The sequence below is a fragment of the Pseudomonas sp. VD-NE ins genome, assembly GCF_031882575.1.
Lineage (GTDB): Bacteria > Pseudomonadota > Gammaproteobacteria > Pseudomonadales > Pseudomonadaceae > Aquipseudomonas > Aquipseudomonas fluorescens_BZ.
Genome location: NZ_CP134772.1, coordinates 3,068,369 through 3,183,711 on the forward strand (window position 1 = coordinate 3,068,369; position 115,343 = coordinate 3,183,711).

Here is a 115,343-nt window from a genome sequence, read left to right on the forward strand (position 1 = left end):
TACCGACATGGCCATGCCGCACATGAGCGGCGCGCAACTGGCCCATGCCGTGCGCGTGCTCAAACCGGATCTGCCGATCATCCTGGCCACCGGCTACGCCGAACGTCTGGAAGGTTTTGCCGCGCAACTGCCACGGTTGCCCAAGCCGTTCACGCAGATGAATCTGGTGGCAATCATTGCTCAATCGATGAAATGAGGCGCCGGTCAATCCGGCTGAACTTGCGCGCCAACGGGGACTTCTAAACGTTTTCCCCACCCCGGAGCGTGCATCTTTTGTCTCGCATACTGACTGAGCCCACCGCTGAAGAAACCCTGACCGAACATGACGCGAAAATGTTCGGCTCACCCAAGGAACGGCTGGATTTCTATCGCCGGGAGATCCAGTACGAAACCAGCATTCTTGCCAACCGCACCGATGCCTACCTGGCGGCGCAGTCGTTTCTGGTAATTGCCTTTGCCTCCTGCATGGCCAACCTCAATCCGGAGTGGGGCAAGTTGTTCACGCTGGTGGTGCCGCCGTTTCTCGCCTTGCTCGGACTGCTCAGCTCGCTGAATGCCTGGCCGGGGATTCGTGCGGCGTACGACATTATCGATCACTGGCATTTCAAGCAGAGCCACTTGCTGCACAGTGAGCCGCTGATGGGCCTGGCGTATGACGAATCGCCGCTGTTCAGCGAAATGGAGTCGAGCCACAAGGGGTATCGCAAGTCGCTGCTGTTTTCGGTGCGTACGCCGTGGATTTTTGCGACGTTCTGGGTGTTGCTGGGGAGTTATGCGGTGTTTATTCAGGTGACCAATCCGGGGGGGTGACTGGTCTTCACAAAAGCCCGGCTTATATCGCCGGGCTTTCTCATTTTGGCTGGATTTTGTGGTGCACTTTAGATCGATCCCCCTCACCCCAGCCCTCTCCCCCAAGGGGGCGAGGGGGAAGGGAGCAGATCTTCGTTGTGGTCAACATCTGCGTTCAACTGGGTATCTCAGTGTCGTGGTCAAAATCCGCGTGCAACCCGGTATCTCAAGTCGGCGTACCTCAACCATTCACCGCGGTCGGTTCCTTCTCCCTCTGGGAGAGGGCTAGGGTGAGGGGCTGTCAGGGTTCATATCGCAGAGAGCCGATATTTGCACTGCTCAAAATCCGCTTGCAACCCGGTATTTCAGGTCGGCGTACCTCGACCATTCACCTCGGTCAGTTCCCTCTACCTCTGGGAGAGGGCTAGGGTGAGGGGCTGTTCTGGCTCACTCCACGGTCTCAAGCTCTCGACGCAACGCCACCGAGTTCTGCGAGGACATCGGGATCGGCGGGAAGTCTTCGTTCAAGACGCACAAATGGTCGATCGCATCTTCAAACATCGAATCGGCTTTCTTGCGCAGCGCGCGGTAGCGCTCAAACTGTTCAATGTCCAGATCAGCCACATCGAGCAGCGCATTGGCCGCGCGGTTGAGGGTGTGGGCGTTATCGAACAATTGACGATTGCGTTCCAGAGCCAGTGCTCTGCAAGCCTTGATTTGCGCAGGAGTCGAGCATTCTTTCATGACCGTAACCTTATTCTTCAAGGATTCCTTTTCACAGGCTTAACGCCGCAGGGGAACCGAACCTGCCGGGCCCTGCCGGATACATCTGGCGGGGGGTTATGCTTGTGACTGCCAGCGATTACCCCGCGATCCATTTTTTTACAGAAAGAAGTTCGATCGATTGCCTGATAGAAACCGCTACCAATAATCAGATTTTTTGTTTCTTGTGCTGCTCATAGCGAGCGAGGATCGGTTGCGTACTGATCCCGTGAAGCAAAATGCTCAGCGCCACCACCGACAAGGTCAGGTCGGTGCACACGCTGGCCACCGTGTCGGTCAGCCCATGATTCAAGGCATAAAACAGATAGAACAGGCTACCAATCCCGCGAATGCCGAACCAACCGATCAACAGCCGTTGCCGGCCTTCCAGTAATTCGCCCCACGGCATCAGCGCGACGCAGACCGGGCGGATCAAGCAGAACAGCACGCCGCCGACCAGCAACGCCCGCCAGTCCCAGTGCGCCACCAGCACGACGCCAAGCAGGGTCACCAGAAACACTTCCATGGCGCGTTCGACCAGACTGCCGAACGACAGCATGTCGCCCATCATGATCCCGGCGGCAACCTGGCTGCTTTCCAGCCTTTCGGTGTCGCCATGCACCGCGTGCTGCGGTTCGACGTTCTGATGGCCGACCACCGGTTGCACCAGATGCTCGGCGGGCGGCTGGCCGGCGCCGGTGGATTTCACTTCGACCTGACGCAGGCCCAACCCGGCGGCGAACACCGAGAGAAAGCCATAGCCGCCAATCGCCTCGGCGACGACGTAGGCCAGGGCGATCAGCGACAACGCCAGGTAATCATTGGGGCTGAGCGTGCTGTCGTCATTGTGGATGCGCAGCGACAAAGTCACGCGGCCAATGCCGCGGCCCATCCAGTAACCGGTGAGCAGACCTGCGGGCACCGCCCACAATAAACTGCGCAAGACCCAGCCCTGCCACTCGGCGGCAGATCCGTCACCGTGGATCAACAACAAACCGAGAATCACAAAAGGAAACGCCACCCCGTCATTGAGCCCGGCCTCACCCGACAGGCCGAAACGCACGCTGTCGACATCCCGGGCATCGTTGACCTGCACCAGCGCCGCCAGCACCGGGTCGGTCGGTGCCAGAATCGCGCCGATCAACAACGACGGCCCCCACGGCAAGCGCAACGCAAAGTGCAGCAGCAGACAAACCCCGGCAATGGTCAGCACCATCACTGGCCCGGCGAGGCCAAAGGCGATTCGCCAACGTTTGTCGCGCAGGGGCAAACGCAATTTCAAACCGCAGACGAACAGGGAAAACAGCACCGCGACTTCTGTCAGGTGCTCCATCCACAATGAGGCGTTTTCCAACGACAGCTTCAGCAGATCGAGGCCGCTGGGGCCGATACCAATCCCCAGCAGCAGACAAACGGCCGACGTCGTCACCGGCATCCAGCGCAGATACGACGACGTCAGTGCCAGGGTCAACAGCACGGCGCCGAGCACCGCCACCCACACGACAAAACTCATGATGTGCCGCCTTCAGTGATTAATGACGGCCGCCTGCAGAGACCCTTTCGCTTCTGACTCCGCCCCTGTAGGAGCTGCCGCAGGCTGCGATCCTTTGACCTTGTTTTTAACATCGAAATCAAAAGATCGCAGCCTGCGGCAGCTCCTACAGTGCGTTTACTCACAGCATCGGTTTACCGCCGGTCACGCCATAGCGCTGGCCGGTGATGTAACTGGCTTCGTCCGAGGCGAGCAGCACGTAGATCGGCGCCACTTCAACCGGTTGGCCGGGGCGGCCGAGCGGGGTGTTGCCACCGAAGTTCTGCACTTCTTCATCGGGCATGGTCGAGACAATCAGCGGCGTCCAGATCGGCCCCGGTGCCACGCAATTCACGCGGATTTCCTTGGGACCGAGCATTTGCGCCAGGCCGCCGGTGAAGTTGGCAATCGCGCCTTTGGTGGTGGCGTAGGCGAGCAGGGTGGGTTTGGGCATGTCCGAATTGACCGAACTGGTGTTGATGATCGATGCCCCGGCACCCATGTGTTTGATCGCGGCCTGACACAGCCGGAAGATTGCGGTGATGTTGACGTCGAAGGTCATCACCCATTCGTCGTCGGGAATTTCTTCGAAAGTTTCGTGGGTCATCTGGAATGCTGCGTTGTTGACCAGCACATCGATGCGGCCAAAGCGCTCGACGGTCTTGTCGACCAAGGCCTGGCAATGGGCCTTTTGCGCGATATCGCCCGGCAGCAGCAGGCACTGACGCCCGGCCTGCTCGACCCAGCGTGCGGTTTCCTCGGCGTCTTCATGTTCATTCAAGTAGGCGACGGCAACATCGGCGCCTTCACGGGCAAAGGCAATCGCCACGGCGCGGCCAATGCCGCTGTCGGCGCCGGTGATCAGGGCAATCTTGCCGGCCAGTCGCCCGGAACCGACATAGCTTTGCTCGCCGCAATCAGGATACGGTTCCATTTTGCGTTGCGAACCGGGAACGGCTTGGGCTTGTGCGGGGAAAGGTGGTTTTGGATAGTCGGTCATCGCGGGTCTCCGAGGTCTCATGGCTGGTATGGGTGGTTGACCCGGGGTGTTTGCCGTGAGTTCGATCGGATTTATGCCGGTCTTCAGACTCGATACAGAACCTGTGGGAGCTGGCTTGCCAGCGATAGCAATGTATCAGTCGACACTAATGTTGAATGTCAGACCGCTATCGCTGGCAAGCCAGCTCCCACAGGGTTTGATAGTGGTTTCAGGTGTTGCGTTGTGTCAGCGCGCGCTCCATGCGGGCAATCCCTTCTTCCAGCAGCGATCGCGGACAGCCGAAGTTCAAGCGCACGAATTGCTGGTTTTGATCGCCGAAGTCCAGACCGGCGCTCAGCCCCACTTTGCCCTGCTCAAGGAAGAACTGCTGCGGATCGTCCAGATCCAGCGCCGAGCAATCCAGCCACGCCAGATAAGTGCCCTGCGGCACATTGATGCTCACGCCCGGCAAGCGGCTACGCACCGCTTCAACCAGCCAGTCGCGGTTGGCTTGCAGGTAGGTTTTCAACTCGGCCAGCCATGGCCCACCTTCGCTATAGGCCACGCGAGTGGCTTCCATGCCCAGCGGGTTGACGCTGTCGACCATGCCGCAACGGGCGTGGTTGACGCGTTCGCGCAGGGCGGCGTTCTGGATGATCATGAACGAGGTCTTCAGGCCGGCGATGTTGTAGGCCTTGCTCGCCGACATCAGGGTGATGGTGCGCTCAGCGATCTCAGGGCTCAACGAGGCGGTCGGAATGTGCACGCGACCGTCGAAGCACAGCTCGGCGTGGATTTCGTCGGAGATGATCCAGGCATCCTGCGCCGCACAAATGTCGGCCACGGCTTGCAGCTCTTCACGGCCGAAGACCTTGCCGATCGGGTTGTGCGGGTTGCTCAGCAGCAGCGCGCCGCCACCGTTCAGCGATTCACGCAGCACGTCGAGCGGCGTCAAGTAAGTACCGTCAGCCTGCGCGACAAACTCCAGCTCAACCTTGTTCAAACCCCAGTGGCCCGGCGCGTGGCGCAGCGGCGGGTAATTCGGCACTTGCACCACGACGTTCTGCTGCGGCTGTACCAGTGCTTTCAAAGCCATGTTGAAGCCTGACTCGACGCCCGGCAGAAAGATCAGCTCCTGCGGTTTGACCTTCCAGGAAAACTTGTTCCAGAGGTCGGCGACGATGGCGTCACGCAAGTTGTCCTGCGCCACGCTGTAGCCCACCAGCGGATGCAGCAAGCGTTGTTGCAGCGCCGCGATCACCACTGGCGGCGCGGCGAAATCCATATCAGCGACCCACATCGGCAACACGTCGGCCGAATAGCGGCTCCACTTGGTGCTGCCGGTGTTGTGGCGGTCGAATACCTGATCAAAATCGAAAGTCATGCGCGGTCTCGTGAAGGCGGGGTTGGTCCTGGTCGCATGATAAACCCATGTCCCTTTGGAAACACACTCAAACCCTGTGGGAGCTGGCTTGCCAGCGATAGCGGTGGGTCAGTCACCACCATTGTTGGAGGTGCCGACGTCATCGCTGGCAAGCCAGCTCCCACAGTGTTTACGGTTGTTAGTGGGAGTGCCGACAAACGGCCGACGGTCGGTTTTCACACAGATCGTGTGGTCATTGTCTACAGTGAAAAGGTCGGCAGGTGTTTGCCGCAACCGTGATTGTCCAGATAAAACCCGGCACCAGTACCGGGTTCCACCTGATCAGGAGTGCACGATGGATCTCAGCCGTCGTCAGTTCTTCAAGGTCGCCGGTATCGGCCTTGCAGGCTCTAGCCTGGGCGCGTTGGGCATGGCCCCGACGCTGGCCTTCGCCGAGCAGGTGCGCCACTTCAAGCTTGCCCACACCCATGAAACCCGCAACACCTGCCCGTATTGCTCGGTCGGTTGCGGTTTGATCATGTACAGCCAGGGCGATGGAGCGAAGAACGTAGCGCAGAGCATCATTCACATTGAGGGCGACGCCGACCACCCGGTCAACCGCGGCACCCTCTGCCCGAAAGGCGCAGGACTGCTCGACTTCATTCACAGCCCCGGCCGTTTGCTCTACCCGCAAACCCGCAAGCCGGGCAGCAGTGAATGGACGCGGATCAGTTGGGACGAAGCGCTCGACCGCATCGCCGATCTGATGAAAACCGACCGCGACGCCAACTTCATCGAGAAAAATGCCAACGGGCAAACGGTGAATCGCTGGCTGAGCACCGGGTTCCTCGCCGCGTCGGCAGCGTCCAACGAAGCCGGTTACATCACCCAGAAGGTGATTCGCAGTCTCGGCATGCTGGGGTTCGATAACCAGGCGCGTGTCTGACACGGCCCGACGGTGGCAAGTCTTGCCCCGACGTACGGCCGTGGAGCCATGACCAATACCTGGACTGATATCGCCAACGCGAATCTGATCCTGGTGATGGGTGGCAATGCAGCAGAAGCGCATCCGTGCGGCTTCAAATGGGTGACCGAGGCCAAGGCGCATAACGCTGCGCGGCTGATCGTGGTTGATCCGCGTTTTACCCGGACCGCTTCGGTGGCCGACTACTACGCGCCGATCCGCACCGGCACCGACATCGCCTTCATGGGCGGCTTGATCAATTACCTGCTGACCGAGGACAAGATTCAGCACGAATACGTGCGCAACTACACCGACGTGTCGTTCATCGTCAAAGCAGGCTACGGCTTCGAAGACGGCATCTTCAGCGGCTACGACGTCGCCAAACGCAGCTACACCGACAAGTCCGGCTGGGGTTACGAACTGGGCGAGGACGGTTTCGTCAGAGTCGACCCGACCCTGCAGGATCCGCGCTGTGTCTATCAATTGATGAAGCAGCATTACAGCCGCTACAACATCGACCTCGCCAGCCAGATCTGCGGCATGCCGGTCGATGCCATGCAGAAAATCTGGGAAGAGATCGCCACCTGCTCGATCCCGGGCAAGACCATGACGATTCTCTACGCCCTCGGCTGGACCCAGCACTCGATCGGCGCGCAGATCATTCGCAGCGCGGCGATGGTGCAACTGTTGCTGGGCAACGTCGGCATGCCCGGTGGCGGGGTCAACGCCTTGCGCGGTCACTCGAACATTCAGGGCCTGACCGACCTAGGCTTGCTCTCCAATGCGCTGCCGGGCTACCTGACGCTGGGCAGCGACAGCGAGCAGGACTACGGTCAGTTCATCCACAAACGCACGCAGGTACCGCTGCGTCCGGGGCAACTGTCGTATTGGCAGAACTACAGCAAATTCCACGTCAGCCTGATGAAGTCGTGGTACGGCGCCAACGCCACCGTCGAGAACAATTGGTGCTACGACCATTTGCCGAAACTCGACATCCCCAACTACGACGTGCTGAAGATGTTCGACCTGATGAGTCAGGGCAAGGTCAACGGTTACTTCTGCCAGGGCTTCAACCCGATCGCTGCACTACCGGACAAGAACCGCGTGATGGGTGCACTGGCCAAGCTGAAGTGGCTGGTAGTGATGGACCCGCTGGCCACCGAAACCTCGGAGTTCTGGCAAAACGTCGGCCCGTACAACGACGTGAAAAGCGCTGAGATCCAGACCGAAGTCATTCGCCTGCCGACCACTTGTTTTGCCGAAGAGGACGGCTCACTGGTCAACAGCAGCCGCTGGCTGCAATGGCACTGGAAAGGCGCCGACGGCCCGGGCGAAGCGCAGACCGACATCCGCATCATGAGCGAATTGTTCCTGCGCCTGCGCAAGCGCTATCAGGCCGAGGGTGGCAAATTCCCCGATCCGCTGCTGAAACTGACGTGGCCGTACAAGATCCCCGACGAGCCTTCGCCGGAAGAACTGGCCAAGGAAATCAACGGCAGCGCCGTGGCCGATTTCACCGATGCCACCGGCGTCGCGGTCAAGGCTGGCTCGCAACTGGCCGGGTTTGGCTTGCTCAAGGATGACGGTAGCACCGCATCAGGCTGCTGGATCTTCGCCGGCAGCTGGACCGAGGCCGGTAACCAGATGGCCCGGCGCGACAACGCCGATCCGTTCGGCATGCACCAGCATTTGGGCTGGGCGTGGGCCTGGCCGGCCAACCGGCGGATTCTCTACAACCGTGCTTCGGCGGACGTCGCCGGCAAACCGTGGGACCCGAAAAAACGCCTGGTGTGGTGGAACGGCAAGGCCTGGGGCGGCACCGATGTGCCGGACTACAAGGCCGACGTGCCGCCAGAGGCGGGGATGAACCCGTTCATCATGAACCCCGAAGGCGTAGCGCGGTTCTTCGCCGTCGACAAGATGAACGAGGGGCCATTCCCCGAGCACTACGAGCCGTTTGAAACACCGATCGGCATCAATCCGCTGCACCCGCAAAACAAAAAAGCCACCAGCAACCCGGCGGCGCGGATCTTCGATTCGGTCTGGGAGACCCTCGGCGAGGCCAAGGACTTCCCGTACGCCGGCACCAGTTACCGGTTGACCGAGCATTTCCACTTCTGGAGCAAGCACTGCAAGTTGAACGCAATTGCCCAGCCCGAGCAGTTCGTGGAAATCGGCGAAGTGCTGGCGAAAGAGAAGGGCATCGCTGCCGGTGATCGCGTGCGCGTCAGTTGCAAACGCGGCTTTATCGAAGCGGTGGCGGTGGTGACAAAAAGGATCCGGCCGCTGCAGGTCAACGGCCAGGTCGTGCATCAGATCGGCATCCCGCTGCACTGGGGTTTCACCGGCCTGACGCGCCACGGTTACCTGACCAACACCCTGGTGCCGTTCCTCGGCGATGGCAATACACAGACCCCGGAATCCAAGTCATTCCTGGTCAACGTGGAGAAACTGTAAATGGCCAGCCAAGACATCATTGCCCGCTCGGCCACCACCACGGTGCCGCCATCGGTGAGGAATCAGGAAGCGGTGGCGAAGCTGATCGACACCACCAAATGCATCGGCTGCAAGGCCTGCCAGGTCGCCTGCTCGGAATGGAACGAGCTGCGCGACGAGGTCGGCCACAACCACGGCACCTACGACAACCCGCAAGACCTGAGCGCCGAAACCTGGACGTTGATGCGCTTCACCGAGCATGAAACCGACGCCGGCAACCTCGAGTGGCTGATCCGCAAGGACGGTTGCATGCACTGCGCCGAACCGGGTTGTCTGGCGGCGTGCCCGAGTCCCGGCGCAATCATCAAACACGCCAACGGCATCGTCGATTTCGATCAGGATCACTGCATCGGTTGCGGCTATTGCATCACCGGTTGCCCGTTCAATATTCCGCGTATCTCGCAGAAGGATCACAAGGCTTACAAGTGCACCTTGTGCTCGGATCGCGTGGCAGTAGGGCTGGAACCAGCCTGCGTGAAGACCTGCCCGACCGGCGCGATCGTTTTCGGCACCAAGGAAGACATGAAGGAACACGCCGCCGAACGCATCGTCGACTTGAAAAGCCGTGGCTTTGAAAACGCCGGTCTGTATGACCCGGCCGGTGTTGGCGGCACGCATGTGATGTACGTGTTGCACCACGCCGATACGCCGACCATTTACGCCAACCTGCCGCAGGATCCGGCGATCAGTCCGTTGGTGGGCCTGTGGAAAGGCATCAGCAAACCTCTGGGCCTGCTGGCCATGGGCGCGGCGGTGCTGGCCGGGTTCTTCCATTACGTGCGCATCGGCCCGAACCGGGTTGAAGAGGACGAACACCCAACGCCACCCGACACCTCGGTGCACGTCGTCGACCCGGCAGTGCACACCTTCGATCCACGCGGGGAGGACCGGCCATGAGCAACAAGACGATCCTGCGTTACACCGCCAACCAGCGCACCAATCACTGGCTGGTGGCGATCCTGTTTTTCATGGCTGGGCTGTCCGGGCTGGCGTTGTTTCATCCGTCACTTTTCTGGCTGAGCAACCTGTTCGGTGGCGGGCCGTGGACGCGGATTCTGCATCCGTTCATGGGCATCGCCATGTTTGTCTTGTTCCTCGGCCTGGTGTTGCGTTTCTGGCGCGCGAACTTCTTTATCGACAACGACTGGAAGTGGATGCGCCGCATCGATCGGGTGCTGGTCAACGACGAAGAAAGCGTACCGCCAGTGGGCAAATACAACGCCGGGCAAAAGCTGCTGTTCTGGACTTTACTGCTGTGCATGCTCGGTTTGCTGTTCACCGGGCTGGTGATCTGGCGCGCGTATTTCAGTGCGTATTTCGGCATCACCGTGATCCGTTGGGCGATGTTGTTGCATGCGCTGGCCGGGTTTGTGCTGGTGCTGAGCATCATCATTCACATCTACGCCGGGCTGTGGATCAAGGGTTCGGTGGACGCGATGCTGCATGGCTGGGTCAGCCGCGCCTGGGCGAGAAAACACCATGAACTGTGGTATCGCGACATCACCCGCGATGAACGCCAACCGGACGTGCCGGAAAGACCGATCACCAAAAAGGGCTGACCTTTGCCAACCATTCTGGAACCTGGGGAAATTGAAGCGGCGGCCAGTTCGCCGCCGTTTCTACATCTGCCGCCTTCGAATCTGTTTGCGCTGCGGGCTGATCGACTGGAGAAACTGGCCGAGGGGCATGCACTGGCTGACTATCTGCGACTGATTGCCGGGCTGTGTCGGGTGCAGCAGCAGGTGTTTGACGATCCGCCGCTGACGGCACCGTTTGATCAGCAAAGGATTGAAGCCTGTCAGCAGCATGGTTTGCCGCCGTTTGCGGCCGACACGTTGGTGCGTGAGGAGGGCTGGCAGGCTTATCTCGACGCTTTGCTGCAGCGTTACGAACCCGCTGAACAACCAGCCGTTATTGAAGCGGTGACGACGTTACGGGTCGCCAGTACCGGACAGTTACGTTCGTGGGCCGTGGCGTTGGTCAGTGGCCAATACTCAATGGTGCCGGCGCAGTTGGTGCCGTTTCTTGGCGCGGCGCTGCAAGTGGCGTGGAGTCACTGGCTACTCAGCGCACCGAATCTGCAACTCAAACCCGGTGACAGCCTCAGCCAATGCCCGGCCTGTGGTTCACCGGCCATGGCCGGGGTGATCCGCCATCGCGGCAAGCACAACGGTTTGCGTTATCTGGTGTGTTCGCTGTGTGCCTGCGAATGGCATGTTGTGCGGGTCAAGTGCGTGTACTGCGAGTCGAGCAAGGGCCTCGATTACCTGAGCCTTGAGGACGATCGGCATGCCGCGAATCAGGCGCCGTTAAGGGCGGAAGTCTGTCCGGGCTGTAACAGTTATCTGAAACTGGTGTATCTGGAAAACGATGCCGATGCTGAGGCGTTGTCGGCTGATTTGAGCAGTCTGCTTCTGGACATGCGACTGGCGCAGGACGGTTATCAGCGCTTGGCGCCTAATCTGTTATTGGCCCCGGGAGACGAATGACAGCAGGGTCTACACTCTGGCCGAACGATCTGTTTCCAGGAGTGGCTGATGTCCCTGCGGTTACCTTCCATTGATGGTGTGTTGCGTCACCCGGCCTGCGTGCCTTTGCTCGAGCGTCACGGGCGTGATTCGTTGCTGGCGGGTTTGCGTCAGTTGCTTGATGAGTTGCGCCCCAACGTGTTGAACGGGCAATTATCTGCCGTCGAAATCAGCCCTGAGGTGTTGGCGGGACGCGTCGGTGAACGTCTGGCCCAGCAACAGCGCAGTAACGTACGACGGGTATTCAACCTCACCGGCACGGTGCTGCACACCAACCTCGGTCGCGCCTTGTTACCGGACGAAGCCATCGAAGCGGTGCACATGGCCGCGCGTTATCCGCTCAATCTGGAATTCGATCTGGCCAGCGGCAAACGCGGCGATCGCGATGACCTGATCGAAGGCCTGATCCGCGAACTGACCGGTGCCGAAGCCGTCACCGTGGTCAACAACAATGCCGCTGCCGTACTGCTGACGCTCAACAGCCTGGGCGCGCGCAAGGAAGGCATCATTTCCCGTGGCGAGCTGATCGAAATCGGCGGCGCCTTCCGCATCCCCGACATCATGGCCCGCGCCGGTGTGCGCCTGCACGAAGTCGGCACGACCAATCGCACCCATGCCCGCGACTATGAGGCAGCGATCAGCCCGCGCAGCGGTTTGATCATGCGCGTGCATGCGAGCAACTACAGCATCGAAGGATTTACCGCGCGGGTGCCGACGGCGGAATTGGCCGAGTTGGCCCATCGGCATGGTTTGCCGTTGCTGGAGGATCTGGGCAGCGGCAGTCTGCTCGACCTGACTCGTTGGGGTTTGCCGGCAGAGCCGACGGTGCGTCAGGCGCTGCTGGAGGGTGCGGATATCGTTACGTTCAGCGGCGATAAATTGCTCGGCGGTCCGCAGGCCGGGTTGATCGTCGGGCGTAAAGAGCTGATCGCGAAGATCAAGAAGAACCCGCTGAAGCGCGCGTTGCGGGTGGACAAGTTGACCTTGGCGGCGCTGGAGGCGGTGCTGGGTTTGTATCGCGATCCGGATCGTCTCGCTGAACGTTTGCCGAGTCTGCGTCTGTTGACTCGCCCGCAGGCTGACATCTATGGCCAGGCTTTGCGCTTGCAGCCGTTGATGGCTGACTTGTTAGGTGAGAGCTGGCAGGTCAGTGCAGTTGAGGCCTTGGGCATGATCGGCAGCGGCAGCCAACCGGTCGCGCGTTTGCCAAGTGCGGCGCTGTGTTTTCGCCCGCAGGTTTCAAAGCGTTTGCGCGGGCGTTACCTGTTGAATCTGGAAGCGGCGTTGCGCGCGTTGCCGATCCCGGTGCTCGGGCGTATCGACGACGATGCGCTGTGGCTCGATTTGCGTCAGCTCGACGATGAGCCGGCGTGGCTCGGGCAATTGCCGCACCTGCAGGTCGACCCGTGATCGTCGGCACGGCAGGGCACATCGACCACGGCAAGACGTCGCTGCTGCAAGCCCTGACCGGACAAACCGGCGACCGCCGCCCGCAGGAACGCGAGCGCGGGATGACTATCGACCTTGGCTATCTGTATGCCGAACTGAAGCCGGGCGCGGGGCTGACCGGGTTTATCGACGTCCCCGGCCACGAGAAATTCACCCATAACATGCTGGCCGGTGCGCAAGGCATCGATCTGGTGTTGCTGGTGGTCGCCGCCGATGACGGCGTGATGCCGCAAACCCGCGAGCATCTGGCGATTGTCGAATTGCTCGGCATTCCGCGCGCCCTGGTCGCGATCAGCAAATGCGATCGCGCCGAGGCGGGCAGGGTGGAAGAAGTGCAACGCCAAGTGCTGGATCTGCTCGCCCCGGGGCCGTTTGCCGAGGCGCCGGTTTTTACGGTGTCGAGTGTGAGCGGAAAGGGGGTTGATGAATTGCGTGCGGCGCTGATGCAGGTGCAAAACGAGGTGCAGGCGCGCAGTTTTGAGGGCGGTTTTCGTTTGGCGATTGATCGGGCGTTCAGCGTCGCAGGTGCGGGGATTGTGGTCACGGGCACAGCGTTGTCGGGGACGGTTGCGGTTGGCGACAAACTGGTTATGGCGCCTTCCGGGAAAGCGGTTCGAGTGCGCGGCCTGCATGCGCAGAATCAACCCGCCGAACACGCTGTCGCCGGCCAGCGAGTGGCATTGAACCTGACGGGTGAACGCCTCGAACTGGCGCAGATCCATCGCGGCCAGTGGCTGCTCAGCGAATGGCTGCACGCGCCGACGCAACGGGTCGACATCGACTTTCAACTGCTGCCCGGCGAACGCACTTTCGAACACTTTCATCCGGTGCACGTGCACCTCGGCACGCAGGATGTCATCGCCCGCGTCGCCTTGCTCGAAGGTCCGCGCTTGAGTCCCGGCGAGCGGATGTTCGCGCAACTGCTGATCAACGCGCCGGTGCACGCGGTGAAGGGTGATCGACTGATCTTGCGCGACCAAAGTGCGCAACGCACCCTCGGTGGCGGTCAGGTGCTCGATCCGTTCGCCCCGGCGCGACAACGCCGCAGCCCCGAACGTCTGGAGCAACTGCGCGTCCTGATCTCTGGCGACGAACTCGAACACATCTTGCCCGTGCTGCTCAACTACAGCGCCGGCGGCCTCGATCCGCAGCGGCTGGAACGTCAGTTCAATCGCCCGCGCGCGACCTGGGCGTTAGCGGAAAACGTGCGCCTGATCGACACCCGCCAAGGCCCGGTGCTGTTCAATGTGCAGCGCTGGTCACAACTGAAATTCACCCTGCTGGAACAACTCGCGCAGTTCCATGAACTGGAACCCGACCAGATGGGCCCGGATCGCGATCGCTTGCGGCGCTTCAGTGGTCTGGCGCTGGAGCGTTCGACGTTTGTCAGTTTGCTGGATGAATTGCTCGCGGCCGGCTCGATCCAGGCAAGTGGGCCATGGCTGCATTTACCGGATCATCAGGTGCGCCTGAATGCCGAGGACGAAAGCCTTTGGCTGCGATTACAGCCGTTGTTCGAACAGGCCGGTTTCGACCCGCCGTGGGTCCGTGACGTGGCCAAAGTGTTGGGGCAGGACGATGCAGTTGTGCGCCTGCTGCTGCGCAAACTCGCCCGTCTGGGCTTGATGCATCAAGTGGTGCGCGACCTGTTCCTGAGTGACGCGCAACTGCGCCGAATGGCCGATGTACTGCTCAAACTGGCCAAGGAAAATCCGCAGATCCAGGTGACAACCTTCCGCGATGCGCTAGGCTTGGGACGCAAACGCTGTATTCAGTACCTCGAATATTTCGACCGCGTCGGCCTGACCCGACGCCTCGGCGAATCCCGCCAGATCCGCCCCGACAACGCGCTGGCCCACGCCGATGCGCAATGAGTTCAAGGAAGGCAATCGCGCCCGGTGGCGCGGCCGGGCTTCAAACCCGGTTGGGGACGGCATCCGTTCCCGGGCAGGTTCGACTCCGGCTGCCTTCCGCCAGTTTTTCCTCCGGATCTCCCCCGATCCAGTGTGGGAGCGAGCTTGCTCGCGAAAGCGGTGTACCAGTTGATCGTTCCCACGTTCTGCGTGGGAATGCAGCCCGGGACGCTCCGCGTCCCTTCCAAAGCCGAACGCGGAGCGTCCGTTGAGGCATTCTTTTGCGGCGCGTGGGAACGATCATCGAGGCCCGCTACTGCGGCAATTCCAGATTATCCATCACCCGATTCACCGCCAGCTCCCCAAGCATGATCAGTTGCGCGATACCCAACAACGTCCTGCGCTGCGACGCCGGTATCAGATGGGCAAAGTCATGGGCGATGGTTCTGGCCGAGGCAAGTGTTTCGCTGGCATCCGCCAGCAGCTCCTCGTTTTTGAAGTCGGCGGTCACGGCGTACATCCGGCGGGTTTTACGGGGCGGCGGGGTGGAGCCGGGTGGACAGAGATAGTGGTCGAGCGCGCGGTTGATCGTTCCCACGCTCCGCGTGGGAATGCAGCCCGGGACGCTCTGCGTCCAATCCAGAGCCGAACGCGGAGCGTCCGTTGAGGCATTCCCACGCAGAGCGTGGGAACGATCATCGAAGGCCGCTACTGCGGCAACTCCAGATTATCCATCACCCGATTCACCGCCAGTTCGCCGAGCATGATCAGTTGCGCAATTCCCAACAGCGTCCGTCGCTGCGACGCGGGTACGAGATGGGCGAAATCATGGGCGATGGTTCTGGCTGAGGCGAGTGTTTCGCTGGCATCGGCCAGCAGTTCTTCGTTTTTGAAGTCTGCGGTCACGGCGTACATTCGGCGGGTTTTGCGGGGCGATGTGGTCGAGCCGGGCGGGCAGAGGTAGTGATCAAGCGCGCGTTCGGCGGCGTCGTTGAGCTTTTTTGAATCGAGGGATTCGTAGGGCGAGGCTAGATCGATTTCGGGCGGGTTGGGTGTTGGTTTGATCATTGTAAAGCTCCTTGATTGCTGGAGCCGCCACATTTCGCTGCGAAACGAAGAGAGGTGGCAGCTGTACGCAGGTTCGCAGACCGGGAATCAAGGCACCCGGCATACCCGAAGGTATCCCGCGCACAGCCGCCATGAAGCGCCATTGCCATTAATCTTGATGGCAATGGAGTGGAGCGCTGTGCGCCTTGATTGAACCGGGCTGCGAAACCCGATCGCTGATTCGTCAGCGACCGCACCACAATAGAACCCGACCCCAAGGCGCACAAGCCGGCGGATTCTGGCGTAGCTGTAGGCAACGGCGCAAGAATTTGTAGCCTTGAAGGCGTGTCTGGAGGTGTCTTTTAAACACCGGAGTTTAAAAGGCAAAAGATTGGGCGACTGGCTGGGTGCAAGCGTGGTTTGTCCCTGTTACCCCCAGGGTTTGTGACCGACGCAGTAACCTGTGGGAGCGAGCATGCTCGCGAAGGCGCTTTGTCAGGCGAAATCAATGTAACTGACCTATTGCATTCGCGAGCAAGCTCGCTCCCACAGTTGAATGATTGCGGGCGGGTTGATCGTGGTGCGTCAGAAACCCAACGGGTACTGGATCACCACGTAAATCCGGTCAATGTCATCACCGGCCTGCGCCTCATTGGCGCGGTGCGATACATGCGAGACCTGCACCGACAAATCCTTCGCCGCGCCCGATTGCACGACGTACTTCAAATCGATATCGCGCTCCCAGTGCTTGCCGCCGTCGCCTTGCTGCGGCTGGTAACTGCCGCTGTCAGGATCGAACGGGTTGTACGCGCCGCCCTCGGGCGCATGGGTGCCATCGATGTGGCTGCCGGCGACGTAGCGGGTCATGAAAGTCAGGCCGGGGATGCCGAGGGCACCTAGGTCGAGGTCGTAGCGCGCTTGCCAGGAGCGCTCGTTGGCGCCGTTGAAATCGGCGTATTTGATCGAGTTGGCAAGGTAAATCGAGTCGCCGCCGACGAAATCGAACGGTGTGTCGCCATTGATCTTTTGCCAGCCGAGCATCACCGCGTGCGGGCCAAAGGTGTATTTGCCGGACAGGCTGAACGCGGTGTTGTCGATGGCGCCGGCCAGCGCCCGGCCGGTGTCGCGGGTGTGGTAGAGGTTGGCGTCGAGCAGCACGCCGGACTGTTTGAAGTGCAGGTTGCCGTAGTACTGGTGCCAGGTGTCGCTCAGGTCCGAGGCATACAACGCGCCGCCCACTGGGCTGTCGGTGAACAGATCGGCACCGACGAAACTGATCCCGCCGGCCTCGGTATTGGCGCCGTAGCCGTAGAAATCGCCTTTGCCCGATGAGCTGTCCTGATTCTTGAACGCGGTGAAATGCCCGGCCACCAGATTGACGTGGTCGAACTCGGCGCTGTTAAGCAGAAAACCGGTGGCGTACTCCGGTTGCAAGCGTTTGTCGGAGGTGTCGAACACCGGCGTTTCCACGGTCATTTCACCGAAGGCGAGGGTGGTGCGCGAGGCTTTCAGCTTGAGTGCGCCGCCAGCGCTGGAGTAATCGTTTTCGCTGCGGCCATCGCTGTCGACTGGCAGCAGACCGGTGCCGGAATGGCCCTTGCCGCCGTCGAGTTTCAGACCGGCGAAGGCGTGGGCATCAATGCCGAAACCGACTGTGCCGGCGGTGAAACCGGATGAGAAAGTGCCGATAAAGCCTTGTGCCCATTCCTGTTTGTAGTTTTTGCCGGACGGTGAGGGCGAGCGGTAATCGTTGCTCAGGTAAAAGTTGCGGCTGAGCACTTCGCTTTTGGCATCGTCGAAGAAACCGCTGGCGTGGGCGGTGGTGGTCAGACCGCAGAGCAGCGCGAGCAGGGTGAGGCGCGAGGGGACGCAGTCGATCATGGTCAGTGGCCAGCGGCAATTGAGGTGGCCTGGATGATCGCGGGAATGCAGTGCAGGGTGATTGAGCGGATGTGCTGAATTGCTGTGGCTGGCAGGTCAAGAGGTTGTGATAGTGCTGACGCCATCGCTGGCAAGCCAGCTCCCACAGGGATACGGGGGGGCTCAAGATTAATGGCTACACAATCCCTTGTAGGAGTGAGTCTGCTCGCGATAGCGGTGTATCAGTCAAATTTATCGAGCCTGACACACAGCTATCGCGAGCAGGCTCACTCCTACAGGGTTTTGGGTTGAATGAGGGTTTTGTGGCGGGAGCAAAAACCTGTGGGAGCTGGCTTGCCAGCGATGGCGGTGTGTCAGGCAACATTTCTGCTAGCTGACACAGCACATTTCCACAGGTTTGATCGCGTTACGACAATGGCGGTGTGCGCGGCGGGATCTGCCGTTTGCTGCCGGTCGATTCAAACGCAGCGGCGAAACGCAGCAGGTTCGAGTCGTCGTAGGCGCGGCCAGCGAAGGTCAGGCCGACCGGCATGCCGATGTCGGCCATCACGCCCATCGGCACGGTGACGGTTGGCACGCCGAGGTGGCGGATCGCAAGGTTGCCGTTCGCCACCCAGATGCCGTTGCTCCAGGCTATGTCGGCCGACTCCGGATTGACGTCCGCATCCGCCGGGCCAACATCGGCGACGGTCGGGAACAGCACGGCGTCGAGGCCCAGCTTGTCCATCCAGTCCTCAAGATCGATACGCCGAGTCTGCTCCAGACCACGCAAGCCATCGGGCACGGTGCTGATTTCATTCCACGGCGTGATGCCGCGTTCGGCCATGCGCACGTATTCATCCATGCCCGCGACCAGATCGCCCTCACGGTTAGGCAGCGTGCCCGGTTCGTGCGGGAAGATTTTCGCGCCGTCGACGTCGACCAGACGATTGAGTTTCGGGTCGCCGTTGGCTTGCAGGAAGTCATCGAACGCCCATGCAGTCAGGTCCCACAGCTCATGGTGAAGGAACTCTTTCGAGACCAGACCACGGGTGAACACAGTCGGCGCGCCGGGACGATCGCCCTCGCAGTTGGAGACCAGCGGGAAATCGGTTTCGACGACTTCGGCACCGGCGGCTTCGAGGGCCTGACGCGCCTGCTTCCACAGGTCGATCACGGAGGCGCGGGTGTTGATGCGCTGGCCGGTCGGGCCACCGATGCCCGGTGCTTCGCTGGTGCCGGCTTCAGGGTCGGCATTGATGAACATGCGCGGCACGGCGAAACGCTTGCCGGCCAGCGCTTTGGCGTCGACGGCCAGATCGGCGTAGGCGGCGGGGCGCACTTCGTTGACGCGAGGAATCGGCACCCACGGTTGCAGGCGCCAGAGGTCGCCACGGGTGTCCGGGTCTTCGGCCACCACAATGTCGAGGACTTCGAGCAGGTCAGCCATGGTCCGTGCGTAAGGCACGACGACGTCCATGGTCGGCGTCAACGGCCAGTTGCCGCGCACCGAGATCACCCCGCGCGACGGCGTGTAGGCGCACAAACCATTGTTGGACGCCGGGCCACGTCCGCTCGACCAGGTTTCTTCCGCCAGACCGAACGCGGCGAAACTCGCGGCAGTGGCGGTGCCGGCACCGTTCGAGGAGCCGGAGGCAAACGGCGCAGTGAGGTAATCAGCGTTGTAAGGGCTTTCGGCGCGACCGTAGACGCCGCGCTGCATGCCGCCATTGGCCATCGGCGGCATGTTGGTCTTGCCCAGGCAGATCGCCCCGGCGGCGCGCAGACGTTCGATGGTGAAGGCGTCGCGATAAGCCACCAGATCGGCGAAGGCCGGGCTACCGGACGCGGCGGTCAGGCCTTTGACCAGATAGCTGTCCTTGGCGGTATAAGGAATGCCGTCGAGCGGGCCGAGGGTTTCGCCTTTGGCACGGCGGGCATCGGACGCCCGTGCCTCGTTCAACGCTTCAGGGTTGCGCACGACTACGGCATTCAGCGCAGTCGCGGTGTCGGCGCCGTCGTAGGCATCGATACGCGCCAGATAGGCCTGCACCAGCTCGACCGAGGTGGTCTCGCCTGATTCAAGGGCGGCACGCAGTTGGGCAATGGAAACTTCGGTGACTTCGATCATGCGCTCACCGCCGTTTGCGATGGGGCAAGGTTTTTCCTGGAATGGGTGTTCATATCGGTTCTCGTTGCACGGCTTTACGCGACAAGGTTAAGACTGGCGCCTATTTAACACCAAGCGGCGTGCGGAGTAATCGGCGGGAATGATCTCCCACCGATTTTCCCTTTCAGGCTTACACCATTCCCTGTGGGAGCTGGCTTGCCAGCGATGGGGCCAGCCCATTCGATAATGATGTGTCTGAACTATCGCCATCGCTGGCAAGCCAGCTCCCACAGGGATTTTATGGTGTTCACAGACGGCAGGTATGACCGCAGCCGATCACAGCACCCCATACTCCCGCGCCGTCCGATCCACCGCAATCCGCGTCTTGTCGAGCAACTCGTCCAGCTCCGTGCGCGTGGCCACCAGCGCCGGGGCCATGATCATCCGCCCCAGTGTTGACCGAATGATCAGCCCTTCCTCAAAGCCAATCGTGCGGCAACGCCATGCGATATCGTTTTCATTGGCAAAGCGCTTGCGGCTGGCCTTGTCCTCAGCAAACTGCAACGCCGCCACCAGGCCAACGCCCTGAATCTCCCCCACCAACGGGTGATTGCCAAACACTTCGCGCAGGCAGTTTTGCAGATATGGGCCGGTGTCGGTTTTCACCTGAGTCACCACGCCTTCATCGCGCAAGGCCTTGAGGTTGGCAATCGCCACGGCAGCCGCCACCGGGTGCCCGGAATAGGTCAGGCCGTGGGCAAACACGCCGCCTTTCTCGACCAATGCTTCAGCCATGCGCCGTGACAGAATCAAACCGCCCATAGGGATATAACCTGAGGTCAGGCCCTTGGCGATCGACAGCGTGTCGGGTTCAAAACCGAATGCCTGATGGGCGAACCATTCACCGGTGCGGCCGAAACCGCCAATCACTTCGTCCGCACACAGCAGCACGTCATATTTGCGGCAGATGCGCTGGATTTCCGGCCAATAAGTCGCCGGCGGAATGATCATCCCTCCCGCACCCTGAAAAGGTTCGGCGACGAACGCAGCGACCTTGTCGGCGCCCAGTTCGAGAATCTTGTCTTCCAGTTGTCGCGCCGCGCGCAAGCCGAATTCTTCCGGGCTGAGGTTGCCTTCGTGGGCGAACCAGTACGGCTCATCGATGTGCGCGACATCCGGGATGGTACCGCCCATCTCGTGCATGAATTTCATACCGCCCAGCGCCGTCGCGGCCAGGGTCGAGCCGTGGTAGCCGTTCCAGCGGCCGATCATGATTTTCTTCTCGGGTTTGCCCATCACCTGCCAGAACTTGCGCACGGTGCGGATCAGCACTTCGTTGGCTTCGGAGCCGGAGTTGGTGTAGATCGCGTGGCTGTAGTGCTTGGGCAACAGGCTGAAGAGCAGTTCGGACAGCTCGATCACCGCCGGGTGAGTGGTGTGGAAGAACATGTTGTAGTAGGGCAGTTGTTCCAGCTGCGCGGTCGCGGCGGCGGCCAGATCCTTGCGCCCGTAACCGAGATTGGTGCACCACAGGCCGGACATGCCGTCCAGATAACGCTTGCCGTCGTTGTCCCACAATGCCAGACGATCGCCGCTGACCATCACTCGCGGGCCTTCCTCGTTGAGGGCCTTCTGATCAACGAACGCGTGGATGTGGTGAGCGGCGTCAGAGGCTTGGTAATCGCGGGTACTGCGGGTCGAATCGAATTCGGCGGACATGGCGGATCTCCAGAGCAAAGGGCAAGTGGGTGCGTTCGTCGCAGCGCTGCACGGATAAAGTTTTGTCATCTAAAAATATTTTTGTAAAGAAAATATTTGTCGATGAAAAAAGATATCCGTAGGCTGAGGGCCATTGGCAAGGATCATCAGAGGCAACATGAGCGGACTCAGAGAGCGGCAAAAGGAACAGCGCCGGCAGGTGATTGCCGAGGCGGCGCTCGAGTTGTTCAAGCGCAACGGCTTTGCGGCCACCACGCTGGACCAGATCGCCGTGCAGGCGGGGGTTTCGGCGCCGACGGTGGTCAACTATTTCGGCGGCAAGCAGGAGATTTTGCTGGCCTTGCTCAAGCAACCCGATGAGCAAGCCATGCGCGAGGCGCGGGCGAATCTGGACGATGACAGCGATCCGCTGGAGGCGTTGTGCGAGTTCGAAGGGCTGATGACCGATTACCAGCTACAGGCGATGCCGGCTTCGCTGTGGCGGGAACTGGCGCCGTTTCTGCTGACCGGCGAACTGGCCGAAGCGATGAGCCCGTGGAATGCCGCCGTGATCGGAGAGACGAAAGCGCTGCTTTTGCATTTCCAGCAAGCGGGAAAAGTGCGCGAATCGATCGATCTCGACGTGGTGGCGACGCTGTTCAACCAGTACGCGAACATGGCGTTCATTCGATTGGCGACCCAGGAAATCCCTGATCGAGCCGCGCACGCCTTGCACATGCGCGGGGTTTTGAACCTGTTGTGCCACGGCATGCTGGAGCGCTAAGGCTAAAAGACGATGTGCCGGAAGTGGACTAGGCTCACAGCGGTTCAACGCTGGCCCAATCCAGGAGCGCCGACATGGAAGACAAACCGCTGATCACGTTTCAGAGTTCCAGAGCACTGCTGGACGTGCTCATTCGAGCGGGCCTGATCACCGTTCTGGTGCTGTTCTGCTACGACATTTTTCATCCGTTTCTCAATGTCATGCTCTGGGCGCTGATCCTGGCCGTCACGTTGTATCCGCTGAATCAGCTGCTGGGCGCGAAACTCGGTCATCGCTATGGCTGGGCGGCAATCATTCTGGTGTTGCTGGGTCTGGTGATTCTGATGTTGCCGTTAAGCCTGCTGGGCGCGTCGATCGCCGAGTCGATCAAGGGCAGCATGCACACGTTCGAAGCCGGCCAGTTCGAGATACCGCCGCCACCGGCCAGTGTCGAAGGCTGGCCGTTGATTGGCGCGCCGCTTTACGGCATCTGGATGCACGCTTCGCAGGACCTGAGCTGGGTGTTTCAGGAACTGGCGCCACATCTCAAGGACTGGAGCAAAGTGGTGTTGCATCAAGCCGCCGGTGTCGGGGCGGGCATCGTGGTGTTTGTGATTGCGTTGATCGTCGCCGGGTTGATCATGCACCACGGCGAGCGCGGCCACCGCACAGCGGTGGCTGTCACCACACGCATTTCCGGGCCGGTGCGCGGCCCGCAGATTGCCGAACTGTGCACGGCAACCATCCGCGCCGTGGCGCAGGGTGTGGTCGGCATCGCCTTTATTCAGATGCTGCTGGTCGGCGTGGCACTGGTGGTCATGGGTGTGCCGGCGGCCGGTGTTCTCGCCTTGATGGTGTTGCTGCTGGGCATCACCCAATTGCCGGTGCTGCTGATCTCGCTGCCCATCGTGATTTATGTCTTCGCCGTGGACGGGGTCAGCGCCGGCACGATTATCTTTGCGGTGTGGATGGCGATTGCCGGGCTTGCTGACAACGTGCTCAAACCGATGTTGCTGGGTCGCGGCGTCGCGGTGCCGATGCCGGTGGTGCTGATTGGCGCACTGGGCGGCATGGTCACCAGCGGCATTATTGGTTTGTTCACCGGGCCGGTGATTCTGGCGGTTGGCTACGAATTGTTCATCGGTTGGGTGTATCAACCGGCCGATGTCACCGAGCTTCTGGAGAGCCAGCGCAAAGAACATCTGCCGTGACACTCATCCCTCTCGCTGACGCATTGGCGTACCCCCACACTGAGGTCTAGGCTGGTCAGTCAGTTGCCCTTCGGGCGCAACGCCCACCCAGGGACAGGAGCGGAACCGATGAAAGCCCCAGCCAGTATTGTCTGCCTGATGTTCACACTGGTTCTCGCGCCGGGAGCCCACGCCGAAGACCCGCCCGTAACGCCCGCTGCCGAAGCGACGGACGATACGCCGTTGATCAACCCGCAAGTGGTCGACAAGCTCATCGACATGGGCAACTACCTGCGCAGCCTGCCGAAATTCCAGGTCGATGCCCAAGTCTCGCGGGACACGGTTCTGGAGTCTGGGCAGAAGATCAAGACCGAGTCCGCCAACACCCTGAAAGTGGTCGGCCACGATCGTTTGTATGCGAAAAGCGAAGGCGACGTGCGCACCCGCGAGTTCTTCTACAACGGCAAGAAACTCACCCAGTATTCGCCTTATCTGAAGTACTACACCACCGTCGATGCCCCGGCCACCGTGGCGGAAACCCTGCACAAGGTCGAGAACTTCTACGGGGTGCAGGTGCCGATGGAGGATCTGTTTCTGTTCGGCAGTGATCAGGCGCAGATCGATGCCTTGAAAGCCGCGCTGTACGTGGGCCCATCGGTCATCAAGGGCCAGCTCTGCGACCATTTGGCGTTTCGCCAGGAAGGTATCGACTGGCAATTGTGGCTGACCCGCTCCGACAAACCCTTGCCGTGCAAACTGGTGATTACCACCACCGACGAGAAGAGCTTTCCCGAGTACAGCGCGGTGTATCAATGGAACCTCAAGCCGACCATCCCGGACACGCAGTTCACCTTCAAACCGGGCAAAGGCGATGTGGCGATTGCGTTTAAAAAAGCCAGCGATCAGGGAGGGCAGTGACATGAACAAGTCGATGACGTGGAGTCTGTTGTTGTCGCTGGCCACCGCAACATTGTTGACCGCCGGTTATGTCGCCGAAGCCGATGCCCGGGGGCAACGCGCTCAGGGACATGCCCGCGCCAACGTCAACCGCGCGCCGGCGCCGAATGCGCAACGGGCGCAGCGGATCAACGCACCGCAGCGCACCAACAATGTCAGCGCCGGTAATCGGGTCAATTCGGGCAATCGGGTCAATGCCGGCAACAACGTCGGCAACCGCACGAACGTCAACAACGGTAACCGAAACGTCAACATCGACAACAGTCGCGATGTCGATATTGATGTCGACGGGCATGGCCGTTATGGCTACGACGATCACTACCATCCGGTGGCGGCCGCAGTGGCGGTAACGGCAACCGTCGCGGCCACTGCGGCGGTGGTAGGGGCAATCTTTACCCCGGCGCAAATGCCCAGCAGTTGTGTGCAGGTGATTCAGTACAACGTCGCCTACATGCAGTGCGGCTCGACCTGGTACCAGCCGCAGTATCAGGGCAGTGATGTGACGTATGTGGTGGTCAATGCGCCTTGATCAGGCTTTCGGCACCCACGCTTGCATCTGCGCGAGCATGCCACGGCCGCCGCGTCGTAACCCGGTGGCGAGGGTCAGCCACGACAGCTCAGTAACGATGACCTGTGCGGCCGGCACCAGCCGCACTTCACCCGCGGTGCCTCCGGCCGGGCCACCGTCGGGCATGAAAATCGTCAGCCAGTCATCCACGCTTTCGACGATCAGACACAGGCGAAAGCCTTCGCCCTCGGCAATTATTCCGACCTTGGAACCGTCCTCGTTTTCCAGCCCGGCAAACCGCGCGGTGGTGTCTTTGAACAACTGGTAACCGGGCAGGTTGCTGAGCAGCTTGTTTTCCGTGGCCTCCAGCGCCCGCGCCGCCGCAGACGTGCGTGCCAGCAGCCCGGCGAGAAAACACAGCACGATCAGACCCAGCAACGTCGCCAGACTCACCAGCGTCACACCCGCCACGTCATAGCCCTTGAACATCGGCAACAACTTTTCGACCGGCCCGCGCAGCAGGTGGATGGCTTTTTCGATCAGCACGACGATCAACACCAACGGCAGAATGAACAGCAGCCCGCCGATCACGGTGGTCTTGATGAACTTGAACATGACGGCTCCTTGAATGACGTGCGATCCGATTCAAGGCTAGCTGATCTCTGTCCACCTGCCGGAAGGCTTCAGCGCCGCCAACTGCCCAAAGGTAATTCGACCTCGCGCTCGGCAGCAGCCAGGGCTTTCTCCAGCCCGGACTTGTCCAGCGGAGCGCAATAGGCCGGTTTTGCCCGCTCGAATCGCCAGCTCTCATCGAGGCCTCCGGCGTCGACTGCATCGAAGCCGAGGTCGTCCAGCAAACCCACGACCAATGCCTTGGCGTCAGCGTCATCTGCGGCGACGGGCAGGGCGCGCCGCTCGCTGGAGCCGTGCGGGCAGGCATCGGTGAGCAAGTCTGCGGCGAGGATGGCATTGAACACCTTGACCACGGTGGCGCCCTGCAGATGCTCGGCGAGCAAACGGCTGGTGGTGGTCTGGAAGGTATCGAGTGCGGCGATGTGGCCGTCGCGATCGGGGTAATAGTTGTTGGCGTCGAGCACGGTTTTGCTTTCGAACCAGGTTGGCGGCAGGCTCGGGATGTGTTCGTAGGGGATGGCCAGCAACACCACGTCGGCAAACTGTGTGGCCTGTTCGGCCGTGCCGATCTGGCAGCCGGTGATGCCGGCGAGCACGCTGCTCATGGTCTTCGGGCCGCGTGAGTTACTGAGCATCACCTCGTGCCCGGCGGCGAGGGCGATTTGCGCGACGGCGCGCCCAATGAAGCCGGCTCCAACGATTCCAATGCGCATGGTGTGTTCCTCTGTCAGGTGGGGAGCCACTATGATGATTCCTGACCAAGTGCAGATAAATTGCACTCTGTTACTTACTTTCGCTAACAGGAGTTTCGAATGGATCGGCTGACCAGCATGGCGGCGTTCGTGATGGCGGCCGAAGCGGGCTCGTATGCCAGCGCCGCGCAACGCCTCGAAATGTCGGCGCAAATGGTCGCCAAGCACGTTGCCGCCCTCGAACAGCGGCTGGGTGCGCGGTTGCTCAATCGCACCACGCGCCGGCAGAGCCTGACCGAGCTGGGCCAGGCCTACTACGAGCGCTGCAAGCACATCGTCTCTGAGGCGGAGGCCGCCGATTCGCTGGCGCAAGTCATGAACGACACACCGCGCGGCAAGCTCAGGGTCAGCGCGCCGGTGAGCTTTGGCTCTTACAGTCTGATGCCGTTCGTGACTGCGTTCTTGCGCGAATTCCCTGAGGTGGAAATCGACTTGCACTTGACCGACCGCGCCGTGGATCTGGTGGAGGAGGGGTTTGAGGTGGCTTTCCGGATCGGCCCGTTGGCCACGGCCAGCCTCACCGCGAGGCCATTGGCCGCGTATCGCTTGATTGTCTGCGCGGCGCCACGCTATCTGGCAGAACACGGCACGCCGCAAGTGCCCGCTGATCTGCAACAGCATGAGTGCCTGGGCTATGCCTACTGGTCACGGCCTGCCGATCACGAGTGGTCGTTTTTCAACGGTGCGCAGGTCGAGCGCGTGCCGGTGAGCAGTCGCTTGCACGTCAACGAGAGCAAGGCGTTGTTAACAGCGGCGGTGGATGGTTTCGGGATTGTGCTGGGGCCTGCCGACTTTCTTGAACCGGCATTGCGCAGAGGCGAGTTGGTGAGGTTGTTGGAGGGGTTTGAGGCGCCGAGCAGAGCGATGCATCTGCTGTACACGGCGCATCGGCAGAAGACTGCGAAAGTGCGCCAGTTCATCGATGCCGCAGTCAGCCGATTTGGCTGACCGGGCGATTTGGATGAGTGAAAAAAGCGACTCAGTTAATTCGCGGATGCTGCTGCACAAGTTCCTTGCGCTTGGCTTCCAGCGCGGCGATTTCGGCGTCGATGTCTTCGATTTTCTGCTCGATGTTGTCGTGGTGTTCTTGCAGCAGTTCCTTGGCCTCTTCAAGATCAGAAGCGGCAGGCGCGGCGCCACGCAACGGCTTGTTGGCGGTTTCCTTCATGGTCACACCGGTGGCCAGACCGACCACGGCGATGACCATCAGGTAATACGCCGGCATGTACAGATCGTTGGTGCTCTCGACCAGCCAGGCGACCACGGTCGGGGTCAGGCCGGCAATCAATACCGAGACGTTGAACGCAGCGGCCAGCGCACTGTAGCGAATGTGCGTGGGGAACATCGCCGGCAGGGTGGAGGCCATGACGCCGATAAAGAAGTTCAGCAACACGGCCAGCATCAGCAGGCCGGCGAAGATCAGCCCGATCTTGCCGCTGTTGATCAGCATGAAGGCCGGGATCGCCAGAATGAACAAACCGATGCTGCCGACGACGATAAAAGGCTTGCGGCCAATCTTGTCGCTGATGAAACCGATTGCCGGCTGCACGAACAACATGCCGACCATGATCGCGATGATGATCAGCACGCCACGGTTTTCGCTGTAATGCAGGTTGTGCGACAGGTAGCTCGGCATGTAGGTGAGCAGCATGTAGTAGGTGACGTTGGTCACCGCCACCACGCCGATGCAGGTCATCAGGCTGCGCCAGTGTTTGGTCGCGACCTCTTTGAACGAGACTTTCGGGCCGCCGGCGAGGCCTTCGCGATCGCCTTGCTCAAGTTTTTCGACGTGCTGCTGGAACGCCGGGGTTTCTTCCAGGGCGTGACGCAAGTAAAGGCCGATCATGCCCAGCGGCAACGCGAGGAAGAACGGCAGACGCCAGCCCCATTCCTCGAACTTCGCCTCGCCCAGCGTGGTGGAAATCAACACCACCACACCGGCACCGAGGACGAAACCGGCAATCGAGCCGAAATCCAGCCAGCTGCCGAGGAACCCGCGCTTGCGATCCGGTGCATATTCGGCGACGAAGATCGAGGCGCCGGTGTATTCACCGCCTACCGAGAAGCCTTGGGCCATTTTCGCCAGCAGCAGCAGGATCGGCGCCCAGATGCCGATCGAGGCATAGGACGGAATCAAGCCGATGGCAAAGGTGCTGAGCGACATGATCACGATGGTCGCGGCGAGGACTTTCTGTCGTCCGTACTTGTCGCCCAATGCGCCGAAGAACAAGCCGCCCAGCGGCCGGATCAGGAAGGGCACCGAGAACGTCGCCAGCGCGGCGATCATCTGTGTGCCGGGGTCGGCGCCGGGGAAGAACACTTTGCCGAGCACATAGGCGACGAAGCCGTAGACACCAAAGTCGAACCATTCCATGGCATTGCCCAGCGCGGCGGCGGTGATCGCCTTGCGCATCTTGGCGTCGTCGACAATGGTGATGTCTTTCAGGCCGATCGGCTTGACGGTTTTCTTGCGTGATTTCATCCGGGTCTTCTCTTTGCTGATCCATCGTGCCGCGTAGATGCCATCTATTTGATGGCGCGTACTCTTTGGCTCAGATACATGAGGACACGAAATAATTCACTGCTCGCTGCTTTTTTTCCTGGCGCACCGGTGTAGGAGCTGCCGAACGCTGCGATTGATCGTTCCCACGCTCTGCGTGGGAATGCAGCCGGGGACGCTCCGCGTCCCAAGATCAAAAGATCGCAGCCTTCGGCAGCTCCTACAGGGATATGTGTTTACCGGCGGATGGCTGTATACGATTGCCGCAGGTCGCTGGCCCAGCCATCCAGCACGACCTTGACGTCATCGGCAGTCAGCACCTGTTTGTCGTTCTCCAGCGGCACCCCGGTGCCTTTGCGCACCACTTCGGCAATCACTTCGCCGGTCGAACCGTCCTCGAACGACACTTCGGTGGCGACTTCACTGTCCTGATCACGAATGCCGGTCGCCGTACTGATACCGGCCGCGACGAGGGTGACCGGCAGCCACTCATAAAAGCGCAAACCCTGAGTGCTGGTCGCCACTTGCGTGATAGCGGGGCGCACCACCAAGGTGTTCGGCCCCGGTTGGTTGACCAGATGCATTACCTTGGCCAACTCCAGCCGCAGCGCTGCGTCGTAGTAGTCAGTGACCCCGGACAGCGTGCTCAGCGGAATCCGCGGCGTCGGCTCGGTACTTGGGTAGAACTGACTCGGCGCCAGATAAACCTGCGTGTATCGACCCCGGGCGAGCGCCGGGTTGACCCACGCCAGAACAGGCTGGCCGGACGGCGACTGGTGTTCGGCCAACACGCTGTAGTCATGCAAAAAACCGCTGTGCTCGACTTTTTTACTGGTGCAGGCCGACAGGCTCAGGGTGGCGGCGAGGGCCAGCAACAGCGAACGCGTGCAGGCCATCAACGGGTTTCCTTGTGAGGTTGCGTAGTGATGCTGTCCGAGCATTCGATGTGCAACTGGCCGTGGCTCATGATCCATTGAATGAGGTCGGCGGCGGCAATGCTGTGGACGTACTCCACCCAGTGCGCATTGGTCGGGCTGAATTGCTCGAAGTAGCGCCGCAGGACGATCCGGCTCTGATCGCTGGACACGCTCAGGCACGACTCCTGAAACACAATCGGCGTATCAGGGCCGAGCGCGGCGGTGCGCTGGCTGAGGATCAAGGGACGGTTGCTGTTGTGCCCCTCGGCGCATTGGTTGTCGTTCAATAGCTTCATGCGAACCCCCTGGATTGGAATGGCCGCAGAATGCCCGCGCGGTTTTGCCAGAGAATGTCCGCTTGATGTCTGGCGCGTAGAAATGTTGCTCGATTGAAATAAATGACCCGGGCGGCGAAATGGCTTTAGATTGGCGTTTTTTCGCCGCATGGATCTGTAACTGTGAGCAGACTGCTGTTCGTCGACGACGACGTGGAAATCCTCGCGCTGCTGAAGAAGTTCTTCGTGCAGCACGCCTATGAAGTCGACGTGGCGTCCCACGGCGAAGCCATGTGGGCGGCAATCGCGCAGAACCGTCCGGACACGATCATTCTTGATCTGATGATGCCCGGCGAAAGCGGCCTGAGCCTGTGCCAGAAGGTGCGCGCGCAGCTGGGCATTCCGATCATCATGCTCACGGCCATGGCGGAGTTGAGTGATCGCATCGTCGGGCTGGAACTGGGTGCGGACGACTACCTGACCAAGCCGTTCGCCCCGCAGGAACTGCTTGCTCGCGTACGTGCCTTGCAGCGTCGCGCCGCTGAACAGCGCAGCCCGGTCGAGCCTTCGCGCCCGGTGATAGCGTTCGCCGGTTGGCATCTGGACATCACCTGTCGCGAATTGCGCTCGCCGGAAAACGTGATGATTCCGCTGTCCGGCGGCGAGTTCGATTTACTCGTGGTGTTCCTCGATCATCCGCAGCGCATTCTTACCCGCGAACAGTTGATCGACTTGACCCACGGCCATGGCCATGACGCCTTCGACCGCAGCATCGATGTGCAAGTCAGCCGCCTGCGGCGCAAGATCGAACCCGACAGCAAGCGTCCGGACCTGATTCGTACGGTGCGCAACGGCGGTTATCTGTTCACCGCCAAGGTCAGCCGCACGTGATCCGCCGTTTGTTGCGCGGCGACACCCTGAGCCGGCGCATTGCCCTGACCATCATTGCCGCGATGGTCGCTTCGCTGGCGTTGAATGCGCTGTTCGTGCAAGTTGCCGGGATCTGGGCACGGCCGCCGATTGAACGCACCGGCCTGCTCGAGCAGATTGCCGCGACCTCGCGAGTGATCGAAGCCGCCCCGGCCAACTTGCGCCCGCAACTGGCCGCAGCGGCGAGCAGCGCCATGCTGCAAGTGTCGTGGAAAGCACAGCGCGCCGACTTCGATCTGCCCAATGACGGCCTTCGCCTGCCAGCGAGCCGGGTGCCGGTGCTGCAGCAACTGCTGGGCAACGATCGAAAAATCGAGGTGTTCAGCCCGGGCGACTGGCCGAAAGGCAGTCCCCAGGCGCATTACGCCGCCGTCGTGCAATTGGTCGATGGCAGCTGGTTATCATTTATCCCGCCGGAGCGCAGCTGGGGCCTGGAATTTGGCGTGCGTATCGCGATCGTCATCGCCTTGGGACTGATCGCTACATTGCTCGTCGCCTGGGTCGCCACCCGGCAACTGGCCAACCCCTTGCAGCGCTTCGCCCGCGCCGCCAGACGATTCGGCACCGATCTACGCGCACCGCCGATCAAGCTCGAAGGCCCCGACGAAATCCGCCAGGCGATCATCGCCTTCAACACCATGCAGGCGCAGATCCAGCACTTCATCGCCGAGCGTACGCACATGCTCGCGTCGATCTCCCACGATTTACGTGCGCCGCTGACACGCATGCGCTTGCGCAGTGAGTTCATGGAAGACCTCGATCATCAGGGCAAACTGATTCGCGACGTTGAAGAGATGCAGTCGATGATCAACGCCGCGCTGGCGTTCTTCCGCGAAGACACGCACCGCGAGCAGACCACCGCGTTCGATCTGTCGGAACTGTTGCAGACCATCGTTGACGATTACCGTGATCAACACCTGCACGTCGACTTCGAAGGCCCGGCGCACCTGGTGTACGAAGGTCGACCACTGGGGATCAAACGGGTGATCGTCAATTTGCTGGAGAATGCGCTGAAGTATGCGCAGTGTCCGGGCATTGCGTTGCGGCGTGACGAGTATTCGATCTACATCGAAGTCAGCGACGAAGGCCCCGGTATTCCCGAGTCGGCGTTGGAGCAGGTGTTCGATCCGTTCTTTCGCCTGGAGGCTTCGCGCAATCGTGATACCGGCGGTGTGGGACTCGGGCTTTCGGCGGCGCGGGCGATTGTGCGCGAGCAGGGCGGCGAGTTGACGCTGAGCAACCGCCACGATGGAGGGTTGTTGGCGCGCGTCGAACTGCCACTCTAAGGCGGACAGCTTGTACGCATTTCTCTGAAACACTTTGAAACATTCGGGCGACGTGGGCGGTCAACAGCTCACATCCCGCATAAGAAGTGTCCATGAAAACCCCGCTTCCTTCCGCCCGACTTGAACCGCTGTCGCAACTGCGCAATCTGAAAATGGCCCGATCCGCGCACGCCTATGTGCGCGGCAGCACTGTGCAGTTTTACGAATGGCTGCACAGCCAGCCGGGACGCAGCCTGCCCAAAGGCCCGGCGGTGTGGATCTGCGGCGATTGCCATGCCGGCAATCTGGGCCCGACTGGCGACCTCAAAGGGCAGATCGATATTCATATCCGTGACCTTGACCAGACCGTGATCGGCAACCCGGCGCATGATCTGGTGCGCCTGGCGCTGTCACTCGCAACGGCAGCGCGCGGCTCAGACCTGCCGGGCGTCGCGACCGCACGCATGCTGGAAGAAATGATGCGCGGCTACGAGCAAGCCTTTGTCGGTGATCTTGATGAAGATCCGCCGCGGCCGGCGCAAGTCAAAGCCGGCATGCGCAGTGCCGTGCAGCGCACCTGGAAGCATTTGGCCGAAGAGCGGATCGAGAACACCAAGCCAACCATTCCGTTGGGCAAACAGTTCTGGACGCTTTCACGCGATGAACGCGCGGCGCTGAAAGCTCTCTGCGCCACCCCCGAAATCCATACGCTGGTGACGTCCTTGAAGGGCCGCTCCAAGGATGATCGGGTGAAAATGCTCGACTCGGCGTATTGGGTAAAGGGCTGCAGCTCATTGGGGTTGAAGCGTTATGCGGTGCTGCTGGGCGTGGGCAAAGGCGATGACGAAGAATATTGCCTGCTCGATATCAAGGAAGCTGTCGGTGCCGCCGCGCCTCGCGCCGCCCGAGCGTCGATGCCCCGCGACAATGGCAAGCGCGTGGTCGAAGGCGCGCGGTTTCTTTCACCCGGGTTGGGCAATCGGATGCTGGCGACACGCATGCTCGACCATGGTTTTTTCGTCCGTGAACTGTTGCCGCAGGACATGAAGCTGGAACTGGATCAGTTGAGTCAGCGCGATGCGATGCTCGCGGCCGGCTATCTGGCGCGGGTTGTCGGCGTGGCGCATGCCCGGCAAATGGACCTGGCCACCCGGTCCGAGTGGATGGCGGATTTGCAAACCTGCCGCTCGAAACGTCTGGATGCGCCATCGTGGCTGTGGACCAGTGTCGTGCAATTGGTTGGCAATCATGAAAAAGGCTATCTGGAACATTGCCGACGCTATGCGCTGCAGCATTGATCCACGGCGCGAATTATTGGGCCAGCCCGGCGAGTGCAATGCCCAACGGCTGCGCCGCTCCCGTTGCAGCGGCTTTCATTTCACTGCGGTAGCCGTGGGGGCTGATGCCCAAATGCTTCTGGAAGGCCCGGCGCATACGCTCCTCACGGCCAAAACCGGCTGTTTCGGCGATGCGCTTGATCGGCTCTCGGGTAGTCTTGAGTAATCGAGTCGCCGTCTCCAGACGCAGGTTCTCCACCGCTTGCGCCGGGGTTTCTCCGGTGGCAGCGACATAGGCGCGGGCAAAATGCCGCGGGCTCATGCCGAATTGTTCGGCCAGCCGCTCGACGCGCAAGTCTCCGTTCAGGTTCGCCGCAATCCAGGCGTGCAGCCGCGCCAGACGCGCGTCCGGGTCGGTGCGCAGGGCCTTGGATTGAGCATTGAGCGAGGCACTGAGCTGCGGCTGTTCGGCATCACGCCACATAAATACCGTGAAGTACCGCGCCAGGGCCAGCGCCGCGTGGGCACCGAGGTCTTGTTCAACCAGACCAAGGGCCAGATCGATACCGGCGGTGGCGCCGCCGCAGGTCCAGAGGTTGCCATCGTGCAGATACAGCGCATCGGTCTGGCAGCGTACCGCCGGGTAGCGCGCCTGCAGTTGCGCTGCAAATTTCCAGTGCGTCACCACTTCGCGGCCATCGAGCAGGCCCGCTGCGGCCAAAGCAAACGAACCCGTACCGATCGAGCACAGCCGACGGATGTCAACCGAGCGGCGGCGTAGCCAAGCGCACGCGGCTTCGTCAGCTTCAAGCGCAGCCATGCCCGGCCCGCCGGCGACGATCAGCGTGTCGATCACCGGGGCCATGGCATCGATCTGTTCCAGCGAACAGGTGGTCACGCTGATGCCGGAAATGGACATCACCTGACCGCCACGCGGCGATGCCACCAACAAGCGGTACGGCGGACTTGCGCTGTAGGGCGCAGCCAGCACGCGCGGTATGGCCGCAAACACCTCAAGCGGGCCGGCCGCATTGAGCAACAGCAAGTCATCGAACGCCAACACCACGACGGTGCGCACAGGCAGCGGCGCGGCGTCCGTCATGGCAGCAAAGGAGGGGTGTTTGGCATGGAGCGACACGGCGGGCCTCGACATACTGAAATCAACGCACAAATGAGCGCACGACAATGCCGGTAAAACTTCCAGCTGCCAAGCGTCTGCTGGCACACCCTCTAAAAGCGCTGCTGTGCGGCGTTGCGTTGCTGCTCAGCCAGCCGCTGTCGGCCACTGCCGAACCGTTGAAACTCGGCGATCAAAGCGGTTTGACCCAGGCATTGCTGCATGCCGCCGGTGAAGATCAACACCTTGCCTATGCGCTGGTGCAAGAAATGCTCGCGCATCAAGCTCATCGTTATGTGCCGATCGAATCCTCGGTCATCGCCTCGCAACAGCATCTGGCCGACCTGTTTGCCAGCGAACGTCTGATTCCGCGACCACTGCAGGTCGGGCAGATCTTCGACGATCGCTTCAACCCTTTACTGCCAAGCCATCCATAACCCTTCAGTTCACCTTGCCGCGTTGCTCGCGGCGGGGGCTCACTCGCCCGGAGAAAAGCCATGCCCAACCTTGAAACCACCACACTCAAGCGCCGCAAAACCGGCCTGATCGCTGTCGATCATGCCCGCAGTGCTGGCGGCTACACGCTGTTCGCGCCACAAACGGCGGATGGCAATGTGTTCCTCATCGACCTTGATGGCGAGGTCGTTCATCGCTGGAAACTGCCTCAGCGCCCCGGCCGCGACGCCGTGATCCTGCGCAACGGCAACCTCGGCTACAACGGCAACCATCCGGATTCACCTGACCTGTTTCCGGGCTGGTCGGTGTGGCATGGCGGCGCATTCAGCGAAGTCACGCCGCAAGGCGAAGTGGTCTGGGAACACACCGATCTGCTTCACCACCACGACGCGCAATGGCTGGACAACGGTAATCTGCTTTACACCACCGCCGAGCCGTTGAGTGCCGATTTGGCCCGGCGTGTGGTCGGTGGCATTCCCGGCAGCGAGGCGCCGGGCGGGGTGATTTATGCCGACGTGGTCAAGGAGGTCGATCGTCAGGGCAACGTGGTGTGGGAATGGCGCAGTTGGGAACATCTGCGACCTGAAGACTATCCGCTGCACAAATGCTTTGAACGCCACCACTGGCCAATGACCAACGCGGTCACGCCGGGTCGCGACGGTAAAGTGATCCTCAGCATGCGCAGTGTTTCTTCGGTGATTGCCGTGCAGCGCGGCAGTGGTGAAGTGTTGTGGCGATTGGGCCACGATCTGGTCGCGCAACAGCATTGCCCGAGTGAACTGGAAAACGGCAACGTGCTGGTGTTCGACAACGGCATCTTCCGCCCGCACGTGAGCATGCCGCACTCGCGCATTCTCGAAATCAACCCGTCGACACAACGCATCGAATGGCAATACGCCGACACCCCGGGGTATGCGTTTTTCACCCCGTTCATGGGCGGCGCGCAGCGTTTGCACAACGGCAATACACTGATCACCGAGGCCAACTTCGGCCGGTTGTTTGAGGTTACTCCAACTGGCGAAGTGGTCTGGGAGTACGTCAATCCGCACTTCGCCACGTACCCCGATGCGGCCTCGCGACGATATTTGCCGGGGGAAAACAACGCGATATTCCGTGCTCACCGTTATCAGCGCGCAGACCTGCCATGGCTGCGTGACTGAGGACCCTGGCTTGCTGTCGTGAAATTTATTCTGTAGATTTTCATGAAATTATAAAAAGATAATTTCATGAGGTCGCGAATGTTTCAGCAATCCAGCCAGCACGTCGACAGCTATTACGCCCACAGTTGCGCCGATATTCTGCGTGATCGGCCGGCGCTGGAAGGTGAACATGACACCGACGTGGTGATCATCGGCGCCGGTTTCAGTGGTCTGCACACGGCGTTGCGTCTGGCCTTGGCGGGCAAACGCGTGATCATGCTGGAGGCCAGTCGTGTGGCGTGGGCGGCCTCCGGGCGTAATGGCGGGCAGGCGATTCTCGGCTGGTCGTGCGATATGCCGCCGCTGGAAGCTGCGCTCGGTCAGGAGCGGGCGAAACGCTTGTGGGACGGCATGCGTTGGGCGGCTGGGGAATTACGCGAGTTGCCTGGGCGGCATGGTTTCGATTGCGACTATCGGCCCGGGCATTTGTGGACCTCGGTGATGCCGCGCCGGGTCAGTCTGCTCAGCGAATGGCAGCATGAGGCCAGCCACAAGTGGGGCCACGATGTGTTGCAGTTCATTCCTCGTGAACAACTGCCGGAATGGGTAGCCACCGATCGCTATCAGGCCGGGCTTTACGACCCTGAGGGCGCGCACCTCAATCCTCTGAAACTGGCCTTGGGCCTGGCGGCCGCCATCGAGCAAGCCGGCGGGCGTATTCATGAACAAAGCAAGGCGCTGAGTTATCAGGAGCAGGGCGGTGGTTTCCGGGTCAACACCGAGCACGGTTCGGTGCGCGCCGATGTGCTGGTGCTGGCGTGCAACGCTTATCTCGATGAACTCGACCCGCAACTGTCCAGCTGCATTCTGCCGGTGGGCACTTACCAGGTCGCCACCGCACCACTGACGCCTGAGCAGGCCAGCGCACTGTTGCCACGCAATGTCTGCGTGACCGACAACCAATTCGTCCTCGATTATTTCCGGCGGACGCCGGACAACCGTTTGTTGTTCGGTGGCGGCTGCACCTATCTGGGCGGTATGCCCAAGGACATTGCGGCAGCGACGCGGCCGTTTCTTGAGCGGGTATTCCCGCAGCTCAAGGGCGTCGGTATCGAGTTTGCTTGGGGCGGGCACATCGACCTGACGATCAAGCGCACGCCGGACGTTGGCGGCGAGGGCAACCGTTATTGGCTGCAAGGCTACTCGGGCCACGGCGTTCTGCCGACATTGGCCGCCGCGCGCGCGGTGTCCGATGCGATTCTTGGCGACGCGGATGAACTGGCGCTGTATCAGGGCTTGAGCAATGGCCGTTTCCCCGGCGGCAAACATTTCGCGGCGCCGCTGGAAGCCATCGGCAAGGCCTGGTATCGACTGCGCGACAGCATTTGATGAGACTTTTTTCGGAATCGCGACCATGAACAAGCAAGAAGAAATCGCCGCGCTGGCGATCCTCATCCACGACCTGCGCAAGCACAAGAAATGGACCCTCAAGGAACTGGCCGACAAGATCGGTCGCTCGGTGGGCTTCCTGTCGCAGGTCGAGCGCGGCTTGTCGCGGCCCACCGTGGCGGACCTGACCGCAATCAGCGAAACCTTCGGCGTGCCGACCACCTATTTCTACAGCCTGCCCAAGCCTAAAGAGCTGCCGTGGGTGACGCGCCCGGACGAGCGCCGCACGCTGTATTACGCCAATGGCATCACCGACATTCTGGTGTCGCCGCAGATCCGCGCCTCGTTCTCGATGCTCGAAAGTCATCTCGAAGCCGGTGCCAGCAGCGGCGACCGCCATCTGACCGACAGCTCGGAGCAGGGCGGTTACGTTCTCGAAGGCGAATTGACGCTGTGGTTGGGCGACGACGAAGAACCGACCACGTTGAAGGCCGGCGACAGCTTCCAATTCGACAGTCATACCCGCTGCCGCTACGGCAACCTCACCGAGCAGCTGACTCGCGTGCTCTGGGTCTACACCTGATCACAACAAAGGATGAACACGATGGACGCTGTCTGCGCTGACCTGCTCGCCGAAGTGCGTGCCTTTCGCCAACGCTACCCCGAGGTGCGTTATGTCGACCTGATTTCCCTGGACATTCCGGGGCACTTTTACGGCAAACGCTATCCGGTCGACATGCTCGAAAAAGTCGCCGCCGGCAGCGTCCTGAAACTACCGCAGAACTGCGTATTGCTGGGCGTGCAGGGTGGTTTGTTTCCGATCGGCGATTACTGCTTCAACGATGGCGACCCGGACGCCGTGCGCCGCCTCGTGCCGGGCACACTGAAGCCGGTGACGTGGGAAGCGCAGCCGCTGGGGCAGATGCTGATCACGTCGGACGGCACAGAGAAACCCATCGAATTCGAACCCCGTGAAGTCCTCGCGCAAGTGCTCAAGCGCCTGGCGCGCAAAGGCATTCACCCGGTGGTGGCGTTCGAGCTGGAGTTCTATCTGTTCGACAAAAAGCTGCGCGATGGCTTGCCGCAATTCCCCCGCGACGACCTGACTGACGACGCCGATGATCAACCGAACCTGCACATCGAGCGTCTCTCACGCTTCGCTCCGGTGCTGGATGAAATGGTCGAAGCGACGCGGGCGCAGGGCATCGACGCCACCGTGATCACCGCTGAACTCGGCCCCGGCCAGTTTGAAATCAACTTCGGCCATCTCGACGACGGCTTGCGTGCGGCGGATTGGGCCGCGTTGTTCTGCCGCAGCACGCGCGGCGTTGCGCTTAAACACGGCTACCGCGCCAGCTTCATGGCCAAGCCGTACTTGCAGCATCCGGGCAGTGGCATGCATGTGCATGTCAGCCTCTACGATTCGGCGGGCAATAATCTGCTGGCCGCGAATCAGCAACAGGCGTTGCGCCACGCGGTCGCCGGTTGCCTGGAATTGTTACCGCACAGCATGCCGATCTTCGCGCCGAACCAAAACTCGATGCGCCGCTTGGGCGGTACGGTGAACACCGCGACCAAAGCCAGTTGGGGCTTTGAGGATCGTGATGCGTGCCTGCGGATTCCCGAATCCGACGTGAAGAACCTGCGGGTTGAATATCGCTTGGCGGGCGCGGATGCCAATCCGTATCTGGTGCTGGCGGCGATTCTGGTGGGGCTTGAACACGGGCTGGAGTCGGGCAAAGAACCCATTGCGCCGCTGAATGAAGATCGCAGCAGCGGGATTGATTTCCCCAAGGAGATGTTCGAGGCCGTGCGCGCGATGCAGCATCAGCCGCAATTGCGTGAAGGGTTGGGCGCTGAGTTTGTCGATGTGTATTGCGAGAATAAACGCCAGGATCATTTGGCATTCATGCAGGAGATTGGGGCGCGGGAGTATCGTTGGTATTTGTGACCCGGTGCTTGTCCAGAGCGCGCCTTAAATGGCCGCTTTTGAGCGCATTGCACGTCTGCTGGCGTGGAAATCGAAGGTCACTCAATGATGCGTGATCGAAAACCGGGCGTATCTCCACAGTCGTTGCGCAGAGACGCAAGGAAAGTGATGTCGAGTAACAAATCGGCCCATTGAAAGGAATCACGTATGACCACCCCATCACCTGCTCACACCCTGAGTGCATTGCCCGATCTTGATTACTACCACAGCAGATCGGTGCTGCTGCCTGTTGAAATAACCACTCTTGATGCCTGGAACTTCATGCGGGCCAAGCCGGGACTGGTCATGCGACTGGCGTTTCGAACGAGGGATGCGATTTCCTCGTTATTCGGCGTGAAGCGCATCGGCGGTTTCTCTGGCGCCCGTCGAGAGGCAATACAGGCTGGCGAAAAGCTGGATTTTTTTCTGGTGGAGCATAGTGCCCCCGACCTGCTCGTTCTGAGCGTAAGAGACCGACATCTGGATGTCATGATTTGCCTTTCGATAACAGATCATGTGTTCACAATCACATCGTCTGTCGTAACGCATAACGTCTTTGGGCGCCTCTACATGTTGCCGGTGGGCCTGGTCCATAAGTTACTGGTCAATAGGGACCTCGAGCGTCTGAAACGCGAGACAGGCGCCGCCGAAACGTGATTGTCGACGCCAGCGTCGAGAAGGGCCGCTATCGACCAGTCTCCACCTAGCGATTGCAGCTTTTCTAGCTACGCTTGCCAGCAAGAGATTGGTGCAAGCACGCCGACTCCTTAATTGTCTGGCAAGGGAGCCAACAACCATGGATAGCACTCACGGCGTTTACCCATCAGCGACCGTTCTGGTAGTCGACGATACCCCCGATAACCTGATGCTGATCGCCGAGTTGCTCAAGGACAAATATCGGGTCAAAGCCGCCAACAGCGGCGAAAAAGCCCTGCGCCTTCTACAGGCCGACCCGCTTCCCGACCTGATTCTGCTGGACATCATGATGCCGGGCCTGTCCGGTTATGAGGTTGCCGAGCAGCTCAAGCTTGACGCTCGCATTCGCCATATTCCGATCATTTTCCTGACCTCGATGACCGCTTCGGAGGACGAGATTCGCGGCTTGAGCCTGGGCGCTGCGGATTACATCACCAAACCGATCATCCCGCCGGTGCTCATGGCCAGGGTCGAGACTCAGATCAAGCTCAAGGCCGTTGCCGATTTCCTGCGCAATCAGAACGATTTTCTGGAGCAGGAAGTGCAACGCCGTACTCGCGAGGTCATCGCCATCCAGGATGTCACGATCCACGCCATGGCTTCGCTGGCCGAAACCCGTGACAACGAAACCGGCAACCACATTCGTCGCACCCAGCACTACATCAAGCGCCTGGCTGAACTGTTGCGCAATCACCCGCGCTTCCGGGACTTCCTCGACGAGGACACCATCAAGCTGCTCTTCAAATCGGCGCCGCTGCACGATATCGGCAAGATTGGCATTCCTGATTGCATCCTGCTCAAACCGGGACGACTCACCCCCGAAGAGTTCGAGATCATGAAGACCCACACCACATTGGGCCGCGACGCCATCCAGCACGCCGAGGATCAGTTGGGAATAAACGTCGACTTCCTTCATCTGGCCAAAGAAATTGCCTACGGCCATCAAGAAAAATGGGATGGCAGTGGCTATCCGCAAGGCGTGGCCACCGATGACATCCCGATCAGCGCCCGATTGATGGCCGTGGCGGATGTCTACGATGCCCTGATCAGTCGCCGCGTGTATAAGCCCGGCATGCCCCACGAACAGGCGGTGAAGATCATCCGCGAAGGCCGCGGCTCGCATTTTGATCCGGATATTTGTGACGCGTTTCTGGCCAATGCCGAGCAGTTCCGCGAAATTGCCGAACGATTCGCCGACAGCGACCAGGACATGGCCAGGCAGTTAGCCCTGCTTGAGCAGATTGCCGACCGTCCCTGAGTCCCGCGCATCAGTTAGCACATCCAGTTGAAAGAGGCCGTTTATGAACAGACTGTTCGAGATGCTCGAGCGCCTGTCCTTGCGCAGTAAATTGATCATCGGCTTCGCTGCGCTGCTGATATTGATCCTGATATTGGGCGTGCAAAGCCTGCGCACCCAGTATTCGCTCAAAAATGAAATGCAGCAGTTGTACCAACAGGATCTGGTGGGTATCCAGCATGTGCAGGAAGTCCGGGTGCAGTTGCCGCATCTGTTGCTCGCCATGCAACGTGCAATCGCAACCAACAACGCGGACATCCGTATCAGCGCCAGAGCCCAGATGGATGTCGCCCAGGCGCGACTCCATGAAGCGCTGGAGCAGGTACGTCCAACACTGCGCCGACAGAGCAGCATCAGCAGCCTGCTGGAATTCGAGGTGTTATTACAGCGTCTGCAGAAAAATGGTGATGAGGCACTGGAACTGGCCGGCAAGGGTTCCCTGGGGCAGGCCTTGATGTTGCTCAACAGTAAGGATTTTCTTGCGCTGGAGCAGGGCGGCGACGGGCTGCTTACGCAGATCGAGAAAAACAAGGAAACCGACATCCACGATACAGCGAAGAACCTGGCTGAGTACGCAGAGCGTAGTACTACGATCACGTACATCTTGCTGCTGGGCGGTTCGACGCTGGCTTTGCTGTTGACCTGGCTGGTCAGTTATTCCATTCGCGTGCCGTTGAATCGCGTACGCGTGGCCGTGGATGAATTGGCGTCGGGCAAGCTGGACGGCCAGATCCCGCACACCGACCTGCGCAATGAAACCGGTGATCTGGCGCGCGCCATTGCCACGCTGCAGGTGGAGGCTTGTCAACTTGAACGCCAGCGTTGGGTGAAAGCTCACGCCTCGCTCCTGCAAGTCGATCTGCAACAGGCCGAGACGCCGCAACAATTGGCCCAGGCTTTTTTCAGCCGCATCGCGCCCCGTTTGGGCATGTGCCAGGGGGCGCTTTACGTGCTCTATGAAGGCGCATCACGCCTGAGACTGGTCGGCGGTTATGCGGTGGACAGTGAGCACCCGTTGCCCGCCGAGCTTGAACTCGGTGAGGGATTGCTTGGCCAGTGCGCACTGGATCGCCAGCCCCGTCAGCTTGAGGATCTGCCCGAATCGTTCTGGCATGTGCGCGCGCAGTTGGGCGCAGCTGCCGCCAGCCACCTGATGGTGCAGCCGGTGCTGCGTGGCGAGCGCCTGCTCGGGGTTGTGGAAATGGCAGGCTTTCGCTCGCTGGAGGAGAACGAGGTGTTGCTCTTGCAAGAAGTCCTGCCCAGGCTGGCCGGTGCGATGGCCATTATGGAACGCAGCGAGGCAGCCCAGGCGCTGCTGCAGGAAACTCGACGCCAGGCTGACGAAATGGGCGCGCAAACCTTGCAACTGGAACACCAGGCCAGAGAGCTTGAGGCCCAGCAGGCCGCACTGCGGGCCACCGAGGCCTGGTATCGCGGCATCATCGAGGCAGCACCGGACGGCATGCTGGTGCTGGGGGCCGACGGCCGCATCCTGATGACCAACCCGCAAATGGACACCTTGTTTGGCTACGCCCCCGGCGAGCTGATTGGCGCCAGCATCGAACGTCTGGTACCGCAGGCTGCCCGCGAGCGCCATGTCAGGTTACGCGACGGCTTCATTGCCAGCGGCGGGACCCGGCAGATGGGCGGCGATCTTGACGATCTGAGCGGGGTACGCAAAGACGGCAGTCTGTTCTCCGTGGAAATCGGCCTTTCTCATCTACCGCGTCTGGAGGGACGTGGTGTCTGCGTGTGTGCCTCGGTGCGCGACGTGAGTGAACGCCGCGCGATGGAAGCCCGGCTGCGAACCGCCAGCGATCGTCTGAACCTGGCACAGGAGGCCGGTGACATCGGGTTGTTCGACGTCGATCTGGTCAGCGGCACAAATTATTGGACGCCTCAGCTAGAAACCCTGTTCGGACTTGAGCCTGGCGGATTCGGTGGCACGTTGGCGCACTGGAAGGCGCTGATGCACCCCGAAGATGTGGCACGGGTCAGCAGCGCGTTCGAAAGCGCCATCCAGAGTGGCAATGACCGCGTCGAGTTCGACTTCCGGATCGTCCGCAAAAACGATGGAAGGGTGCGCACGCTGCGGTCGCTGAACCGCTTCTCGCGCACGCCTGACGGTAAGCCATTGCGCGCAACCGGCATCAACATCGACGTCACCGCTCTGGCAGAGGCAAGGGCTGCAGCCGAAGAGGCCACGCAGGCCAAGAGCGAGTTCCTCGCTAACATGAGCCATGAAATCCGTACGCCGATGAACGCCATCATCGGTATGAGCCACTTGGCACTGCGTACTGAACTGGACAAACGCCAGCGCAACTACATTGAAAAGGTCCACCGCTCGGCGGAGAACCTGCTGGGGATCATCAACGACATCCTCGACTTCTCCAAGATCGAGGCCGGCCGGATGAACCTCGAACAGGTGCCGTTCCGCCTCGAAGACGTACTCGACAGCTTCGCTGCCATGATTGGCCTGAAGACCGAGGACAAGGGCCTCGAGTTGTTGTTCCAGATCCCCCCCGACTTGCCCACGGCACTGCTGGGCGATCCCTTGCGGCTGGGGCAGGTGCTGATCAACCTCGGCAACAACGCGGCCAAGTTCACCGAGCACGGCGAGATCGTGGTCGGTCTGGAACAAGTGGAGGCGCACACGGACAGCGTGGAGCTGCATTTCTGGGTGCGCGACACGGGCATCGGCATGACCGTTGAGCAGTGTTCACGCCTGTTTCAGTCGTTCAGTCAGGCGGACACTTCGATCACCCGCAAATATGGCGGCACCGGTTTGGGATTATCTATTTCCAAGAAACTGGTGGAGCTGATGGCCGGCCGAATCTGGGTCGAGAGCGAGCCGGGAGTCGGCTCCACGTTCCACTTCCAGGTACAACTCGGCGTACAGCAAAATGTTCTGCCGCGTCGCATGTTCAAGGCTGGCGAGCTGTTGGGCATGCGCGTGCTTGTCGTGGATGACAACACCAGTGCCCGTGAAATTCTCTCGGGCATGGCTCGCAGCTTTGGCCTGGAAGTGGATGTCGCGCAGAGCGGTAGTCTGGCGCTGCGCATGTTGGCCGACGCCGAGCACAAGGTCTTGCCTTACGATCTGGTCTTGATGGACTGGCGGATGCCTGGCATGGATGGCATGGAAACCGTGAGCAGAATGCATTCCGCCAGTCTGCTGCGCACGCCATCGGTCATCATGGTGACGGCATTTGGCCGCGAAGAAGCCCGCGAAGAAGCCGAACGCCAGGGCATCCAGCTGCCGGTGGTACTGACCAAACCCGTCACGCCGTCCTCTTTGCTCGAAGCCATCGGTGTCGTGCTGGGCAGAGACACGCACAGCGATACTCGGGCTGGCGAACGCTCCCAACACAATGCCACTACCGTAGCCAGTCTCAATGGCGCGCGGCTGCTTCTGGTCGAAGATAACGAGCTGAATCAGGAGCTGGCCAGCGAACTGCTGGGGAGCGTCGGAATAGGCTTGCGACTCGCCACGAACGGTCAAGAGGCTTTGGATATCCTCGGCGAGGATGGCGACTTCGATGGCGTGCTGATGGATTGCCAGATGCCGGTGATGGATGGCTACACGGCCACCCGGCACATTCGCCAGCAACCGCGCTTCAGCACTCTTCCGGTGATCGCCATGACCGCCAACGCCATGGACGGTGACCGCGAACGTGCGCTCGAATGCGGCATGAACGACCATATTTCCAAGCCACTGAATGTCGAAACGATGTTCGCGACAATGGCAAAGTGGATCAAACCAAGAGCCGCTCAAACTCCGCTGAACACAGGTTTTGCCGATGCCTTGCCAGATCGTTTTGAGGGCATTGACTGCGCTGCGGGTCTGGCCACCTGCATGGGGCGACGGGATCTCTACTTACGTCTGCTCTGCAAGTTTCGCGATACTCAGGCAAACTTTGCCGAGCAATTCCAGGCCGCACGAATCGATCCGGATCCTGCTGCCGCCGGGCGGCTGGCGCACAGTTTGCGCGGTACCGCCGGCAACCTCGGCGCCAAGGCCGTGGCGCAGGCTTGCGCTTTGTTGGAACAGGCCTGCCAGAACGGCGAGCCGGCGACGGTAGTGCAGGCGCTAGCGACGCAGGTCGAGCAGTGCTTGCGCCCGACCCTGGCGTCTCTGGCCGACCTTAAGGCGGACACAACGGCCTCCACGGATGATGAGCTGCTGGACGAATCGGCAATCAGCGAGCAGATGAACAGGCTTATTGTTCTTTTGGACGAAGGTGATACGGCGGCTTTGGACGTGCTGGCGGCACTGCGCAACAGGCCACTCGATCGAGCGTTGGCAGACCGTCTGACACTCGTCGCGGCGCAGGTGGAACTGTTCGACTTTGACCGCGCCTTGCAGCTTGTGAAAGGCTGCGATGGGCAGTAGACCGCTATTCGCGAACGTCTAATGCCGGCCAGAAGCGGAAATAGCCCAAAGGAAGCCTTCGGACCGAAAAAAGACCTTGTCTTAAAAAACCGATAGGCTCATGTACTTCTTATCAGTAAAAATCCAGGCGAAAGGACATGGCACTTTCTAAAGGCGATCTCATAAAACTAATCAGCGCTGATCAAGCAAAAGTAGTTTTAACTGATTGGATTAGCTCTCGGGAGGCGGCACCGGGAGATATTGCTTTGGTGGAAGAAGTCTGTATCGCAGAGGATGGGCAGATCGTTCGCCTTCTGTGCGAGGACCGTCCTGGTTTTCTAGAGTGGCGAACGTGCTTTTATGAGGCCGGATTGGCCTATGAACTCATTCAGGGCCCCGCTGACGTCGCCAATTGAATCTTTGCGTCAGACAATTATAGCCCCCCCACCAAGAACTGCTTATGGTCGATGGACACTCGTCACGAACGACTGCTTTCGTCCAGAAGCAGGCCCTCACCTTGAAACGAGTAGAAGCAAGAAGATTCGGAGTAGGAAAATGCAATGTACCTGCAACGCTAAGGGCGAACTTGTAGAGATTGGTCAGAGGTACACGGCGTTTGTCGCAGGAATGCGCTGCCTTGCAACGGCGGACTGGGTCAAACTATTGCAATGCCCCGGGTGTGGGCAGCTTTGGCGAACCGATGAGTGGGATAAATATCAACCGCTGTACGCGCGCAAACTGGACTCGCCCGAGGGCTGGGAATCAGCTGAAATGGAATCCTTGATAAAGCTGCGCATGGTCGAGAATCATGGCGGCCTGGATACTTCTGCTTGTCTGGCGAAGGACTGCGAGCAACGTGTACTCAAGGGAAGAGCCTATTGCGTTGACCATTTCTATGAAACCGGAGCGAGAGGTTGAACCGTTGAAACTGGTCAGAAGAGCGGGATTAAAGGATAGATCACTTTTTTCTGAATGTGGTCTGTCCCTGAAATCTCCGCCAGCCACTCAACCCTTCAACGACATCGGTTTTTCCCCACCCGGAGGCAAGCCAAACAGCCTCCGCACCCCATTGAGAAACGCCCCATAAGGTCGTCCCAGCATCAGCATCATCACCGCTGCACCCAGCGTGCCGCGCACCAGACCTTCTCCCGATGCACCACTGAAGGCAATGATCGCCGCATAGATCGGCACCTGAAAGCTGACCAGGGCGATGCTGTCCCAGAGCAACCTTGATACCCGACCCTGACCGGCGCGCGTCATCAGCCAATCGCGCCAGAGACCGTAAGGTCGCGCGACTGGAATCATCAGCGCCGCGCCCAGCAGGCGCGCGTGCAGAACCTGGTCCCAGGTCATGCCGGCAATGAAGCGTTCATTGATGATGCCGGTGGTGGTGAAAAACAGGATCAGCGCCGTGGTGTCTGCGATAAATGCAGTCCGACGCGTTGGCTGTTGCAGGCGTTGCGGCACATTATTTCTCCTGACAGTTATAGGCCAGTGCTTCATCGTGCTGTGACAGCCACAGCACCGCGAGGTGCAGAGATTCGCCACAGTTTCGCCGCCTGAAAATAATCTGAACCGCTGTCGGACCTGCTCGCCTAATGATTAGCTTGTGGTCAATCGCACAGGCGCTGTGTCAATCACGGCACACTCCGAGAGGTGGTCAACGTGGCTAAAGACGAAAAGAAAAGCAAAGACAAAGGTGACGCTTCGAAAGCCAGCAAGGATCTGAAAGACAAAAAGTCATCACCTGAGAAGAAATCAGCGGCAGCTTCGGCGCTTTCAAAGTCCTCCGACAAGGACAAGAAAGACAAGAAGAAAGATGCCGAGCCCAAGAAGTCTGCCAAGAAAGCCGACAGCAAGCCTGAGAAGGCCAAGGATACGAAGAAGGCTGACAAGCCGGCTAAAAAGAAAAAGTGATCGTGAAGACAATAAAAAACCCGGCATTCAAACCGGGTTTTTTATTGCCTGCTATTTGGAGATCAGAGCGCCGCTTTGACCTGCAAACCAAACACCAGCGCATTGTCGATGTCCTGCCCGGAAAACGCCCCCGGCTCGATGATGTACTGCACATTCGGGCGCAACGTCAGCCACGGCGTGGCCTGATAACCGTAGCCGAGTTCGATCAATTGCTCGGCGCTGTCCAGGTTCGGGAACGCCGTGCCGTTGTTCAATGCGGCGTCCTGCAGCACGTCACGGCTGCGCGGGTTCGGCACGGCGCGGCCATAACCCAATGCAACTGTGTCACGCGGACGACCTTCGAACGGTTTGTACAAAACCACGCCGGTGCCGTACCACTTGCTGAACGGTGACGCCGCTTCGCTGGCCGCCGAGTACTGACCGAACGCGTGCAAGCTGCGGCCTTCGGACGTCGACGAGTTCCAGACGGCCTGATCGATCAGCAGGTAATGACCGCCGCGACCGGACACTTCTTTGTCGCTGCCGATGCGTTTTACATCAGAGCTGTCGTAGTAGTAGCCGAGCTTGTATTCGCCGGGCAGGGTGCCCGCGTGTTTGTACACCAACTCGATGGGTACCACGGTGCCGGTGGTGTGTTTAGGGTCAAGGTGCCAGGCACGGCTGGAGTTGCCGTTGCTTTCCGGGTCGATGTTGAACGCGGCCACGCGCAGTTGCCACGAGGACGACAGGTCGTATTTCACCCGCACGCCGAGGCGCGCATTAGGGTAGTTGGTCCAGCCGCTGCCGCCGGACATGTTCAGCGGATGGCCGCAGAAACCGGCGTTCATGAAGTTGCACAGAATGCCGCTGTCGAGGCCGCCGAGGTCATTACCCATGGCCATGTAACCGAGTTTCACATTGAGCGCCGGAGTAAACAGGCTGCGCTCGTAACTCAGTTCGGTCAGGCGCGTGTACAGGCCACCGTAGTTTTCCTGGATCGGCAGACGGTTGCCGACAAGGTCTTCCGAGGCGCTGTTGCCGCGGCGGTCGTTGATGGTCAACTGGACTTTGCCGGCATTGTCGACGCCGTACAGTTTGCTCAGGTCGAACTGCACGCCGAGCTTGATGTTCTGCGAGTAACGCGCCGAGCGATGCAGGCCACCGTCGGCGTTGTATGCCATTTCACCGCTGTAGTCGCCGGTGAATTTGATGCCTTGTTCATCCATTTGGTGACGCAAGCCACCCCAGTCACCGGTAAGGGTGCTGCGGGTCAACAGATCGGAATCGTTGTCGGCCAGCGCGGGGAGGGTGGTGGTGCATGCGATGCCCAGCAACAGGCCTTTGAACAGGTCGGAACGGGAAAAACCAACAGCCGATAGCATGTAAATCTTCCTGCAGAAAACTTGAGCAATAGGGGGAAAGCAGCGCGGCACCCGAAGGTGCCGCGCTCGAAGCAAGCGTCCGCGTTTAACGTGGACGCCGTGGTTTACGGCAGGGCGTAAGCCATCACGTAGTCGCCACGATCGGTCGACTGACGCGCGCCACCGGCGGTGATGACGATGTATTGCTTGCCGGTTTTCGGCGAAACATAGGTCATCGGGCCGCCCTGGCTGCCGACTGGCAGGCGTGCTTTCCAGACTTCTTCACCGTTGCCGCTGTTGAACGCGCGCAGGTAGAAGTCCTGAGTGCCGGCGATGAAGATCAAACCACCTTGGGTCGACAGGGTGCCGCCGAGGGTTGGCAGACCGATCTTGATCGGCAGGTGCATGCGGATGCCCAGCGGACCGGTGTCTTCAACGGTGCCGACCGGAACCTGCCAAGCGATTTTCTGGGTCTTCATGTCGATCGCGGTCAGCGTGCCGAACGGTGGTGCCTGGCAAGGAATGCCGGCTACCGACAGGAAGCGGTTTTTGTTCACCGCGTAAGGCGTGCCTTTCAGCGGTACGGCGCCCATACCCGTGTTCAGCGCTTCGCCACCGCCAGCGGCCTGGCCTTTGTTTTGCGACGGAATCATCTGAATCCACAGACCCAGACGCATGTCGTTGACGAAGATAAAGCCGTGCACCGGGTCAGTGGAAATGCTGCCCCAGTTCATGCCGCCCAGCGAACCCGGGAAGCTCAGCGATTTGTCCATGCCCGGCGCGGTGTACAGGCCGTCGTAGCGCATGCCTTTGAAGTCGATGCGGCAGAGCAACTGATCGTACGGAGTGGCGCCCCACATGTCCGATTCGGTCAGGTGCTGAGCACCGATTTCTGGCATGCCCACCGATTTCGGCTGGGTAGGGGAGTACGGTTCGTTCGGGATGTTCGCCGCTTTGACCGGGACCTCTTTAACGTCGGTCAGCGGTTTGCCGGTGGCGCGGTCGAGCACGTAGATCTGCCCGGCCTTGGTGCCGATGACCAGCGCCGGAATGCTTTTGCCGTCCTTGGTGAAGTCGATCAGGCTCGGCTGCATCGGCAGGTCGAAGTCCCAGAGATCGTTGTGCACGGTCTGGAATACCCAACGCTCGTCACCGCTGGTGGCATCCAGCGCGAGAATCGAAGCACCGTAGGTGTGATCGAGTTTGCTGCGCTCGACACCATAGATGTCGGTCGACGAACTGCCCATCGGCAGGAACACGGTGTTGGTCGCCGGGTCATAGGACATCGGCGCCCAACTGTTCGGCGTGCTGCGCACATAAGTGCTGCCGTCGGCCGGTGCGTTTTTATCCTGCGGGTTGCCCGGGTCGAAGGCCCAACGCATGGCGCCGGTGATCACGTCGAAACCACGGATTACGCCACCGGGCATATCGGTTTGCACGTTGTCAGCTACGCGACCGCCAACCACGACGGTGGTGCCGGCCATCAACGGAGCGGAGGACAGCTGATAGTAGCTGTCTGGGACATTACCCAAACCAGCCTTCAGATCAACCTGGCCGTTGTTGCCGAAACCCTGGCAGAACTCGCCGGTGTCCGCATCGACTGCGATCAGACGGGCATCAATGGTGTTGGTCAGCAGACGACGCTGGCAGTTGGCGGCCGGAGCAGGCTTGGCTTCGATGATTTTCGAATTGGCCGGCTGAGCGATAGCGGCGGTGGCGTCGAAATAAGCCATGCCACGGCAACGCTGCCAGACTTTCGACTGGGCGTTGATCGCGTTCTTCCACAGCTCTTTACCGGTGTCGGCATCGAGGGCGATCAGGTTGTTGTGCGGGGTGCAGATGAACACCTTGTTGCCAACCTGCAGCGGGGTCAGCTGGTCTTCAGCACCGTTGCCATCGCTCTCGGCGATGTCACCGGTGTGGTAGGTCCACGCCACTTTCAGCTTGTCGACGTTGTTGCGGTTGATCTGGTCCAGCGCAGCGAAACGGCTGCCACCTTCGGTATTACCGTAGTGGGCCCAGTCCTTTTGCGCTTTGTCCGGCTCGACCGGGGTCAGGCCCGGGCCGGTGCCGGTTGCGGCAACGGTCGGGTGAGCAACGAACATGTTGCCAGCCGCCACAACCACGCCGACCGCCAGCACCGCAGCCACGGCGTAAGCGCCGCGACCCGCAACACTGCCGTTGGCACGCTTGAGCAGCGGATAGACCAGCGCCACGACCAGACCGATCACGCTGAACATGAACAGACGCGAGAACACCGGCCAGAACACCAGCCCGGCATCGCTCACCGCCCAGATCGCGGTGCCCACCAGGAACGCGGCGAACAGCCACGCACCGGCCAGCTTGAAGCGCGCGATCAGCAGACCGGAAACGGCCATGACCAAGCCACCCACCAGGAAGTACCACGAGCCTCCCAGGCTGACCAACTTCACGCCGCCCGCAGCCAGCGCCAAGCCGAGAAGGGCGATGACGACGCCCAGCCCGACCAGAATGAATTTTGATATGCCCGAGAGGCGTTGACTCTGCTTCACGTTGAGTGTCCCGTTGAAATGAGGCGCGCATTATATAATTAGGTAACTATCTAGTTAAATCACTAATTCAGTAATAAAGCGTTGTTGGTTCTTTGATAACGCGCCTGAGCCGGAACTGGCGCGTTCAGCGGGTTTGGCAACGCTTTTGAGTGACTGCAAAAGACGCTGTTTTGCCAGGGATAATGGGGGTTATGACAGCTCCGCCATCATCTGCACTCCGCCAGCCATCAATGCTCAGTCGACCCACACAACCGCAAAACGCGCATCAGCTGCCGCCAAACCAGTTGTAACCCTGGTCTTCCCAGTAACCCCCAGGGTAGGTATTAGTGACGAAAATCGATTGAATGTGTTTGGGGTTCTTGTAGCCAAGCTTGGTCGGCATGCGCAGCTTCATTGGAAAGCCATATTCACGCGGCAGGACGGCCCCGTCGTAGGTCAGCGTCAGCAGGGTTTGCGCATGCAGGGCCGTGGGCATGTCGATACTGGTGTAGTAATCGTCCGCACATTTGAACCCGACGTACCTGGCATCAGTGTCGGCACCGATGCGCGAGAGGAATTCACTGAAGCGCACACCGCCCCAGCGCCCGATGGCGCTCCAGCCTTCGACGCAAATGTGTCGGGTGATCTGATCGGTCTGGGCCATGGCACGCAATTGCTCAAGCGTCCAGCTGTGCTTGTCGGCGACCAGGCCGGAAACCTCCAGGCGGTAGCTGCCTGCATCGACGACCGGTGCTTCGTCAATGCCGTAAAAGGCATTGAAGGGAAACGGTCGCGTAATCATCGACTCCGGGTAGGTAGGGGCCATGGCGTTGGGATTGAACAGCCAGCCCTGAACCCTGTCATTGAAGCGCGACATCGACGACAGGGCCGTTTCAACGTCGTCGTTATCGGAAATGTTGCACCCCGACAGCATGGCCACGCCGCCAAGGGTCAAACCGCGCAGCAGGAAGGCGCGTCGTGAGCGATCTTCGACCTTGAGCGAGATGATTGCTCGAGCCTCCTGCAAAATGGCCGCCTTATCCAGCTCCGGTCCTGGCTCGCGCTTGTTCATACGTGTTCCTTATGGCCGGCGATCATGGCCAATAACGTCTTGGGGACCAGGGCGACCATAACCAGATGCACGGCGATGAAAGCCACCAACAAGGACATCGCAATGAAGTGCACATGCCGCGCGCTGTCGTAACCGCCCATCAGCTCGCGTAGAAGCGGAAACTGCACTGACTTCCACAGGACCAACCCGGACATCACCAGAACGACAATGTCGAGCATCACGAACAGATACGCCACACGCTGCACGTGGTTGTAATGGCCGATATCGTCATGCCCCAGCCGCCCATGCAGTGCAGACCACAGATCGTGAAAAAAGCCTCGGGGGGATACAGGAAAGAATCGTCGTGATAACCGGCCGCCAAAAACATTGAACAGCAGGTAGAAAAGGCCGACGAAGACCAGCATCCACATTGCTGCGAAATGCCATTGCAATGCCCCTCCGAGCCAGCCTCCCAAAGTGATCGAGTTGGGGAATTCGAAACCATAGAGGGGAGAGGCGTTGTATATACGCCAACCGCTCGTGACCATGACCAGTACTGCCAGGGCGTTCAGCCAGTGGGCCAGTCTCAACCAGACAGGATGGCTGTTGCGTGGCTCCGGCTTGGCGGCACTGAGTGTTTCAGGTGCAGATTGCATTGGAGAAAGCTCCCCATCTGAATAACGTCATGACCTACTGTCGAGTGTAGACGCTAACCCAGGCTCGAATGTCTGCCATCAATAAGGGCAGAGGGTCATTAATCTCGTGGTAACGGTCACCCGCCAGCTAGGCTTGTTACCTTGAGAGGGCGATGAGGGCAGGGTGATGTCAGCTATGAAAACAGCGCTTGTTTTGGCCGGCGGTGGCAGCCTGGGGGCGGTTCAGGTCGGGATGTTACAGGCCCTGGTGGAGGCTGACGTTGTCTTTGACCTGGTGATTGGAGCCTCGGTCGGCGCCATCAACGGTGCCTACTTTGCAGCCAGGCCGAATGCCAAAGGCGTAAGCGAACTCGCGGACTTCTGGCGCAGCCTGCGCAAGTCGGACGTATTTCCGTTCTCGGCGCTCGACACCTTCAGGGGCATTCTGAATCGTCGCGGTCACCTGCTGAGTGCGTCAGCACTGCATCGTTTGGTGAGTCGCTCACTGCCGGTCAAATTGATCGAAGACACCGAGTTACCCCTTTATATTGTCACCACCAATTTGCTCAGCGGTGCTGAAGAGCTTTTGTCCCGTGGCAACGCTGAACAAGCCTTGCTCGCCAGCGCGGCAATTCCTCTCGTGTTTCCCTGTGTGCGAGTGGGCGAAAAGTTTCTGGTCGACGGCGGGGTAGCCAGCAACACACCGATTGCCAGTGCCGTGACATTGGGAGCAACGCGGGTCGTGGTTTTGCCCACCGGGTTCGGTTGCGCCTGCCCGTGCCCGCCCAGTGGCCTGGTTGCGTTAGCCTTGCATACGCTTAACCTGATGAGCATGCGTCAACTGGTGCGTGACATCGAGTTGTACCGTGCGCGTTCAGCCATCCATGTCGTACCGCCGTTGTGCCCGCTGGACGCTTCAGTCTTCGATTTCAACCAGACAGATCAACTGCTGCAACGTGCTTATCGATCAACCCGTACCTGGATCGAAGAGGGTGGCTTGATCCGCGACGGGATACCCGACGCATTGCTGGCGCATACCCATCAGTTGGCTGACGAGTGATTTCAACAGGTAGTCTGACAGCCGCGAAGCCTCACGACTCATACGGGCGTGAGTGAGCGAAAAACCAGCGCGCGATACCCGTCGCCGCGCGAGGCCAGCGTCAATTCGGGGTTCATTCGCTGGTTCCAGCAGCCTGGCGACGGAAGAACAACGTCACCTGGCCAACCTCTACGCCGAACTTGGACATGCTGGTGCGGTTGATCAACGTGTCCTCATCCATCAGGTACATCCAGTCGTCCATGCTCATTTCGTAGGTCGAGTCATCGACCGGCAGGTTCAGGCGATAACGCCAGTGCAACGTGTTGCCCGCGACCTGGCCTTCGGCGACACCCACTACGTCGGCCGCGCGACCGCTCCAGCGCCCCTGGCCTTCGGGCGTGAGCGTCCAGACGCGACGTTGGCGCGTGCCGTCGCTGTACAGGAAGCGCTCGTCGAGAATCAGGTTGTTGCCCTCACGCCGGCTGACGATGTTGACCTCGAAACGTTTGGCCACTTCACCGCTGCGCTTCTGAAACATCCCCCAGGCTTTGACGGGCTGGCTGAAAAAGCGCTGCAGGTCTAAAGCCGGTTGTTGATCGGCATAACGGGCGACATCCACGCTGCCGCAGCTTGCGACGCTGAGTACCAGTGCCAGTGACAGCAGAAATCGGATCATTGCCTTGCTCCCTGGTTGCAGGTTTTATTGAAGATAGGCTGAAAAAAAATCACCTGACAATGAATCGGCAATCTTTCTGACGGTTCACGACTCCTGCACCTCAAGCGTTCTGTTCAAGCCTGCGCACATCACCCAACGAATCACGCTGCATCGATTGCAGGTTTTTCTCGATGGTTTCGCACAGCGCTTCCATCTGGATCTGATGTTCGCTGTGGCGAAACGGGCTTTGCAAATCAGTGCCGATGCGCTCGATGGCCAGCAACATGAAGCCGACCACGGTCGACGCCAGCGGCGTAAACCAGCCCAAGGACTCGACCAGTCCGACCGGCACGATCAGGCAGAACAGCGAAATAAACAGCCGCGGAAAGTACACATAAGGGTAGGGCAACGGTGTATTGGCGATCCGCTCCATGCCGCCCTGGCTGTTGGACAAATCCACCAGGGTTGATTCCAGCCGCGCCAGGCGAATGCTGTCGAGACGTCCGGCCTTGTATTCCCTTGCGAGCAAGGTCGCGGAACCGGTGAGAATATCGTTGGCAAAGTTATTGGTGGTGCCACTGCGCGCGAACTCATCAGCTGGAATAAATGCCCGGACTTCCTCAGGACAAGGCTGGCCTTGCAGATGCGCCGCGAGGCAGTTCACATAGGCCACATGCCGGCGCAACAAGGTCGACTTGACCGGATTCACCTCGCTGCCGGGATCATCCAGCAGCGTCAGCACCTGCCGGGCGAAGCTGCGCGAGTTGTTGATCATCGAACCCCACAACGTCCGTGCTTCCCACCAGCGGTTGTAAGCACTGCTGTTGCGGAAACTGATCAGCACGATCAATGCCGAACCTAATAACGTCAGAGGCATCAATGGCAGATTCAGCTTGGCGTTGAGGAACAGCATGAAGTCCACCGTGACAGCTATGTCCCAGAGCAGCAGCCAGAACAACGCCCAGCCAACATAGCCCAGGGTCTTGATGATCAGGCGGTATTTTTTGACGATGGCAGCTTTCAAACGGAAACCTCGTGGCGAGCGGGAAGCATTGATGCCTTAGCTCGGACGCTGTTTTCGGGGTAAAGGTTCGGTGCTTGATCTCAGGTGATCAGCAGTGTCGTCATTTGATCGTAACAACGACCTTGCCCTTGGCGCGTCCCTGCTCGACATAATTCAGCGCCTCTGCCGTTGATTCAAAAGGGAACGTTCGATCAATCACCGGTTTGATGATGCCGACCTCAACCAGTGCGCTGATCTGTTGCAGTTGGGCGCCGTTGGCGCGCATGAACACGAACGTGTACCTGACGTCTTGCTTGCGTGCCTTACGCCGAATGCCGAGGCTCAATAGGCGCATGACCTGCTGCAATGGCCAGGACAACCCTTGCTCCTGCGCAAACTGCACAGTGGGCGGCCCAGAGATGGAAATCAGCTGGCCACCGGGCTTGAGCACCTTGAGTGAATTCCTCAGGACATCGGCGCCGAGGCTGTTCAACACCACGTCGTAGCCGTGCAAGACATTCTCAAAGTGCTGCTTTTTATAATCGATGACCACGTCAGCCCCCAGCGTCTTGACCCATGCGACATTCGCGGTGCTGGTGGTTGTGGCGACAAAGGCACCGAGGTGCTTGGCAAGTTGAATGGCAACGGTACCGACGCCGCCGGAGCCAGCGTGAATCAGCACCTTCTGCCCCTTTTGCAGGCAGGCGGTGTCGACCAGCACTTGCCAGGCAGTCAGTGCCACCAAGGGCAGGGACGCGGCTTGCGCCATGCTGGTATTGGCCGGTTTCAGGGCGATCGCGTTCTCGTTCACGGCAATCCTTTCGGCGAACGTGCCGATCCGTGCTTCCGGCGCGCGAGCGTACACCTCGTCACCCGCTTTGAAGCGTGTCACTTGCGCGCCAACCGTCACCACGACACCCGCCAGGTCGTTGCCCAGAATCAGCGGCAACGCGTAGGGCAGGATCAGCTTGAATTCGCCTGTGCTGATCTTCGAGTCCAGCACGTTGACGCTGCTGGCATGGACCTCGATCAGGACGTCGTGGTCCCCCACTTCAGGCGCTGGCGCTTCGCCGAGGCGTCCGGGGTGCTCGCCGTAGCGATCAATCAGAAAGGCTTTCATCGAGGTGCGGCTCTTGTCGGTTGTAGGGAGGGTAGCCGGTGCGTGGTCAGGCATCGAGGAACGCCTGCGCCTTGGCCACAAAATCATCGTGGTGCTGGAAAATCCCGCCGTGACCGGCATCTTGATAAATCACCAGCTCTGCGTTGGGGATACGCTTGGCCAGTTCAAACGAATTGACGCTCGGCACCATGATGTCGGTGTCGCCGTTGACGACCAGCGTCGGTGCCCGCAAGCGCCCGATGTCTTGCGGCGGCTGTTTGCCCCACGCGGTGATCGCTTTCAACTGGCGCAGGAAAGCACGGGGCGTCGGGCCTTGGTCGCGATTGTTCTTGCGGGTTTGCAGACGCTGCAAATACTGCGAGGCAGATCGACGGCCATTGGCTGTCGAGGTGAAGAACAGGTAGAACTTCGGATCGCGCAGGGTCAGCAGGCCTTTGAGGATCAATGGCCACGACACCGGGCCCACCTTGTCGATACCGCTGCCGCCGGCCGGCCCGGTGCCGGTCAGAATCAACCGCCGCACCCGTTCAGGCGCCTTCAGAGCGATGTCCTGAGCGACGAAACCGCCGAGGGAGAAGCCGAGCACATCAACGGTTTCCAGCCCCAGCGCGCGGATCAACCGGATGGCATCGTCAGCCATCTCGCCGACGGTCAGTGGCGCGGTTCCACCCGAACCGCCGATGCCGCGATAGTCGGTGGTGATGACGCGTCGGGTTTGCGCCAGGCCATCGATGATCGCCGGATCGAAGTTGTCGAGCACCGCGCCCCAGTGGTTGAACAGTACGAGGGGCACGCCGGTAGTGGGGCCGATATCGCGGTAGGCGAATCGAATACCGTTGGCCGTGATCGATTGGTTCGCCGCGTTGATGAATGACGTTGGCGAACCCGAAGGGGAATTTGTCTGCGTTGGATTCATTGTTACTCCGGACAGCGGGCCGGATTCGGTGCAGTGACTTGCGCCCGCATCGAATCCGCCGCAAATGTTCACTACCTGAAGATCATTCTGGAGTCTGGTAACGCTGAGCAACCGCGGATTGACGGATTTGCCCGATCAGGCCCAGACGTGCGCCCTGCAGGACATCCCAGCGCTCTGCTTCGTGCAGCGGCGGAATGGTCACAGGTTCGCGACGATCGAAGCCGACGAGAGCGGCATCCACCAGATCGCCCACTTCCATGATTTCGCTCAGGGTGTTGATGTCGACGCCGGAGCGATCCCAGATTTCCGTGCGCGTGGCGGCCGGCAGCACGGCCTGCACGTAGACGCCCTGAGGCGACAGTTCCAGGCTCAAACCTTGGGACAGGAACAGCACAAAGGCCTTGGTCGCACCGTAGACCGTCATGCCGAATTCCGGCGCGAGACCCACCACCGAACCGATGTTGATGATCGCACCGTCACCGGCCTTGGCCAGGCGTGGAGCAATGGCGCTGGCGAGCCGCACCAGCGCCGTGGTGTTGAGGGCGACCAGTTGCGCCACTTTGTCGGTGCTTTGCTCGACGAAATGGCCGGACAGTGCGGCGCCGGCGTTATTGACGAGGATGCCGATGCGGGCGTCGTCGCGCAGGCGGCTTTCGACGGTGGTCAGATCGCTGGATTGAGTCAGGTCCGCCGGGATCACATCGACGGCGACGTCATGTTCGCTGCGCAAGCGCGCGGCCAGTGCGTCCAGGCGCGCCTGATCGCGGGCGACCAATACCAGATCGTGGCCGCGTTGCGCAAAGCGTTCGGCGTAGACGGCGCCAATGCCGGTGGAGGCGCCAGTGATCAGAACAGTAGGGCGAGTGCTCATGGGGTATCTCTCTTTGAGGATGTGAGAAACAGAACGCGCTCAGCTTGCGCTGACGCTCGATTCAGCCAATGTCGGGTAATCGATGTAGCCTGCCGCGCCGCCGCCATAGAGGGTGGCGGTATTGAACGCCGACAGCGACGCGCCACGTTTCAGGCGCTCCACCAGATCCGGGTTGCCAATGAACGGGCGACCGAAGGCGATCAGGTCGGCCTGGTCTTCAGCGAGCTTCGAAGTCGCCAGATCGAGGTCATAGCCGTTGTTGGCGATGTAAGTGTTTTTGAAGCGTTGGCGCAGCGCGGCGAAATCGAAGGGCGCCACGTCACGCGGGCCGCCGGTCGCGCCTTCGACCACGTGCAGGTAAACCACGCCGAGGGCGTCGAGTTGTTCGACGAGGTAATCGAATTGCGCCTGCGGATCGCTGCTGGATACGCCATTGGCCGGCGACACGGGTGACAGGCGCACGCCGGTGCGCTCTGCACCAATTTTATTGATCACAGCCACCGCCACTTCGAGCAACAGACGCGCACGATTTTCAATCGAGCCGCCGTAAGCATCGGTGCGCAGATTGGCGTTGTCCTTGAGGAATTGATCGAGCAGGTAGCCGTTGGCACCGTGAATTTCCACGCCATCGAAGCCAGCGGCGATCGCGTTGGCCGCCGCCTGACGGAAATCGTTGACGATGCCTGGCAGTTCGCTGATGTCCAGTGCGCGCGGCTCGGAGACATCTTCGAAGCGGTTGTTGACGAACACTTTGGTGGCGGCGCGCAGCGCAGAAGGGGCGACAGGGGCGGCGCCGTGTTCTTGCAGGTCGACGTGCGAGACGCGGCCGACATGCCAGAGTTGCAGGAAGATTTTTCCGCCTTGGCATGCACCGCGTCGGTCACGGCGCGCCAGCCGTCGATTTGTGCCGGCGTGTAGATCCCCGGGGTGTCCTGATAACCCTGGCCCTGTCGGGAGATCTGCGTGGCTTCGCTGATCAGCAAACCGGCGCTGGCACGTTGGCTGTAATAGGTTGCGGCGAATTCGCCGGGAACGAAACCTTGGCCGGCGCGATTGCGTGTCAGCGGCGCGAGAACGACGCGGTTCGACAGCGTGAGATTGCCCAGTGTGTAAGGGGAGAACAGGGTTTGCTCGGTCATCTGATGTTTCTTCCGTGCCCGTTGATGAAGATCGATGGTGCGAGCAATTAGGATGATGATCGAAATCTAAACTGTCAATGGTTTTGATTATGGCCAACATCTATGTATCATCGGACGCAGGATTTTCGCGGAAACACGAGGTATTGCACGTGAGAGTGACCAAGGCCCAGGCGCAGGCCAATCGAGAACACATCGTTGAAACTGCCTCAGAACTGTTTCGTGAGCGCGGCTTTGACGGCGTCGGCGTGGCGGACCTCATGGCGGCCGCCGGTTTTACCCATGGCGGTTTCTACAAACACTTCGGGTCGAAAGCCGACCTGATGGCCGAAGCCTCGGCGTGCAGTCTGGCCAAATCGCTGACAGCCGCCCAAGCGCTGGATGTTCCGGGCTTCATCAACGTCTATGTGAACAGAGAACATCGCGACGGACGTGGCGACGGTTGCACCATGGCCGCGTTGGGCGGCGACGCGGCGCGCCAGTCAGATGAGGTGAAAGCAACGTTTGCCGAGGGCATTGAGCAGACCCTGCAAACCCTGGGCGAGAAGTACCCGACAGGGCCGGAGGCCGAGGCGGGTGAGGGGCGCAAGAAGATGATTGATCTGCTGTCGCGGGCCGTCGGCGCGATTATCCTGTCGCGTGCCTGCCCGGATGATTCCGCGCTGGCAGACGAAATCCTTGAAGTGTGCCGCGCGGAAATGCTCGCTTCGTTGCCGTCCGATAACGACGACGCAGAGTAAAGCGCGGCTCATTCCGCGAGCGCTTTGGCCCTGGCAATGGAAAACGCTTGCGGCAGGCGGGCGCCATTCTTCGCCGCAAGAATCTCGGCCATCACGCTAACGGCGATTTCCGCAGGCGTCTTGCTGCCGATGTACAGGCCGATCGGTCCGTGCAGGCGCGCAAGCGACGCCTCGGTTTCACCAAAATGCTCGATCAGGCGTTCGCGGCGCAGTTGGCTGTTGCGCCGCGAGCCGATGGCGCCGATATAGAACGCCGGGCCGTGGAGCGCTTCGAGCAAGGCCAGATCGTCGAGTTTGGGGTCATGACTCAAGGCGACGATGCAGGTGCGCAGATCGACCGCGAAGTCGCGCACCACGTCATCCGGCATGCCGACGATGCGCTCCACGCCATCGACCGCCCAGGTTTCGATGTACTCGGGACGCGGATCGCACACCGCCACCTTGAAACCGTTGAACAACGCCATGGTCGCCAGATACTCGGCCAGCGCGCCGGCACCGATCATCAGCATCCGATAGCCCGGTCCCAAGGTGTTGAGCATCTGCGCGCCATCGAAGCTGAATTGTTCCGGCGTTGCGGTAGATTCAAATGTGACCTGACCGGACTCCAGCGTCAGGCGACGGCGAACCAGTTGCCCGGCGTCCAGTTGCGTCAGCAGCTCATCAAGTGACTGCCACGCCGGGTTGAACTCAAGGATCAGTTCCAGCGTGCCACCGCACGGCAAGCCGAAGCGATGCGCTTCATCGGCACTGACGCCATAGCGCATCACTTGCGGTGCGCTGTCGCTAAAAACACTGCCGCCATGGGCCGTGGTGTAGCGATGGATCAGATCGTCCTCGATGCAGCCGCCGGACACGCTGCCCACCACGCGACCGTCGTCACGCAAAGCCATCATAGAACCGGTCGGCCGCGGTGAAGAACCCCAAGTGCGCGCCACCGTGGCGAGCAATACACGCTCGCCAGCGGCAAGCCAGTCCCGCGCCGTGCGCAGGACCAGCAAGTCGATGCTTTCCATCAGTGTCTCCTCTTAGCGCATCTGCAGAATGATCGGGCTGCTGCTGGCCGGATCGGTGTGTTCACGCAGTTTGCCTACCGTCTGCGCATCAACCGCTGTGCTCTGATTGCCCCAGGTGCTGCGCATGAACGTCAGCACTTCGGCTATCTGCTGATCCGACAGCTGTTCACGGAAGGCCGGCATGCGATAGGCATCCGGCACGCCAGCCGCGACGACACGCTGCGAGCCATTGAGGGTGATGTTGATCGCCGAGGCGCTTTCCTTGGCCAGTGCCGAGGTGGCGCCGGCCAGCGGCGGCATCCATTCAGGTTGCCCCTTGCCGTCGAGGCCGTGGCACGAAGCACAGCGCGTCACGTAGGTATGCGCACCGGGCGAGTCCAGTCGTTGTGCTGCCGAAACCGCTTGATACTGCCACGGCGCGCCGTCCCGTTCGCGATCCCCGGGAAGCGATTTCAGGTAGTGGGCAATCGCGGTCAGATCGTCATCGCTCATGAACTGCGTGGAGTTGTTGAACGCTTCGGTCATCGAGCCGTAGACCACCGCGTGTTGGTTGCGCCCGGTCTTGAGGAACTGCACGATCTCTTGCTCGCTCCAGCGGCCCAGTCCGGTGTTGTGATCATCGCGCAGGCTCGGTGCATACCAGCCATCGAGCAACGCACCAGCGAGGTACGGTTTACCGGTCTCATCCAGTGCCTTCTCGTTGAACGCCAGGCCGCGCGGCGTGTGGCAACTGCCGCAATGCCCGGCGCCCTGGACGAGGTAAGCGCCACGGTTCCACTGTTGATCCTGCGACGGTTTGGCCGCATACGGTTCGGCATCGACAAATACACCGTTCCACAGCGCAATCGGCCAGCGCAGGTTCAGCGGAAACGGAATCGAACCGGGTATGTTCGCCTGTTTCACCGGCGCCACGCCTTTCATGAAGAACGCATACAGCGCTCGTACATCATCGTCACTCAGCTTGGCGTAGGACGGGTAGGGCATCGCCGGGTACAAACGGCGACTGTCGGGGGCCACGCCGTGCCGCACCGCCCGGTCGAAATCCGCCAGGCTGTAGTGGCCGATGCCGGTGTCCGTGTCCGGAGTGATATTGGTCGCGTGGATCGCGCCCAGTGGCGTGGCCATTTCCAGGCCGCCGGCGAATGGCGCGCCACCCGGCACGCTGTGACAGGCTACGCAATCGCTGAGCCGGGCGACGTACTCGCCACGTGCGACCAGTGCCGGGTCGATGTCGGCCACGGCGATCTGATGGGTTTCAAGGCGCGAGACAGGCTCACGGGTGACATACCAGGCCAGCAGGCCTGCCGCGACCAGGCACGGCACTGCCAGCCAGCCAGCGGTTCTTGCGAATCGGCTGTTATTCATGGACGCTCCGGCGCTGATCAAGTGAAGGTGTGTCGGCTCATGGGCAGGCTGCGCACCCGCTGACCGGTTAGCCTTGCCACCGCGTTAGCGACGGCGGGCGCGACCGCTGGCAACGGCGGTTCACCGATGCCGCCCATTTTTTCTCCGCTCTCGACCACCCGCACATGGACCCGGGCCATCCGCGCAGGCGGCAGGATCGGATACAAGTCGTAATTGCGCGCCCGAGGCTTGCCATCCACCCACACGGCTTCTTCCACCAGGGTTTGCGACAGCCCCAACGCCACGGCGCCATTGACCTGCGCCTCGACAATTGCCGGGTTGACGATGCTGCCCGGATCAATCGCCTGCCAGATGTCGTGCACCTTGACCTGGCCGTTCTCGATGGACACCTCGGCGATCACCGCTGTCTCCGTACCGAACGGCGAAGCCATGGCCACGCCGCGCGCACGTTTGCTGCCATCCTCGGCGGTAAACGGCCCGCGCTTCCAGCCGCCCGACAGTTCACCCACCGCTTGCAGCAGGGTGGTCAGGCGTTTGTTGTCACGCAGCAAATGCAGACGCAGGTCGAACGGGTCCTTACCGCCCTTGTCGGCGAGTTCATCAAGGAACGATTCATAGAAGAAGTCGTTGAGCGAATTGCCCACCGAACGCCAGTAACCGAGCATCGCCGGGCCTTTGACGTAGATCTGCGCGATGCGTTTGTTGGGGATTGCGTAGGACTTGCCCGACAAGCCTTCAAGCGCCGTCGGGTCGAGTTTTTCTCCTTGTTTGCCGGCGAGGGCTTCGGTCGGGCCCTCGGTGGCACTGATCGCTTCGATTGCCAGTGGCCAGCCGTCGCTGTCCAGCGCGGCACGGAAGTTCACCGCAGCAACGGGACGGAGGACGTCACGCAGAAACTCTTCCTCGCGACTCCAGATCAGTTTGACCGGTCGGCCAACTGCCTTGGACAGCGCAATCGCCTGAGGGTAGGGACTGGCCGAATCGTAGAGGAAATGCCGGCCAAAGAACCCGCCCAGCAGCGGCGAATGCAAGGTGATGCGCGAAATATCGAGGCCCGTGCGTTTGGCGATGTCGGCGCGGAACATGTCCGGTGCCTGATTCGGCAACCAGACTTCCAGCGAACCGTCCGGGTTGAATCGGGCCAGAGCTGACGGCGGCTCCAACTGTCCGTGGTTCAGGTATTGGTTGTGGTAGGTGGCGTCGATCCGGGTCTTGGTTTCCTTGAGAATCGCCGCCACGTCGCCTTCGTTTTCATCATCTTTGGCCGGGCCTTTATCTTCAGCGAGGCGCTTGAACCAGGCATCGCTGGAAAAGTCAGCGGGCATCGGCCGCACTTTGCTCTCGGCTGTTGGCTCTTGCCAGTCGACCTGGATCGCCTCGACGGCACGTTTGGCGTGCCACCAGCGCTCGGCAACCACCGCCACGGCACCCGGCAGACGGTGCACGGAATGCACGCCTTTCATCGCTTTGACTTGCTCTTCGTTGCGCAGGTTGCCCACGGTCATGCCCAGGCGCGGGGCATGTTGCACGGCAGCATGGAGCATGTTGTCGACCTTGAGATCGATGCTGTACAGCGCCTTGCCCGTGGATTTGTCGTAGGCATCGAGGCGCTTCACCGGTTTGCCGATCCAGCGGAACTGGCTCGGATCACGCAGCTTCACAGAGGCCGGATCAGGAACCGGCAGATCCATCGCGCGTTCGGCCAGTTCACCGTAGGCCAACGAGCGGCCCGACTTGGCATGCACGACTTTGCCCGGCTCGGTCGTCAATTCACTCACCGGCACGCCAAGTTGCTGCGCACCCGCCTGCAACAACATGGCGCGGGCGAGGGCGCCGAGGCGGCGCATCACCGGGTAGCTCATGCGCACCGACATACTGCCGCCGGTGATGCGCATGCCGTTTTCCAACACCACATAGGCCTCGCCGGGCGGTGCGGCTTCGACCAGAAAGGTCGACGGGTCGGCATCCAGCTCTTCACCGACGATTTGCGCCATCGCGGTGAACGTGCCTTGCCCGCCTTCCATGAACGGGCAGAGCAGACGCACGCGGTTGTCCGGACGGATCTCGAGAAACGCCGGCACCTGCGTGCCGCGCTCGGCCGTCGCTGCCGCAACGGCAGCTTGCACGCGTGTCGCACCGAGCGGCAGGCCGAAGCCGAGGACCAGTGCGCCGACGGCGGTGCCGGTGAGAAAACGTCGGCGCGATACATTGATCGGCTCGTGCAGATCCAGCACCGAGGCTTGCTGTGAAGGGTCGATTCGAACGTTCATCACGCGTCTCCCTTGCCGGCCAGCTCATGCACGGCGGCATGAATGGCGTTGTAGGTCCCGCAGCGGCAAAGATTGACCATCGCCGCCTCGATCTGCGCATCACTTGGCTTGGGGTTCTGCTTGAGCAACGCGGTGGCGGCCATCACCTGCCCGGACTGGCAATAGCCGCACTGGGCGACCTGCAGATCGACCCAGGTCGCGACCACCCGTTTGCCCACGTCATCGCTTTCGATGGCTTCAATCGTGGTGACCTCGCGGCCGACCACACCGGCCACCGGCGTGACGCACGAACGCACGACGTTTCCATCCACCAGCACCGAGCAGGCGCCGCATTGCGCCAGTCCGCAGCCGTACTTGGTCCCGGTCATGCCCAGATCATCGCGGATCACCCACAGCAAGGGCGTATCGGCGTCGGCATCGACCTGATAGGTCTTCTGGTTGATTCGTAGTTCCATGATTCACCCGCTGATCATCGGTTGACGTGCATTGTTATGAGCGGTGACACGCGGCGAGGCGCAGCACCGTTTTTCGTTCAATTCGCGACTGTGCCCAGCGCTTCTGCCTCGAATGGCTGTCCGCGCAGGAGGGCGATGTCTCGACTCGGCGCTGTGCCGAACAGCCGGCCATATTCGCGGCTGAACTGCGAAGGGCTTTCATAGCCGACCGCAAACGCCGCCCGCGATACGTCGAGGCGTTCTACCAACATCAACCGCCGCGCTTCGTTGAGCCGCAGCCATTTCTGGTACTGCAGCGGACTCATGCCGGTGAGCTGACGGAAATGATGGTGAAAGGTCGGCGCACTCATCTGCACCCGCGCGGCCAGGTCGTCGATGCGCAGGGCATCGGTGTAGTTGACCTTGAGCCAGTCAATTGCCTTGGCAATGCGATAACCCTGACCATCGACGGCCGTGATCTGCCGCAGCCGTGCGCCTTGGTCGGTGTGCAGCAGCCGATAGTGGATTTCGCGCAGAATCAGCGGCGCCAGCACCGGAATCGCCTCGGGCTCATCGAGCAACGCCAGCAGGCGATCAAGTGCGCCCTCCAGCGCGGACGACAGGCTGCCAATCGCGGCGCCCGTGCCCGTTGATGGCTGGCGCTTGGCCGGCAAGCCGCTCTTGGTGATGACCTCGGCGAGCATGCTGACATCCAGCTTCAGCACGAGGCCGATACAGGGCTGCTCTGGACTGGCAAGCATCACTTCGGAGTTGGCGGGCAGATCCAGCGACGTGACCAGAAACCGTGAAGGGTCATAGCTGTAGCCTTCACCACCGACCCACAGACGTTTTTCACCGCGACCGACGAGAATCAGGCTGGGTTCGATCATGCACACGGCGGGGGGCGCCGGTTGGTCGCGACGAAACAGCGACAGTCCGGGTATGGCCGTGGCGAAGTCACCCGGCGCGCTCACGCGCGGGTCAATGTTCAACGCCAACGGTGACTCAAGGCGAAGGGGGGTATCGATCATGTCGGGTCACTCCTGTTGACTGAACTCTAATGCGCGCGCGAGACGTTTCCTATCCATCACCCTGCATCGCCAGAGGATCAGGCAAGCATTCAAGAGGAATGCACTAGGGAAGGGCCGGATTGACCGGGAGAATGTGTCTATCTGTTACAGGGGCAGTGCCCGGATGGGCTTCAAACTGCTTGCCCCTGCGCATCACATCCACAGGTTGTTCGCACCACAGGTAGTTCCCATGACGTTTCCTTCTACAGATCCTTCCAAAAGAACAGGCGGCTGGAGCGCTGTGCTGGCCATGTCGCTGGCCGCATTCGCTTTGGTCGCTTCAGAGTTCATGCCGGTCAGCCTGCTGACGCCGATTGCAGCCGACCTGCACATCACCGAAGGTCAGGCCGGGCAGGGTATTTCCGTGTCCGGTGCCTTTGCACTGATCACCAGCCTGCTGATTGCCTCGGTCGCTGCTCGCGTCGAGCGCAAGAAATTGCTGCTGGGCCTGACCTTGCTGATGATCGTCTCCGGAACGGTCGTCGCGGTCGCGCCGGGTTACCCGTCATTCATGTTCGGACGTGCGTTGATCGGGATCGCGATTGGTGGTTTCTGGTCACTGTCGGCGGCGACTGCAATGCGTCTGGTGAAGCCTGAACAGGTGTCGCGAGCGCTGGCCATCGTCAATGGCGGTAACGCTCTCGCCACGGTTATCGCCGCTCCGGCGGGGAGTTTTCTGGGCTCGCTGATCGGCTGGCGCGGCGCGTTCTTTTGCGTGGTTCCGGTCGCGGTGCTTGCCGCCGTCTGGCTGCTGATCAGCCTCCCATCCTTCAAGGCTGAGCGCCAGGCCGGTAGCGGCAACGTTCTGCGCCTGATGAAGCAGCCGCCGGTAGCCTTGGGCATGGTCGCCGTCAGCGTTTTTTTTATGGGCCAGTTCATGCTGTTCACCTATCTGCGGCCCTTCCTTGAAGGCGTGACGGGCGTCAGTGTCTCAACGTTGTCCTTGATGCTGCTGGGGTTGGGACTGGCCGGTTTTATCGGCACTTTTTTGATCGAACGGTTCATGGGCCGCGGCCTCTACCGCACGTTGACCGTCATCCCGCTGATCATGGCGGCCATCGCGCTGGCGTTGGTCAGCTTCGGCAAATCACCGGTGCTCACCGCCATGTTGCTCGGACTCTGGGGACTGGTTGCCACCGCCGCGCCGGTCGGCTGGTGGACATGGCTGGCGCAAACGCTTCCGGATGATGCGGAGGCCGGAGGCGGCTTGCTCGTGGCGATTGTCCAACTGGCAATCGCGGGAGGCGCAATCATTGGTGGTCTGGCGTTTGATCTGAGTGGTTACAAAGCTACATTCGAACTTAGCGCCGCTGTATTGGTTGTCGCGTCAGTACTGGCCTGGTTGGCGGGGCGCAATGCAACGGAGGTTCATCTTGTCGAACCGGCGGCTCATTCGGACGCTGTTTCCGGCGAAGCTGAGTCCCGATTTGTCTGATCAAGCAGGAAGCTGCTCAGTGCGCCAATGACGGTTGCGTCGCGACTGAGACAGTGAAGACCACGACAAACAGCACGACGATTCCCCAGAACATCACCATGACTGTCAGCATGACGACCCTAAGGCCTTGATAAAGCCTGCGCAGCCAATGGCCTTCGGGTTTTGCTTCAGAGCGGGTTCTGAGTACGCCTTTCAAATAAAAGCCGAGGAGCGCCAACAGCGCGCCATTGATCGCCAGCGCAGGCAGGCCGGCCAGGGGGAAAATGCTTTCCCACCGATAGAAAGAAGACCGACTCAGGAAGACCACATAACAAGTCAGGCTGCCGTAGGGCACTGCTCTCCACCATTTGCCGGCCAGCGCGCCGACCATCAGGCACATGATCACCATGAACGGGCTGAGCAGAATATGGAGCATCCACTCCAGTACGTTGGGCAGGTAGTCCGGGGAATGGATGCTGCGCCAGAGGTGTTCCAACATTGATCGGGGTCCTTCCTTCTAGGGAGTCAGTGCTGCTGCGGTGCTTCCTTGCTGCAGCACGGTATCGGCGTGTTTTCGGGTTACATAAGGGTGTTATGTGAATTGGGTAAGAACCGACGTTCGCGAAGGACCGGTTCCGCCCCGTAACCACCGTTTACACAGTTCGATCGCTAGAGTTCCAGCCAGTCAGAATGAAGCTGCGGAAATCGCTCTTGCAGCCACTCGATAAAAGCTTGAACCTGGGGCGCCAGATGAGTCCGGCTCGGGTATAGCAACGACACCGGGCGAGGGGCTGGCCGATAAGGCTTTAGAATTTCCACTAAACCGCGACTTTCCAAATGCTTGGCCACGGCGATCCCGGGTGCCTGAATTATTCCGAAGCCCGACACGCCACACTGAACGTACGCATTCGACTCGGTGACGGTGATGCCGGCGTCAGGCACAAAGGATCGATCCTGACCTTTCACCGAAAAATGCCAGGGCAATGTCCTGTTGCTCTGACCGGACAAGAAGTTGACGCCTCGATGGGAGGCCAGATCGTCGAGTGTCTTGGGTTCGCCATGCTCGTTCAAATACCCGGGCGCGGCACACGTCACCATCGTCGCCATCGCGATAGGGCGAGCGATCAAGCTCGAATCCGGTAGATCGCCGATGCGCAATGCACAGTCGACGCCTTCGCCAATCAAGTCGACAGCCCGATCAGTCACGCCCAGAACCATGTTGATACTGGGGTAGGAGACGGTGAATTCTTTAAGGCTATTGATGAATTTCATCTGCGCGAAGGCGCTTGGGATATCGACGCGCAGCCGGCCTGTGAGCGTTGCTCCTGATCGATCGAACATTGAGGTCGCAGCAGAAATACCCGCCAGAATTTCCTGTACCCGTTCATAGAATCTCTCGCCCTCGGCGGTGAGTGCGACCTTTCTCGTGGTGCGCTGGAACAAGCGCACGCCCAGTGACGTTTCCAGCTCCTGGATATACCGAGTGACCTGCGGTCGCCCGATGTCCAGCGATTCGGCAGCTTTGGTAAAGCTGCCAAGTTCGGCAAGCCTGGCGAACAGTCGCATCGATTGAAGCAATTCCATGACGCTTTCCTATGAACCCGGACATCAACGGTTGAACATGATTGTTATCCAAGAATAGAACAATCATGTCTTTTTCCACGCATTTATTGCGCACCTTCAACAGCGAAAAATGCACCCAAGGCGGAACCGGCTCTGGTTCGAGGCCATTGATGTGTATTTGGAGATTGGCAATGAAAGCTTGGTTATTGAACGATTTCGGACTCGACAACCTGCAATTGGGAGAGGTTGCGACCCCGCAACCCAAGGCTGGCGAGTTACTGGTGAAGGTCGGCGCTGTCTCGCTCAACTTTCGCGACAAGGCTATCGTCGACGGCATTTATGAACCGCACAGGGTGCCCAAACCGCTGATTCCGGTAAGCGATGCAGCCGGCACGGTGGTCGCCATTGGTGCCGACGTCACGCGCTTTAAAGTCGGTGATCGCGTCAACTCCCACCTTTATTCACGCTGGCTGGATGGCGAGCCAGGGCCGAACGAACCCGATTACTGCTTCGGTTCGCCATTGCCCGGCGGTCTGGCCGAATACATGATCATCCATGAAGACAGCGCCGTCGGTGCTCCCGACAACATGAGCGACGAGGAGGCGGCAACACTGCCTATTGCTGCGCTCACAGCCTGGTATTCGCTGGTGGACTTTGGACAGATCAAGGCAGGACAGACCGTATTGGTTCAAGGTACTGGAGGGGTATCGATATTTGCCGTGCAGATTGCTACTGCACTTGGCGCGAAGGTCATCGCAACGTCGAGCAGCGACCAGAATCTGCAAACTGTGAAGGGGCTGGGAGCTGTGGCGGGCATCAACTACAGAGCGACGCCGAATTGGGCGGACGAAGTGCTGAAGCTGACCGAAGGCAAGGGCGTGGATCTGCTACTCGATGTGGCCGGTGGCAGCGGCATCAATCAATCGGTCGCAGCAACCAAGGCATCGGGGCGTATTGCGCAGATCGGCTTTCTGACAGGACAAACCGTTGAACTCAATCTGATGCCACTTATTTTCCGCCAGACGACCATTCGCGGAATCGCCGTGGCGCCGCGTTCATCATTTGACCGGATGAATACTTTCCTCAACGAGCACGAAATCCGTCCCGTGATCGATCAGGTATATCAGTTCGAAAAAGCACGAGAAGCTTACGAACATCTCGCGAGGGGAGCGTTTGGGAAGGTTGTTATCAAAGTCGCTTAATAACGTTAAGGCGCCAATTCTGGCGCCTTTTTTCTCGCTCATCGCAGCAGATTCTGATGTCAACGCATAAGCAAGGGCTGGCGGACGACCCAAGTCATCAAGGCGCTACATGAGTTTGAAAAATCTTGCTGATCACAGTCCACTTGCCATCAACTTTCAGCAGATGAAAAAAGTCGGTGAAAGATATGCCTGACATGTCGTTGGCGTCGATGCGAGCGCTCGCCGCCGTACCGACGACTTCGACGCGAACGATAGCCGCCGGTGCATCAGGAGAAGGGCGGAAACCCTTGTCGATCCCGTCGAACAGGATTGAAATTGCGCCGCCCGTCAGCTTACCGTCGCCATCGACGCTGAACATGGTCGCTTGCTCACTGAAGGCTGGCTTCATGATGCTGCTTTTGGCCTGCTTGCAGCCCTCAATATACTTGTTAAGCACCTCGGTGATGGCTTGGTATTCTTCAACGTAAGTCGGCTTGCTCATGTGCTTGCTCCTGCTTCATGGGATTAGTGCAACAAAGGCATCAGGCTTTGGTATCAAGCCAGACAGATCCATAACGTGTGTAGGCGGTAGGAATCTCAATGATTTCTTTAAGATCATCTGCAGCGGTGCGAACCCAGAATGGATCTCGGAGCATTTGCCGCCCGACAAACACCAGATCTGCTCGGCCGTTTTGCAGGATTTCTTCAGCCTGACGTCCACTCTGAATCACACCCACAGCGCCTGTTGCTATATGCAACTCCTTACGCAGTAATTCAGCGGCCGGCACCTGGTAACCCGGGTAGGTCTCGACCTTGACCATCTTGATCCCGCCGGAGCTGCAGTCGATCAAGTCAACGCCCTGTTCTTTCATCCAGCGACCATATTCGAGGAACGACTCGGGCGTGTTTCCGCCTTCGGCGTAATCAGAACTGGAGATGCGAACGAACAGAGGGCGATCTCCCCAATGCGTTTTGACCTCTTCCAGCACTTCGTGCAGGAAACGATAGCGACGCTCGGCATCTCCGCCATATTCGTCGTCGCGGGTGTTAGCCAGCGGCGAGAGAAACTCACTTAACAAGTAGCCGTGCGCGGCATGGATCTCAAGCACATCGAAGCCCGCTTCGCTGGCTCGACGTGCGGCATCGCCGTAAAGCTTTACCAGAGCCGGAATCTCATCAGCCGCGAGTTCGCGAGGAACAGGGCTGGTTTGCGTAAATGGAATCGCCGATGGCGCGATGTGAATCAGACCGGGCAGGTCAGCATTGCGCCCCGCATGGCCGATCTGAGCGCCGGCTTTTGCACCAAAGCCGTGAAGCAATTCCGTCAGCGCCTTCAAGCCGACAACGTGCTCATCGCTCCAGATGCCAAGGTCACCGGCTCCAATACGACCGTCAGCCTGAATGGCCAGCGTTTCGGGAAAAATCAGCGCCGCCTGACCCAGAGCACGAGCGCCGTAATGAACGCGGTGCCAGTCAGTGACGAAACCATCATCCGCCGCCATATGCATGCACATAGGGGACATGACGACCCGGTTTTTCAGGGTGAGGCCCTTAATTTCATAGGGTGATAACAACAAACTCATCTGTCCGGTTCCATAGTGGTGAATATGGAATCCATGCTAACTTTTGCAGCACATCGACGTAAGTACGCACAATTTTGTGCGGTAGGCACACTTTTTATACCAAGGTGATAACAGTGAAAAAATGTAACCCTCAGGATGAAATCGAGGCGTTCGCTTGTCCCGTCGCGTTCACTGTCGATGTCATTGGTGGAAAGTGGAAATCGCTCATACTTTTTCACCTGATGTCAGGTACGAAGCGCTTCAACGAGATACGTCGGCTCATTCCAGATATCACGCAGAGGATGCTGACACTCCAGCTCAGAGAACTGGAGACTGACGGGGTGATTCATCGCGAAATCTATCGCGAGGTGCCACCCAAAGTGGAGTATTCGCTTACAGAGTTAGGTAACTCACTCGCGCCATTGGTGAGTGCAATGCGAGAGTGGGGCGCAGTGCATGAACGCACGATCCTGGAGCTCAGGCGTTCTGCCGTCTGTGACGACAAGTTGGAATCTATGGCTTGAATCATGCCGATGTTGAGAGGTGGAGGGGGTGAACAATGCGAAGTTTGATGCCCGCGTGGCGCAGGGTTGAAACTGCACGAGCGAAATCACTCGCGCGTGATGAGGCGAATTTTTGAGGTCGCACTGCCGTTACGAAAAATTCGGGCCGCCACCTTATTTCATGTCACGCCATCGGCTTCGGGCGTGGAGATACGCTGTCAAATCGCTGTAACCAAGTTGAGCGGCAATCTCGGTTAATGACTCTCCTTGCAATTCAAGATGCATTTCCAATTCTGCGCGAATCTGATCGAGCAATTGTCTGAAGGTTGTACCTTGCTCTTCCAGCCGTCTGCGCAAGGTCCTTGGTGTCTGGTGCAGCGACTTCGCCAGATTGTCCAGATTGGGAATTTCACGTCTCGCTAGAGATCGTCGCGCTCCTTCAGCAACCTTGGCTGACCAACCGCTGAAATTCCGATGCGCGGCGATCCGTCGATCCAGCTCCTGCGTTAATAATTCCAACATCCCGTGATGACGGGTTTGCATTGGCAGGCTTAAGCTTCGAGGATGAAAATAGAAGCAGTTGATCGAGCAATCAAACTCGACTCGTTCACCAAACCATTGGGTGTACTGCTTGTAATACGACGGACGCGAATGAGTGAACTTTGCCAAAATCGGCTGCACATTGTGTCCTGTACCTCGTCGTAACTGCGCTATGGACATCACCCCGTAGTGTTCGACGACATACCGCGCCAACTCTCCTGGCGCATCGACGTTCAGTTCGACTCCGACGCCGTTTTCGTCATTTACCAACCTTACATTGTCGGTGTCCGAGGCAAGAGGTGCGTACCGGGCCCAAAGGTGCATGGCTGACAAAATATCGGGACTGTACAGGCAAAGATAAGCCAGGACATGCCAGTCCTGGGGTGTGAATAGCGCGAACAATTTTAATCCGATTGCCGGATCGATACGTGCCGCTTCGCGCCACAGTTGATCCAGTTCGATCAGGTTGTAATCCGTACTTTTCCGGGCAACCTGGCTATCAAGGAAGCGTTCCAATACCTGGCCCAGCCTGCCGCGATGAAAGCGTTGGGGTGGGCGGTTGGCCGGTTCTAGCTCAATTTTGTCCATTTCGCGCATTGGGAGGACTTGCTCGCAGGTTTCTAATGAAAGGGCATTGCCCGGAAGGGCCTAAATCGAGAGTGCCATGAATACAACAATGCTCGTCAACAACCCCGCTGTGATAGTAGCCGGGATTTACCTCTCCTTCATTTTACTGGAACTTGCCTGTTCGTCGCTTCGTCAGCCGTCAGGTAGTAAACGTGACGTACTCATTGAAGTCATCGGCTCCGGTATATTAGTGATGGTCACATTCCCTTTAGTCATGTGGCTAAGTGGCACGGTATTGAATCAGACCATCCCGGAAATGAAGGGCGCGCTGTCCTCTATTCCATGGATCGCAGGATTTGCGTTATTTCTACTGCTGGATGACATGACCCAATATTGGTGGCATCGCCTGACTCATCGGATTCCCGCTCTTTATGCATTGCATCGCGCACATCATTCCGCGCCTTATATGAGCATTCGCATCGTCTATCGCAACAATAGTTTCTACTATCTCTTGATGCCGGGTATCTGGCTGTCTGGCGTGTTGATTTATCTGGGGCTCGCACACGTTTATTATGTTTATCTGATTATAAAAATGACTGTGATCTTCGCCGCACATAGCAATGTTGCATGGGACGACAAACTTTATCGCATTCGTGCTTTACGTCCGATCATTTGGGTTCTGGAGCGAACTATCTCCACTCCATCCACTCATTCTGCGCATCACGGTTTGACTGCAGAGGATGGCGTGACTCACTACAAAGGTAATTTCGGTAACTTGTTATTTTTATGGGATGTGTTGTTCGGAACAGCCAAAATTACCCGTAGGCGTCCCCCTGCATACGGTATCGAACACTTGTCACCGATAACCTGGAAAGAAGAATTGTTCTGGCCAATCGTTCGCTCCCATCGCACCGCACCCAAGGTAAGTGAAACTAAACAGAAGGTTGCACAATGAGTCGTCATATCGTTCTGCTGTCTGGATCGAATAGATCCAACAGCCAATCAATCAAAGTTGCCCACTATCTGCGCGAGCGGTTAGAAGCACTTGAGCTTTGTGACTCAAGCGAACTAATAGATCTGGCGTCGAGCCCGCTACCGCTGTGGCCAGAAGAAGACACTCAGAAAGCCTGGAGTGTCCAGCAATCCATCCTCAAAAAAGCAACAGCATTGATCGTGATTAGCCCTGAGTGGAATGGCATGGCTTGCCCGGCCCTGAAGAACTTCTTTTTGTACGCAGGGCTCAGCGAACTAGGACATAAGCCCGCGCTTCTGGTTGGCGTTTCGGCTGGACTTGGGGGAGCCTATCCCATTACAGAGTTACGTGCTTCAAGCTATAAAAATAGCCGGATCGTGTATTTGCCTGAGCAACTGATTATAAGAAACGTTGAATCAATGCTTAACAGTGAATATCCGTCAGATGAAAATGATGTTCGCATCCGCGCACGTGCCGATTGGGCTTTGGATGTTCTTTGTCAATACGATGACGCCTTGCGTACGATACGAACTGCAATCAAACATCCACCTGAGTTCTCTACGGGGATGTGAGATTGTCGCACCTCAACAATTTCTCGTCGTTGAAATAGTACTGTCCGCTTCTGGCCGATTGCTGCCAGTCACCAACGCTGCAATTGCCCCATAGCTGCCGGTGAGGAACGGTAGATTTTGGCCTATCTCTGCCCGTCGCGAGAGGCAGAGAAAACGGCCCAAAGCTGATGGTCAACTATTTAATTGGCGACCAACTGACAGTTCCAGCAAAAGAGAAAATTGGTAAATGGCGATATTTATATCGTCCATGGTTTCACCATCCCATTCTTCGATGGTTCTCAGTTCAGCTTTCAATGTAGCGATTCGCTCGGTGATTTCTGCTATCTCTGCAGGACCACATTTAGAGGCAATCGCCTTCCATTTTTCTTGGGGAATCTTCTGTTGAATGCATAGCCCTTCACGTGCCTGCATGATCAGTGCCGACAATCTGCTCATAAAAATCCTTACCTGAAGATGTCTTTAACGACGGCCATCAACTTCACGAGTATCCGCAAATATCAGCTTATACCTGCGCTGACATCCGGTGATGCTCCAGCAAGAAGTCCACGAACAATCGCACCCGCGCCGGCATCGCCGCGCCGCCGACGAACACCGCATGAATCGGTTCCTGGTCCCCGGGGTTGCAGGTTTCCAGCAGCGCAATCAGGTCGCCGCGCTGCAGATCCTCGCTCACGCTGAACTCTCCGATACGGGCAATGCCAGCGCCCATTCGCGCGAATTGTGCCAGCGCTTCACCACTGCTGCATTCGATGTTGCCGCTGACCTTCAGGGAAAACTCTTTGCCATCACGGATAAATGGCCAGTTGGGTTCGGCACGCCGGAAGTTGAAGCGCAGGCAGTTGTGTTGGAGCAGGTCTTCCGGTTCCTGCGGGACGCCGTGACGCTGCAGATACTCGGGCGATGCCACCACGACCTGGCCGGTGGTGCCGATTCTGCGTGCGGTCAGCGGGCTGTCGGGCAGATGGCCGAAGCGCACTGCGACGTCGGCTTGTCCGGCAAGAATGTCGACCACTTCGTCGCCGAGGGTGAGGTCGACGACGATGTTCGGGTAACGGGCGCTGAAGGCTGCAACCAAGGGAACGATGGCCAGACGGCCGTGGCCAAGGGCGGCGCTGACCCGCAATCGCCCCTTGGGCACGCTTTGATCGGCGATGGCTTCTTCGACCTCGTCCATGTCGGCGAGGATGCGCCGGGCGCCCCGCAGGAAAGCTTCGCCCTCGGTGGTGAAGGTAATCGCTCGGGTAGTGCGCAACAGCAGGCGGGTGCCAAGACGTTGCTCGGTGCGCGCGATGATCCGACTGACTGCCGAGGGTGTCAGACCCAGTGCACGCGCGGCGGCCGACAAGCTGCCTTCCTGCGCGACGGTGGTGAACACGCTCATTTCACCTGACCTGCCGTTGAAATCCACTTGTGCCTCCTACGCAAAGGTGATTGCCAAAAATGCTATCTACCGCCTGAAAGGGCGGGATCGTAGCATTGGCAGCATAGATGAGGAGCTTTCCATGCGTATCAATCCACCACTTGTTGCACTCGCCATCGGTGCCTTCGGCATCGGCGTTACAGAATTCGCCCCCATGGGCATGTTGCCGGGTATCGCTGCGGACTTGGGCGTTTCCATTCCCGCTGCCGGTTTGCTGGTCAGTGCTTATGCACTGGGCGTATTGCTCGGCGCACCGCTGATGACGCTGACCACCGGCAAGATTCCCCGGCGCTATCTGCTGATCGGGCTTATGGCGATTTTCACCCTCGGTAATCTGATGTCAGCGCTGGCCACCGATTACTACAGCCTCATGATCGCCAGGGTCGTGACCTCGCTGAACCACGGTGCCTTCTTTGGCGTTGGCTCCGTCGTCGCCGCCACCCTGGTCGCCCCGGAGAAACGTGCCGGGGCGGTTGCTGCTATGTTCATGGGCCTGACCCTGGCGACCATCGGCGGTGTGCCGCTGGCTGCCTGGTTTGGCGAAATGTTTGGTTGGCGCACCGCGTTCTGGGGCATTACCGGCCTCGGCGTGGTGACCATGGCCGCGTTGTGGTTCGCCTTGCCCAACGTACGGGCGCCGCAAAGCGTCGGTGTCATGGCAGAAATTCGAGTGTTGGGGCGCGGCCCGGTGCTGGCCGCGCTGGCCCTGACCGTGGTCGGCTCGAGCGCCATGTTCACCGTCTTCACCTACATTGCGCCGATCCTCAGCAGCGAGACCCATGCGTCCACCGCCTTCATCACCGCCATGCTGATGCTTTACGGTGTCGGGTTGACGCTGGGCAACATGTGGGGCGGCAAGGCCGCTGACCGCTCGATAGATCGCACCCTGATCGTCTCGCTGAGCGTACTGATTGTGGTCTTGTTGGCGTTTACCGTACTGATGCGCTGGCCGCTGCCGGCCGCCGTGGCCATCCTGATCTGGGGTATTGCCAGCTTTGCCCTGGTGCCGCCGCTACAGATGCGTGTGATGGAAGCGGCCAAGGACGCGCCCAATCTGGCCTCGGCGGTGAACATCGGCGCCTTCAACTTCGGCAATGCGATTGGCGCGGCGCTGGGCGGCGCGGTGATCAGCAGCGGGCTGGGTTATCCGGCGATCTCCCTGGCCGGCGCGGCAATGGCGGGCCTGGGGTTGCTGATGGTGTTGGGGTTTGCGTGGCGTTCCAGAACGGTTGAAGCCGCCGTGGTGTGACTGCGTACAGTTTCAAACTCCACCGGTGACTGAATGTACCAATAGCTTTAGGCCGTTTTCTGCCAGTCGCGCAAGGCAGCAAACGGCCTCCTCAAGGACGGCTTGCGGATATCACCGCCTGAGTGCTTGCCGCGTGAGTGGAATAGCGCTCTGACTCGAACCGCTGAAGTTCACTGCCGATATCACTCAGGCGCTCCAGGCGAGCGCTTTCTCCCAGGACACGGTTCTCCTGATTTTGAAGCGCAAGAAAACCCTGATGCATCCGCACCTCAAAAATTGTCCGTGAAACCCCATTGATGGTTTCTACGAAGGACGTCGACACCGGCGAGCGTTGAACGCTGGCTTGATGCACTACTGACTCCGTTTCCGTTGCCACTCCTCGAATCCTGAGCAATGCCCATTCGTTTTCAGGCGTGCCTGACATGACCAGTTCAACGGTGACGCCGCCATTCCCTTCGTAACCTCGTACGATGGGCCTTTGTACGCTGGAGTCGGCGTAACAATAATTGCCCGCCCACAGCCCCAGTGCTTGAGCGAACATCACTGGCGAAATAAGCGCTTTGAAAGACGACATGCTGCTATCTCAATGAATAAGGCAGCGCAGCATAGGTAACGCTGAGCTGTTGACCTATAGCGCAACTTATCCATAAGCTGTGCATATGACGTACAGCTTAGACGATATTCTCCCTCCCTTCGAAGCCCTTCAAGCTGCCCTTGCTGCCGCCAGAACCGGCTCCTTCACTGCAGCTGCGGAGGAACTGGAGGTTACCCATGCGACCATCAGCCGACGTGTTGAAATGGCTGAAAAATGGTTTCAATGCGCCTTGTTCGACCGGCATGCGCGCGGTGTCACCGTTACGGCCACGGGACAAATCGCGCTGGTCAAGGTTGCTCATGCCTTCGATCAGCTTAAGCAAGCGCGACAGCTGCGGCCCGGCGGCCAGACGTTGCCCGTCGTCAAATTGGCCACGACGGCATCCTTCGCGCGTTTCTGGTTGATCCCGCGTTTGATAGAACTGGAAGGCTCGCCTCCGGATCTGCGTATCGAACTGGTCACCTCTGCACTGAATGCCAGCCTGTCCTCAGGCGAGGTCGATCTGGCCATCAGGTACGGGCGCGGACAGTGGAATGACGGAGACGAAGAGGCATTATTCGACGAGTCGCTTTGCCCTGTGGCATCACCTGACGTCATCGCCATGAATGAACAGCCGTTGTCCTTGATACAGAACACTGCACTGCTGCACACCGGCGATACGACATTGTGGCGAGCGTGGATGAGCCATCACGGCAAACGCCTGACCTCCAGGCCCGCCGACAGGGTGCTGGGTGACTACGCCCAGGCAATCGAAGCGGCCCGATCAGGGCTGGGCATCGCGCTCTGGAATCCGGCGATTCACTCTCTTGAGGCATTCAATGGACAATTGGTTGCGTTGGATGCATTGAGCTGCCCAAGTCCGTTGAGGTTCTTCCTCCTGTCGAAGCCCGGGCCGGCTCATACACCACCCATGAGGGTTCGGTCGAGGCTTCGCAGGTTGTTGAATTTAAGCCAAGAGACGAAAACGACCGCCGGCTAGCCGTCCGGCAAAGGCTGGTTAGTGATCGCCTGCCTGACGCCGCAACAAGTCATCGACGGCGCGGATGGCGAGGGGATATCCGTCGGCGCCCATGCCGCAAATTACCGCATTGGCCACGCCAGACATGATCGAGTGGCGGTGCAATTCGTCCCGGGCATGGATGTTCGACAGGTGCAGTTCAATCAGCGGTGCGCTGAGCAATTTCAGCGCATCCAGCACCGGAATCGAGTGGAACGACAGGCCGGCCGGGTTGATGATGACGGCCGCACTTTGCTCGAACGCCTGTTGAATCCAGTCGACCATCACGCCTTCGTGGTTGGTTTGGCGAAAGTCGCAGATCAAATCAAGTTCTTCGGCCAGTGTTTCACTGCGTTGGCGGATCTGCTCGAGTGTGGTGTGGCCGTAAATGTGCGGTTCACGGCGACCGAGCAGGTTGAGGTTGGGGCCGTTGAGGATGAAAACGGTGCGGTTCATGGTTGTCCTGCTGCGTTATTTGGAAAGAAGGGCGGTTGCGCGAGTGTCGAGGGTGTCGTCACTGGCGACGGCGTTCAGGTCGATGCCGCGGGTTTCCGGGCCGATGACAATCATCGCGAGGGAGATCAGGTTGATCACCGCGCACAAGGTCACCAGCGGCCACGGCGAGTTGTTTGACTGGCTCATCAGCCACACGGCGATCATCGGCATCGGCCCGCCAATCACCAGATTGGCGCCGGTGTAGGCCAGTGCCGAACCCGAATAGCGCACCTGGGTCGGGAACGCCTCGGCAAAAGCCACAGGCTGGATCCCGCTCTGGAACTGGGTAAAACCCAGAAACAGCCCCATGATTGCCATGATGGCCGCAACGTTCAGCGTGTTGAGGATCGGGAAGTACACGAACAGGATCAGCAGGGTCATGCATGAACCCAGCGCCAAGGCTTTTTTCCGGCCCCAGCGATCGGACAGGTAACCGCCGGCCAGCGCACCGAAAATCGCGCAGACATTAGCCACCATCAGTGACATGAAACCTGTCGACTGGCTGAAGCCCAAGTGCTTGGTCAGGTAGCTGAGGGAGAAAATCACGATCAGATAGAACAGCGCAGCGGGCGAGCAGAAAAATAGCATCAGGCGCAGGATGGTTTTGTAGTGGCTGCCGACCGCGGATTTGAGCGGGCTTTTTTCCTGTTTGACCGGGGTCTTTTTCAAGGCCACGAACGCCGGGGTCTCATCGACTTTCAGGCGAATGAAAATCGCCACCACGACCAGCACGAAGCTCATCAGGAAAGGAATTCGCCAGCCAAAGCTCTCGAATTGCTCGCTTGATAGGCTCGCGGCCAGGCCCATCAACACACCATTGGCCAATATCTGACTGAGCGGGGAGCACAAGCCGAGCATGCCGGAATAACGTCCGCGGCGATCAGGGGAGGCGTGTTCCAGCGCCATCAGTTGCGCACCGGTGGACTCGCCGCCCAGCGCAAAGCCCTGAATGATCCGCAGCAGCACCAGCAGGATCGGCGCCCAGATGCCCACCTGAGCGTAGGTGGGCAACAAACCCATCAGCACCGAAGCCAGCCCCATCATGGTCACGGTGGCCAGCATCAGGTTACGGCGGCCAAGTTTGTCTCCCAGGTAGCCACAGGTAATGGCGCCCAAGGGGCGAGCGGCCAAGCCGACACCGAACGTTGCCAGGGACGCGAGCAGGCCGGCGGTTGGTTCCATGGCGGGGAAAAACAACTTGGGCAAAATGGTCGCAGACATCGCGCCATACAGCGTGAAGTCGAACCATTCGAGGGCCGTGCCGATCGTCGCAGCGGTCACCGCTTTGCGCGGCATGCGCGAATCATGAGTCTCGTGACTGATTGTGCTCATAAGGGTGCTCGTCATTATTTTTATAGTGTCGGGATGCCCGGACGGTTCTGCGCAGTAACGACGCAATTGGCAGGAATCGTCGAGGTGGCTAGACGTTAGCGCATCCTGCTTGCAGAATAATTATCGAAATCACGACAAATAGATAAGCCGACCTTATGAGTAGCGAGTATGGAACTGCGTCACCTGAAAGCCTTTGTCGTTGCCGCTGACCTGCAGCACTTCAGTCGCGCCGCTGAACAGTTGGGTGTTGCACAGCCGGCACTGAGCCAATTGATGCGAACCCTGGAGTCCGAACTGGGCTTGGCATTGTTCCGGCGGGAAAACCGTGGCGTCGCGTTGACCGCTGCCGGCGAGGCATTTCTGCCCCATGCGCGGCAGTCCATCGAGTCCAGTGAACTGGCGATTGCTGCCGCACGGCGGGCGCGCCGTGGTGAGGTGGGCGAGATCAACATCGGCTATCACTCGGCGCTGTTCGAGGCCAATTTGCCGCAGTTGCTGCGGCATTACTTCAGCACCTTCCCGGAAGTCAAAGTGTCGCTGGTGGACGCCGGTATTCGCGCGCAGTTCGACATGTTGCTCGACCACAAGCTTGACCTGGCCTTCGCGCGGGTTTTCAAGGACCACCTGCCGGATCGCCTGCGCACCCATCATTTCAGCCAGTCCAGGCTGGTGCTGCTGATGCCGGACAACCATGACATGGCGGACAGTTTTACCGGCGAACTGGCGACGCTGCGCCATGAGAAATTCGTGTTTCTGCAGGACAGCGCCGGCATCGGCCTGACCTCACACACCCTCCAGGCGTGCCGGCAGAACCAGTTGCACCCCGAGAACATCATGCATGTGCCGTCGCTGATGAGCATCCCGGGGCTGGTGGCGGCCGGCATCGGCCTGAGTATCGTCCCGGAAACGATGACGCGGTTGACCATGCCGGGCATACGCATCGTACCGCTGGCGCAAGCGGAAATGGTCAGCGAGCTTTCGCTGATTTCGCGGATTGATGAAAGGTCCAGCGCGGTGCTGCACTTCATTGAAGAGGCGCAGGGGTGGGGGTGAAATGCGCTGTTCATAGAGCATCACACATTGTCAGTCACCGACAGGGTGAGTAAGCTGCCCCCATGAATCAGCCATCCCTATCTGCCTCCTCGCCGAGCACTCGCGGCCCCGCCGAACACGACATTCGTGACCAGATTGTCGCCGCGGCCAACGAGCATTTCAGCCAATACGGCTACGGTAAAACCACGGTTTCCGACCTGGCCAAGGCCATCGGTTTTTCCAAAGCCTACATCTATAAATTCTTTGATTCCAAGCAGGCGATTGGCGAGGCGATTTGCGCCAACTGTCTGGGCCAAATCGCTGCAGCAGTCGAACAAGCGGTGAATACCGAAGCGGTTTCAGCCACCGAGCGTTTGCGCAGGTTGGTGAAAACCGTGATCGCTACGGGCGTGGACCTGTTCTTCAACGATCGCAAGCTCTACGACATCGCGGCGTTTTCCGCTTCGGAGCGCTGGAACAGTGCCCAGGTGTATGAGGCGCAGATCAAGGCCTTTATCTTCGACATCGTGCGCCATGGTCGAGAAGCGGGGGAGTTTGAGCGCAAGACGCCGCTGGACGAGACCGTCGAGGCGATCAATCTGGCGCTGCGACCTTTCGTCAACCCGCTGCTGTTGCAACACAATCTGGATTTGATCGAGCAAGCGCCCACGCTGACGACCAACCTCATCCTGCGCAGCCTCATGCCTTGACCCATCGCTGAGCAAGGTTTTCAGGCGATTCCAGTCAGACGACATCCCCCCTCATTACGTTTCCTGCCCACCGGCACATCAGTGCCGGGAGGGCGTTGAATTTAGCTCGCCGTGACCATTGACTGAATCGGTCACATGGATAATATGGCTTCGCTGTAGTGCTCGATGTTCTATTCCAGTGATCTCCATAGAGTCCCGATAATGAAAAAAACAATGCTCAAGAGCCCCATGGGCCTGGCCGTCGTGCTTGCGTCTTCCAATGTGTTAGCCGGTGGCTTTGCACTCAACGAACAAAGCATCAGCGGGATGGGCTCCGGTTTTGCCGGGCGATCTTCATCAGCCGAAGACGCCAGTACGATCTACGGCAACCCGGCGGGCATGGCGCGGCTCAAAAGGGAGCAGGTCAGCGTGGGCGCGGCGACGCTGTTTGCCAAGTCAGATATCAGCCGAACGCGCAGTACGTTCGGTGGCAATGAAGATGGCGACATGGTGCCGACGACCACCGTACCCATGGGGTATTACGTCAAACCGATTGATGACCGCTGGGCATTCGGCGTCGGATTTTATGTACCGTTCGGGCTGATCACCGACTACGGCAGTGGTTTTGCCGGGCGCTATTACGCCAACAAGAGCGAAGTCACCACGCTGACATTCCAGCCGACCATCAGCTACGCCTTTAACGAAAAAGTCTCGATCGGTTTCGGCCCGACCATTAACCGTATCAGCGGCGAGATATCGGGCATGGTCCCCAATCCACTCAGCCCGGGGCGTAATGACGGCAAGCTGAAAAGCACCGGCGATGACACCGCGCTAAGTTTCAACGCCGGCGTGCTGGTGCAGGCAACAGACCGGACCCGCCTGGGGCTGACCTATCACTCCAAAGTCAGTTACCACCTGGATGCGAAAACCAAGGTCACCGATGGCATCTTCAGCGTGCTGGGCGTCAGCGGTCGCAGCTATGACGCGTCGCTGGACGTGGACACGCCGGAGTCGGTGGACTTTTCGGTCACGCATCAATTCAATAACGACTGGACGCTTTATCTGGGCAGTACCTGGACGCGCTGGAGCCGCTTCAAGGAGCTGACGATCGAGAACAGTGGCTTGCCGCCGTTGCTGAGTGGCCAGTTGGGGACGATCAGCGAAGAGCAGAACTGGCACGACACCTGGGCTCACGCGATCGGTGCGGCCTATCAATTGAATAACCAATGGGTGCTTCGTGCCGGTTTCTCGGTTGATCAGTCACCGGCCAACAACACCAATCGGGGGCCGCGCATTCCGACGGGCGACCGCAAGGTGCTCAGCTTCGGTGCCGGCTGGACGCCCGTGGAAAATGTCACGGTCGACCTGGCTTATTCCTACCTTTGGGAGGAGAGCGTCGAGGTCAACGACACCTCGGCATCGAGAGGTGCCTACAGTGCCAGATACAAGAACAGTGCGAGCGGGCTTGGGACTTCGGTGAGCTACCGTTTTTAGTCGGGCCTGTCAGTCGATCCTTAGTTCGATGTTGCTGATGGCCAGGATGCAGTTATTTCTCATGTAGTGACTATTGACGATATTGGTCACAAGGCTGAGAATATGATGATCATCCTATTCCTCGGTAAGTGAACCTATGCGCCGGCTCCGACCTTTCCCCATTGCCGCATGCTTGTTGCCTCTTGCCCTGACCGCCTGTGGCGAATCTCCCGGCGTTGCAGATCCCCGAACCCAGGCGCCGCTGGTCAGATCCGCTGCGGTGCAAGCATCACCCGATGTCGCTCGCTCTTTCACCGGAGTGGTCGCGGCGCGCGTGCAGGGCGACCTGGGTTTTCGCGTTTCGGGCAAAGTGCTCGAACGTCTGGTTGATACGGGGGAGGTCGTCAAGCGAGGGCAGCCGCTGATGCGTCTCGACCCGATCGATCTCGGACTGCAAGCGCGGGCGCAGCTGGCGGCGGTCATTGCTGCTCGCGCCAGCGCCAAACAGACAGCCGACGACGAGGCTCGCTATCGCAAACTGGTCGGCGTTGGCGCCATTTCGGCATCAGCCTACGATCAGTACAGAGCCGCCGCGGAGACGGCAAAGGCGCAGCTCAATGCCGCGCAAGCGCAAGCGGACGTAGCGCGTAATGCTTCAGGTTATGCGCTGCTGGTCGCTGATGCGGACGGCGTGGTGGTGGAAACACTCGCTGAACCTGGACAAGTCGTCAGTCCGGGACAACCGGTGGTTCGACTGGCCCGTGCAGGTCAGCGCGAAGCCATCGTGCATCTGCCGGAAACGTTGCGTCCGGCAGCCGGTTCCACCGCACAAGCCAGCCTCTACGGGGTCAATTCAGCGGCGGTAACGGCAAAACTGCGGCTGCTTTCGGACTCCGCAGACCGTACGACGCGCACATTCGAAGCGCGCTATGTGCTTGAGGGGCCGCTGGCCAACGCGCCGATCGGTGCGACCGTCACCCTCAGCATTGCCGAGGGCGCCTCCCAGACACAGGCGTTACAAGTCCCCATCGCCGCGATTTACGACCCAGGCAAAGGATCCGGTGTGTGGGTGATTGCCGGAACACCGGCAACTGTGACCTGGCGAGCGGTTCAGGTGCTGGGGTTGAGCGATGATTCGGCGCGCATCGCCGGCGACCTCACTGCCGGTGAGCAGGTTGTAGCGTTGGGCGCCCATCTGCTGCGCGATGGCGAAGAAGTACGATTGCCGCAGCAGAGCGAAGCCAGCGTTGCCGGGAGCCGTCCATGAGTCAGGGGCGCTTCAACCTTTCGGCCATCGCCGTGCGCGAGCGGGCGATCACGGTGTTTCTGATTTTTCTGATTGCCGTTGCGGGGACGTTGTCGTTCTTTCAACTGGGGCGTGCGGAGGATCCACCGTTCACGGTCAAGCAGTTGACCGTCATCACCGCGTGGCCCGGCGCGACGGCGCAAGAGATGCAGGATCAGGTCGCCGAACCCCTTGAAAAGCGCCTGCAAGAACTCAAGTGGTACGACCGCTCGGAAACCTACACCCGCCCGGGACTCGCGTTCACGATGGTGTCGTTGCTCGATAGCACGCCACCCTCGCAAGTGCAGGAAGAGTTCTATCAAGCGCGCAAGAAACTCGACGATGAAGCCATCAGGCTGCCGGCCGGTGTGATCGGGCCGATGGTCAACGATGAGTTTTCCGATGTGACCTTCGCGCTGTTCGCCTTGAAAGCCAAAGGCGAGCCACAGCGCTTGCTGGTGCGTGATGCGGAAGCAATGCGCCAGCGTCTGCTGCACGTGCCTGGGGTGAAGAAGGTCAACATCATCGGTGAGCAAGCCGAGCGCATCTACGTCTCGTTTTCCCATGACCGCTTGGCGACCCTCGGCCTGTCACCGCAGGACATTTTCGCCGCGCTGAACAGTCAGAACGTGTTGACGCCCGCCGGCTCCATCGAAACTAATGGGCCGCAGGTGTTTCTGCGTCTGGACGGTGCCTTCGACAAGGTGCAGAAAATTCGCGACACACCGGTCTCGGTGCAGGGGCGCACGCTTAAGCTCTCTGATGTGGCGACGGTTGTACGCGGTTACGAAGACCCGGCGACCTTTGTTGTACGCAATAACGGTGAAGACGCGCTGCTGCTGGGCGTGGTGATGCGCGAGGGCTGGAACGGTCTGGATCTGGGCAAGGCGCTGGATGCGGAGACCGCCCGTATCAATGCGGAAATACCATTGGGCATGACCCTCGCCAAAGTCACCGACCAGGCAGTCAATATCGACTCGGCGGTCGGCGAGTTCATGGTCAAGTTTTTTGTCGCGCTGCTGGTTGTGATGCTCGTGTGCTTTCTCAGCATGGGCTGGCGGGTCGGGGTGGTGGTCGCTGCGGCTGTGCCGTTGACCCTGGCGATCGTGTTCGTGGTGATGGCCGCCACCGGCAAGAACTTTGATCGCATCACCCTCGGCTCATTGATCCTCGCGCTCGGGCTGTTGGTCGATGACGCGATCATCGCCATTGAAATGATGGTGGTGAAAATGGAGGAGGGCTACGACCGCATCAAAGCGTCCGCGTATGCCTGGAGCCATACGGCGGCGCCGATGCTGTCCGGCACGCTGGTGACCGCAATCGGTTTCTTGCCGAACGGTTTTGCCCAGTCCACTGCCGGCGAATACACCAGCAATATGTTCTGGATTGTCGGTATTGCGCTGATCGCGTCCTGGGTCGTCGCGGTGGCGTTCACCCCGTATCTGGGCGTGAAGTTGTTGCCGGACATCAACAAGGTCGAGGGCGGCCACGCGGCGATCTACAACACGCCGAATTACAACCGCTTCCGCCGGCTGCTGACTGCGGTGATTGCTCGCAAATGGCTGGTGGCAGGTACGGTGGTCACGCTGTTTTTCGTTGCGGTTCCAGGCATGGGGCTGGTGAAGAAGCAGTTCTTTCCGACCTCCGACCGCCCCGAGGTGATGATCGAGGTGCAGATGCCCTACGGCACTTCGATCGAGCAGACCAGTGACGCGGCCGCCAAGGTCGAAGCCTGGTTGCAAAAGCAGGATGAGGCCAAAATCGTCACGGCCTATATCGGCCAAGGTGCGCCACGTTTCTTCCTGGCGATGGCGCCGGAATTACCCGATCCTTCTTTTGCCAAAATCGTGGTGCTGACGGACAGTCAGGAAGCACGCGAAATCCTCAAGTTCCGACTTCGAGAAGCAGTTGCTGAAGGCCTCGCGCCGGAGGCTCGTGTGCGGGCAACGCAAATTGTCTTTGGTCCTTATTCGCCGTTTCCGGTTGCCTACCGGGTGATGGGCCCTGATCCGGCGAAGTTGCGCGACATCGCCGAGCAAGTCCGCGGCGTGCTGCATGACAGCCCGATGATGAGAACGGTGAACACTGACTGGGGACCGCTGACCCCGACATTGCATTTCAGTCTCGATCAGGACCGTCTGCAGGCAGTGGGACTGACCTCGAATGCGGTTGCCCAGCAACTGCAATTCCTGCTGAGCGGAGTGCCGATCACGGCGGTGCGCGAGGATATTCGCTCTGTGCAGGTCGTCGGACGTGCAGCGGGCAATATCCGGCTCGACCCGGCGCAAATCAAAGGCTTCACCCTGGTCGGCGCGGCAGGGCAACGCATCCCGTTATCGCAGATTGGCGAAGTCGATGTGCGCATGGAGGATCCGATTCTGCGGCGCCGTGACCGCACGCCGACCATCACCGTGCGTGGCGACATTGCCGAAGGTTTGCAGCCACCGGATGTATCGAGTGCGATTCTCAAGCAGTTGCAGCCGATCATCGAAACACTGCCTTCCGGTTACCGGATCGAGCAGGCAGGCGCCATCGAGGAATCCGGCAAGGCGGGCAAGGCGATCTTGCCCTTGCTGCCGATCATGATCGCCATGACGTTGCTGATCATCATTGTGCAGGTGCGTTCGATCGCGGCGATGATCATGGTCTTCCTCACCTCCCCGTTAGGCTTGATTGGCGTGGTGCCGACGCTGCTGATCTTCAATCAGCCGTTTGGCATCAATGCGCTGGTCGGGTTGATTGCGCTGTCAGGGATCCTGATGCGCAATACGCTGATTCTGATCGGGCAGATCCATCACAACACGCTGGAAGGGCTGGATCCGTTCCACGCTGTGGTCGAAGCCACGGTGCAACGTGCGCGGCCGGTACTGCTGACGGCAATGGCGGCCATCCTGGCGTTTATTCCCCTGACACACTCGGTGTTCTGGGGGACGCTGGCTTACACCCTGATCGGCGGCACATTCGTCGGCACCATCATGACGCTGGTGTTCCTGCCGGCGATGTATTCGATCTGGTTCAAGATCCGCCCTGAGCACGAGGTTCAGACCGAAACAGTCAAACTGGCGTAGTGACAACGCCTGCAATCGAGGCCCGCTTTGGCGGGCCTCTTTGTCCCCACGTCAAAGCGTGGTGATCTGTCCGTTGCGATCCAGTTCATACACCTTGTTGCCCTGCAATTTCTCCTTCAGCCATCGCTCGGCTTTACCCAGAGGCCGCTGCCGCGCCCACAGCAAATCCACACCAATCTGCCAGTCCGTATGCGGATACGCCGAGAGCTGCAGTTCCACCAGCTCACCCTTGGCCAGTTCGCGCTGAATAAGCTGCCGGGGCAGGGTGGCCCAACCGAGTCCGGCGCGGACCATTTCCAATAGAGCCAGATAGCTTTCCGCTTGCCACAACTGGGTCGAGCGCAGGTATTCGCTGCTCGGCAGTTTGCTCGCGTGGGCACTGAAGGCCAGGCGGCGATGGACGTGCAGGTCGTCGAAGGTGACGTTGTCGAGTTGCGCCAATGGATGCTCGGGGTGGCAGACGTGCAGCATGATCAGTTTGCCCAGTTGCTGGAACGCCAGCTCCTTGGGGTAGCCGGGCTGTGAGAAAGCCACGCCGAGTACCGCTTCACCGCTGCTGACCAGTTCGCTGACGTCGCCATACACCGGATGGCGGATGATCAGGTCGACGAAGGGGAACGCGGCTTCGAAGGCTTTGAGCACCGGCATGATCGGGCCGTACGGCGTTTCAATGGCGAGCGTCAGGCTGGTTTCGACGTTGTCCGCAAGGCAATCGGCGTGGGCTTCGAAGGTCATGCAGCGTTCGAGCACGGCTTCGGCCTGCACCAGCAATTTGTGGCCGCTGGCGGTGAGGGCAGGGCTGCGGTTGCTGCGGTCGAACAGGTCGACGCCGAGGTCGGTTTCGAGGTTGGCAATCGCCGCGCTGATGGTCGATTGGGTCTTGCCCATTTGGCGCCCGGCGGCGGAGAACGATCCGCTTTTGACCACTTGGACGAACATCAACAGTTGATCGAGTGAGAAGCGCAAGCGGTGGACTCCTGGGTCGAAAATAAAGGTTTGGAGCGGCTGATGAATGCCTGATTGTGCCATCGAAAAAAGCGATGGTTGCTAATTTGTTTCATCGTAATAAACGTTCAACCATGGCCCCGCGTCAAACGATCTCCGGGGCGGATCTACCCTTCAAACGCCCCTGAGCATGCCCGCGATCTCAACAGATGCCGCACCTTCAGGAGCGTGTGAAATGACTACACAACGCATTCATCCGGTGGACGAGGTTTTGCCACTGCGACAGCTGTTCACGTTTGGCTTGCAGCATGTGCTGGTGATGTACGCGGGAGCGGTGGCGGTGCCGCTGATTCTCGGCAGTGCGATGGGGCTGACCTCAGCGCAGGTGGTGTTGCTGATCAACGCCAACCTGTTGACCTCGGGTGTGGCGACGTTGATTCAAACCCTCGGTTTCTGGAAGTTCGGCGCGCGGCTGCCGCTGATTCAGGGCTGCTCGTTCATAGCCCTGGCGCCGATGATCATGATCGGCAAGGAGTTCGGACTCAGTCAGATTTTCGGTGCGGTGATCGCCGCTGGCTTTATCACCATTGCGCTGGCGCCGGTGTTCAGCCGCTTGCTGCGTTTTTTTCCACCGGTGGTGATTGGCAGTCTGATCACCATTATCGGCATCTCGCTGATGCCGGCGGCGGCGATCTGGCTGGGCGGTGGCAATCCCGACTCACCGGATTTCGGCAATCCCGCGAACTTGTTGCTGGGCCTGGCCACGGTCAGCGTAACGCTGGTGATTTACGCCAAGTTCAAGGGCTTCATCGGCAACCTCAGCGTGCTCATTGGCTTGTTCGTCGGCAGTCTGATCGCAGCGGCTTGCGGTATGACTCACTTCAATCGGGTCAGCGAAGCCGCATGGTTTGAGCTGAGTGCGCCGATGGCCTTCGGCGCCCCGGAATTCGCACCGGTGCCGATTCTGATCATGACCCTGGCGATGCTGGTGATCATGGCCGAGACCACCGGCAACTGCCTGGCGATCGGCAAATTGACCGGCAAACCGACTACGCAACAAACCCTCGGCAATGCGTTTCGCGCCGATGGGTTGTCGACCATGCTCGGCGGCTTGTTCAACAGCTTTCCTTACAACGCCTTCACCCAGAACACCGGTTTGATCGCGCTTTCCAATGTGAAAAGCCGCTTCGTCGTCGCCGCCGCCGGGGCAATCATGGTGCTGATGGGTTTGTTCCCGAAACTCGGCGCGTTGATCGCCGCGGTGCCGACGCCGGTGCTCGGTGGCTGCGCGATTGTGATGTTTGGCATGACCACGGTGGCGGGGATTCAGGAACTGTCGCGGGTGCAATTCGAGGGCACTCGCAACGGCATCATCGTCGCCGTATCGGTAAGTGTCGGCGTGCTGCCGATGTCCTTTCCGGCGCTGTTCGAACACGTCGGCCCGACCCTGAAACTGGTGCTCGACAGCGGGATTTTCCTCGGAGCGATCACCGCCATTGTCCTCAACATCCTGCTCAACAACGATAAAAAATCGACCGAAACCATCGGCGCTGAACTGGCCGACTGACTGTTTGTTTTCCACTGCCCAGGAGTTACTCATGAATCAATTCACTCAGCTCATCCCGGCCGGCGTCAGCGAGCTTGATCTGACCTTGCTGCGCCAGACCATCGCCTTGTCCGAGGCATCGAAGCAACGCGGTCGCCATCCGTTCGCGGCATTGGTGGCCGACCGCAAAGGCAAGGTGATTGTCGAAGCGGGAAATAACTCGATGCCGCCGGAAGGCGATCCGACTCAGCATGCGGAGTTGGTGGCAGCAGCGGCAGCGGCAAAACTGCTGTCGCCGCAAGAGCTGGAACTGTGCACGCTGTACACCAGCGCCGAACCTTGCTGCATGTGCGCCGGCGCGGTGTATTGGACCGGGATCGGGCGGGTGGTTTATGCCTTGTCGGAGCATGCGCTGCTGGAATTGACCGGTGACCACCCGGAGAACCCGACGTTCTCGCTGCCGTGCCGCGAGGTGTTCGCCAAGGGGCAGCGCAAGGTCAGTGTGTTCGGGCCGATGCTAGAGGGCGAGGCGGCTGAGCCGCACAAGGGGTTTTGGTTGTAACCGCTTTGAAACGCAGCTCGGGTTGCGCTATCTAGAGACGTAAGAGCACTTGCTCGCCGAGAGGGAAAAGGTGCGAGTTTTGGAACTGCCAGCCCTCGGCCGATGCCGAAGTAGTAACCAGAACGAGGGCAAAGCAATGACTGAAGAAACAGTACAATTTCCAGAGGAAGAGGTACCGGATCAATCGACGCCTGCGCATTCCACAGAGGAAGAGCAAAAGCGCCTTAAAGATTTTAACAAGGAAGGCATCCCGCCCGGCAGCTGCTGATCGGTAGGCACTGGCTCGGGCCACGTACCTTCGGCGCGTCGCTTTGCGACGCGACATGAGGCGTTGGCCCGTGCCTGTGCGGCCATCGGCGGGGATTTCAAGCGTGTGTGTCTACGCTGAGTGTCATTTGGATCAATGTTGCCTGCAGCGCGTGGAGGTTGCCAGCGCATACAGAAATCTGATTTTGAATCTCGATTGTTCTTTGAGCCTTCTCTTCTTCTGGCATATTCATTCTTTCGGTTTTAGCCAGCTCTGCTTTGCGAGTTGCAAGTTGTTGCTGTATCTCGGCAATTTGTTTTTTTATGAGCTCGACTGCACTAATAGGCTGTTTGACCGTATTAACTCCTTTTTCGCTGGAATCAGTCCTAATCTTGTCGTCGCTTGTGGTTTTCTTCGTAAGCGATAGATGATTTTGCGAATCTGATTTTATGTGTTGGTTGTTCTCTGGTTTTTTCTTATAGGTGGTTGCTCTAATTGCGCTGATTTTTGGCATGGTTAATTCTCTTGGCTTTCTCGCCTATAGGGCGGTGGGGCTATTGATCTCACACGGTTGCGCGTGAGTGCTCACTGCGCCTTTTATGGTAATGAGCCTTTTGCGTGTGGATATAGGAATTGTCTTGTTTTTATGCGCCATGGCTAGACGCGCAGAAACCACAAGGCTCTGAATAAATCAGAGCCTTGATGTTGAAGATTGAAGAATTGAACGTGTTATTTCGATGTGTCTACGCTGGTTGAGCAAGAAAGCCTGTAATGCTCATAGTTCAAATCCTTCAGTCGTTCTGGCAGCTTGTAAGGGGCAGGGCAACTTTTACCCTGCCACTTGATTGTAATAATGCCTTGATCTTTGGTAACAAGTGCTAACGCCTTGCCGGTAGGGTCGGAAAGCGCCAGTTGTTTACCATCGGCGTCCATCAATACGGCTCCGAATGGGAGGGGTTTGCCCTCGGCATCGTAGAGTTCGAACTGGATCCGTCTCCCTTTGCTGCCTTCGAAGCGCGCGAGCACGACTGAACCTCGTCTCGGTACGAGTTGTTGAGTGGCGTTGTCCAACTCGATTTCAGCGCCCAGATTTCGTGTGTCCAGCGTCACCCAGTTCACGCGATAGGGCTGTGCATTTGGAACGACGGCATAGCCGTTGAGGCCGGTTTTCACGCCGGAGTAGCTGCTGACTTCGACCCCGGACATGCCAGGCACTTCCACCAGTGCGAATGTTTCGCCGACGGTCTGGCCCATGTTGATTCCACCCGCGTGGGCCACGATCGATCCGGCCGCGCTCAGGTTCTGTGATTCATAACCGCTGCCTCGGCTGTAGCCCAATCCCAGATCACCCATCGCTGTACGGGTACTCAGGCTCAGTGAGCCGGAGCGATCACCTTGCACACTGCGGCCGGTCTGTACGGAATAGTAGGTGTCACTGTCTTCAGTCAGATAACCATTGATCCCGGCTTGCGTACTGGTGCCGGCGTTCTGATGATTGCTGGAAATATAGGCACGAGGCGCGCGAGGTGTCGATCCGAGCGGGAATGAGATCGAAACGCTCAATTGAGTGTCGTGAGTGGTGTCACCGCGTGTGCCGAATTCCTCGGTTTTACTCAAACTTATGTTGTAGTTCAGGTCGCGCCAATTATTGTTGTAACCGGCAGAAAAGCTGCGCGAGCCACCGCGATCCCAATAGCGCTGATCACTGGCATTCAAGTACAGCGAGCCGTACTGGCGCGCTTCGCCCAGGGTCTGGTTGACCGTGAGGTCGGTACGGGTTTTGGCGTTACCTGCGCGCCGCGTAGCGCCGGTGCTGGTGTCCTGAACGTGGTCGGTCAGCGTGCGGTAACCCTCGGTCGAATAACGATAGGCTGCGAGGGTGAAGCTGGTATCGGTGCCGGTGAAGGTTTTTGCATAGAGCGCGCGTACGCTGCTGCCCTGGGTCGTTTTGCCAAATGCCTTGCTGGACGATTGCGTGAGGTCCAGCGACATCGCGCCAATCGAAGTGTTCTTCGCCGCACCAACTGAAAGCGCCTTGAAACCGTTGCTGGCCTGAATGCCGGCAATGCCTGTCAGGTTGCTGGTCAAACCGTAGGCGAAAGTGCCGCCCAGGAAGGCCGGCTTGTCATAGCCTTCGCTGTTGTTGTTGAATTTGCCGCTCGACAGGCTGTACTTCAACTGTCCCTCACGCACCATCGTCGGCAGGGCGGAGAACGCCTGCCGGGTGACCTTGCGCCGACCATCCGCCTCGACAATGGTGATCTCCAGATCGCCATTGGAACCCGATGGATAGATATCACTGATCTCGAACGGCCCCGGCGGCACGTTGGTGGTGTAAAGAATGTAGTTATCCTGGCGGACCTCGATCTTCGCATTGGTTTCAGCCACGCCACGAATGATTGGCGCATAGCCGCGCTCGCTGTCTGCGCGCATGCCCTCATCAGAGGCTACCTTGACGCCTTGATAGCGCACGCTGTCGAACAGGTCTGAGTCGGAAAAGATTTCACCCGCGCTCAGTTGCCCCTTGATCGCCGTGAGGTCGCGCTGGATGAAAGTGCGGTTGCTGACAAACCGATTGGGCCGGCCGGTGGCACTGCTCAGATTGGACTCGTTACGCAAACGCCAGGCACCGAAGTTGATGCCGTTGCGCAGCCCCAGATTATTGGAGATCTGCGTCGAGTAATCGGTTTTGCTGCGGGTGCTGCTCAACTGATAGTTGATGAATCCGGCGGCCACGCCATCGTCCCAAAGCTCTGGGTCAACATAGCCGCGCATGCCGCGTGCCATAGCAACCTGCGGCACGCTGATATTGAGGCGCAGGCGGTTGGCGTCAAAACTGATACTGGCTTGCTCGATCATCGACGCAAGATCGTAGTGATCGGCAGGCCGTTGCTCATCAACCAGACCTTGCTCACGCAGTTTGCGCATGTCCACACCCAGCTGCTGTAACAATTCCAGGGTGATACGTGGCTCGACTTTGCCGTTGAGCGGGTTGGCCGCGAAATCAACGTCGCGACGACCGACCAGCGTGCCGTTGCTGAAAACGTCAACGCGATATCGGCCAGGCAGAACGCTGTTGGCATTCAACAAAGGCTGCAGATCGACCGCCGATGAACCTTCCAGAAACAAGGTATTGAACGCTTCACCCGCTACCGCGGCGGGGCCTTCGGCACCCATGGCGAAGCCACAAATGGCCATGTTGATGGCAAAGCACAATGGATGCAGGCAGCCCAACGCCGTTTTGTTTTTATGGCGCGCAACGTGATGCTTTACACAACTTGAAGATGTGTGGTGTTGGGAGGAAAACATGCAATTTGCCTTATCAGTCCGTGTTGCTTCAACCGGAGTCCGGAACTCGTAAATAGCTTGTGAATTGGCGGGGTGGGGCGGGGAAGTTACTGGGCGGATGCATCTTTCACGCGCTCGGCATGACTTTCGGTAGCGCTGAGTGGTGCATCGAATCGTTGTTGTGCGCCGTAATCATTAATGGCTGAAAACGTCAGACGCGGAGATCCAGGTGGCAACTCTTTCAAGTTGAATGAACGAACTTCGCCCGGAGCGATCATTGTCGAATCAATCACCAGTTCCGCTTTATTTCCAGCAGCGACTTTCAGGTCGGCCAGCGATACGTGGTAATTGCTTTGATTTTTTACTTTCAGTACCGGCTTGCCAGCTTGCGTGATCAGTTGCCATACCAGTTGCACCGGCGCTTGCGCGGCGTCACCGGTGAGTCCGTCCGGGCGGAAGAACACCTTGATGCGCTGACGCACCGCCAGTTGCAGCGTATTGACGTCGGCAGCACTGGCCTGAGGGATTTCCTGCACGTTCAGCCACACCACCGACTCTTTGTCCGCAGGCATGCCGCGGCCTTCATAGAGAATCCTCAACAGTTGCTGTTGATTGGGTTCGAGTCGGGCCAGCGGTGGAGTCACCGCGAATGGCGGCGCGCTGCCAGCCGTGTCGCCGGCATCCAGCCACGATTGCGCGAGGATGGTTTGCCCGCCGTTGCGCACGGTGACGTTTGCCTCTTTGTGCGCGCCATCGAAAATGATCCGGGTGGAACTCAAGGAGATGCTGGCGAATACCGAGTGCGTCATCAACACCCCGGCAAGCCCCAGGCACAGCGGAAAATAGCGACTTAACATAGTTTTCACCGATTGATCTGGTGGGGAAGGACGAGGCACAGCGGCCCCGTCCAGGTATTGCGTGCTGCTTATTCGTATTCGAGAACGAACGGCAGAGTGGCGTTACCGGTACCTGCAGTAGCGGTGGTCTTGTCGCCGGTGGTGACGTAAGCGGCTGCGAACGACAGGGTGCCGTCGCCGCCAGTGGTGCCGTCGCCGGTCAGGCTGGTCTGTACTTTGGCAGTGGCTTCGGAGCTCAGGTCGATCAACTGGCCGTTGCTGTCCAGCAGCGCGATGCCTACGCCTTTGGCCGCATCAGTACCTTGCAGCTTGAGAACTTTCTTGCCATCAACCAGGCCCGAACCGCCGTTGACGGTTGGTTTGAACAGCATCGACACCTTGGTGCCGGCGTTGCAGTTCACTTTCAGGTTGAAATCGTTGGCAGCCACGCGACCAGCACCCGGGGCAGAATCGGTGCCCATGTCTTTGATCGATACGCTGCCCATGTCCACGGCAATCATCTTGTCGCTACCCGAAGCGCCATCTACCGAGCAGGCATCGTTGTTGATGACGCCGGTGAAGCTGATTTGACCGCTGCCGCCCTTGACGGCTTTAGCGGCTTCTTCTGCAGCCAGTGCGCCAGTGGAGGCAGCCAGTACGGAAAGAGTGAGTACTGCGAAAGCGAACTTTTTCATGTTTATATCCGAAGTTATTGTGAAGTGCTGCATTTGAAATGCCTGGCCATGTTAGGTCGGTGATGGCGGTGGGTCTTTGAGAATTGTCTTAAAGCGTCGCAAGTGCGAGTTATTCAGCAATGTCGGAAGTGCGTGTTTATATTTTCAGTCAATTGTACTGCGGACTAAATGAGACAATTCTCAAAGTCGCACGGGCTCTGTCTGGTTAGTATTCGCGGACGCAGAAATTCTCAGTCAATGCAAAGTTTGTGAACGGTCTTTCTGCTTGAAAGATAATTCAGACGTTTTTGCTATTAATGGCTGATAGAAAGAGGTTCCCGGTTTGTGAACACGCTTCGTATATTGGTATTGGAAGATCACGCCTTCCAGCGCACGGCTGCGGTCAGCGCGCTTAATAGTCTGGGTTACAAAAATATCTTTCAGGCGGCTGACGGCAAGGATGCGCTGGCTGTGATCTCCCAGGCAGGAGGTGTGGACGTTGCGTTGTGTGACTTGAGCATGGCCGGGATGGATGGTTTGACCTTTCTGCGCCTGGCGAGAGAGGCCGGATTGATTCGCGCAGTGATCATCTGCAGTTCACTGCCTGAGGACTTGTTGCGCACGGTTGATCGAATTGTCACGTTGCAGGGCCTGGAATTGCTTGGCAGTGTCGGCAAGCCCTTGATGGTCGATGTACTGGCGCCATTGCTGGCTCGCTATCGGCCGCACAGCCAGGTCGATGCCAAACTGGCGGAAAGTCATCTCGATCAGCCTACGGAGAACGAAGTACTGGAAGCGATACGCCGGCAGGAATTTCGCGCGTACTTCCAGCCCAAGTTTCATCTGCGCAGTGGTGAGGTGGATGGCGCCGAGGTGCTGGTGCGCTGGCAAAGCCCCAGTCGCGGATTACTTTCGCCGGGTATGTTCTTGCCAACGATCGAGCGTTGCGGGCTGCTCGACGAAATGTTTTTCAGCCTGCTCACGCAAGGACTGAGTCTGCAGCGTTTTGTGCAGTCCCACGGCAAGCCGTTCAAGCTCGCCTTCAATCTCGACGTGACGCAGATGGCCAACCCGAATCTTGTCGACCGGATCAAGGCACTGTTGCGCATTCACGGCGCCTCGCCAGCCGGGCTCATATTCGAGCTGACGGAAACCGGTCTGCTGCAGATGCCCGAGATCAGCATGGAAAACATGGTGCGTCTGCGCATGCTCGGCTTCAGCCTGGCGATCGATGATTTCGGTGTCGGCTACTCTTCGCTGGAGCGACTGTGTCAGATGCCGTTCAACGAAATCAAACTCGACGCCGGTTTTGTGCAGAATTTCCAGCAGGCTCGCTACAGTGCGGTTATCCACGGTGCACTGGCCTTGGCGCGCGAGCTGGACATGCGAGTGGTCGCAGAAGGCATTGAAACCGCAGATCAGGTCCATCACCTGGCTCGACTCGGTTGCCAGTGGGGGCAGGGTTTCTTCTATGCCCGACCCATGAATTGGGCGCACCTGGTCGATTGGCGTTTCGAGGGTCAAAAGTCGTCCTGGCGCCGCGCAATAGGCACGTCCGACCTTTGATGAGTGCGCGCGGTCTGACTTTTGGGACAAAGCCCTATTTCTTCACGTCCTCAAAACAATCATCATGTGCCGAGAAATCAATCAGATGCACCTGAATGCTTCGGTGATGCCCGGGATCTGCTGCGGTTGCCAAGTGCTGATGATCCTTCAACCCTCCTCATCATGGAGTTGCTCATGCATTGGTCAGTCGTGAATCCGTTACGCGTTGCCATCCTTGATGATCACTCGCTCATACGTCTGGCGATGAAATCGCGGCTGACGCGCGAAGCCGAATTCAGTGTCGTGGGCGTGTACGCGAGCAGTGCGCAGTTGCTCGCTGGATTGCGCGAGACCGAAATCGACCTGCTGATACTCGACTACAAGCTGCACGATGGCGAGCTGGACGGGCTTAATCTGATTCGCCTGCTGCGCAAGCAATATCCGGGCATGCGCATCCTCGTCTCATCCTCCGAAGAGCGCCCGGCGGTAGTGAACATGGCGATCGGAGCGGGTGTCAGCGGATTCTTCGGCAAGTCCCAGCCAGTCGATGACCTGATCACTGGCATCCGCTGCGCAGCGTCCGGCCAGTTGTACCTGTCGCCGGCAATGGCCTTCGAACTTGATGTGCTGCCTGTGTCGGTCGATGAGCCTGCTGGTGCCAATGATGACGGTGTGGCGCACAGCGACGATTTCCTGAGCAATCCTTTGCTCTCGCCGAAAGAGAAAGAAGTCTTGCGCTGCTGCCTCGAGGGTATGGGGGTGACGCAGATCGCTTTGAAGTTCTCGCGCAGTCGCAAAACCATCAGTGGGCAAAAACAGGCCGCTTTCAAAAAGCTTGGCATTCGTGGTGATGCAGAGCTGTTCAAGTTGCAGCACAGCCTGACAGCCGACAACCAGGGATAACTCGCTTATGTTTCATCTGTTGCGCGGTGTTTTGCTCGTCAGTGTGCTTTTCGTATTCGGTAGCGAGTCGTTGTGGGCAGCAGAGCCGCGCACTCTGCAGGTGTTCGGTCGATCAGACTGCAAGGAAGTGCAGGTCGATCTGGGCAATGAAGACTGGAGTTGGCTACGGCAGAAACGCAGCCTCGTATTGGGATCGGCGCTTCCGGATTTTCCGCCCTATGTCATGACCGCCAGCGGTACGCGTTATGAGGGGATTGCCGCCGACATTGCCTGCATTATCGGTCAGGCCCTGCATGTCGAAGTTACCGTCAAGGCATATCCCGACCGTCGCGACGCCATGGCGGCGCTTGAACGCGGCGACATCGATATGTTGGGCAGCTCCAACAGTTTCGAGTTGATCGACGGCCTCGTCACGCTCAGTAACCCTTATGTCGAAGACGTGCCGGCAATGTTCATGCGCGGCGATGATCGTCGACCGATGCCGGCCAATCTGGCCGGTTTGCGTATTGCGGTTGCCGACGATTACCTGCCATCCAGTCAGTTGCATGGGTTGTATCCCAACGCCGAGTTCGTACTTTTCCCATCGAACGAGTTGGCACTGGCTGCGCTGGCCTTTGGCAAAGTCGATCTGTTTCTGGGCGACACGGTGTCCAGCAACTATCTGATCAACCTCAACTACTTCAACTATGTGCGCCTGCACTCTTTCGTCAAAACGCAAACCAACGGTTTCAGCTTTGCCCTGCGCCGAGGGAATGATCAATTGTTGCGTCTGATCGACTCGGTCATTGAGTCGATTGGTGAGGGCAAGATAGCCGAAATCACCAAGCGCTGGTCCGGTGGCGGCGGGGCACTGACACCCAAACGTATCGATCTGACACCCGGCGAAGCACGCTGGCTTGAGCTGCACCCGGTCGCGCGGTTCGTGATCAATGACGACCAAGCGCCATTTGCGTTCTTTGATGGCGATGGCAACTTTGGCGGAATCGGCGCCGATCTGCTGGAACTGATTCAGCGGCGCACTGGTTTGCAGATCGATGTAGAGCGCACCGACAGTTTTTCCAGCTTGAGCACGCGCCTGCTTGATGGCAGCGCTGATATCTCGTTGCTGACGCCAACCGTCTCCCGTGAAGTCGGTATGCGTTTCACCCACCCGTTCCTCGCCAGTCCCTTTGTGATCGTCACCGCCAAGGAAGCTGGCGCGCCTTCAAGCCTGCAGGAGCTACGCGGCAAGCGCGTCGCCGTCCCCGAGAGCTCCGCAGAGCGTGAGCTGCTCAAGGATTATCCCGACATTGAAATTGTCGACAACGAGACAGTGCTCGGCGCTCTGGCTGACGTGAAGGATGGGCGAGCAGACGCGATGATTACCACGCTGCACAGTGCGCGCTATTACATCGCTCACATCTACAGTGACAGTTTGCGCATCTCCAACATCGTCGGCATGAACAAGGGTTTTCTCGCCTTCGCCTCCCGACGTGCCGATACCGAACTGGTCAGCATTCTGAACAAGGCTCTGCTGAGCATTCCACCCGATGAGCTGGACGTAATCCTCAACCGTTGGCGCCCCATTGCTGCGTTCTCGGGCTTGTCATGGCGCGATTACAAGACGTTGATCTACCAGATCAGCGCTGGCGCTTTCTTGATTATCCTCGGATCGCTGGCGTGGAATTTCTATATTCGCCGGCAGATTCGCGAGCGCAGTCGGGCAGAGCGCTTGCTCGGCGATCAACTGAAGTTCATGGGGGCGCTGATCAACGGCACGCCGCATCCCATTTACGTTCGCGATCGGGAAGGTCGGCTTGTCACCTGCAATAACAATTATCTGCAAACGTTTGGCCTGCTGGAAAAGGACGTGATCGGAAAGACCGTGCTCGAAAGCGGCAAGCGCAATCGCCAGGAAGCGTTGCAATTTCACGATGACTATCTGCGTGTCATCGAGCGGGACGAACCTTACGAGGTGGATCGCACGCTGCATGTCGGTGAAACGCGGCTGATCATTTATCACTGGATCCAGCCTTATCACGACACGACGGGCGAAGTCAGAGGCGTGATCTGCGGCTGGATCGACATCAGCGAGCGCCGCGAACTGATCGAAGAGTTGCGTTCGGCGAAAGAGCTGGCCGATGAGTCGAGCCGCGCCAAAACCACATTCCTGGCGACCATGAGCCACGAAATCCGTACGCCGATGAGCGCCGTGATCGGCATGCTTGAACTCACACTCAAGCGCGCCGAGCAGGGCCACTTCGATCGACCGGCGATTGAAGTGGCCTACGACTCGGCCAAAGGCCTGCTGGAACTGATCGGCGATATCCTCGATGTGGTTCGCATCGAGTCTGGGCACGTCAGTCTTTCGCCGAAACGCGCCAACCTGCGCGAACTGGTGGAGTCCGTGGCGCGGGTGTTCGACGGCCTGGCCAGGCAGAAGAGCCTGGTATTGAAACTCGATATCGACGCCACTGTCGGCTGTGACGTACTGGTTGATCCGATGCGCTTCCAGCAGGTGCTCTCGAACCTGGTCGGCAATGCCATCAAGTTTACCGATACCGGGCATGTCAGCGTCTCTATACGCGGCCAACGCCTTGCTGACGAACGGTTGCAGGTCGACTTGAAAGTCGAGGACACAGGCATCGGCATTTCCAGCGCTGATCTGCAGAACCTGTTCCAGCCGTTTTCGCAAGCCAATCACGGCCCCTCGAACCGGGGCGGCACCGGTCTGGGGTTGGCGATTTCACGCTCGTTGTGCGAGTTGATGGGCGGGCGACTGAATATAACCAGCACCTTGGGCAAGGGCACCTGCCTGGAAGTGTCGCTGTTCTTCAATATCCTCAGCCCGCTCGGCGGCAAGGTGCTGCCTGTCTCGGTTGTCCAGGACAAGCCAGTGCCGACGCTGCGGATTCTGGTAGTGGATGACCAGAGCGCCAACCGCCTGTTACTGACGCAGCAGCTCAGCTTTCTTGGTCAGGCGGTGCGTGATGCTGCCGATGGTGCGCAGGCATTGGCATTGTGGCGCTCTGAGCCGTTCGACATTGTGATCACGGACTGCAACATGCCGGTCATGAACGGCTATGAACTGGCCCGCACCATCCGCCAGGACGAACGCGACAGTGGTGGCGCGCCGTGTATCGTCTTGGGCTTCACAGCCAACGCGCAGCCGGAAGAAAAAGTGAAATGCCGAGAGGCGGGGATGGATGACTGTCTGTTCAAACCGATCAGCCTCAGCACCTTGTCGACCCTGCTTGCCGGCTGGGAAAAAGATGTCGAAACCGAGCCAGTTGAGAGCCCGCCTGCGACGGGTACCAAGGAGCTGGGATCGATTCGCGAGCGTCTGAACGAGCTCACCGGAGGCGACCTCGACATGATGAAAGAACTGCTGCGCGAGGCGCTGTCGAGTTGTGAGAAGGATCTGGAGGAGCTGCATTCGCTGATACCCGAAAGCGATCCCGGGTTGTTGGCTGACCTGGCACATCGGATCAAGGGCGCGGCGCGCATCGTCGCCGAGCATCAGGTCATCGAGGCGTGTAACGACCTTGAGGCCGAGTGCGAAGCGCCGGTCATCGATCCACTGGATATCAATCGCAGCGCGTTGAAGCTTGAGCATGCACAGGCTGATCTGATCAAGAAAATCAAACGGGTCGAGCTGTAATCCGTATTGACGCAGGGCCCTGCTGACTGGCCCTGCATTGAAGGGGACGTTAAAGATCATTTTGCAACGGGCGATACCTTGGTTAATAACCATGGAGTTTCGCGATGATCATTCGACGTCCTTTATTGATTGCCTGTCTCTGCCTGCTGGGTTTTGACACCGTCAGCGCGGCCCAGTCTGCGCCCGTCAGCGGAGTGATTCGCTTCAATGGACGGATTGTTGAGGCAAGTTGCACGGCGAGTGGCGCCAGCCATGCTTCTGTCGAGCTGCTTGATTGTCCGCAGGCGAGCACCGGTCAGATATTCTCGGTGACTAACGTCAGTGCGGCAGGCCGGGGTGAGCCGCGCCAGCAAGTGTTCGTGAAGATGATTGCCGATTCCCACGAGCAGGAAAAATATTACGACCAGCGTTTGCTGCTCACGGACAACAACGGCCACCCGATAATGACTGGCAATTACGTCGTGACGCTGACGCTGCCTTGATGGACTGAGAAAGAATGAGTTTGCGCCCCTTGTTTCAAGGTTACTGACAACAAGGGGCGTTAATAATGAGAATTGTCTGGTTCGTACACAACCGTCCCGCGCTTCTGGCATTGCGCCGCTCGCCACCGCTGCAAAACCCCTCCCTCCAAAGACTTTGAACCATGCCGTGCCCCGCTAGCGCGGGCTTGTCAGCAAAGTGTGGTTTTCGTTCAGCGATCCCCGTGCTCATTTTGAGACAAGTCTCATATCGGACTGGTTGGCCCTTGGTTATTTTCTTGAAAGGAAGAATGGAGCTGCCAAAGGTGTCCGATGTTTCTTGAAAATAACCGAAGTCGATCCTTGCGGATCCTGATCGCCGATAACGACGTGCGTAGAGGTCTGTCGATTGAACAACAGTTCAACAAGCTGGGCTGTCTCAGCGTAGTGAACGTCTGTACTTATCGTGACCTGAGAGTACTGACGTATTACTGCCCCCAACGGCTCAGCCTGGTCGTGGTCAATGCTGAGTTGCTCAACGAGATGGCGATGGATCCGCTCGATTTTTTTGGGGAAAACCCGCTGATTCGTCACCTGCTGATTTTCAACCCCAGTGATGATCATCAGTGGTCGAAGACTTTTTTCAACCCGCATCCGCAACGCTGGATGCGTCTGGTCTCGAAAATCGATCTGCCGCGATTGGCGGATTTTCTGATGCTGGCCGACCCGACGCTCAAGGAGCTGGCGGAGCCGGCCTCATCCGATTCCACGCTTCCTTCAGGTGCAAACCGCTAGCTGTTGCGCCTTCCCGCGGTAATCCGTTTGTGCTTTGAGGTGCTATTTCCCAGCGCCTGCTGTGCTGCCCACTCGTTTGCCCCATTGTCTTGAATACACTCTAAGGTAAGCATCATGCTGCTTCGTAAACTCAATCTCGCGCCGCGTTCGGCGCTGTGTTTTGGCTTGTTCTGTCTCATGATTATCGCGATCGGTCTGATCGCCTTGCAGCAAGTCGACTTGCTCAACAAGGCAGAGACCTATGTCGAGACGACCATCGTGCCAAGCATCAAGCTGCTCGGCCAACTGGATCGTGAGTTCATCGAAATCAAGGGCAATAACGCCCGCCTGCGCAACCCTATCGAAACCCCTGAGCGTAAGGCTCAGGCCTTGATGGACATTCAGCAGTCGCGTCAGCTGATCAAAAATCATCAGCGAGCGCTTATTGATCTGCTGGCAACTGACGCCGGGCGTGAGGCCTTCGAGGCGTTTGCCAAAGCACAACAAGTCAATGATCAGGCGCAGGACCAATACCTTGAAACCGTGGCAAAAGGGCAGCTTGAAGCGGCCATTGCGCTGTCAAAGAATCAGATGCGTGCCGCCTCGGACGGCGTGCAGGTCGCGCTCAAAAAGCTGATTGCTCTCAACGAGATCGAAGCATATGAAGCGGGCAAGCAGGCCGACAATGTCTACGAACACACGCTATTGATCGTCAGTGTGTTCATTGTCATTGCCATCGGTGCTTCCTTGGCCCTGGCGGTGTTGTACACGCGCAGCCTGACGGTGCCGATTGCAGGCTCGCTGAGGGTAGCGGAATGCATCGCTGCCAACGATTTGAGCGAAACCATTGCGCTGGATGGTTCCGATGAGGCGGCGCAGATGCTGTCGTCATTGGCGGCGATGCAAACCAGTTTGCGTGATGCGCTGATCATGATCCGTGACTCGTCCACGCAGTTGGCCGAAACCTCGGAAGCCATGCACGGCGTTACCGAAGATATTTCGCGTATCACTCAGCGTCAGAGTCATGAAATCGAAATGGCCGCCACCGCCGTGACTGAAATGAGTGCAGCGGTGGAACAGGTTGCGGACAACGCCGCATCGACCTCGCAACTGACGTCGGAATCAAGCGCCGCAGCCATTGCCGGCAAAACCCAGGTCAGCGAAACGGTCGCGGCAATCAATCTGATGGTTTCCAGCGTGCATAGCACCTCGGCAGAAGTGCAGGCGCTTTCTACGATGGCGAGCGATATCAGCAGCGTGCTGGACGTGATCCGAGAAGTCGCCGAACAAACCAATCTGCTCGCTTTGAACGCGGCCATCGAAGCAGCGCGGGCGGGGGAGGCGGGCCGTGGCTTTGCCGTGGTTGCTGATGAGGTGAGAGGGCTGGCGCAACGTACGCAGAAATCGACCGAGGACATCGAGTCCATGGTCAGCTCCATTCAGTCGGGCACCAGTCGGGCGGTTTCTTCCATGAGCCACACCCGCTCTCAGGCCGAAAGAACGCTCGAGATGGCCAATATCGCCGGCGAAGTGCTGACCGACATTACTGGCTCACTGAATCTCATCAATGAACGAAATCTGCTGATGGCGACCGCTGCCGAAGAGCAGGCTCAGGTTGCGCGTGAAGTGGATCGCAGCCTGATCAGCATTCGCGACTTGTCCTGTGAAACCGCAGAAGGATCGAAACAGACGGCTGTTGCCTCGGCGGAGCTCTCGCAGTTAGCGGCGTCGCTGAACAAATTGACCAAGGAATTCAAGCTCTGACTGTGAGCATAAAGCCCTGGTTGCCAGGGCTTTTTTATCAGTGCTTGATCGGTGAAGTGAAGTCTTGCGCATCGGGTGCAGAATTCTGAGCTGGCGATGCGGTTTGTGCCGTCAGTTGTTCAATGCAGGTGGCGAGTTGTTTTTCATAGCTTTCAAGCACGGCTTCGGCTTCAGCTTCGCGCTCATCACGCAAGCGAAAGAAGTCGTCGCGACTGAGCTGATCCGCTACGAGGCGGATATTTTGCTCGATGATCGCGCACAGAGAATCTTCGTCCTCTAACGCGGCGCTGGTTTGCGCCGCGCGTTGAGTGTTTTCGAGCTCCGTCTTTGCCGCCTCGGCGGCCTGCACTTGTTCCTTCGTGGTAAGCAGATCGGTTTCCAGGGCTTGCTTCTGTTCTGCCAGACGCTTGAGTTCTGCGCTCATTGACTGGATAGCATCGGCGCGGTGGCTGAGCTGGACCTCCTGTTGCTGCACCACAGCCTTCAGTGGAAACAGTTCATTGAGCTGGTAACCGGCGACCACAGTCACGGCGATCAGCGCCAGTGCCAGAATCGTCAGGCAGTAGATGGCGGCGTTGCTCTGGGGTTTTGGACTATTGAGGGTATCGAGCGCTCTCACGGAATCGTTTCTCCTATCAAGAGCCGCCAGTGTAATGGCCGAGTTTCGTTGTGCCTTTAAGACGAGTCTTAAAATCGATGCCCACACGGCGCGCCATACCGAATTATTAAATAGAGCTTCTTATTCAATCGTTCATATAAAGCCATGAGAATTGTCTTGTTCTTGAATAATTAAAGGCTTTGCGTTAGAGCATATTTTTTATTATCGTCCTGCTCCGATCGCGGTAGTTTTCTGTCGAAAATATTCGCGCACTCGTCCCACTATTCAGTTGTTTGCTAGCAAGGCAGCTACAGAGAGAGTGTTATGAAGTTTCTCCATATTTTAATTGTTGGATTCTTATATTCGCTGCCCTTAAATGCAATGGCGGCGGTTTGCGAGTTTTATCCCAACCATGCCATGGGCAATCTCTATATTACCCTTCCGGCCACGATCTCGGTGCCGCGGGATACACCCATTGGCTCGGTTATCTATGAAAGCCCGATCGTGACCATGGGATCTATTCCCAGTTCGTTCAAGTGCTCTGCGGTACACAATGAAGGTGTGCGCAATTCCAGGGGCGTCACCAATGCAGGTGCGCGGACTTTTCCTCTTGGAAATACCGGGATCGGCTGGCAATGGATTCGACCGCCATCGGGCAAAGTATGGAAAGGCTTTCCTGGGGATAGTGACGTCGCTGGCAATTGGGGATGGAACGGCAGCCAGCACATGTTGCGGCTTATAAAGACGGCAAATCTAACCGGTGGTACGACGATAAACTCAGGCCAACTGGGGAAGTTTGTCGCTGCTGAGATCGAGCCTTTGGCAATGAATATAACCGGCACGCGGATCGTCTCACAATCTTGCGAAACACCCGATGTGAAAGTGGACATGGGTAGCTATACCCTGAGCGATTTTTTCCAGAACGGTGCCTATGGCAAGGAGCAGCTCTTCTACCTTGGTTTGAAAAACTGTCCTCCTGGAATAAATAACTTCAGGTTCTCCTTTTCGCCCACTGCGGGCAGCCCTGCGTGGGACGCTGATACGGGCGTGGTAAACCTGAACAGTAATTCCACTGCAAAAGGGTTGGCACTGCAGATGCGCTTTAGTGACAGGACGCAGCTCAAACTGAATCAGAGGTACATACGGAAAGCGCCCACAGAGCAAGGCGGGAATGATTCTATAGGCTTGCAAGCGCGCTTTGTGCGCATTGAACCTTCCAATGCGCAAATGAAGGCGGGCAATGCCAATGCCGAAATTGCCTTTGTCGTTGAGTATCTATGAGGAGGCCAACAGCTTCTTCACCTCAGCCACAATCACTTCAATGTCGAAAGGCTTGGGCAGCACCACGTCAAACAGATCCGAGCGCTGCATGCCAATGTGCGCCTGCGCTCCACTCATGAGAATGATCGGCAGGTGTTTGACGGAAGGCTGGGCACGCACGGCTTCGGCGAATTCGAGGCCGTCCATGACCGGCATCATGAAGTCCGTGATGATCAGTGCTGGCCGTTCTCTCTCCAGCACTTCGAGGGCTTTTTTGCCATTGCTGGCCGTCACCGTCATGAAGCCTTCATCCTCCAGCGCAAAGCCAAGAATGTCAGCAATCAGATACTCGTCGTCGACTACCAGGATGGTGGTCATGTTATTTCAACCCGCTCGAAGACTTACGATATTGAACCAGGCAATGACTCAGATGAGACGGAAGGTTCATTTCTCAAAGCCTTTTCCAGGAACACATCTTGATCACGGATGACTACCTCGAACCGCGAAGGGTTATAGGAGCTATCACGTATCTTGAGAATGGAAAGCGTCCTGCGAAGTTCAGCGTGATTTTCAAAGAAACGCATGAGAATCAGGTTGTCGGCAATACTGGACAGGTCGGAATTCGGTGCGCTGACCTCGGAGCCGAACAGATCGCGCATTTCCCAGGAGGCGAAGACCGTGACGCCTCGGGATCGCAACTCGTTCATCAGTGCACTGAAAAAGTCGGTGATGCGTTCCGGTGTGGTTGAAACCCGAGTCATGCCGCTGAGGCTGTCGATGAACAGGCGTTTGATACCTTTTTCATCCACCAGGCTCAGCAGGCGCGCACCGAGGGCGTCCAGCAAGCCCTCGGTGGTCGGCTGCCAGGCAATGCTCAGCGCACCGCTGTGTTCCATTTGTTCAATATCGATGCCCAGCGAATGGCCTTTGAGTCGTAGCCGTTGCGGGCTCTCATAGAAACCGAAATGCAGGCCCGGCGCTTCGGTCGTCGACTGCGCGAGAAACTTCAGACCCAGCGTGGTTTTGCCGATCCCGGAAGGCCCCATGACGAGCGTGACGCTGGAGCTGTGCAAGCCGCCACCGAGGATGTCGTCCAGCGAAGCGATGCCGCTGGGAATGCGTGTCATGTCTGCGCTGTCGGGGGCGGAAGGGCGCTTGTACAGACTTTCCAGGCGCGGATAGACCACGAGGCCGTTTTCGGTGATCTCACACTCGTGAACACCGGTCAAGGCGCAGCTGCCGCGGGTCTTGCGCAGGTGAATGCGTCGCACCGATCGCGTGCCGAACAGCTCTTCGCCCATTTCGATGACGCCGTCGACCATCGTGTGTTCCGGACTGCCGTCGTCCAGGCGCGAGCTAGTGAGAAACAGCACGGTGCAACCGGCGAATGCCGCATGGCCTTGCAGTTCGGAGATGAATTTTTTCGTGTCGATCGGTGAGTCGGCCTTCGAGCGGGCGTTGAGCAAACCGTCGACGACCATGACCGTCGCTTTCTGCCGGCTGATTTCGCGCCGCAGCAGTTTCACCACTTCATCGAGGCCTTCGTTTTCCAGCGTATCGAAAGCGCTGACAAACTGTATTTCAGCGCCCACTCGGGATGCGTCGAAAAAACTCATGGTCGACAGAAACTGAAACAGTCGGTCGTGAGACTCGGCCAGCAACGTCGCGACCAGAACGCGACCGCCATTGCGGGCATGATTGAAGCCGAGCTGATTGGCGAGGATGGTCTTGCCGGAACCGGGGCGGCCCTGAACGATGTACGAAGCACCCGCGACCAGGCCACCCTGAAGCAGCGCGTCGAGCCCTTCGATTCCGCTTTGAAGGCGTTTTAGCTTTTCCACTTTGCGACCCTGATCTGAAAAAACAGGCTTGTTAAGCCGAATGGGTGAAATGCTAACGCCATTTCCATTTCAGGGCCATGCCGGTGGAGGGAAAGTAGCGTTGGAACATATGGTTTTGGCGTGTTCCACGCCCCCGTGACTTCTGCCAAACCTTTCGAAAACGGTGCCCATCCAGGGCACCGTCATTAATCGAGAACTCAACCCGTTTCAAATCAAATCTTCTGGCTGCATCGTCAAAATGATTTTCCCGACGTTCCCGGAAGACTCCATCCAGCGATGCGCATCGGCAGCCCGCGCTAGCGCAAACGTGCTATCTACAACCGGCTCAAGGCTTCCGGCACCCTCGAAGCGATCAAGCCAGTGCTCGCGAAAGCGTTTGATCATGGCGTGCTTCTCCGGTTGCGTGCGTGACTTCATCACCGTGCCGATGATTTGCAAGTGGCGGTAAAGAATGTCCTCCAGCGCCACCGTGACGTTGCCGCCACCGCCAAGGATGCCGACCTGAATCAGGCGACCGCCCTTGGCAAGGGACGCGATGTTGCGGGCGAAGTAGGGCTCACCGATAAAGTCGATGATCACATCGACGCCACGCCCCTGGGTTTTGTCGGCGATCACTTGAGCGAAGTCCTGCGTCTTGTAATCGATCGCCACGTCTGCGCCCAAATGCTCGACACGCGCCAGCTTGCTGCCTTCGGTGGTCGCATACACCGTGGCGCCGGTGGCGTAAGCCAACTGCACCGCAGCGGACCCGACGCCGCCAGCGGCCGCATGAATCAACACCGAATCGCCAGCCTTGAGTCGAGCCAGGTGCATCATCGCCTCATGGGCCGTGACGAAGACCTCGGGAATGGCCGCCGCGTGTACATAATCAAGCTGCGCAGGGATGTGCATGGCCATGCGGTAATCGATGCGTGCCAGCTCGGCGTAGGCACCGCCGCCGACCACGCCCATGACGCGATCTCCGACCTCGAACCCGGTCACCGCGCTACCTTTGCCGATCACTTCGCCGGCGATTTCCAGGCCGATGATCAGCGAGTCGCCGAAATTCGGATGGCCGTACCCACCGGTTCGATGCGTCAGATCCGCTCGGTTCACTCCGGCGGCATAGACACGCACCAGCAGGTCGTCAGGACGGACTTCAGGATCGGCGACCTCGACGAGTTCGAGGACGTCTGGCGCACCAAATTCTCTGATGTTGATGGCTTTCATTCAGTTGTTCTCCGTTTCGCTGAACGTGGCGTTGGCAATAGCAGAAGCAGTGATGGCGCCAGGGAAGCCCACATAGAAAGCCAGGTGCGTGATCGCTGCCGCCAGTTCGTCGTGGGTCACACCGTTGCCAGTCGCGCGGCGTAAGTGGGCAGGCAACTCTTCCGAGTGACCAGCGGCTATCAATGCCGCCACGGTGATCAGGCTACGGTCGCGCGGGGACAGCGCCGGGTCACTCCAGATTTGCGGATAAAGCGTCGAGTCGACGAATTGCGACAGCTTTGGCGTGAACGCGCGCGCGGCTTCGCGAGGACTGCTGAAATTGAGCTTGGACATGGGCGAGTTCCTTAAACCTGGCTGATGAATTTGTGGGTCAGATAGTGCTCGATGCCTTCAATGCCGCCTTCGGAGCCGTGACCGCTTTCTTTCATGCCGCCGAACGGGAGCTCGGTCGCGACGATGCGGTATTGGTTGATGCCGATCATCCCGGCCTCTAATCCGTCGGCGACGTCAATGGCCGTGCGCGCGCTGGAGGTGAACGCGTAGGCCGAGAGTCCGTAGGGCAGGCGGTTGGCTTCTTGCAGTCCATCGGCCAGTTCATCGAACGGCATCAGCACGGCGATGGGGCCGAAGGGTTCTTCGTGCATGACGCGGGCGTTCATCGGCACATCTGCCAGAACGGTGGGCTGGAAGAAGTAGCCCTCGCCTGACAAGGCTTCGCCACCGACCAATACCCGTGCACCTTTTTCGACGGCATCGGCGACCAGTTCCTCCATTTTTGCCAATTGCCTTGGGTTGGCCAGAGGGCCGACCTGAGTATCCGGATGCAGGCCGTCACCGATTCTCAGGGCTTGGACCGCCGCGACAAAGTGATCGACAAAGGCTTGATAGGCGCCACGCTGGATCAGAAACCGAGTGGATGAAATGCACACCTGCCCAGTGCCGCGAAAGCGGTTGGCGACACCTTCGATAGCGGCTTTTTCGATGTCGGCATCCTCGAACACCAGCACCGGTCCGTGTCCACCGAGTTCAAGGGTGATGGGCTTCACGCCTTCGGCAGCGCGTGCAGACAGCAGGCGACCGATGGGCACCGAACCGGTGAAGGTCACTTTGCGAATGATCGGCGAGGCGATCAGATGGCTGGAGACTTGATCCGGTACGCCGAAGACCACTTGCAACACACCCTTGGGCAATCCTGCATCGTCGAGTGCACGCGCCAAGGCCAGTGCTGTGGAGGGACTTTCCTCACCGGGTTTGAGGATGACGCTGCAACCAGCGGCCAGCGCTGCCGAGAGCTTGCGTGCCGGGGTAATGGCCGGAAAATTCCACGGTGTGAATGCGGCCACTGGGCCGATGGCCTGGCGTTTGACCAGTTGCAACACGCCTGGACGGTTGGCCGGGACCACACGGCCATCGATACGCCGGGCGCTTTCGGCAAACCATTCGAAATACTCCGCCGCGCGAGTCACTTCATCGAGGCTTTCATTCAGCGGCTTGCCTTCCTCCAGGGTCATCTGCGCGGCGATCTGCGGTGCACGTTCGAGGATCAGGTCGGCGGCACGCTTGAGGATTTTTGCGCGTTGGTCAGGCACGGTCTGGCGCCATTGCTCGAAGCTCAGGCGAGTCACTTCCAAGGCGTGATCAAGATCGCCTGCGGTGGCGAGCGGGACGCGGCCGATTTCCCGGCCGGTTGCCGGGTTGACGACGGAGGCAGTATCGCGCCCTTCGGCACTGATCCACTCACCACCGATGAAAAGATAAAGCGGGTCGTAGGAAGTCTTCATGATGCGCCCTTCAGTTGGTTGTCAGAGATTCGTAAGAAGCCCGGCGCCTGTTCAGGCGGCCTGTGCAACCAAGTCTATGGAAGGAGGGCCCATTGATTTAGACGGGCCAAAGGGAATCATTGTTGTCGCCAGAGGTAATATCGAGTGTCGAGCCGAACGTGTAGCATCCGGAAAAAATGCGCGTTATCACGGGTGAGCGTCAGATCTACAGGAAGGTCGCGATGGATAAGCTTTCGAACATGTCGGTGTACATAAAGGTTGTCGAGATGGGCAGTTTCACGGCCGTGGCCAATCATCTGGATTCCACCGTCGGTAACGTCTCGCGTGCTGTATCGGCGCTGGAAAACGTGCTCGACGCACGCCTGTTGCAACGCTCGACCCGACGCCTGTCGGTCACCGATGCCGGGCGACGGTTTTATGAGCGCTGCACGAAAATCCTCGCTGATCTGGAGAGTGCCGAAGCCGAAGCCAGCAATGCCGCGCTGGAGCCTCGGGGAACACTGCGGGTGCATTGCGTTCCTGGGCTGGCCCGGCATCTGGTCACGGGGGCGGTGCTGGAGTACCGCCAGCAATTCCCGGAGGTGACGGTGGATTTATTGCTCTCGCAACGCATGCCAAACCTGTTGGAAGACCAACTGGACGTCTCGATTCTGATCGCCCGAGCGCTACCCGATTCGGCGTATGTCAGCCAGAAAATCGGTGTCAGCCATTGTGTGTTGGTGGCGTCGCCAGATTACCTGGCCAGTCATGCGGCCCCCGAGACGCCTGACGATCTGCGTGATCACCAGTGTCTGCTGTTGGGTACCGTCGACTATGTGCGGGACGAGTGGCAGTTGAAGAGCAAGGCGGGGGACGCGACATTTGTCCCGACAGGGGCAAGTTTCAGCGTTAACGATATGGATGCGATGGCACATGCCATTCGAGAGGGCGCGGGGATTGGCTTGCTGGCCGGGTTTACGGCCATCGATGATTTACGTTCCGGCAAGCTAGTGAGGGTTTTGCCTGACTACCATACCTATGAGCGCAACGTGTATGCCGTCTATACCTCTCGGCAGTTCGTCGATGCGAAAATCACCCGGTTTATTGAAACGCTGAAAGATCGGGTTGGCAGTCAGCTGGCAGCCACGGCCCAAGCACTGATCGATTGAAACGCCGCGGAGCAAAAAGGTATTTGCGCCTCGATGAGACCACTCTCCGAGGCGCAATGATCGGCGAACAGCTGACTTAGCCCTGGCTGCAACGGCCCATGACGTTATAGGCCAGTACGTGGCGTTTGCCTTGCGAATCCTGGTAGGTCATGTGCGTCGGTACCACTGCGCAAACATCCGGCACCGGGTCTTCAGAGATGACCTTGGCGACATCCAGGTGGGTACCGTAGCGATATTGCTCGACCTGTTTAGTCGATGCAGAACCGTCCTGTGCTGCTACCACAGAGCTGAAGCCCAAGAGTGCGACGATGATCATTGCCGTTTTCATGATGTGATTTCCTAAAGTAAGTGTGATGTTGCTGGCAGGACGAACTTTAGGCTTGAGGGTTTTGCGCAAACAGACGCGAATCCAGGAAAGACTTTTATCAATTCCAAACACAATCGTCAGGTGTCTGACGTTATGGCGTTTTAGCTGTGACCGTTCGCTTCTGCGACGCCGCCACAATTAGCGGAAATGTATCCATTACAATTTTTTGAATGTATTGGATGATCGATCTTACGATTGTGCTCAAGACTTCTCTGGCGCGAGGCTCACCATGCACATAGCCATTCTTACCTTCGAAGGTTTCAACGAACTCGATTCGCTCATTTCCTTTGGCGTTCTCAACCGGGTTCAACAGCCTGGTTGGCGAGTATCTATCGCCAGCCCCACAGATAAGGTGCTGTCGATGAACGGCTTGAGGATAGAGGCGCAGGCATCAATAGAGGATGCCTGCGACGCGGATGCAGTGCTGGTGGGTAGTGGGCGATTAACGCGGGATGTCGTCGCAGACGATGCGCTAATGTCTAGACTTAAAATCGATCCAGCTCGCCAACTTCTGGGCGCCCAATGCTCGGG

104 protein-coding genes, 1 tRNA gene and 2 pseudogenes (2 of these 107 running past the window's edge) are annotated in these 115,343 nt (G+C 59.1%); 54 read left to right on the forward strand and 53 right to left on the reverse strand.

The genetic code is table 11. The features are described 5' to 3' along the window. Together RMV17_RS13520 and RMV17_RS13525 are read left to right on the forward strand one after the other, a co-directional pair. A protein-coding gene (locus tag RMV17_RS13520; RefSeq protein WP_311886829.1) for a PAS domain S-box protein crosses the window boundary here: on the forward strand, positions 1 to 196 show its end. 1,724 nt of this gene lie to the left of the window's left edge; 196 of the gene's 1,920 nt are visible here — the last part of the coding sequence; its start codon lies off the left edge, out of view; the stop codon is at positions 194 to 196. A gap of 77 nt (positions 197 to 273) precedes the next feature. Next, entirely contained in the window at positions 274 to 810 is a 537-nt protein-coding gene (locus tag RMV17_RS13525) for a hypothetical protein (RefSeq protein WP_016983364.1), read from the forward strand. 426 nt (positions 811 to 1,236) lie between these two features. On the opposite strand, the gene RMV17_RS13530 is transcribed toward RMV17_RS13525, so the two are convergent. The 4 genes from RMV17_RS13530 to RMV17_RS13545 all read right to left on the reverse strand — a co-directional run bounded on the left by RMV17_RS13530 (position 1,237) and on the right by RMV17_RS13545 (position 5,445). Beyond that, on the reverse strand, positions 1,237 to 1,533 hold the full coding sequence (locus RMV17_RS13530) for a hypothetical protein (protein ID WP_141125586.1): 297 nt from the start codon (positions 1,531 to 1,533) through the stop codon (positions 1,237 to 1,239). A gap of 187 nt (positions 1,534 to 1,720) precedes the next feature. Continuing rightward, positions 1,721 to 3,064 (reverse strand): cation:proton antiporter, encoded by a 1,344-nt coding sequence (locus tag RMV17_RS13535; RefSeq protein WP_034154158.1) that lies wholly within the window; start codon positions 3,062 to 3,064, stop codon positions 1,721 to 1,723. A 160-nt stretch (positions 3,065 to 3,224) separates the two neighbouring features. Further along, positions 3,225 to 4,082 (reverse strand): glucose 1-dehydrogenase, encoded by an 858-nt coding sequence (locus RMV17_RS13540; protein ID WP_311886830.1) that lies wholly within the window; start codon positions 4,080 to 4,082, stop codon positions 3,225 to 3,227. A 208-nt stretch (positions 4,083 to 4,290) separates the two neighbouring features. Beyond that, positions 4,291 to 5,445: a PatB family C-S lyase gene (locus RMV17_RS13545; RefSeq protein WP_311886831.1), complete on the reverse strand. Its 1,155-nt coding sequence runs from the start codon at positions 5,443 to 5,445 to the stop codon at positions 4,291 to 4,293. A gap of 334 nt (positions 5,446 to 5,779) precedes the next feature. On the opposite strand from RMV17_RS13545, the gene fdnG reads away from it, so the two are divergent. The 7 genes from fdnG (at position 5,780) to RMV17_RS13580 (ending at position 14,837) form a co-directional block, all read left to right on the forward strand. After that, positions 5,780 to 8,845, forward strand: coding sequence for a formate dehydrogenase-N subunit alpha (gene fdnG, locus RMV17_RS13550; RefSeq protein WP_311886832.1), 3,066 nt, complete (start codon positions 5,780 to 5,782; stop codon positions 8,843 to 8,845). Beyond that, entirely contained in the window at positions 8,846 to 9,781 is a 936-nt protein-coding gene (fdxH, locus tag RMV17_RS13555) for a formate dehydrogenase subunit beta (protein ID WP_008082738.1), read from the forward strand. Next, positions 9,778 to 10,443 carry a formate dehydrogenase subunit gamma gene (locus RMV17_RS13560; protein ID WP_311886833.1) on the forward strand — a complete coding sequence of 222 codons (666 nt, stop codon included), beginning with the start codon at positions 9,778 to 9,780 and terminating at the stop codon, positions 10,441 to 10,443. Before fdxH ends, RMV17_RS13560 begins: the two co-directional genes overlap by 4 nt. A 3-nt stretch (positions 10,444 to 10,446) precedes the next feature. Next, positions 10,447 to 11,373: a formate dehydrogenase accessory protein FdhE gene (fdhE, locus tag RMV17_RS13565; protein ID WP_311886834.1), complete on the forward strand. Its 927-nt coding sequence runs from the start codon at positions 10,447 to 10,449 to the stop codon at positions 11,371 to 11,373. Between the two features lie 45 nt (positions 11,374 to 11,418). Continuing rightward, positions 11,419 to 12,822, forward strand: coding sequence for an L-seryl-tRNA(Sec) selenium transferase (gene selA, locus RMV17_RS13570; RefSeq protein WP_311887042.1), 1,404 nt, complete (start codon positions 11,419 to 11,421; stop codon positions 12,820 to 12,822). After that, on the forward strand, positions 12,819 to 14,735 hold the full coding sequence (gene selB, locus RMV17_RS13575; RefSeq protein ID WP_311887043.1) for a selenocysteine-specific translation elongation factor: 1,917 nt from the start codon (positions 12,819 to 12,821) through the stop codon (positions 14,733 to 14,735). The genes selA and selB overlap by 4 nt, the downstream gene beginning before the upstream one ends. A gap of 6 nt (positions 14,736 to 14,741) precedes the next feature. After that, a tRNA-Sec gene (locus RMV17_RS13580) sits at positions 14,742 to 14,837 on the forward strand. Between the two features lie 190 nt (positions 14,838 to 15,027). Here RMV17_RS13580 and RMV17_RS13585 read toward each other — a convergent pair. From RMV17_RS13585 to RMV17_RS13605, 5 genes and pseudogenes are all read right to left on the reverse strand, one after another. Continuing rightward, positions 15,028 to 15,300: pseudogene (locus tag RMV17_RS13585) on the reverse strand (DUF6124 family protein); the annotation flags it as partial. 122 nt (positions 15,301 to 15,422) lie between these two features. Continuing rightward, positions 15,423 to 15,782, reverse strand: coding sequence for a DUF6124 family protein (locus RMV17_RS13590; protein ID WP_311886835.1), 360 nt, complete (start codon positions 15,780 to 15,782; stop codon positions 15,423 to 15,425). A 564-nt stretch (positions 15,783 to 16,346) separates the two neighbouring features. Further along, positions 16,347 to 17,642 (reverse strand): OprD family porin, encoded by a 1,296-nt coding sequence (locus tag RMV17_RS13595; RefSeq protein ID WP_311886836.1) that lies wholly within the window; start codon positions 17,640 to 17,642, stop codon positions 16,347 to 16,349. A 406-nt stretch (positions 17,643 to 18,048) separates the two neighbouring features. Further along, positions 18,049 to 19,752: an amidase gene (locus tag RMV17_RS13600; RefSeq protein WP_311886837.1), complete on the reverse strand. Its 1,704-nt coding sequence runs from the start codon at positions 19,750 to 19,752 to the stop codon at positions 18,049 to 18,051. Positions 19,753 to 20,067: 315 nt separating this feature from the next. Beyond that, positions 20,068 to 21,450 carry an aspartate aminotransferase family protein gene (locus RMV17_RS13605; RefSeq protein ID WP_311886838.1) on the reverse strand — a complete coding sequence of 461 codons (1,383 nt, stop codon included), beginning with the start codon at positions 21,448 to 21,450 and terminating at the stop codon, positions 20,068 to 20,070. A gap of 157 nt (positions 21,451 to 21,607) precedes the next feature. On the opposite strand from RMV17_RS13605, the gene RMV17_RS13610 reads away from it, so the two are divergent. The 4 genes from RMV17_RS13610 to RMV17_RS13625 all read left to right on the forward strand — a co-directional run bounded on the left by RMV17_RS13610 (position 21,608) and on the right by RMV17_RS13625 (position 24,868). After that, positions 21,608 to 22,213 (forward strand): TetR/AcrR family transcriptional regulator, encoded by a 606-nt coding sequence (locus RMV17_RS13610; protein ID WP_311886839.1) that lies wholly within the window; start codon positions 21,608 to 21,610, stop codon positions 22,211 to 22,213. Positions 22,214 to 22,287: 74 nt separating this feature from the next. Beyond that, a complete protein-coding gene (locus tag RMV17_RS13615; protein ID WP_108224548.1) occupies positions 22,288 to 23,403 on the forward strand; it encodes an AI-2E family transporter in 1,116 nt (371 codons plus the stop codon). A gap of 108 nt (positions 23,404 to 23,511) precedes the next feature. Beyond that, on the forward strand, positions 23,512 to 24,300 hold the full coding sequence (locus RMV17_RS13620; protein WP_311886840.1) for a DUF2092 domain-containing protein: 789 nt from the start codon (positions 23,512 to 23,514) through the stop codon (positions 24,298 to 24,300). Between the two features lies 1 nt (position 24,301). Further along, entirely contained in the window at positions 24,302 to 24,868 is a 567-nt protein-coding gene (locus RMV17_RS13625) for a hypothetical protein (protein WP_311886841.1), read from the forward strand. Here the strand turns inward: RMV17_RS13625 and RMV17_RS13630 are convergent, their stop codons facing one another. Then, entirely contained in the window at positions 24,869 to 25,462 is a 594-nt protein-coding gene (locus RMV17_RS13630) for a hypothetical protein (protein ID WP_311886842.1), read from the reverse strand. Between the two features lie 68 nt (positions 25,463 to 25,530). Then, positions 25,531 to 26,193 carry an NAD(P)-binding domain-containing protein gene (locus RMV17_RS13635; protein ID WP_311886843.1) on the reverse strand — a complete coding sequence of 221 codons (663 nt, stop codon included), beginning with the start codon at positions 26,191 to 26,193 and terminating at the stop codon, positions 25,531 to 25,533. A gap of 99 nt (positions 26,194 to 26,292) precedes the next feature. On the opposite strand from RMV17_RS13635, the gene RMV17_RS13640 reads away from it, so the two are divergent. Then, positions 26,293 to 27,180, forward strand: a complete 888-nt coding sequence (locus RMV17_RS13640) for a LysR family transcriptional regulator (protein WP_311886844.1) — start codon at positions 26,293 to 26,295, stop codon at positions 27,178 to 27,180. A gap of 31 nt (positions 27,181 to 27,211) precedes the next feature. Here the strand turns inward: RMV17_RS13640 and proP are convergent, their stop codons facing one another. From proP to RMV17_RS13655, 3 genes are all read right to left on the reverse strand, one after another. Further along, entirely contained in the window at positions 27,212 to 28,714 is a 1,503-nt protein-coding gene (proP, locus tag RMV17_RS13645) for a glycine betaine/L-proline transporter ProP (RefSeq protein WP_034154137.1), read from the reverse strand. Between the two features lie 254 nt (positions 28,715 to 28,968). Then, positions 28,969 to 29,628 carry a DUF3313 domain-containing protein gene (locus RMV17_RS13650; protein WP_311886845.1) on the reverse strand — a complete coding sequence of 220 codons (660 nt, stop codon included), beginning with the start codon at positions 29,626 to 29,628 and terminating at the stop codon, positions 28,969 to 28,971. Then, positions 29,628 to 29,945, reverse strand: a complete 318-nt coding sequence (locus RMV17_RS13655; protein ID WP_311886846.1) for a hypothetical protein — start codon at positions 29,943 to 29,945, stop codon at positions 29,628 to 29,630. Before RMV17_RS13655 ends, RMV17_RS13650 begins: the two co-directional genes overlap by 1 nt. 162 nt (positions 29,946 to 30,107) lie before the next feature. Here RMV17_RS13655 and RMV17_RS13660 point away from each other — a divergent pair, with 162 nt between their 5' ends. From RMV17_RS13660 to RMV17_RS13670, 3 genes are all read left to right on the forward strand, one after another. Then, entirely contained in the window at positions 30,108 to 30,815 is a 708-nt protein-coding gene (locus RMV17_RS13660) for a response regulator (protein ID WP_311886847.1), read from the forward strand. After that, a complete protein-coding gene (locus tag RMV17_RS13665; RefSeq protein WP_311886848.1) occupies positions 30,812 to 32,140 on the forward strand; it encodes an ATP-binding protein in 1,329 nt (442 codons plus the stop codon). Before RMV17_RS13660 ends, RMV17_RS13665 begins: the two co-directional genes overlap by 4 nt. A 92-nt stretch (positions 32,141 to 32,232) precedes the next feature. Then, positions 32,233 to 33,417, forward strand: a complete 1,185-nt coding sequence (locus RMV17_RS13670) for a DUF2252 family protein (RefSeq protein ID WP_311886849.1) — start codon at positions 32,233 to 32,235, stop codon at positions 33,415 to 33,417. A 13-nt stretch (positions 33,418 to 33,430) separates the two neighbouring features. Here RMV17_RS13670 and RMV17_RS13675 read toward each other — a convergent pair whose 3' ends face one another. Next, complete coding sequence (locus RMV17_RS13675; RefSeq protein WP_311886850.1) at positions 33,431 to 34,534, reverse strand: helix-turn-helix domain-containing protein; 1,104 nt, start codon at positions 34,532 to 34,534, stop codon at positions 33,431 to 33,433. 47 nt (positions 34,535 to 34,581) lie between these two features. On the opposite strand from RMV17_RS13675, the gene RMV17_RS13680 reads away from it, so the two are divergent. From RMV17_RS13680 to RMV17_RS13725, 10 genes are all read left to right on the forward strand, one after another. Continuing rightward, complete coding sequence (locus RMV17_RS13680; protein ID WP_311886851.1) at positions 34,582 to 34,950, forward strand: hypothetical protein; 369 nt, start codon at positions 34,582 to 34,584, stop codon at positions 34,948 to 34,950. A 60-nt stretch (positions 34,951 to 35,010) separates the two neighbouring features. Then, positions 35,011 to 36,129: an aryl-sulfate sulfotransferase gene (locus RMV17_RS13685; RefSeq protein WP_311886852.1), complete on the forward strand. Its 1,119-nt coding sequence runs from the start codon at positions 35,011 to 35,013 to the stop codon at positions 36,127 to 36,129. Positions 36,130 to 36,207: 78 nt separating this feature from the next. Further along, a complete protein-coding gene (locus RMV17_RS13690) occupies positions 36,208 to 37,497 on the forward strand; it encodes an FAD-binding oxidoreductase (RefSeq protein WP_311886853.1) in 1,290 nt (429 codons plus the stop codon). Positions 37,498 to 37,522: 25 nt separating this feature from the next. Then, on the forward strand, positions 37,523 to 38,080 hold the full coding sequence (locus RMV17_RS13695) for a helix-turn-helix domain-containing protein (protein WP_007913292.1): 558 nt from the start codon (positions 37,523 to 37,525) through the stop codon (positions 38,078 to 38,080). Positions 38,081 to 38,101: 21 nt separating this feature from the next. Then, on the forward strand, positions 38,102 to 39,448 hold the full coding sequence (locus RMV17_RS13700; protein ID WP_311886854.1) for a glutamine synthetase family protein: 1,347 nt from the start codon (positions 38,102 to 38,104) through the stop codon (positions 39,446 to 39,448). A 186-nt stretch (positions 39,449 to 39,634) separates the two neighbouring features. Beyond that, positions 39,635 to 40,123 carry a DUF2867 domain-containing protein gene (locus tag RMV17_RS13705; protein ID WP_311886855.1) on the forward strand — a complete coding sequence of 163 codons (489 nt, stop codon included), beginning with the start codon at positions 39,635 to 39,637 and terminating at the stop codon, positions 40,121 to 40,123. Between the two features lie 139 nt (positions 40,124 to 40,262). After that, positions 40,263 to 41,420, forward strand: coding sequence for a two-component system response regulator (locus tag RMV17_RS13710; RefSeq protein ID WP_311886856.1), 1,158 nt, complete (start codon positions 40,263 to 40,265; stop codon positions 41,418 to 41,420). Between the two features lie 43 nt (positions 41,421 to 41,463). Then, complete coding sequence (locus RMV17_RS13715) at positions 41,464 to 45,852, forward strand: response regulator (RefSeq protein ID WP_311886857.1); 4,389 nt, start codon at positions 41,464 to 41,466, stop codon at positions 45,850 to 45,852. Between the two features lie 137 nt (positions 45,853 to 45,989). Further along, entirely contained in the window at positions 45,990 to 46,247 is a 258-nt protein-coding gene (locus RMV17_RS13720; RefSeq protein ID WP_311886858.1) for a hypothetical protein, read from the forward strand. Positions 46,248 to 46,386: 139 nt separating this feature from the next. Beyond that, on the forward strand, positions 46,387 to 46,749 hold the full coding sequence (locus tag RMV17_RS13725) for a hypothetical protein (protein ID WP_311886859.1): 363 nt from the start codon (positions 46,387 to 46,389) through the stop codon (positions 46,747 to 46,749). Between the two features lie 87 nt (positions 46,750 to 46,836). Here the strand turns inward: RMV17_RS13725 and alaE are convergent, their stop codons facing one another. Continuing rightward, positions 46,837 to 47,298, reverse strand: a complete 462-nt coding sequence (gene alaE, locus RMV17_RS13730; protein WP_311886860.1) for an L-alanine exporter AlaE — start codon at positions 47,296 to 47,298, stop codon at positions 46,837 to 46,839. A gap of 189 nt (positions 47,299 to 47,487) precedes the next feature. Here alaE and RMV17_RS13735 point away from each other — a divergent pair, with 189 nt between their 5' ends. After that, positions 47,488 to 47,748 (forward strand): hypothetical protein, encoded by a 261-nt coding sequence (locus RMV17_RS13735; RefSeq protein ID WP_196251143.1) that lies wholly within the window; start codon positions 47,488 to 47,490, stop codon positions 47,746 to 47,748. Between the two features lie 62 nt (positions 47,749 to 47,810). On the opposite strand, the gene RMV17_RS13740 is transcribed toward RMV17_RS13735, so the two are convergent. The 4 genes from RMV17_RS13740 to RMV17_RS13755 form a co-directional block, all read right to left on the reverse strand. After that, complete coding sequence (locus RMV17_RS13740; protein WP_311886861.1) at positions 47,811 to 49,109, reverse strand: carbohydrate porin; 1,299 nt, start codon at positions 49,107 to 49,109, stop codon at positions 47,811 to 47,813. A 104-nt stretch (positions 49,110 to 49,213) separates the two neighbouring features. Further along, entirely contained in the window at positions 49,214 to 51,619 is a 2,406-nt protein-coding gene (locus tag RMV17_RS13745; protein WP_311886862.1) for a glucose/quinate/shikimate family membrane-bound PQQ-dependent dehydrogenase, read from the reverse strand. A gap of 265 nt (positions 51,620 to 51,884) precedes the next feature. Next, positions 51,885 to 52,670: a molybdopterin-dependent oxidoreductase gene (locus RMV17_RS13750; RefSeq protein ID WP_311886863.1), complete on the reverse strand. Its 786-nt coding sequence runs from the start codon at positions 52,668 to 52,670 to the stop codon at positions 51,885 to 51,887. Continuing rightward, positions 52,667 to 53,305 (reverse strand): cytochrome b/b6 domain-containing protein, encoded by a 639-nt coding sequence (locus RMV17_RS13755; RefSeq protein ID WP_311886864.1) that lies wholly within the window; start codon positions 53,303 to 53,305, stop codon positions 52,667 to 52,669. Before RMV17_RS13755 ends, RMV17_RS13750 begins: the two co-directional genes overlap by 4 nt. Before the next feature lie 166 nt (positions 53,306 to 53,471). On the opposite strand from RMV17_RS13755, the gene RMV17_RS13760 reads away from it, so the two are divergent. Continuing rightward, complete coding sequence (locus tag RMV17_RS13760) at positions 53,472 to 54,344, forward strand: patatin-like phospholipase family protein (protein ID WP_311886865.1); 873 nt, start codon at positions 53,472 to 53,474, stop codon at positions 54,342 to 54,344. A 112-nt stretch (positions 54,345 to 54,456) separates the two neighbouring features. On the opposite strand, the gene RMV17_RS13765 is transcribed toward RMV17_RS13760, so the two are convergent. The 6 genes and pseudogenes from RMV17_RS13765 to RMV17_RS13790 all read right to left on the reverse strand — a co-directional run bounded on the left by RMV17_RS13765 (position 54,457) and on the right by RMV17_RS13790 (position 60,027). Next, positions 54,457 to 54,999: a DUF3833 domain-containing protein gene (locus RMV17_RS13765; RefSeq protein WP_311886866.1), complete on the reverse strand. Its 543-nt coding sequence runs from the start codon at positions 54,997 to 54,999 to the stop codon at positions 54,457 to 54,459. A gap of 100 nt (positions 55,000 to 55,099) precedes the next feature. Next, positions 55,100 to 56,002, reverse strand: a complete 903-nt coding sequence (locus RMV17_RS13770; protein ID WP_311886867.1) for a bestrophin family ion channel — start codon at positions 56,000 to 56,002, stop codon at positions 55,100 to 55,102. A gap of 100 nt (positions 56,003 to 56,102) precedes the next feature. Further along, on the reverse strand, positions 56,103 to 57,101 hold the full coding sequence (locus RMV17_RS13775; RefSeq protein WP_311887044.1) for an NADP-dependent oxidoreductase: 999 nt from the start codon (positions 57,099 to 57,101) through the stop codon (positions 56,103 to 56,105). 46 nt (positions 57,102 to 57,147) lie between these two features. Further along, the gene (locus RMV17_RS13780; RefSeq protein ID WP_311886868.1) at positions 57,148 to 58,017 is read right to left on the reverse strand and encodes an alpha/beta hydrolase; all 870 of its coding nucleotides are present in this window, start codon (positions 58,015 to 58,017) and stop codon (positions 57,148 to 57,150) included. Positions 58,018 to 58,099: 82 nt separating this feature from the next. Next, positions 58,100 to 58,888 (reverse strand): SDR family oxidoreductase, encoded by a 789-nt coding sequence (locus RMV17_RS13785; protein WP_311886869.1) that lies wholly within the window; start codon positions 58,886 to 58,888, stop codon positions 58,100 to 58,102. A gap of 39 nt (positions 58,889 to 58,927) precedes the next feature. Further along, a pseudogene (locus tag RMV17_RS13790) lies at positions 58,928 to 60,027 on the reverse strand (alkene reductase). Positions 60,028 to 60,176: 149 nt separating this feature from the next. Here RMV17_RS13790 and RMV17_RS13795 point away from each other — a divergent pair. After that, positions 60,177 to 60,764 carry a TetR family transcriptional regulator gene (locus RMV17_RS13795; protein ID WP_311886870.1) on the forward strand — a complete coding sequence of 196 codons (588 nt, stop codon included), beginning with the start codon at positions 60,177 to 60,179 and terminating at the stop codon, positions 60,762 to 60,764. An 8-nt stretch (positions 60,765 to 60,772) separates the two neighbouring features. Here the strand turns inward: RMV17_RS13795 and RMV17_RS13800 are convergent, their stop codons facing one another. The 5 genes from RMV17_RS13800 to RMV17_RS13820 all read right to left on the reverse strand — a co-directional run bounded on the left by RMV17_RS13800 (position 60,773) and on the right by RMV17_RS13820 (position 66,877). Next, positions 60,773 to 61,777 (reverse strand): XdhC family protein, encoded by a 1,005-nt coding sequence (locus RMV17_RS13800; protein ID WP_311886871.1) that lies wholly within the window; start codon positions 61,775 to 61,777, stop codon positions 60,773 to 60,775. A gap of 12 nt (positions 61,778 to 61,789) precedes the next feature. After that, positions 61,790 to 63,142, reverse strand: a complete 1,353-nt coding sequence (locus RMV17_RS13805; RefSeq protein WP_311886872.1) for a cytochrome c — start codon at positions 63,140 to 63,142, stop codon at positions 61,790 to 61,792. Between the two features lie 17 nt (positions 63,143 to 63,159). Beyond that, complete coding sequence (locus RMV17_RS13810) at positions 63,160 to 65,412, reverse strand: molybdopterin cofactor-binding domain-containing protein (protein WP_311886873.1); 2,253 nt, start codon at positions 65,410 to 65,412, stop codon at positions 63,160 to 63,162. Next, on the reverse strand, positions 65,412 to 65,867 hold the full coding sequence (locus tag RMV17_RS13815) for a (2Fe-2S)-binding protein (protein ID WP_007915396.1): 456 nt from the start codon (positions 65,865 to 65,867) through the stop codon (positions 65,412 to 65,414). The genes RMV17_RS13810 and RMV17_RS13815 overlap by 1 nt, the downstream gene beginning before the upstream one ends. A 77-nt stretch (positions 65,868 to 65,944) precedes the next feature. After that, entirely contained in the window at positions 65,945 to 66,877 is a 933-nt protein-coding gene (locus RMV17_RS13820) for an AraC family transcriptional regulator (protein WP_311886874.1), read from the reverse strand. A gap of 229 nt (positions 66,878 to 67,106) precedes the next feature. Here RMV17_RS13820 and RMV17_RS13825 point away from each other — a divergent pair, with 229 nt between their 5' ends. Beyond that, positions 67,107 to 68,351, forward strand: a complete 1,245-nt coding sequence (locus RMV17_RS13825) for an MFS transporter (protein ID WP_311887045.1) — start codon at positions 67,107 to 67,109, stop codon at positions 68,349 to 68,351. Positions 68,352 to 68,367: 16 nt separating this feature from the next. Here the strand turns inward: RMV17_RS13825 and RMV17_RS13830 are convergent, their stop codons facing one another. Next, positions 68,368 to 68,829, reverse strand: a complete 462-nt coding sequence (locus RMV17_RS13830; RefSeq protein ID WP_311886875.1) for a hypothetical protein — start codon at positions 68,827 to 68,829, stop codon at positions 68,368 to 68,370. Positions 68,830 to 68,999: 170 nt separating this feature from the next. Further along, positions 69,000 to 69,914 carry a LysR family transcriptional regulator gene (locus tag RMV17_RS13835; RefSeq protein ID WP_311886876.1) on the reverse strand — a complete coding sequence of 305 codons (915 nt, stop codon included), beginning with the start codon at positions 69,912 to 69,914 and terminating at the stop codon, positions 69,000 to 69,002. Between the two features lie 170 nt (positions 69,915 to 70,084). Here RMV17_RS13835 and RMV17_RS13840 point away from each other — a divergent pair, with 170 nt between their 5' ends. Then, positions 70,085 to 71,095, forward strand: coding sequence for an NAD(P)-dependent alcohol dehydrogenase (locus RMV17_RS13840; RefSeq protein WP_311887046.1), 1,011 nt, complete (start codon positions 70,085 to 70,087; stop codon positions 71,093 to 71,095). A 97-nt stretch (positions 71,096 to 71,192) separates the two neighbouring features. Here RMV17_RS13840 and RMV17_RS13845 read toward each other — a convergent pair whose 3' ends face one another. Both RMV17_RS13845 and namA read right to left on the reverse strand, forming a co-directional pair. Beyond that, the gene (locus RMV17_RS13845; protein ID WP_311886877.1) at positions 71,193 to 71,576 is read right to left on the reverse strand and encodes a nuclear transport factor 2 family protein; all 384 of its coding nucleotides are present in this window, start codon (positions 71,574 to 71,576) and stop codon (positions 71,193 to 71,195) included. A 40-nt stretch (positions 71,577 to 71,616) separates the two neighbouring features. Further along, positions 71,617 to 72,657: an NADPH dehydrogenase NamA gene (gene namA, locus RMV17_RS13850; RefSeq protein WP_034154102.1), complete on the reverse strand. Its 1,041-nt coding sequence runs from the start codon at positions 72,655 to 72,657 to the stop codon at positions 71,617 to 71,619. 113 nt (positions 72,658 to 72,770) lie between these two features. On the opposite strand from namA, the gene RMV17_RS13855 reads away from it, so the two are divergent. Then, a complete protein-coding gene (locus RMV17_RS13855; protein ID WP_311886878.1) occupies positions 72,771 to 73,160 on the forward strand; it encodes a helix-turn-helix domain-containing protein in 390 nt (129 codons plus the stop codon). Between the two features lie 153 nt (positions 73,161 to 73,313). On the opposite strand, the gene RMV17_RS13860 is transcribed toward RMV17_RS13855, so the two are convergent. Beyond that, positions 73,314 to 74,276 carry an AraC family transcriptional regulator ligand-binding domain-containing protein gene (locus RMV17_RS13860; protein ID WP_311886879.1) on the reverse strand — a complete coding sequence of 321 codons (963 nt, stop codon included), beginning with the start codon at positions 74,274 to 74,276 and terminating at the stop codon, positions 73,314 to 73,316. 67 nt (positions 74,277 to 74,343) lie between these two features. Between RMV17_RS13860 and RMV17_RS13865 the strand changes: the two genes are divergently transcribed. Both RMV17_RS13865 and RMV17_RS13870 read left to right on the forward strand, forming a co-directional pair. Next, positions 74,344 to 75,201, forward strand: coding sequence for a sterol desaturase family protein (locus tag RMV17_RS13865; RefSeq protein ID WP_311886880.1), 858 nt, complete (start codon positions 74,344 to 74,346; stop codon positions 75,199 to 75,201). Continuing rightward, entirely contained in the window at positions 75,198 to 75,791 is a 594-nt protein-coding gene (locus RMV17_RS13870; protein ID WP_311886881.1) for an NAD(P)H-dependent oxidoreductase, read from the forward strand. Before RMV17_RS13865 ends, RMV17_RS13870 begins: the two co-directional genes overlap by 4 nt. Positions 75,792 to 75,962: 171 nt before the next feature. Here the strand turns inward: RMV17_RS13870 and RMV17_RS13875 are convergent, their stop codons facing one another. Both RMV17_RS13875 and RMV17_RS13880 read right to left on the reverse strand, forming a co-directional pair. After that, entirely contained in the window at positions 75,963 to 76,226 is a 264-nt protein-coding gene (locus RMV17_RS13875; RefSeq protein WP_016986843.1) for a hypothetical protein, read from the reverse strand. A 67-nt stretch (positions 76,227 to 76,293) separates the two neighbouring features. Then, the gene (locus tag RMV17_RS13880; protein WP_311886882.1) at positions 76,294 to 77,199 is read right to left on the reverse strand and encodes a LysR family transcriptional regulator; all 906 of its coding nucleotides are present in this window, start codon (positions 77,197 to 77,199) and stop codon (positions 76,294 to 76,296) included. Positions 77,200 to 77,293: 94 nt separating this feature from the next. Between RMV17_RS13880 and RMV17_RS13885 the strand changes: the two genes are divergently transcribed. After that, a complete protein-coding gene (locus tag RMV17_RS13885; RefSeq protein WP_311886883.1) occupies positions 77,294 to 78,460 on the forward strand; it encodes an MFS transporter in 1,167 nt (388 codons plus the stop codon). A 91-nt stretch (positions 78,461 to 78,551) separates the two neighbouring features. On the opposite strand, the gene RMV17_RS13890 is transcribed toward RMV17_RS13885, so the two are convergent. Then, positions 78,552 to 79,034, reverse strand: a complete 483-nt coding sequence (locus tag RMV17_RS13890; RefSeq protein ID WP_311886884.1) for a hypothetical protein — start codon at positions 79,032 to 79,034, stop codon at positions 78,552 to 78,554. Positions 79,035 to 79,119: 85 nt separating this feature from the next. On the opposite strand from RMV17_RS13890, the gene RMV17_RS13895 reads away from it, so the two are divergent. After that, complete coding sequence (locus RMV17_RS13895) at positions 79,120 to 80,034, forward strand: LysR substrate-binding domain-containing protein (protein ID WP_311886885.1); 915 nt, start codon at positions 79,120 to 79,122, stop codon at positions 80,032 to 80,034. A gap of 18 nt (positions 80,035 to 80,052) precedes the next feature. Here the strand turns inward: RMV17_RS13895 and RMV17_RS13900 are convergent, their stop codons facing one another. Both RMV17_RS13900 and RMV17_RS13905 read right to left on the reverse strand, forming a co-directional pair. Next, on the reverse strand, positions 80,053 to 80,508 hold the full coding sequence (locus RMV17_RS13900; RefSeq protein WP_311886886.1) for a type II 3-dehydroquinate dehydratase: 456 nt from the start codon (positions 80,506 to 80,508) through the stop codon (positions 80,053 to 80,055). A gap of 15 nt (positions 80,509 to 80,523) precedes the next feature. Next, positions 80,524 to 81,879, reverse strand: a complete 1,356-nt coding sequence (locus tag RMV17_RS13905; protein WP_311886887.1) for an MFS transporter — start codon at positions 81,877 to 81,879, stop codon at positions 80,524 to 80,526. Positions 81,880 to 82,047: 168 nt separating this feature from the next. On the opposite strand from RMV17_RS13905, the gene RMV17_RS13910 reads away from it, so the two are divergent. From RMV17_RS13910 to RMV17_RS13930, 5 genes are all read left to right on the forward strand, one after another. Continuing rightward, positions 82,048 to 82,932, forward strand: a complete 885-nt coding sequence (locus RMV17_RS13910) for a LysR family transcriptional regulator (protein ID WP_123449816.1) — start codon at positions 82,048 to 82,050, stop codon at positions 82,930 to 82,932. A 62-nt stretch (positions 82,933 to 82,994) separates the two neighbouring features. Next, the gene (locus RMV17_RS13915; protein ID WP_034154091.1) at positions 82,995 to 83,621 is read left to right on the forward strand and encodes a TetR/AcrR family transcriptional regulator; all 627 of its coding nucleotides are present in this window, start codon (positions 82,995 to 82,997) and stop codon (positions 83,619 to 83,621) included. Positions 83,622 to 83,822: 201 nt separating this feature from the next. Next, positions 83,823 to 85,094: an outer membrane protein transport protein gene (locus RMV17_RS13920; RefSeq protein WP_311886888.1), complete on the forward strand. Its 1,272-nt coding sequence runs from the start codon at positions 83,823 to 83,825 to the stop codon at positions 85,092 to 85,094. Positions 85,095 to 85,230: 136 nt separating this feature from the next. After that, a complete protein-coding gene (locus tag RMV17_RS13925) occupies positions 85,231 to 86,340 on the forward strand; it encodes an efflux RND transporter periplasmic adaptor subunit (protein WP_311886889.1) in 1,110 nt (369 codons plus the stop codon). Continuing rightward, positions 86,337 to 89,426 (forward strand): efflux RND transporter permease subunit, encoded by a 3,090-nt coding sequence (locus RMV17_RS13930; RefSeq protein ID WP_311886890.1) that lies wholly within the window; start codon positions 86,337 to 86,339, stop codon positions 89,424 to 89,426. Before RMV17_RS13925 ends, RMV17_RS13930 begins: the two co-directional genes overlap by 4 nt. 51 nt (positions 89,427 to 89,477) lie before the next feature. Here the strand turns inward: RMV17_RS13930 and RMV17_RS13935 are convergent, their stop codons facing one another. Next, entirely contained in the window at positions 89,478 to 90,392 is a 915-nt protein-coding gene (locus RMV17_RS13935) for a LysR family transcriptional regulator (protein ID WP_311886891.1), read from the reverse strand. Between the two features lie 214 nt (positions 90,393 to 90,606). Between RMV17_RS13935 and RMV17_RS13940 the strand changes: the two genes are divergently transcribed. The 3 genes from RMV17_RS13940 to RMV17_RS13950 all read left to right on the forward strand — a co-directional run bounded on the left by RMV17_RS13940 (position 90,607) and on the right by RMV17_RS13950 (position 92,747). Continuing rightward, a complete protein-coding gene (locus RMV17_RS13940) occupies positions 90,607 to 91,938 on the forward strand; it encodes a nucleobase:cation symporter-2 family protein (RefSeq protein ID WP_311886892.1) in 1,332 nt (443 codons plus the stop codon). Between the two features lie 31 nt (positions 91,939 to 91,969). Continuing rightward, entirely contained in the window at positions 91,970 to 92,479 is a 510-nt protein-coding gene (locus tag RMV17_RS13945) for a nucleoside deaminase (protein ID WP_311886893.1), read from the forward strand. A gap of 136 nt (positions 92,480 to 92,615) precedes the next feature. Next, entirely contained in the window at positions 92,616 to 92,747 is a 132-nt protein-coding gene (locus tag RMV17_RS13950) for a hypothetical protein (RefSeq protein WP_268989375.1), read from the forward strand. 97 nt (positions 92,748 to 92,844) lie between these two features. On the opposite strand, the gene RMV17_RS13955 is transcribed toward RMV17_RS13950, so the two are convergent. The 4 genes from RMV17_RS13955 to RMV17_RS13970 all read right to left on the reverse strand — a co-directional run bounded on the left by RMV17_RS13955 (position 92,845) and on the right by RMV17_RS13970 (position 97,545). Beyond that, complete coding sequence (locus tag RMV17_RS13955) at positions 92,845 to 93,240, reverse strand: hypothetical protein (RefSeq protein ID WP_095048993.1); 396 nt, start codon at positions 93,238 to 93,240, stop codon at positions 92,845 to 92,847. Between the two features lie 215 nt (positions 93,241 to 93,455). Beyond that, entirely contained in the window at positions 93,456 to 95,924 is a 2,469-nt protein-coding gene (locus RMV17_RS13960; RefSeq protein WP_409373133.1) for a fimbria/pilus outer membrane usher protein, read from the reverse strand. Positions 95,925 to 96,121: 197 nt separating this feature from the next. Then, positions 96,122 to 96,871, reverse strand: coding sequence for a molecular chaperone (locus tag RMV17_RS13965; protein ID WP_311887048.1), 750 nt, complete (start codon positions 96,869 to 96,871; stop codon positions 96,122 to 96,124). A 68-nt stretch (positions 96,872 to 96,939) separates the two neighbouring features. Further along, positions 96,940 to 97,545, reverse strand: a complete 606-nt coding sequence (locus tag RMV17_RS13970; RefSeq protein ID WP_311886894.1) for a fimbrial protein — start codon at positions 97,543 to 97,545, stop codon at positions 96,940 to 96,942. Positions 97,546 to 97,869: 324 nt separating this feature from the next. Between RMV17_RS13970 and RMV17_RS13975 the strand changes: the two genes are divergently transcribed. The 6 genes from RMV17_RS13975 (at position 97,870) to RMV17_RS14000 (ending at position 106,608) form a co-directional block, all read left to right on the forward strand. Then, complete coding sequence (locus RMV17_RS13975) at positions 97,870 to 99,090, forward strand: EAL domain-containing protein (protein WP_077572905.1); 1,221 nt, start codon at positions 97,870 to 97,872, stop codon at positions 99,088 to 99,090. A gap of 174 nt (positions 99,091 to 99,264) precedes the next feature. Continuing rightward, positions 99,265 to 99,972, forward strand: a complete 708-nt coding sequence (locus RMV17_RS13980; RefSeq protein WP_169841933.1) for a response regulator transcription factor — start codon at positions 99,265 to 99,267, stop codon at positions 99,970 to 99,972. A 7-nt stretch (positions 99,973 to 99,979) separates the two neighbouring features. Beyond that, positions 99,980 to 103,612 carry a transporter substrate-binding domain-containing protein gene (locus RMV17_RS13985; protein ID WP_311886895.1) on the forward strand — a complete coding sequence of 1,211 codons (3,633 nt, stop codon included), beginning with the start codon at positions 99,980 to 99,982 and terminating at the stop codon, positions 103,610 to 103,612. A 104-nt stretch (positions 103,613 to 103,716) separates the two neighbouring features. Then, a complete protein-coding gene (locus RMV17_RS13990) occupies positions 103,717 to 104,094 on the forward strand; it encodes a type 1 fimbrial protein (RefSeq protein WP_311886896.1) in 378 nt (125 codons plus the stop codon). A gap of 339 nt (positions 104,095 to 104,433) precedes the next feature. After that, positions 104,434 to 104,865 (forward strand): hypothetical protein, encoded by a 432-nt coding sequence (locus tag RMV17_RS13995; protein ID WP_311886897.1) that lies wholly within the window; start codon positions 104,434 to 104,436, stop codon positions 104,863 to 104,865. A 114-nt stretch (positions 104,866 to 104,979) separates the two neighbouring features. After that, positions 104,980 to 106,608, forward strand: coding sequence for a methyl-accepting chemotaxis protein (locus RMV17_RS14000; protein WP_311886898.1), 1,629 nt, complete (start codon positions 104,980 to 104,982; stop codon positions 106,606 to 106,608). A gap of 37 nt (positions 106,609 to 106,645) precedes the next feature. On the opposite strand, the gene RMV17_RS14005 is transcribed toward RMV17_RS14000, so the two are convergent. Beyond that, a complete protein-coding gene (locus RMV17_RS14005; protein WP_311886899.1) occupies positions 106,646 to 107,314 on the reverse strand; it encodes a hypothetical protein in 669 nt (222 codons plus the stop codon). Between the two features lie 216 nt (positions 107,315 to 107,530). On the opposite strand from RMV17_RS14005, the gene RMV17_RS14010 reads away from it, so the two are divergent. Continuing rightward, positions 107,531 to 108,487, forward strand: coding sequence for a fimbrial protein (locus tag RMV17_RS14010; protein WP_311886900.1), 957 nt, complete (start codon positions 107,531 to 107,533; stop codon positions 108,485 to 108,487). On the opposite strand, the gene RMV17_RS14015 is transcribed toward RMV17_RS14010, so the two are convergent. The 5 genes from RMV17_RS14015 to RMV17_RS14035 all read right to left on the reverse strand — a co-directional run bounded on the left by RMV17_RS14015 (position 108,482) and on the right by RMV17_RS14035 (position 113,297). After that, entirely contained in the window at positions 108,482 to 108,844 is a 363-nt protein-coding gene (locus RMV17_RS14015) for a response regulator (RefSeq protein ID WP_095048986.1), read from the reverse strand. The two genes, RMV17_RS14010 and RMV17_RS14015, sit on opposite strands and share 6 nt — an antisense overlap. A 23-nt stretch (positions 108,845 to 108,867) precedes the next feature. After that, positions 108,868 to 110,307, reverse strand: coding sequence for an ATPase domain-containing protein (locus tag RMV17_RS14020; protein WP_311886901.1), 1,440 nt, complete (start codon positions 110,305 to 110,307; stop codon positions 108,868 to 108,870). Positions 110,308 to 110,514: 207 nt separating this feature from the next. Continuing rightward, positions 110,515 to 111,516 carry an NAD(P)H-quinone oxidoreductase gene (locus RMV17_RS14025; RefSeq protein WP_311886902.1) on the reverse strand — a complete coding sequence of 334 codons (1,002 nt, stop codon included), beginning with the start codon at positions 111,514 to 111,516 and terminating at the stop codon, positions 110,515 to 110,517. Further along, a complete protein-coding gene (locus RMV17_RS14030; RefSeq protein WP_108224607.1) occupies positions 111,517 to 111,849 on the reverse strand; it encodes a carboxymuconolactone decarboxylase family protein in 333 nt (110 codons plus the stop codon). It abuts the gene before it with no gap. An 11-nt stretch (positions 111,850 to 111,860) separates the two neighbouring features. After that, a complete protein-coding gene (locus tag RMV17_RS14035; protein WP_311886903.1) occupies positions 111,861 to 113,297 on the reverse strand; it encodes an NAD-dependent succinate-semialdehyde dehydrogenase in 1,437 nt (478 codons plus the stop codon). A gap of 221 nt (positions 113,298 to 113,518) precedes the next feature. Here RMV17_RS14035 and RMV17_RS14040 point away from each other — a divergent pair, with 221 nt between their 5' ends. Further along, complete coding sequence (locus tag RMV17_RS14040; protein WP_123594610.1) at positions 113,519 to 114,445, forward strand: LysR family transcriptional regulator; 927 nt, start codon at positions 113,519 to 113,521, stop codon at positions 114,443 to 114,445. Positions 114,446 to 114,521: 76 nt separating this feature from the next. Here RMV17_RS14040 and RMV17_RS14045 read toward each other — a convergent pair whose 3' ends face one another. Then, the gene (locus RMV17_RS14045; RefSeq protein WP_034154070.1) at positions 114,522 to 114,773 is read right to left on the reverse strand and encodes a DUF2790 domain-containing protein; all 252 of its coding nucleotides are present in this window, start codon (positions 114,771 to 114,773) and stop codon (positions 114,522 to 114,524) included. A gap of 268 nt (positions 114,774 to 115,041) precedes the next feature. Between RMV17_RS14045 and RMV17_RS14050 the strand changes: the two genes are divergently transcribed. Beyond that, positions 115,042 to 115,343, forward strand: the 5' portion of a protein-coding gene (locus RMV17_RS14050; RefSeq protein ID WP_034154069.1) for a DJ-1/PfpI family protein. Its footprint extends 295 nt past the window's final position; the window shows 302 of its 597 coding nt (coding positions 1–302); its start codon is at positions 115,042 to 115,044; its stop codon lies beyond the right edge, outside the window.

Bases quoted from the DNA above. Each gene is read 5' to 3' on its own strand.
- RMV17_RS13530 (WP_141125586.1), bottom strand. From the start codon at position 1,533: ATGAAAGAATGCTCGACTCCTGCGCAAATCAAGGCTTGCAGAGCACTG.
- RMV17_RS13535 (WP_034154158.1), bottom strand. From the start codon at position 3,064: ATGAGTTTTGTCGTGTGGGTGGCGGTGCTCGGCGCCGTGCTGTTGACC.
- RMV17_RS13540 (WP_311886830.1), bottom strand. From the start codon at position 4,082: ATGACCGACTATCCAAAACCACCTTTCCCCGCACAAGCCCAAGCCGTT.
- RMV17_RS13545 (WP_311886831.1), bottom strand. From the start codon at position 5,445: ATGACTTTCGATTTTGATCAGGTATTCGACCGCCACAACACCGGCAGC.
- fdxH (WP_008082738.1), top strand. From the start codon at position 8,846: ATGGCCAGCCAAGACATCATTGCCCGCTCGGCCACCACCACGGTGCCG.
- RMV17_RS13560 (WP_311886833.1), top strand. From the start codon at position 9,778: ATGAGCAACAAGACGATCCTGCGTTACACCGCCAACCAGCGCACCAAT.
- RMV17_RS13590 (WP_311886835.1), bottom strand. From the start codon at position 15,782: ATGATCAAACCAACACCCAACCCGCCCGAAATCGATCTAGCCTCGCCC.
- RMV17_RS13595 (WP_311886836.1), bottom strand. From the start codon at position 17,642: ATGATCGACTGCGTCCCCTCGCGCCTCACCCTGCTCGCGCTGCTCTGC.
- RMV17_RS13600 (WP_311886837.1), bottom strand. From the start codon at position 19,752: ATGATCGAAGTCACCGAAGTTTCCATTGCCCAACTGCGTGCCGCCCTT.
- RMV17_RS13605 (WP_311886838.1), bottom strand. From the start codon at position 21,450: ATGTCCGCCGAATTCGATTCGACCCGCAGTACCCGCGATTACCAAGCC.
- RMV17_RS13610 (WP_311886839.1), top strand. From the start codon at position 21,608: ATGAGCGGACTCAGAGAGCGGCAAAAGGAACAGCGCCGGCAGGTGATT.
- RMV17_RS13615 (WP_108224548.1), top strand. From the start codon at position 22,288: ATGGAAGACAAACCGCTGATCACGTTTCAGAGTTCCAGAGCACTGCTG.
- RMV17_RS13620 (WP_311886840.1), top strand. From the start codon at position 23,512: ATGAAAGCCCCAGCCAGTATTGTCTGCCTGATGTTCACACTGGTTCTC.
- RMV17_RS13625 (WP_311886841.1), top strand. From the start codon at position 24,302: ATGAACAAGTCGATGACGTGGAGTCTGTTGTTGTCGCTGGCCACCGCA.
- RMV17_RS13630 (WP_311886842.1), bottom strand. From the start codon at position 25,462: ATGTTCAAGTTCATCAAGACCACCGTGATCGGCGGGCTGCTGTTCATT.
- RMV17_RS13635 (WP_311886843.1), bottom strand. From the start codon at position 26,193: ATGCGCATTGGAATCGTTGGAGCCGGCTTCATTGGGCGCGCCGTCGCG.
- RMV17_RS13640 (WP_311886844.1), top strand. From the start codon at position 26,293: ATGGATCGGCTGACCAGCATGGCGGCGTTCGTGATGGCGGCCGAAGCG.
- proP (WP_034154137.1), bottom strand. From the start codon at position 28,714: ATGAAATCACGCAAGAAAACCGTCAAGCCGATCGGCCTGAAAGACATC.
- RMV17_RS13650 (WP_311886845.1), bottom strand. From the start codon at position 29,628: ATGGCCTGCACGCGTTCGCTGTTGCTGGCCCTCGCCGCCACCCTGAGC.
- RMV17_RS13655 (WP_311886846.1), bottom strand. From the start codon at position 29,945: ATGAAGCTATTGAACGACAACCAATGCGCCGAGGGGCACAACAGCAAC.
- RMV17_RS13670 (WP_311886849.1), top strand. From the start codon at position 32,233: ATGAAAACCCCGCTTCCTTCCGCCCGACTTGAACCGCTGTCGCAACTG.
- RMV17_RS13680 (WP_311886851.1), top strand. From the start codon at position 34,582: ATGCCGGTAAAACTTCCAGCTGCCAAGCGTCTGCTGGCACACCCTCTA.
- RMV17_RS13685 (WP_311886852.1), top strand. From the start codon at position 35,011: ATGCCCAACCTTGAAACCACCACACTCAAGCGCCGCAAAACCGGCCTG.
- RMV17_RS13690 (WP_311886853.1), top strand. From the start codon at position 36,208: ATGTTTCAGCAATCCAGCCAGCACGTCGACAGCTATTACGCCCACAGT.
- RMV17_RS13695 (WP_007913292.1), top strand. From the start codon at position 37,523: ATGAACAAGCAAGAAGAAATCGCCGCGCTGGCGATCCTCATCCACGAC.
- RMV17_RS13700 (WP_311886854.1), top strand. From the start codon at position 38,102: ATGGACGCTGTCTGCGCTGACCTGCTCGCCGAAGTGCGTGCCTTTCGC.
- RMV17_RS13705 (WP_311886855.1), top strand. From the start codon at position 39,635: ATGACCACCCCATCACCTGCTCACACCCTGAGTGCATTGCCCGATCTT.
- RMV17_RS13710 (WP_311886856.1), top strand. From the start codon at position 40,263: ATGGATAGCACTCACGGCGTTTACCCATCAGCGACCGTTCTGGTAGTC.
- RMV17_RS13715 (WP_311886857.1), top strand. From the start codon at position 41,464: ATGAACAGACTGTTCGAGATGCTCGAGCGCCTGTCCTTGCGCAGTAAA.
- RMV17_RS13720 (WP_311886858.1), top strand. From the start codon at position 45,990: ATGGCACTTTCTAAAGGCGATCTCATAAAACTAATCAGCGCTGATCAA.
- RMV17_RS13725 (WP_311886859.1), top strand. From the start codon at position 46,387: ATGCAATGTACCTGCAACGCTAAGGGCGAACTTGTAGAGATTGGTCAG.
- RMV17_RS13740 (WP_311886861.1), bottom strand. From the start codon at position 49,109: ATGCTATCGGCTGTTGGTTTTTCCCGTTCCGACCTGTTCAAAGGCCTG.
- RMV17_RS13750 (WP_311886863.1), bottom strand. From the start codon at position 52,670: ATGAACAAGCGCGAGCCAGGACCGGAGCTGGATAAGGCGGCCATTTTG.
- RMV17_RS13755 (WP_311886864.1), bottom strand. From the start codon at position 53,305: ATGCAATCTGCACCTGAAACACTCAGTGCCGCCAAGCCGGAGCCACGC.
- RMV17_RS13760 (WP_311886865.1), top strand. From the start codon at position 53,472: ATGTCAGCTATGAAAACAGCGCTTGTTTTGGCCGGCGGTGGCAGCCTG.
- RMV17_RS13765 (WP_311886866.1), bottom strand. From the start codon at position 54,999: ATGATCCGATTTCTGCTGTCACTGGCACTGGTACTCAGCGTCGCAAGC.
- RMV17_RS13775 (WP_311887044.1), bottom strand. From the start codon at position 57,101: ATGAAAGCCTTTCTGATTGATCGCTACGGCGAGCACCCCGGACGCCTC.
- RMV17_RS13780 (WP_311886868.1), bottom strand. From the start codon at position 58,017: ATGAATCCAACGCAGACAAATTCCCCTTCGGGTTCGCCAACGTCATTC.
- RMV17_RS13785 (WP_311886869.1), bottom strand. From the start codon at position 58,888: ATGAGCACTCGCCCTACTGTTCTGATCACTGGCGCCTCCACCGGCATT.
- RMV17_RS13800 (WP_311886871.1), bottom strand. From the start codon at position 61,777: ATGGAAAGCATCGACTTGCTGGTCCTGCGCACGGCGCGGGACTGGCTT.
- RMV17_RS13805 (WP_311886872.1), bottom strand. From the start codon at position 63,142: ATGAATAACAGCCGATTCGCAAGAACCGCTGGCTGGCTGGCAGTGCCG.
- RMV17_RS13810 (WP_311886873.1), bottom strand. From the start codon at position 65,412: ATGAACGTTCGAATCGACCCTTCACAGCAAGCCTCGGTGCTGGATCTG.
- RMV17_RS13815 (WP_007915396.1), bottom strand. From the start codon at position 65,867: ATGGAACTACGAATCAACCAGAAGACCTATCAGGTCGATGCCGACGCC.
- RMV17_RS13820 (WP_311886874.1), bottom strand. From the start codon at position 66,877: ATGATCGATACCCCCCTTCGCCTTGAGTCACCGTTGGCGTTGAACATT.
- RMV17_RS13825 (WP_311887045.1), top strand. From the start codon at position 67,107: ATGACGTTTCCTTCTACAGATCCTTCCAAAAGAACAGGCGGCTGGAGC.
- RMV17_RS13830 (WP_311886875.1), bottom strand. From the start codon at position 68,829: ATGTTGGAACACCTCTGGCGCAGCATCCATTCCCCGGACTACCTGCCC.
- RMV17_RS13835 (WP_311886876.1), bottom strand. From the start codon at position 69,914: ATGGAATTGCTTCAATCGATGCGACTGTTCGCCAGGCTTGCCGAACTT.
- RMV17_RS13840 (WP_311887046.1), top strand. From the start codon at position 70,085: ATGAAAGCTTGGTTATTGAACGATTTCGGACTCGACAACCTGCAATTG.
- RMV17_RS13845 (WP_311886877.1), bottom strand. From the start codon at position 71,576: ATGAGCAAGCCGACTTACGTTGAAGAATACCAAGCCATCACCGAGGTG.
- namA (WP_034154102.1), bottom strand. From the start codon at position 72,657: ATGAGTTTGTTGTTATCACCCTATGAAATTAAGGGCCTCACCCTGAAA.
- RMV17_RS13860 (WP_311886879.1), bottom strand. From the start codon at position 74,276: ATGCGCGAAATGGACAAAATTGAGCTAGAACCGGCCAACCGCCCACCC.
- RMV17_RS13865 (WP_311886880.1), top strand. From the start codon at position 74,344: ATGAATACAACAATGCTCGTCAACAACCCCGCTGTGATAGTAGCCGGG.
- RMV17_RS13870 (WP_311886881.1), top strand. From the start codon at position 75,198: ATGAGTCGTCATATCGTTCTGCTGTCTGGATCGAATAGATCCAACAGC.
- RMV17_RS13875 (WP_016986843.1), bottom strand. From the start codon at position 76,226: ATGAGCAGATTGTCGGCACTGATCATGCAGGCACGTGAAGGGCTATGC.
- RMV17_RS13885 (WP_311886883.1), top strand. From the start codon at position 77,294: ATGCGTATCAATCCACCACTTGTTGCACTCGCCATCGGTGCCTTCGGC.
- RMV17_RS13890 (WP_311886884.1), bottom strand. From the start codon at position 79,034: ATGTCGTCTTTCAAAGCGCTTATTTCGCCAGTGATGTTCGCTCAAGCA.
- RMV17_RS13895 (WP_311886885.1), top strand. From the start codon at position 79,120: ATGACGTACAGCTTAGACGATATTCTCCCTCCCTTCGAAGCCCTTCAA.
- RMV17_RS13900 (WP_311886886.1), bottom strand. From the start codon at position 80,508: ATGAACCGCACCGTTTTCATCCTCAACGGCCCCAACCTCAACCTGCTC.
- RMV17_RS13905 (WP_311886887.1), bottom strand. From the start codon at position 81,879: ATGAGCACAATCAGTCACGAGACTCATGATTCGCGCATGCCGCGCAAA.
- RMV17_RS13910 (WP_123449816.1), top strand. From the start codon at position 82,048: ATGGAACTGCGTCACCTGAAAGCCTTTGTCGTTGCCGCTGACCTGCAG.
- RMV17_RS13915 (WP_034154091.1), top strand. From the start codon at position 82,995: ATGAATCAGCCATCCCTATCTGCCTCCTCGCCGAGCACTCGCGGCCCC.
- RMV17_RS13920 (WP_311886888.1), top strand. From the start codon at position 83,823: ATGAAAAAAACAATGCTCAAGAGCCCCATGGGCCTGGCCGTCGTGCTT.
- RMV17_RS13925 (WP_311886889.1), top strand. From the start codon at position 85,231: ATGCGCCGGCTCCGACCTTTCCCCATTGCCGCATGCTTGTTGCCTCTT.
- RMV17_RS13930 (WP_311886890.1), top strand. From the start codon at position 86,337: ATGAGTCAGGGGCGCTTCAACCTTTCGGCCATCGCCGTGCGCGAGCGG.
- RMV17_RS13940 (WP_311886892.1), top strand. From the start codon at position 90,607: ATGACTACACAACGCATTCATCCGGTGGACGAGGTTTTGCCACTGCGA.
- RMV17_RS13945 (WP_311886893.1), top strand. From the start codon at position 91,970: ATGAATCAATTCACTCAGCTCATCCCGGCCGGCGTCAGCGAGCTTGAT.
- RMV17_RS13950 (WP_268989375.1), top strand. From the start codon at position 92,616: ATGACTGAAGAAACAGTACAATTTCCAGAGGAAGAGGTACCGGATCAA.
- RMV17_RS13955 (WP_095048993.1), bottom strand. From the start codon at position 93,240: ATGCCAAAAATCAGCGCAATTAGAGCAACCACCTATAAGAAAAAACCA.
- RMV17_RS13960 (WP_409373133.1), bottom strand. From the start codon at position 95,924: ATGGCCATTTGTGGCTTCGCCATGGGTGCCGAAGGCCCCGCCGCGGTA.
- RMV17_RS13965 (WP_311887048.1), bottom strand. From the start codon at position 96,871: ATGTTAAGTCGCTATTTTCCGCTGTGCCTGGGGCTTGCCGGGGTGTTG.
- RMV17_RS13970 (WP_311886894.1), bottom strand. From the start codon at position 97,545: ATGAAAAAGTTCGCTTTCGCAGTACTCACTCTTTCCGTACTGGCTGCC.
- RMV17_RS13980 (WP_169841933.1), top strand. From the start codon at position 99,265: ATGCATTGGTCAGTCGTGAATCCGTTACGCGTTGCCATCCTTGATGAT.
- RMV17_RS13985 (WP_311886895.1), top strand. From the start codon at position 99,980: ATGTTTCATCTGTTGCGCGGTGTTTTGCTCGTCAGTGTGCTTTTCGTA.
- RMV17_RS13990 (WP_311886896.1), top strand. From the start codon at position 103,717: ATGATCATTCGACGTCCTTTATTGATTGCCTGTCTCTGCCTGCTGGGT.
- RMV17_RS14000 (WP_311886898.1), top strand. From the start codon at position 104,980: ATGCTGCTTCGTAAACTCAATCTCGCGCCGCGTTCGGCGCTGTGTTTT.
- RMV17_RS14010 (WP_311886900.1), top strand. From the start codon at position 107,531: ATGAAGTTTCTCCATATTTTAATTGTTGGATTCTTATATTCGCTGCCC.
- RMV17_RS14015 (WP_095048986.1), bottom strand. From the start codon at position 108,844: ATGACCACCATCCTGGTAGTCGACGACGAGTATCTGATTGCTGACATT.
- RMV17_RS14025 (WP_311886902.1), bottom strand. From the start codon at position 111,516: ATGAAAGCCATCAACATCAGAGAATTTGGTGCGCCAGACGTCCTCGAA.
- RMV17_RS14030 (WP_108224607.1), bottom strand. From the start codon at position 111,849: ATGTCCAAGCTCAATTTCAGCAGTCCTCGCGAAGCCGCGCGCGCGTTC.
- RMV17_RS14035 (WP_311886903.1), bottom strand. From the start codon at position 113,297: ATGAAGACTTCCTACGACCCGCTTTATCTTTTCATCGGTGGTGAGTGG.
- RMV17_RS14040 (WP_123594610.1), top strand. From the start codon at position 113,519: ATGGATAAGCTTTCGAACATGTCGGTGTACATAAAGGTTGTCGAGATG.
- RMV17_RS14045 (WP_034154070.1), bottom strand. From the start codon at position 114,773: ATGAAAACGGCAATGATCATCGTCGCACTCTTGGGCTTCAGCTCTGTG.